Genomic DNA, 111,740 nt, shown 5'->3' on the forward strand with positions numbered 1-111,740 from the left:
GGAAGACGGGATCGGGCAGGCGATTCCCGATCCGCTCCACGGCGTTCAGGGCGCGGCTGGCTGCGCTCATTCGGATGACTTTCGGTTACATGATCAGGCGCGCAATAGGGCTTTGCGGACGTGAGGCGCGCAAGCGTCGGGCCTGCGACATATGGCGCGTAAACTTGCGATCCATTCTCAATGAAAAGCCAATGTCCGCAGGGGTTTGAACGGCGACGTTCTTGGGTCTAAGAAGCGCCGAATCCCGCCTCTCCCCGGCGGACGAGGTTCTTCGAATGAACGCATTCCTTCTCGAATATCTGCCCGTCGTCATCTTCGCCGGCGTGGCTGCCCTGATCGGCATTCTTTTCATCGTGCTGCCGCTGGTGCTGGCGCCGAAGAATCCCGACTCGGAAAAGTTGTCGGCTTATGAGTGCGGCTTCAACGCCTTCGACGACGCGCGCATGAAGTTCGACATCCGCTTCTATCTGGTGTCGATCCTGTTCATCATCTTCGACCTGGAAGTGGCCTTCCTGTTCCCGTGGGCGGTGTCGATGTTCGATCTGTCGCACGGCGGCATGGTCTTCGCCTTCTGGTCGATGATGGTCTTCCTCGGGGTGCTGACCATCGGCTTCATATACGAATGGAAGAAGGGAGCCCTGGAATGGGAGTAGTCGCCACTTCCACGCCGACGACCCTGGTTACGGCATCCGGCGCGCCGCTGGTTCCGGCCGGCGCCGCCGCCCGCTCGACCGTCGAGGGCTATGACCCCAAGGTCCACGACAAGTTCTTCGAGGCCGTGAACATGGAGCTCGGCGAGCGGGGCTATCTTGTCGCCGCCGCCGACGACGTCATCAACTGGGCGCGCACTGGCTCGCTGATGTGGATGACCTTCGGCCTGGCCTGCTGCGCCGTCGAGATGATCCAGATGTCGATGCCGCGCTTCGACGTCGAGCGCTTCGGCATGGCGCCCCGCGCCAGTCCGCGCCAGTCGGACCTGATGATCGTCGCCGGCACCCTGACCAACAAGATGGCCCCGGCCATCCGCAAGGTCTACGACCAGATGCCCGATCCGCGCTATGTCGTGTCGATGGGCAGCTGCGCCAACGGCGGCGGCTACTATCACTATAGTTACAGCGTCGTGCGGGGCTGCGACCGCGTCGTGCCGGTGGACGTCTATGTGCCCGGCTGCCCGCCGACGGCGGAGGCGCTGCTTTACGGCCTGCTGCAACTGCAGAAGAAGATCCGTCGCACGGGGACCATCGACCGATGAGTTCGTTGGCTGTTCAGGCGCAACATGAAGCGGCTCTGACGCCGTTGGGCGCGGAGATGGTCGGTGCGCTGGGCGTCGAGGCGCAGATCGCCTTTGGCGAACTGACGCTGGTGGCGCCGCGCGAGCGGATCGTCGAGGTGCTGACGGCGCTGCGCGATCAGTTCGGTTTTCAGCAGCTGCTGGACCTCTGCGGCGTGGACTACCCGGATCGCAAGGAGCGGTTCGAAGTCGTCTATCACCTGCTGTCGATGACCCGGAACGCGCGCCTGCGTGTCAAGGTGTCGACCGACGAGACCCAGCCGGTGCCTTCGGTCATCTCGGCCTATCCGGCCGCCAACTGGTTCGAACGCGAAGCCTACGACATGTACGGCATGCTGTTCTCGGGCCACCCGGATCTGCGCCGCCTGCTGACGGACTATGGCTTCGAGGGGCATCCGCTCCGCAAGGACTTCCCGATGACGGGCTATGTCGAGGTCCGCTACGACGAGGAACAGCGCCGCGTGGTCTATGAGCCGGTCAAGCTGACGCAAGAGTTCCGCACGTTCGACTTCCTGTCGCCCTGGGAAGGCGCCGAATACCCCGCGCCGGTCCTGCCGGGCGACGAGAAGGCGGGAGGCCAGGCGTAATGGCTGACGGAAACCCCACTCTGCCGCTGGGCGTCGATGTGTTCGAAGACGACCTCGACACGCGCACCGCCCACGCGCGCGACATGGAAGACCGCAAGTTCACCATCAACTTCGGTCCGCAACACCCGGCCGCGCACGGCGTGCTGCGTCTGGTGCTGGAGCTGGACGGCGAGATCGTCGAGCGCGTCGATCCGCACATCGGCCTGCTGCACCGCGGCACCGAGAAGCTGATGGAGGCGCGCACCTACCTCCAGAACGTGCCGTATCTGGACCGCCTCGACTATGTCGCGCCGATGAACCAAGAGCACGCCTTCTGCCTGGCCATCGAGAAGCTGCTGGGCATCGAGGTGCCTTACCGGGCGCAGCTGATCCGCGTCCTGTATTCGGAAATCGGCCGCATCCTGTCGCACATGCTGAACGTGACGACACAGGCCATGGACGTGGGCGCCCTGACGCCGCCGCTCTGGGGCTTCGAGGAGCGCGAGAAGCTGATGGTGTTCTACGAGCGCGCCTGCGGCGCCCGTCTGCACGCCAACTATTTCCGTCCGGGCGGCGTCCACCAGGACCTGCCGATGGACCTGATCGACGACATCGGTCGCTGGTGCCACGAGTTCCCGCCCGCGCTGAAGGACATCGAAAGCCTGGTCACCGAGAACCGCATCTTTAAGCAGCGCAACGTCGACATCGGCGTGGTGTCCAAGGAGCAGGCCCTGGAGTGGGGCTTCACCGGCGTGATGCTGCGTGGCTCGAACATCGCCTGGGATCTGCGCAAGTCGCAGCCTTACGAGTGCTATGCCGAGCTGGAGTTCGACATCGTCGTCGGCAAGAACGGCGACTGCTGGGACCGCTATCTGGTGCGCATCGAAGAGATGAAGCAGTCGGTGCGGATCATGGAGCAGTGCATCCACAAGCTGCGCAACTGCCCCGGCGAGCCGGTCATGATCGAGGACAACAAGATCGTCCCGCCGCGTCGTGGCGAGATGAAGCGCTCGATGGAATCCCTGATCCATCACTTCAAACTGTATACCGAGGGCTTCAAGACGCCTGAGGGCGAGGTCTATGCCTCGGTCGAAGCGCCCAAGGGCGAGTTCGGCATCTACCTGGTGTCGGACGGCACCAACAAACCCTATCGCGTGAAGATCTCGGCGCCGGGCTTCCGCTCGCTGCAGGCGATGGACTGGATGAACCGTGGCCACCAGCTGGCCGACGTGTCCGCCATCTTGGGCTCGCTCGACATCGTTTTCGGAGAAGTGGACCGATGAGCGTTCGTCGTCTCGCCAAGGTACAGCCCGCCTCGTTCGCCTTCACGGCCGACACGACGGCCAAGGCCGAATGGTGGATCAGGAAATACCCGGAAAGCCGTCGTCAGTCGGCAGTGATCCCGGTCCTGTGGCTGGTGCAGAAGCAGGAAGGCTGGGTCTCCGAACCCGCCATCCGCGCCGTCGGCGAACTGCTGGGCATGCCCTTCATTCGGGTGCTGGAGGTCGCGACCTTTTACACCATGTTCATGCTGGAGCCGGTCGGCAAGACGGCCCTGATCCAGGTGTGCGGCACCACGCCGTGCATGCTGCGCGGCGCCAATGAGCTGATGCGCGTCTGCAAGGAGAAGATCGGTCCCAAGGATCATCTGTCCGCCGACGGCCGCTTCACCTGGCAGGAAGTCGAATGCCTGGGCGCCTGTTCAAATGCGCCCATGGCCCAGATCAACGACTATTATTTTGAGGACCTGACGCCCGAGACCATCGGCCAGATCATCGACGACTTCGCCGCCGGCAAGACGCCGAAGCCGGGATCGTATGCCGGTCGCATTACGTCGGAACCGGCGGGCGGCGCCAAGACGCTGCTGGACGCCAAACTCTACGACGGGTCGGCCGCCAAGCCGATCAAGAAGCTGCCGAACAGCGACCCGGCGCCGGTCGAGAAGGCGCCGGCCTGATGGCGCCGCCTGATCTGAGCACCGACGAAGGCCGCGCGGCCTATCGCAAGGAACTGCGCGGCGTCGGACGTCCGTTGCGGGCTGGCGGCCTGGCGATGGTCGTCGGCGCGGCCCTTCTGATCCTGATCTCGCGTCAGGGCGCGGTCGGACCGTGGGCGGTCAATCTTTCCTACTTCATGCTGGCGGCGGGCTGGGTGATGGTCATCGCGGCCATCTGGATGCGCACCCGCCACCACAAGCGCCGTCTGGCGGAAGGACTCTGAGGGCCATGATCGGCATTCTCGAAGACAAGGATCGCATCTTCACAAACCTGTACGGCTTCCAGGACTGGACGCTGGACGGGGCGAAGAACCGCGGCGCGTGGAACGCCACCAAGGACATGTTGGACCTTGGCCGCGACTGGATTATCAACAACGTCAAGGCCTCGGGTCTGCGCGGCCGTGGCGGCGCGGGCTTCTCGACAGGCTTGAAGTGGTCATTCATGCCCAAGGAAGTGAAGGATCGCCCTCACTACCTGGTCATCAACGCCGACGAATCCGAGCCCGCGACCTGCAAGGACCGCGAGATCATGCGCCATGATCCGCACCTGCTGATCGAAGGCGCGCTGATCGCCAGCTTCGCGATGCAGGCCCATGCCTGCTACATCTATCTGCGCGGCGAGTACGTGCTGGAGCGCGAGCGGATGGAAGCCGCCGTCAAGCAGGCGTACGAAGGCAAGCTGATCGGCAAGGACAACGTCCACGGCTGGGACTTCGACGTCTATATCCACCACGGCGCCGGCGCCTATATCTGCGGCGAAGAGACGGCCTTGCTGGAATCGCTGGAAGGCAAGAAGGGCCAGCCGCGCCTGAAGCCGCCGTTCCCTGCCGGGGCTGGCTTGTATGGCTGCCCGACCACAGTGAACAACGTCGAGTCGATCGCCGTCGTCGGCACCATCCTTCGTCGCGGCGCCGACTGGTTCGCCAGCTTCGGTCGTCCGAACAACACCGGCACCAAGCTGATGTCCCTGTCGGGTCACGTGAACACGCCGTGCGTGGTCGAAGAGGCCATGTCGATCCCGCTGCGCCAGTTGATCGAGGATCACGGCGGCGGTGTTCGCGGCGGCTGGGGCAATTTGAAAGCCATCATCCCCGGCGGCGCATCCTGCCCGGTCATCACGCGCGAGCAGGCCGAGACGGTCCTGATGGACTTCGATTCCATGCGCGAGGTTCGCTCGTCGCTGGGAACTGCCGGCGTGACCGTCATGGACGAGTCGACGGACATCGTGAAGGCGATCGCCCGCATCAGCTACTTCTTCAAGCACGAGAGCTGCGGCCAGTGCACGCCATGCCGCGAAGGCACCGGCTGGATGTGGCGCGTGCTGGAGCGGATGGCCGTGGGCGAGGCCGATCCGTCGGAGATCGACCTGCTGCTGGACGTCGCCAGCCAGGTCGAGGGCCACACCATCTGCGCCCTGGGCGACGCCGCCGCCTGGCCGGTTCAAGGTCTGATCCGTCACTTCCGTCACGAGATCGAGGACCGCATCGCCAACTACCGCAGCCGCCGCGCGAACTTCGCCGGCCACGCGATCGCTGCGGAGTGACCATGCGTCTCGTCGCCGCCCTGCTGCTGATCCTGCCGACCCTCGCCGCTTGCGGCGATGGGGAGAAGGCTGCGCCTCAGGCGACGTCGGCGCCCAAGGCTTCGGCTACGGCCGAGGTCGAGGCTGCGCCGGTTTCAAAAGCGGTGGCTCCTGCTGACCTGCAGTCGGCTTGTCGTGACGTGGTGAACCGCATGTTCGGTCAAGGGGGTGACGCTGTCACCTTCAAGGCCAACGGCGAACAAGCGGCTGAAGTGTCGTGGCGCGCGCCGGTCGATGGTGGCGTGCTGAAATTCGAATGCCGGGCAGACGGCGACGGCGTGGGCCTGTTCCGCGACGGTCAACCGATGTCCGTAGATGTACAAATGGCGGCTCCCGCCGCCAAGCAAGAGGCTCGCTGATGCCCGTCGCCAAGGTCAACGGCGTAGAAACCGAGTTCGAGCCCGGCATGACCGTGCTCCAGGTCGCCGAGCGCGCTGGACAAGAGATTCCGCGCTTCTGCTACCACGAACGCCTGTCCATCGCCGGCAACTGCCGCATGTGCCTGGTCGAGGTAAAGCCCGGACCGCCGAAGCCGCAGGCGTCGTGCGCGCTTCCGGCCGCCGAAGGTCAGGAGATCTTCACCGACACGCCGATGGTCAAGAAGGCCCGCGAAGGGGTGATGGAGTTCCTGCTCATCAACCACCCGCTGGATTGCCCGATCTGCGACCAGGGCGGCGAGTGCGACCTGCAGGACCAGGCCATGGGCTATGGCCGTGACGGCTCTCGCTATGCCGAGAACAAGCGCGCGGTCGAAGAAAAGGTCATGGGTCCGACCATCAAGACCTTCATGACGCGCTGCATCCAGTGCACGCGCTGCGTCCGCTTCATCACCGAAGTCGCCGGCGTGCCGGACATCGGCATGATCTCGCGGGGCGAGGACGCCGAGATCACGACCTATCTGGAGAAGTCGGTCGCCTCGGAACTGTCGGGCAACGTCAACGACCTGTGCCCGGTCGGCGCCCTGACGCACCGTCCGTGGCAGTACCACTATCGTCCGTGGGAACTGAAGAAGACCGAAACCATCGACGTGATGGACGCCCTGGGCTCGAACATCCGCGCCGACTTCCGCGGGTCCGAAGTGATGCGCGTCCTGCCGCGCGTGAACGAGGGCATCAACGAGGAGTGGCTGTCGGACAAGAGCCGCTATGTCGTCGACGGCCTGACTGCGCGTCGTCTGGACCGTCCGTGGATCCGTGAGAACGGCAAGCTGCGCGCTGCGTCGTGGAACGAGGCGCTGGACGCCGTGGCCGCCAAGCTAAAGGCCGCCCCGGCCGACCGTATCGGCGTGATCGCCGGCGACCTGCAGGACGCCGAGTCGATGAAGGCGACGCTGGACCTGTTCCGCGCGCTCGGCTCGAACAATACAGACTGCCGCCAGGACGGCGCCGCTCTGGGCTACGGCCCGCGTGAGGGCTGGCTGTTCAACACCGGCCTGGAAGGTATTGAAAAGGCTGACGCCATCCTGATCGTGGGTGTGAACCCGCGCATCGAGGCGCCGCTGCTGAACGCCCGTCTGCGCAAGAGCTGGATCAAGGGCGACGTCGAGATCGGCCTGATCGGCGAACAGGCCGATCTGACCTTCGACTACGCCTATCTGGGCGCCGGTTCGCAGACCCTGGGCAAGCTGCCCAAGTCGGCGATGGACTTCCTGACCAAGGCTGAGCGTCCGGCGATCATCGTCGGTTCCGGCGCGCTGAACGGGGAGGGCGGCCCGGCCGTTCTGAACGCCCTGGGCGCCTTGGCGAAAAAGGTCGGCGTCGTGACCGAAAGCTGGAACGGCTTCAACGTCCTGCACCACGCCGCATCGCGCGTCGCCGGTCTGGACATGGGCTTCGTGCCGGCTGAAGGCGGCCTGACGGTCGCCGAGATGTTGAAGCCGGACGCGCTGGACGTGCTGTTCTTGCTGGGCGCCGACGAGGTCGATCCGACCGGCTCGAACGCCTTCCGCGTCTATCTGGGCAGCCACGGCGACCGTGGGGCGCACGGCGCGGACGTGATCCTACCGGGTGCGGCCTACACCGAGAAGGCCGGCCTGTATGTGAATACCGAAGGCCGGGTGCAGATGGCCGAACGTGTCGTCTTCCCCAAGGGCGAGGCCAAGGAAGACTGGGCCATCATCCGCGCCCTGTCGGCTCGCGTCGATCGGACCCTCCCTTACGACACGCTGGAGCAGCTGCGCGCCAAGCTGATGGGCGATCATCCGACCTTCGGCCGGATCGACTATCTGCCGTCGCCGGCGTCGTTCGACGTGACGGCCCTCGGCGCCAAGGGCGATCTGGGCGACCGGGTGTTCACCTCGGCGATCACCGATCCCTATCTTTCCAATCCGATAGCGCGCGCCAGCGCGACGATGGCCGAGCTGTCCGCCCTGCGGATCGCCCCGGTCGCAATGGCGGCGGAGTAAGCCATGGACCCCGTTTCCTTCTGGGCCACGCCTCTGGGCTGGACGCTGATCACCGTCGGTCAGGTCCTGCTGATCACGGTCGGCGTGCTGATCGCCGTCGCCTTCCTGCTGCTGGCCGACCGCAAGGTCTGGGCGGGCGTGCAGATGCGTAAGGGCCCGAATGTCGTCGGTCCCTTCGGCCTGCTTCAGTCTTTTGCGGACATGATCAAGTTCGTGCTGAAGGAGGTCGTGATCCCGGCCGGCGCGGACAAGGCGGTCTTCATCATCGCCCCGATCATCACCGTGATCCTGGCCTTCATGGCGTGGGCGGTCATTCCGTTCGCGCCCGGCTGGGTGGTGTCGGACCTGAACGTCGGCATCCTCTACATCTTCGCGGTCTCGTCGCTGGGCGTGTACGGCATCATCATGGGCGGCTGGGCTTCGAACTCGAAGTATCCGTTCCTGGGGTCGCTGCGGTCGGCGGCGCAGATGGTGTCGTATGAAGTCTCGCTGGGCCTGATCATCATCAATGTGATCCTGCTGGCCGGCACGATGAACCTGTCGGCCATCGTCGAGAGCCAGAAGGGCATGTTCTGGAACTGGTACGGCTTCGGCGGCGGCGCCGACACCTGGCCGCTGGTCGTGATCCTGTTCCCGATGTCGATCATCTTCTTCATCTCGGCCTTGGCCGAGACCAACCGCCCGCCGTTCGACCTGCCCGAGGCCGAGTCCGAACTGGTCGCCGGTTATCAGGTTGAATACAGCTCGACCCCGTACCTGCTGTTCATGATGGGCGAATACGTCAACATCGTCTTCATGTCGGCGATGATCAGCCTGCTGTTCTTCGGCGGCTGGAATCCCGGCGTTCCGCAGGCCTGGATGGACAATCTGCCGGCGTGGATCGCCTATACGATCTATCTGCTGACCTTCATGGCCAAGACCGTGTTCTGGTTCGTCTGCATCTCGATGGTGAAGGCCTTCGTGCCGCGCTATCGTTATGACCAACTGATGCGCCTGGGCTGGAAGATCTTCCTGCCGACCTCGCTGGTGGCGGTCGTGATCGTCTCGGCGTGGCGCGTGTTCGTGGTGGGATCGTGATGAAGGGTCTTGTCATCGCCTTCGGCATGCTGACCCTGACGGCCGCCTGCGCGCCCGACAATACGCGCATGCCCGAGTCGAGTTATCAGTGGCAGCAACGCCAGGACCGCATCGAACAGGACTGGCGCGCCAGCCAGACCGCTCCCCAGACCGCCCCCAAGACGACGCCCGCCCCCAAGGATAAGCCCTGATGTTCACCCGTATCGTCCAGGCGACCAAGGGCGCGATGATGCTGGACGTCATCGGCGCCATCGGACTGTCGCTGAAATATATGGCGCGGCCCAAGATGACCGTGAACTATCCGTTTGAGCGGAACCCGCAGTCGCCGCGCTTCCGGGGGGAACACGTGCTGCGCCGCTATGCGAACGGCGAGGAACGCTGCATCGCCTGCAAACTGTGCGAAGCCATCTGCCCGGCTCAGGCCATCACCATCGAGGCCGAACCGCGCGCCGACGGCAGCCGCCGTACCACGCGCTACGACATCGACATGGTCAAATGCATCTACTGCGGCCTGTGCCAGGAGGCCTGCCCGGTGGACGCCATCGTGGAAGGCCCCAACTCCGAATTCGCCGTCGAGACGCGCGAGGAGCTGCTCTACGACAAGCAACGCCTGCTCGATAACGGCGACCGCTGGGAACGGCAGATCGCCAAGAATCTGGAACTCGACGCGCCTTACCGCTAAGGCGCTCACGCAAACGGGCTGGCGATTCCTTCCTGAGGGTCGCGGCCGATACGAAAGGGGCTTCGTCCCGACATGCTGCAAGGCATAGCCTTCTATCTGCTGGCGGCGGTCGCCACGGTTTCCGGCCTTCTGGTCGTGACCGCGCGCAACCCCGTGCACAGCGTGCTGTGGTTGATCCTGGCCTTCTTCTCGTCGGCCGGTCTGTTCGTCCTGCTGGGCGCCGAGTTCCTGGCGATGCTGCTGGTCGTCGTCTACGTCGGCGCGGTCGCGGTGCTGTTCCTGTTCGTCGTCATGATGCTGGACGTGGACTTCCTGAAGCTGCGCGAAGGTTACGCGCGCTATCTGCCGCTGGGGGCGATCATCGCCGCCGTGCTGCTGGTGGAAATGATCATCGTCTCGGTCGCCGTGGTCCAGGGCGGGGCGGCGGCGGGCCTGCCGGGGCCGGGCGCGCCGGACGCCAGCGTCACCAATGTCGAGGCCATCGGTCGCGTGCTCTACACGGACTACGTCTACTTCTTCCAGGCGGCCGGGATCGTGCTGCTGATCGCGATGATCGGCGCCATCACCCTGACGCTGCGCCACAAGCCGCATATCAAACGCCAGAACCCCGGCGATCAGGTCAACCGCGACCGTCGCAAGTCGGTCGAGATCAAGCCTGCTGCGACGGGCGAGGGCGTCAGCGCCGAGGAGCTTCTCTGATGGAAATCGGACTGACCCACTATCTGACGGTCGCCGCGATCCTGTTCACCATTGGTGTGTTCGGCATCTTCGTGAACCGCAAGAACGTCATCATCATCCTGATGTCGATCGAGCTGATCCTGCTGGCGGTGAACATCAACTTCGTCGCCTTCTCGACCTATCTGAACGACATCAGCGGGCAGATCATGGCCATGTTCGTCCTGACCGTCGCCGCGGCCGAAGCCGCCGTCGGCCTGGCCATCCTAGTGACCTTCTTCCGTAACCGCGGCGACATCGCCGTCGACGACGCCTCCGTGATGAAGGGTTGAGCGTGACTTTCCATACCCTCGTCATTCTCGGGATCTTCGCCCCGCTGCTGGGCGCGGCCATCGTCGGCTTCTTCGGTCGTCGGCTTGGCAACATCCCGTCGCAGGCCGTCACGACGGGCCTGCTGTTCTTCTCGTGCGCCGTCGCCTGGACAGTGTTCGGGCAATGGACCTGGGGCCATCTGGAGCCCTTCACCATTCGCCTGGCGCCCTTCATCAATGTGGGCGACTTCCAGTCGGCCTGGTCGATCCGCATCGACGCCCTGTCGGCGACCATGCTGATTGTGGTCACCAGCGTCTCTTCGCTGGTCCACCTGTATTCCTGGGGCTACATGGCCGAGGACGACAGCCGGCCGCGCTTCTTCGCCTATCTGTCGCTGTTCACCTTCATGATGCTGGCGCTGGTGACGGCCGCCGACTTCATGCAGATCTTCTTCGGCTGGGAAGGCGTGGGCCTGGCGTCTTATCTGCTGATCGGCTTCTGGTTCAAGAAACCGACGGCCAGCGCCGCCGCCATCAAGGCCTTTGTCGTCAACCGCGTCGGCGACTTCGGCTTCGTCCTGGGGATCATGACGATCTTCTGGATGTACGGCACGATCGAGTTCGCCGAACTGTTCCCGATGATCGCCACCAAGGCGAACACGACGTGGGAGTTCCTGGGCGTCCAGTGGTCCGCGCTGGATCTGGCCGGCTTCCTGCTGTTCATCGGCGCCATGGGCAAGTCGGCCCAGTTCTTCCTGCACACCTGGCTGCCCGACGCGATGGAAGGGCCGACGCCTGTGTCGGCGCTGATCCACGCCGCCACCATGGTGACCGCCGGCGTCTACATGGTCTGCCTGCTGTCGCCGATCTATGAGTATGCGCCGGGCGCGTCGCAGATCATCGCCATCATCGGCGCGATCACGGCCCTGTTCGCCGCCACGGTCGGCCTGACGCAGAACGACATCAAGCGGGTCATCGCCTATTCGACCTGTTCGCAGCTGGGCTACATGTTCTTCGCGGCAGGCGTCGGCGCCTATCAGGCCGCCATGTTCCACCTGTTCACGCACGCCTTCTTCAAGGCCCTGCTGTTCCTGGGCGCCGGCTCGGTGATCCACGGCATGCACCACGAGCAGGATATGCGGAAGATGGGCGGACTGTGGAAGCTGCTGCCGGTCACCTATGCGGTGATGACCATCGGCACCATCGCCATCACCGGGCTGGGCATCCCCGGCGTCGGCGGCTTCGCCGGCTTCTACTCCAAAGACTCGATCATCGAGAGCGCCTACGCCTCGGCGGCCTCGGGTCATTCGGCCATCGGTCTGTTCGCCTTCTTCGTCGGCATCATCGCCGCCGGTCTGACGGCCTACTATTCGTGGCGTTTGGTCTTCATGACCTTCCACAACAAGCCCGTGTGGAAGGAAGAGGGCGATGCGCATCATGCAGACGATCACGTTTCGCACGCCCAGTTGGAAACCCATTCCGAGCCGGTCACGGACGCTCACGCCCACGACGACCATGGCCATCATGGCCCGCTGAAGCCGCACGAGAGCCCGTGGGTCATGCTGGTTCCGCTGATCCTGCTGTCGGTCGGCGCCGTCGCCGCCGGCTTCGTCTTCGCGCCGCACTTCATCGGCCACCACGAGGGCGAGTTCTGGCGTGGAGCGATCTTCACCGGCGAACACAACCACGTCCTGCACGAGAGCCACGACGTTCCGACCTGGGTGAAGTGGTCGCCGCTGATCCTGACGCTGACCGGAACGGCCTTCGCCTACTGGATCTACGTCGCTCGCGAGGGCATGGGCCGTCGCATGGCCGAGCGGAACGGCGTCATCTACCGCTTCCTCTACAACAAGTGGTATTTCGACGAGCTGTACGACTTCGTCTTCGTGCGCGGCTTCAAGGCCATCGGGGACTTCTTCTGGAAGATCTTCGACGTGAAGATCATCGATGGTCTCGGTCCGAACGGCGCTGCCTGGGTGTCGCTGAAATCCGCCGCTCGACTGGCCAAGATCCAGTCAGGCTATGTCTATCATTATGCCTTCGTGATGCTGCTGGGGGTCGCCGGTCTGCTCACCTTCGCTATCCTCGCGTGGGGAGCCTGATCTCGTGCCCTACATCCTGAGCCTCGTTACATTCCTGCCCCTGATCGGGGCCCTGGCGCTCTTCGTCGCCCGGCTGACCTTCAAGTCGGCCGACGCCGCCGCTCCGGCCGCGCGCTGGATCGCCCTGGTCACGACCCTGGTCACGCTGGCCGTGTCGGTCGGGTTGGTCGCCGGATTCGATCCGTCGAACACCGGCTATCAGTTCGTCGAGATGGTCCCGTGGTTCGCGGGCGCCAGCTATCATCTGGGCGTCGACGGGATCTCGATCCTGTTCGTACTGCTGACCGCCTTCCTGATGCCGATCTGCATCCTGGCCAGCTGGAAGTCGATCGAGACGCGCGTCGTCGAATATATGATCGCCTTCCTGGTGCTGGAGACGCTGGTCATCGGCGTGTTCACGTCGCTGGACCTGTTCCTGTTCTATATCTTCTTCGAAGGCACGCTGGTGCCGATGTTCCTGATCATCGGCATCTGGGGCGGGGCGAACCGGATCTACGCCGCCTACAAATTCTTCCTCTACACCCTGCTGGGGTCCGTCCTGATGTTGCTGGCCATGCTGTGGATGGCGCACGAGGCCGGCACCACCAGCATCCCCGAGCTGAAGCAATACGCCTTCGACCCGGCGGTTCAGCCTTTGCTCTGGCTGGCCTTCTTCGCCTCGTTTGCGGTCAAGATGCCGATGTGGCCGGTCCACACCTGGCTGCCCGACGCCCACGTCCAGGCGCCGACGGCGGGATCGGTCATCCTGGCCGGCATCCTGCTGAAACTGGGCGGATACGGCTTCATCCTATTCAACGTGCCGATGTTCCCGCAGGCGTCGGAGATGTTCCGCCCGCTGGTCTTCACCCTGTCGGTGATCGCCATCGTATATACCTCGCTGGTCGCCTGGCGTCAGACGGACATCAAGAAGCTGATCGCTTATTCGTCCGTCGCCCACATGGGCTTCGTCACCCTGGGCATCTTCTCCGGAAATGACGTCGGCATGCAGGGCGCCATCTTCCAGATGATCAGCCACGGCCTGATCTCGGGCGCACTGTTCCTGTGCGTCGGCGTGGTCTACGACCGGATGCACACCCGCGAGATCGCCTTCTACGGCGGCCTGACGTCGCGGATGCCCTGGTATGCGGCCATCTTCCTGATGTTCACCATGGCCAACGTCGGCCTGCCGGGCACCTCCGGCTTCGTCGGTGAAGTCCTGACCATGACGGGCGCCTATCAGGCCTCGACCTGGGCGGCTCTGGTTGCGGCCTCGGGCGTGATCTTCTCCGCTGTCTATGCCCTGACCCTGTACCGGGCGGTCATGTTCGGCGAGATCACCAATCCAAAGCTCGAGACCATCACCGACATCGACAAGCGCGAACTGCTGCTGTTCGTGCCGTTGATCATCGGCACCATTTGGCTGGGGGTCCATCCGGCCTCCGTCCTCGATTACACCGGGCCCGCCGTCGAGGCCCTGACCAGCGCGTATCGCGCCGCGATCGGCGGGTGAGACCATAATGCCTGATTTGTCCTCCGCCCTGCATCTCGCCGCCTCGGAAGTCACCCTCGCGGTCGGCGCCCTGGTCCTGCTGATGGTCGGCGCCTTCATCGGCGACAAGAGCGCCCGGCTGGTCTCGATCCTGTCGGTCCTGCTGCTGATCGTCGCCGCCGTCATCTCCATCGTCGGCCCGTGGGGCGTCGCCTTCAACGGCGCCTATGTCGCCGATCCGCTGGCCATCTACGCCAAGAGCCTGATCTATCTTTCGGCCGCCGTGGCGGTCGTGTTGGGCGACGGCTGGATGAAGCGCACGCGTATCGCCAAGTTCGAATACCCGGTCCTGATCGTGCTGGCCTCGGTCGGCATGGGAATGATGGCGTCCTCGGGCGACTTGATCTCGATGTATGTCGGCATCGAGCTGCACTCGCTGGCGCTCTATGTGCTGGCCGCCTTCCACCGCAACGACGTCAAGGCGTCGGAAGCGGGCCTCAAGTATTTCGTTCTGGGTGCCCTGTCGTCTGGCCTGCTGCTCTACGGTTCCAGCCTGATCTACGGTTTCGCCGGGTCGATGCGGTTCGAGGACATCGCCGCCTTCGCCGCCGACAACCCCGGTCCCGGCCTGGTGTTCGGCCTGGTCTTCCTGATCTGCGGTCTGGCGTTCAAGGTTTCGGCCGCGCCGTTCCACATGTGGACGCCCGACGTCTATGAGGGCGCACCGACGCCTGTCGTGGCCCTGTTCGCCACGGCGCCCAAGGTCGCCGCCATGGTGCTGATCGCCCGCGCGCTGGAGCACGGCTTCGGCGACGCCCACGCCCAGTGGTCCCAGGTCCTGATCGCCATCTCCCTGATCAGCTTCGTCGTCGGTGCCTTCGGCGGCTTGGCGCAGAAGGACATCCAGCGCCTGCTGGCCTATTCGTCGATCGCCAATATCGGCTATGCGCTTCTGGGCATCGCGGCGGGCACCGCCGAAGGTCTGCAGGCCATGCTGATGTTCATGACCCTGTATGTCATCGACCAACTGGGCTTCTTCGCCATCCTGCTCAGCCTGTCCAAGTCGGGCCGTCCGATCCGTCGAATCGCCGACCTCGCGGGTCTGAAGAAGGATCGTCCGTTGACGGCCGTGGCCCTGACCATCCTGTCGCTGTCGGTGCTGGGCATGCCGCCTTTCTCGGGCTTCTGGGGCAAGTATTATGTGTTCGGCGCCGCCGCCGATGCGGGCCTTTGGCCGGTCGCAGCCGCCGGTCTGGTCGCTTCGGTCGTCGCCGCCTTCTACTATCTGCGCATCCTCAAGCTGATGTGGTTCGATGCGCCCGTGGACGACATCGCGACGGATGCCGCGCCGGTCGAGGCCAAGTGGATCGGCTGGGCCTGCGCCGCCTTCGCCTTCCCGCTGGTGATCGTGGGTCTGACCTGGTTGGAGCCGCTGACCAAGGTTGCGAGCGCCGGCTTCGGGAACGGGTAGGGCGTTGTCGCCCGTCCCCCTGGTTATCCTCGACGAGATCGACTCGACCAACGCCGAGGCGCGCCGCCTCGCCGAGGCCGGGGAGGCGGGGCCGCGCTGGATCGTGGCGCGGCGTCAGACCGCCGGTCGCGGGCGTCGCGGTCGCAAGTGGGAAAGCGATCAGGGCAACCTGGCCGCCACTTTGCTGGTCACCACGCCCAAGTCGGCGGCCGAGGCGGCTCAAGCCACCTTCGTGGCGGCCCTGGCCGTCGCCGACCTGCTGGACGTGTTCGTCTCGCCGGCCCTGGTGTCGATCAAATGGCCCAATGACGTTCTGCTGGACGGCGTGAAGGTCTCCGGCATCCTGGTCGAGTCCGGCGCTCACGCGAACGGTGATCTGTGGCTGGCGGTCGGCATCGGCGTGAACCTGGCCCATGCACCCGAAGGCACCGAACGCGGCGCGACCTCCATCGCCGCACGCCTGCGCGCCGACCTCGCCTATGTCCCGCCCATCGAGGCCGCCGCCGAAATCCTGGCCGAGACCTTCGCCGTCTGGTGGGGCCGCTGGCAGACGATGGGGTTCGAGCCGGTGCTGGACGCCTGGACCAGTCGCCTGACCGGGCTGAACGGCCCGTGCACCGCGCGTCTGGACAATGAGACTCTGGAAGGTCTGGCCGAGGGCGTCGAGCCGGACGGTGCGCTGCGCCTGCGTCTCGCTGATGGTTCTGTTCGGCTGATCTCCGCTGGCGACGTCTTCTTCGGGAAAGCCGCTTGATGCTGCTGGCCATCGAACAGGGCAACACCAATACGCTGTTCGCCGTTCACGACGGCTCGGACTGGATCGCCCAATGGCGCGCCGCGACCGAGGCTAGCCGCACGGCGGACGAATACGCCGTCTGGCTGAACCAGCTGATGGTGATGAAGGGGCTGGAGTTCGATGCCCTGAGCGGCTGCATCATCTCCAGCGTCGTGCCCCAGTCGATCTTCAACCTGCGTAACCTGGCGCGGCGTTATCTGAACATCGAACCCCTGGTGATCGGCGAGAACGCTGAACTGGGCATCGAGGTGCGGATCGCCAAACCTAGCGAGGCGGGGGCCGACCGCTTGGTCAACGCTGTCGGGGCGTCGCTGATGTATCCTGGCGACCTGCTGTTGATCGACAGCGGCACGGCGACCACTTTTGACATCGTCTCCGGCGACGGCGCCTTCGAAGGCGGTCTGATCGCGCCCGGCATCAATCTGTCGCTTCAGGCGCTGCACGAAGCGGCGGCCAAACTGCCCCGCATCGCCATCCAGAAGCCCGAACACGTCATCGGCAAGGGCACGGTCGAGGCCATGCAGTCCGGCGTCTTCTGGGGCTATATCTCGTTGATCGAAGGCCTGGTCCAGCGCATCAAGGCGGAGTGGGCGCGGCCCATGACCGTCATCGGCACCGGCGGCGTCGCCAGCCTGTTCGAAGGCGCGACCGACAGCATCGATCACTTCGATCCCGATTTAACTATTCGCGGCCTCCTCGAAATCTGGCGTCGTAACGCCCATTTGACTGATTGAATGAAAAAGCAAAACCAAGACGAACTCGTTTTTCTGCCTTTGGGCGGCTCCGACGAAGTCGGTATGAACCTCAACGCCTATGGCTTCGGCCCGGCGGACAATCGTGAATGGCTGATCGTCGATGTCGGCGTCACCTTCGGCGACCTGTCCACGCCCGGCGTCGACGTGATCGTGCCCGATCCCGCCTTCCTGGAAGGCGAGAACATCAAGGGCATCATGCTGACCCACGCGCACGAGGATCACATCGGCGCTCTCGGCTGGCTGTGGCCGCGCATCAAGGCGCCGGTCTACGCCACCCCCTTCACCGCCTATCTGATCAAGGACAAGCTGCGCGAGCGCGGCATCTTCGACGAGGTCGAGGTGATCGAGGTGCCGCTGGGCGGAACTGTCGACGTGGGCTCGTTCGGCGTCACCTTCGTCAACATGAGCCACTCCATCGCCGAGCCGAGCGGCCTGGCCATCGACACTCCCCTGGGCATGGTGTTCCACACCGGCGACTGGAAGATCGACGACCAGCCGATCATCGGCGAAAAGACAGATGCTCCCGCCATCCGCGCCATGGGCGACGAAGGCGTGTTGGCCATGGTCTGCGATTCGACCAACGTCTTCGTGCCGGGCGTCGCCGGGTCCGAGGGTGATGTCGCCGTCGCCATTTCCAAACTGATCGCCAGCCTGAAGGGCCGCGTCGCCGTGGGCTGTTTCGCCTCCAACGTCGCCCGTATGGACAGCGTCATCCGCGCGGCCGAGGCCTGCGGTCGTCGCGTGTCGCTGGCCGGTCGCTCGATGCACAAGATCACGGCCGCGGCCAAACACGTCGGCATGTTGCAGGACGTGAAGCCCTTCCTGTCGGACGAAGAGGCCCGCGTCTGGCCGGCCGACCAAATCCTGTACCTTTGCACCGGCAGCCAGGGCGAAGCTCGCGCGGCTCTGTCGCGCGTCGCCGACGGCACCCACCCGGTCGTCAAACTGGGTCTGGGTGACCACTGCATCTTCTCGTCGCGCCAGATCCCCGGCAACGAACTGGCCATCGGCAATCTGCAGGATCGCCTCGCGGACCGGGGCGTGCGCCTCTACACCGAGAAGGATCACCCCGGCATCCACGTCTCGGGCCACCCCTGCCGTGACGAACTGAAGCAGATGTACGACTGGGTGCGGCCGCAAATCGCCGTCCCGACCCACGGCGTGCGCCGCTTCCTGCTGGAACACGCCAACCTGGCCAAGGACATCGGCATCAAGGAGACCGTGACGCCCCGCAACGGCGACATGGTCCGCCTGGCGCCTGGCCCTGCCAAGATCATCGACGAGGTGCCGAACGGTCGCCTTTATGTCGACGGCGGCATGCTGGTGACCGAACAGGGCGAGGCCCTGAAGGAGCGTCGCCACGCCTCGACCAACGGTGTGCTGATCGTCAGCTTCGCCCTGGACAAGCGCGGCCGCATCGCCAGCGATATCGATATCCGCAGCGTCGGCCTGCCCGGCGACACCGGTACGCCCCTGGGCGATGCACTGGACAAGCTGGCCGAGCGGGTCGAACAGGTGATCAAGGGTCTGAAAGGTGACGCTCTGGACGACGAGATGGTCATCGAACAGGCTGTGGCTCGCGTGCTGAAGAAGGCCAGCCAGCAGATCTGGGATCGTCGTCCCATCGTCGAGACCGTCGTCCTGCGCGTTTGATGCAACCTTGACTGTTCGGGCGCATTTTCTGCGCGCCTGAACGGTCGGGGGAACCCATGTCTGACAAACCCACCCGCGCGCGCCGCCTTCTGGAACGGGTGCGTCATGCCCGCCATCCGTTGCACGGATGGCGGCGCTGGGCGGTGATCGTGGGGCAGGGGATGGTCGGCTTCGTCGCCCTGTTCGCCGCCGTCAATCTGGTGCTCAGCCTGTCGACGTTCCGGGGCGAGGATCCGCTGTCCCGGACAGTTCACGAACTGCGCGTCCTGTGGTTCAGTTCGCCGGACGGCGCGCCCATGTCGCCCACGGCCTTTCCCACCGTCTATGGCCGTGATCTGGGGCCGGCGCCCGACACCGTCGCCATCCACGCCTTCCTGGAGCGCGAGGCCGAGGACGGCGTCTTCCTGCTCGACCATGTGATGGTGGATCGGATCCTGAAGCTGAACGGCCGGATCGACGCACGCAGCGTGCCGTCGGGCGTCTATGTCGGCGCCCACGCCCTGGGGCCGGACGATATGCCCCTGGTGCCGGTGACCAAGTTCATGGCGCAATATCTGCTGTTTCCGCGCCACGCCTATATCCTGGTGGTCCCCGAGAGCGGGCCGGCGATCGCCTTTTCCGCCAGCCAGAACGCCAAGTTCGGCATCGACACCCATCCCGAACGCCTGTCCGCCGAGATCGCGCCGTTCGGTCCGAACGCCTACGACTTCCCCAGTTCGGGCGAGGCGCTGCACGAGATGACCCGCATCACCAATGATCCCGCCCGCGTCGGCGCGGCCATCGAGACGCTGAAGGGCGCACAGGCGCGGCTGGCGGCTGAGGGCCTGACCTATGGTCTCTTGGCGCCCAACTCCAACACGGCGGTGGGGTGCGTGCTGCAAGGGTCGGGGGCGATCACCCAGCAGGCTCGGTCGTCGATCCTACTGGCCCTGCGCGCGCCGGGCTTCGGCGCGGCCTGCGATTAGCGGTCGCAACCCTCGCCGCGTTTCCGCTATATCCACGCCGATGGCCGAGCGACTCTTCCTTTTGAACCCTGACTGGCATGACGATCAGGGCGGTCCCTGGTTCTGTCCTGCGGGCGCCTATGTCGAGGGCGTGCTGGCCTTCTACCCACAACTGCGTGACGCGCTGGAGGTGGTCTATCTGGATCACGCCCGCCCTCGACCGCCCGTGATCGAACAGGTGGGCGAGGCGCATCAAAGCTGCCCCATCCTGATCCTGGACGGTGAACTGGATTGGTCTGACGCGCAGGTCAGCGAAACGACCGGCCGGCGCTTCCTTCAGGATCACGCCATTGCCCCCTATCTGGCGGCCCGCTACGGCGTCGGCCGGCCGCATCCCTAGAGGTCCGTCATGCCCATCGGCGTCTTCACCATGGTCGGCATCTACATCATCGTCTGGTGGACTGTGCTGTTCGCCGTGCTGCCGCTAGGCACAGCGAGCGAGACGCATGAGCCGCCGACCGACGGCTCCCAGTGGGGCGCGCCAAAGACGCCGAACCTGAAGAAGAAGTTCCTGACCACCACCTGGGTCTCGGCCTTGGTCTGGGTCTTCGTCATGGTGCTGATCTTCACCGGCTGGCTGCCCTTGCCCAACTTCGCCAACGGCCCGGCCGTCTAAACGACGCGCCGGCCTAGCTTTCGCCCCGGTCCAGCGGCTAAAGCCTTGTTCCGTCTCTACGCCTAGGATTTTCGATCATGCGCCTGTCGCGCTTTTTCCTGCCCACGCTGAAGGAAGCCCCTTCGGACGCCCAGATCGTCTCGCACCAGCTGATGCTGCGCGCCGGCATGATCAAGCAGGAGGCCGCCGGCATCTACGCCTGGCTGCCGCTGGGTCTGAAGGTGCTGCGCAAGGTCGAGCAGATCGTGCGCGAGGAGCAGATGCGCGCAGGCGCAGTCGAGCTGCTGATGCCGACCCTGCAACTGGCCGACCTGTGGCGCGAGAGCGGCCGCTATGACGCCTACGGCCCCGAGATGCTGCGCATCACCGACCGGCACGAGCGCGAGCTGCTTTATGGGCCGACCAATGAGGAGATGATCACCGACATCTTCCGGGCCTATGTGAAGTCCTACAAGTCGCTGCCGCTGAACCTGTTTCACATCCAGTGGAAGTTCCGCGACGAGCGCCGGCCTCGGTTCGGCGTCATGCGCGGCCGCGAGTTCCTGATGAAGGACGCCTATTCCTTCGACGTGGACGAGGCGTCGGCGCGCGTCGCCTATAATCGGATGTTTACGGCCTATCTGAACACCTTCGCCCGCATGGGCCTGAAGGCTGTGCCGATGCGCGCCGACACCGGCCCCATCGGGGGCGACCTGAGCCACGAGTTCATCGTCCTGGCCGAAACCGGCGAGAGCGAGGTCTTCTGCGACCGCAAGCTGGTCGAGATGGCCCCTCCCGGTCACGACCTCGACGCCGAGGCGCTGCAGGCCGTTTTCGACGAGCGCACGGCCCTGTACGCCGCGACCGAGGAAATGCACGACGCGGCCCAGTTTGAGGCCCAGACCGCCGAGGGCGACCGTCTGTCGGCGCGCGGCATCGAGGTCGGCCACATCTTCTATTTCGGCACGAAATACTCCGTCCCGATGAAGGCCAAGGTCGCCGGGCCGGACGGTCAGGACACCGAGGTCCACATGGGCAGCTATGGTGTCGGCGTGTCGCGCCTGCTGGGCGCCATAATCGAGGCCAGCCACGACGCGGGCGGCATCATCTGGCCTGACGCCGTGGCCCCGTTCGACGTGGTCGTGATCAATCTGCGCGCCAATGACGAGGCCGTCTCGGCCGCCTGCGAGGATGCGGTCGCCCAGCTGGAAAAACTCGGCAAGGACGTGCTGTACGACGACACCGATGAGCGTCCGGGCGGCAAGTTCGCCACCGCCGACCTGATCGGCGTGCCGTGGCAGCTGACCATCGGTCCCAAGGGGCTGGCGGACGGCGTGGTCGAGCTGAAGCGCCGCGCCACCGGCGAGAAGGTCTCCGTGCCCCTGGCCGAAGCCATCGAAAGGCTGACCGCTTGAGCCTGCCGTCCCGTCCTTCCGGCGCCTTCTCCTCGTGGGAGATCGGCCTGGCCCTTCGCTACCTGCGCGCCAAGCGCAAGGAGGGCGGCGTCGCCACCATCGCCGTGATCAGCTTCATCGGCATCATGCTGGCCGTCGCCGTGCTGATCAGCGTCATGAGCATCATGTCCGGCTTCCGCAGCGAGCTGCTGGGCCGGATGCTGGCCTTCAACGGGCATATGTATGTGCAGGGCGCGGTTCTGACCTCTCCCGACCGTGAAGCCGCGCTAAAGCGGATCCAGGCCGTGCCGGGCGTCGCCAGCGCCAGTCCGCTGAACGAGGCCCAAAGCCTGATCCGCGTCGGCAGCTATACGACCGGCGCCATCGCCAAGGGCATCCGTCCCGAAGACCTGGCCAAGACCCAATATGTGTTCGACAGCCTGACGCCGCAGGAGCGCGCCGGGTTCGGCAAGGGCCCCTATGGCGGCGACCGCATTCTGGTCGGCGCTGCCTTGGCCACCTCGATGGGGCTGCGGGTCGGCGATCCCGTCACCCTGTATTCGCCCACCGGCGCCGACAGCGCGTTTGGCAATCTGGGCGGGCTGGAGAAGACCTATTTCGTCGGCGGCCTGTTCCGCTCGGGCGCCGCCGATTACGACCGCGCCTTCATCTTCATGCCGCTGGAGCAGCAGCAGCTCTTCTTCGGCAAGGAAGGCGTGTGGGACGCCATCGAGATCAAGGTCAACAATCCCGATCAGGTCGGCGCCCTGACCGCCGCCATCCGTGATGCGGCCGGCCCCGGCGCGGTCGTCAGCGACTGGCGCGAACGCCTCGCCGCCTTCTACGGCGCGTTGAAGGTCGAGCGGGTGGCCATGAGCATCATCCTGGGCCTGGTCGTCGCCATCGCCGCCATGAACATCATCTCTGGCATCGTCATGCTGGTGAAGAACAAGGGCCGCGACATCGCCATCCTGCGCACCATCGGCGCCAGCCCGTCGTCCATCCTGCGCGTCTTCTTCATGGCCGGCGCCATGATCGGCGTGGCGGGCACGATCGCCGGTCTGGTGCTGGGCCTGCTGTTCTGCTGGAACATCGGCCCGATCCAGCACTTCCTGGAGTTCGTGCTGCAGACCAAGCTGTTCGATTCCGACGTCTATATGCTGGACGCCATTCCGGCGCTGGTCGATCCGGCCGACGTGGCCTGGGTGACCTTCTGGTCGCTGCTGATGAGCTGTATCGCCAGCCTGCCGCCGTCCTGGACCGCGTCTCGCATCGATCCCGTGGAGGCGCTCCGCTATGAGTAAGGCTCCCATCCTGTCGGTGCGCGGCCTGACCCGCACCTATGACACTGCGCAAGGCGGCCTGACCGTGCTGAAGGGCGTCGATCTGGACGTGTTTCCGGGCGAACTGGTCGGGCTGATCGGCCCCTCGGGCTCGGGCAAGTCGTCGCTGCTGCACGCCGCCGGCCTGTTGGAAAAGCCGACCAGCGGTACGGTCGCCATCGACGGCGAACAGGTCGGAAATCTGGACGAGCGCGCGCGCACGCGCCTGCGTCTGGGCCGGATCGGCTTCGTCTATCAGTTCCACCATCTGCTGCCCGAGTTCGACGCGCGCGACAACGTCGCCCTGCCGATGCGGATCGCGGGCCTGACTCAGGACGAGGCCAGGAAGCGCGCAGAGGTCACGCTGACGGCGCTTGGCCTGGGTGAGCGCCTGACGCACCAACCTGCCCAACTTTCAGGCGGGGAACAGCAGCGGGTCGCTATCGGCCGTGCGCTCGCCAATGGCCCGCGGCTGTTGCTGGCTGACGAACCGACCGGCAACCTGGATCCGACCACCAGCCAGTCGGTGTTCGAATCCCTGCGCGACCTGGCCAAGAATACGGGTGTCGCCGCCCTGATCGCGACCCACAACATGGAGCTGGCCGGCCATATGGACCGCGTCTTCGCCCTGAAGGACGGGCATCTGGAAGAGCGCGCGGCCCAGAGCCACGCCTACTGAGCTACGCCTACTGATCAGCTGACGGCGGCGTCGCCCCAGATCGCCCGCAAGCGTTCGGGGCGGCGGCACCCGATCCGATAGGCCTGATAGCTGGCGGCGTGAAGCTTGGCGTAGTTTTGATGCTCTTCGCCCGCGGGCCAGAAGCGCTGGGCGCCGACGACAGGCGTCGTGAAACTCTTCTTCAGAACACGCATGGCGGCGTCCCGCGAGGCGACGGCGTCGGTGCGTTGGCCATCGGTGGCGAACACGGCCGAGCGATACGACAGCCCCTGGTCGCAGAACTGTCCGTTCGGATCGGTCGGATCGATCGTGCGCCAGTAGCGGTCGACCAAGGCGCGATAGGAAACCACGCGCGGATCGAAGGTGACCTGGATTGCTTCCATATGGCCGGTGCCGCCGCGCACGACCTGTTCATAGGTCGGATTGGCCGTGTGTCCGCCCACGAAGCCCGACACGGCGGACCGCACGCCCGGTACGTCGTCGAACGCCTTTTCCTCGGACCAGAAACAGCCACCGGCGAAGATGGCCGTTTGAAGCGCCGGCGTCGTTTGGGCCTCGGCTGGCCGGGGCAGGGGTGCGCCGAGCGCCAGCACCCCGATGGTCAGGGATGCGAGCGCGGCGAGCGTGGTGCGATTAGACATCGGTCGATCTCCGTTTCCACTCACTACGACGGCGTCGGTCGAATGGTTTCAAACACGATGGTTGACGAGAACAAAAAGCCAACATAGAACATTAGCGGAACATATCGGATTGGTGGGAGACAATGTCATGCCGCGTTTGATGAGAGATATGCTGTCGCTGGCGTCGTGCGGTGGCTTCGTGCTGATGGTCTGGACCGTAGCGATCAACGTCACCGGCGCTTGAGATCAGACGAATTAGACGGATTAGACGGTGTTTTTGCCGATGACCGTCTGAAGTCAGTGATCCACAGCCCATCCGCCCGAGAGCGGGTTTGCGATGGTTGATCGCTGCCCGATATGAGAGTCAGGGCGGGCTAGGCCGCGAATGAGCGGGCCGGCGGTCGGAGAAGGCATTGAGCGAGCCGGTGAACAATCAGGGTTTCGTCCATCTGCGGGTCCGCTCGGCCTATTCGCTGCTGGAAGGCGCGATCAAGGCCGCCAAGGTCGGCAAACTGGCTGCCGATGCGGGCATGCCGGCGGTCGGTGTCGCGGACCGCGCCAATCTGTTCGGCGCGCTGGAGTTCAGCCAGACGGCCAAGGAGGCGGGCGTCCAGCCCCTGGTGGCCTGCGCCCTGCCGGTGTTCGGCATCGGCGGCCAGATCAAGGCCCGCTGGGCCAAGGTTCCGACCGTGGTGGTGCTGGCTCAGAATACCGCCGGGTGGCTGAATCTGTGTGCGCTGTCGTCGTCAGCCTATCTGGACGCCGGAGAAATGGCCGAGCCGGGCGTGTCCTGGGAACATGTCGTGGCGCGTTCTGAAGGATTGATCCTGCTGTCCGGCGGTCCGGACGGCCCGGTCGACCCGCTCTTCGCCCAAGGCAACAAGGCCGAAGGCGCCGCGACCCTGGCGACCATGAAGGCGGCCTTCGGCGACCGTTTCTATGTCGAGCTTCAACGTCACGGCCTGGATGACGAGAAGCGGGCCGAGCCGGGTCTGGTCGAATGGGCTTATGCCAACGACACGCCCCTGGTGGCCACCAACGACGTCTATTACGCCAAGGCCGCCCAGGCGAAGTCGCACGACGCCCTGCTGTGCATCGCCGACGGCGCCTTCACCGGCCAGGAAGATCGCCGCCGCATCACCGGCGAGCACTGGTTCAAGCCGGCCGCCGTCATGCGCGAACTGTTCGCCGACCTGCCTGAGGCCTGCGACAACACCATCGACATCGCGCGCCGCTGCGCCTTTCTGGTCAACACCCACGCGCCGATCCTGCCGCGGTTTGACGCCGGCGCCGGGCGGTCCGAGCCCGACGAACTGGCCCACCAGGCGCGCGAGGGGCTCAAGATCCGCCTAACGGAAGTGACGCCTGCCTTCCCGGAAGCGGAATACTGGACCCGTCTGGACTGGGAAGTCGGGATCATCCAGCAGATGGGGTTCCCCGGCTACTTCCTGATCGTGTCGGACTTCATCAAATGGGCCAAGACCCACGGCATACCCGTGGGGCCCGGGCGGGGCTCCGGCGCGGGCTCATTGGTCGCCTGGTCCCTGACCATCACCGACCTGGACCCGTTGCGGTTCGGCCTGCTGTTCGAGCGGTTCTTGAACCCCGAACGGGTCTCGATGCCCGACTTCGACATCGACTTCTGCCAGGAGCGGCGCGAGGAGGTGATCGACTACGTCCAGGACCGTTACGGCAAGGACCGGGTGGCCCAGATCATCACCTTCGGCACGCTTCAGGCGCGGGCCGTGCTGCGCGATGTGGGTCGGGTGCTCCAGATGCCGCTGGGCCAGGTGGACCGGCTCTGCAAGATGGTGCCGAACAATCCGGCCGCGCCCGTCACCCTGGCCCAGGCCATCGAGCTGGAGCCGCGCCTGAAGGAGGCGAGGGACGCCGAGCCGGCGGTTCGCACCCTTCTGGAAACCGCGCTGGAGCTGGAAGGGCTCTATCGCAACGCCTCGACCCACGCCGCCGGCATCGTCATCGGCGACCGGCCGCTGACCGAGCTGGTGCCGCTGTATCAGGATCCGCGCTCCACCATTCCCGCGTCCCAGTTCAACATGAAATGGGTCGAGCCAGCGGGTCTGGTGAAGTTCGACTTCCTGGGCTTGAAGACCCTGACCGTGCTGGACCGCGCGCGCGCCTATCTTGAACGACGCGGCGCAGCCAAGGACTGGAATACGCTGCCGCTGGACGACGCGCGCACCTATGAGTTGATGGCATCGGGCCAGACGGTCGGGGTGTTCCAGCTGGAATCCCAGGGCATGCGCGACACCCTGCGCAAGATGCGTTGCGGCTCCATCGAGGAGATCACCGCCCTGATCTCCCTCTATCGGCCGGGGCCGATGGAGATGATCGACACCTATATCGACCGCAAATTCGGTCGGGCCGAGGTCGATTATCTGCACCCCAGCCTGAAGGAGGTGCTGACCGAGACCTACGGCGTCATCATCTATCAGGAACAGGTGATGAAGATCGCCCAGATCCTGGCGGGCTACAGCTTGGGCGAGGCCGACCTGCTGCGTCGCGCCATGGGCAAGAAGAAGAAGGAGGAGATGGACTTCCAGCGGGCGCGTTTCATCGCGGGTGCGCTGGAAAAGACGGTGCCCGAGGTTCAATCCGGCTCCATCTTTGACCTGGTGGCCAAGTTCGCCGGCTATGGCTTCAACAAGTCGCACGCCGCCGCCTATGCGCTGATCTCGTTCCAGACGGGCTGGCTGAAGGCAAACCAGCCGGTCGAGTTCTTCGCCGCGTCCATGAGCCTGGACCTGTCGAACACCGACAAGCTGGCGGTCTTCTACCAGGACGCGCGACGGTTCGAGGTGCCGGTGCTGTCGCCCGACATCAACCGATCGTCGGCCGACTTCGACGTGGCCTGGGACGACGACAAGGGGGCGGTGCTCTATGCCCTGGGTGCGATCCGCAACGTGGGCCTGGAGGCGATGAAACACGTCATCGAGGTGCGCGAGACGGGCGGACGTTTCGCCGATATCTTCGACTTCCTGGAACGCGTCGATCCCCGCAGCGTCAACAAGCGCGCGCTGGAAGGCCTGGCCAAGGCGGGCGCCTTCGACAGCATCCATCCCAACCGGCGTCAGTTGCTGGAGCAGGCCGATGTTCTGATGGCCTATTGCCAGAGCGTGGCGGCCGAGCGCGCCTCGTCCCAGGTCAATCTGTTCGACGGCGACCAGGCCCACGTCGGCCGGCCGCGGTTGAAGACCGTCGAGCCCTGGGTCGGGCCGGAACGGTTGGATCACGAACTGTCGGCCGTCGGCTTCTATCTGTCCGGCCATCCTCTGGACGAGATGACCTCGGCCCTGAGGCGCAAGCGCGTCACCTTCGTCGCCGAGGCCATTCCTCTGGCCGAGTCCGGTCATGAGGCCTTCCAGATGGCCGGGGTCGTGCGTCGCAAGCAGGAGCGGGCCAGCGCGCGGACCGGCGAGAAGTTCGCCTTCGTCACCTTCTCGGACCCGACAGGCGAGTTCGAATGCCTGTTCCCGCCCGAACAGCTGCGCAAATGCCGCGAGGTTCTAGAGCCGGGCGCCTCGGTCATGGTGCGGGTGCGCGCCAAGTCGTCGGAAGGGGAGGTGCGCTTCTTCGGCGACGACGCCTCGCGCATGGACAATCTTCTGGACGACGCCAACATCGGCCTGCGCATCCACGTCTCGGCCCGCAGCGCCGATGCGGAAGCCTTGAAGGCGCGGCTGGAACGCGCCCGGTCCGGGGCCATCGGCAAGGGCGGGGAAATCTCCCTTATCGCCTCGCTGGACGGCCGGCAGGAGGTCGAACTGAAGCTGCCGGGCCGCTATCGTCTGGACGGCGCTCTGCGCGGTGCACTCAAGTCAGCGCCCGGCGTGGTGATGCTTGAGGATGCCTAGGCCACGCCATATGTAGTATGGCCAAGCTGTTGATATTTCGGAACCTCACGGGCGCGTGATGGGTTTGGTCAGTCCATAGGGAGACTGTTCCAATGAAATATCTCGCCATCGCCAGCGTCGCCTCGCTGGCCCTTCTCGCCGCCTGTAACCAGGGTGGCGACAGCGCCGCCCAGAACACCAGCGAAGCCGTCAACGCGACCCAAGACGCCACCTCCGGCGTCGTCGGTCAGACCTCCGCCATGACCATGGGAGCCAACACGGTCGACGGCTTCGTCACCGGCCTGGGCACCGGCAACATGTACGAGCTTGAAGCCGCCAAGATCGCCGCCGCCAAATCGACCAACGCCGACGTCAAGGCCCTGGCCGCCATGATCACCAAGGATCACACGGCTGCGGGTGAGAAGCTTGGAACGGCCGCCGCGGCTGCTGCGCCCAACGTCGCCATCCCGACCACGCTGGACGAGCGTCGCAAGGGTCTGATCGACAATCTGAACGCCGCCACGCCGGGCGATTTCGACAAGGTCTATCTGGACCAGCAGGTCGCCGCCCATAACGAGACCCTGACCCTGCTGAATGGCTTTGATGACAACACAGACGCCCCTGCGCTCGCGACTTTGGCTCGCGAATTGATAACGCCCGTCACGGCGCATCGCGACCGCGCCCAGGCGCTGCTTGACGCGATGAAGTAAGGAACGCGCCGTCTATCTCGCAAAGGCGGTCCCGAAAGGGGCCGCCTTTCTTGCGTCTGGCGAGGCGACGCTTGCTATTGCGGCCCATCCGGCCTACATCGCCCCCGCATTTCGCAACGCGGGTGAGGCGCGACTCGGGGAGAAATCCTGAGACGCACCATTCCGAGGGTCGTCAGACCTTTAATCCCCCGCGCCACGTTTGATCGGAAAAAGGACTGAACGATCATGGCTCTGCCTGAATTCTCGATGCGCACCCTGCTTGAAGCAGGCGCTCACTTCGGCCACCAGACGCACCGCTGGAACCCGAAGATGGACCGCTACATCTTCGGCTCGCGCTCGAACATCCACATCATCGACCTGTCGCAGACGATGCCGCTGTTCCACCAGGCTCTGGTGGCTGTGCGTGAAGTCGCCGCCAAAGGCGGTCGCGTCCTGTTCGTCGGCACCAAGCGCCAGGCCGCCGAGCCGGTCGCCGAAGCCGCCAAGCGCTGCGCCCAGTACTATATGAACAACCGTTGGCTCGGCGGCACGCTGACCAACTGGCGCACCGTCTCGGGCTCGATCGCCCGCCTGCGCGAACTGGAAGGCATCCTCGAGAACGGCGGCGAAGGCCGCGTCAAGAAGGAGCTGCTGAACCTGGAGCGCGAGAAGGACAAGCTGGAACTGTCGCTGGGCGGCATCAAGGACATGGGTTCGATCCCGGACATCATGTTCGTGATCGACACCAACAAGGAAGCGATCGCGATCCAGGAAGCCCGCAAGCTGAACATCCCGATCATCGCCATCCTGGACACCAACTCGGACCCGGACGGCATCACCTATCCGGTCCCCGGCAACGACGACGCCGCCCGCGCCATCCAAACCTACTGCGACCTGATCGCTGACGCCGTCCTGGACGGTCTGGCTGCCGGCGCTTCGGCCTCGGGCGTTGACCTGGGCGCTGCGATCAATCCGGAAGAGCCCATGCTGCGTGAAGCCTCGACCCCGGTCGAAGCTGACGCCGCGCCGGCCGGCACCGAATCGGTCGCCGCCGAACTGGAAGCCGCTGCTGAACTGGCCCCCGCTGAGCCGGCTGTCGCCGACGAAGCCGCTCAAGCGGCCACTTCGGAAGCGAACGACGCCGTCGAAACCGAGAAGGCCACGGGCTGATCGCCCGCAGGACGGTGTTCGCGCTCTTGAGCGCCGCCTGACGAACTGACACACGGCCGGGCTAAGTCAGTCCGGCCGTTCCCACATACGAAATCCCCCAAGGAGAAGAACATGGCCGAGATCACTGCCGCCCTCGTGAAGGAACTTCGCGAGCGTTCGGGCGTCGGCATGATGGACTGCAAGAAGGCGCTGGTCGAAAACGACGGCAACATCGAAGCATCGATCGACTGGCTGCGCGCCAAGGGCCTGTCCAAGGCCGCCAAGAAGGCCGACCGCGTCGCCGCTGAAGGCCTTGTCGCCGTCGCGTCCAAGGAAGACGGCAAGGGCGAAGTCGCCGCCGCCATCGAGTTCAACGCCGAGACCGACTTCGTCGCTCGCAACGAGCTGTTCCAGAACGCCGCCAAGTCGTTCGCCCAACTGGGTCTGGACCACCACTCGGTCGAAGCCCTGCACGGCGCCGAACTGGAAGCCGGCAAGACGGTCCAGGACGAAGTGACCAACATGATCGCCACCATCGGCGAGAACATGCAACTGCGCCGCGCCGCCCGCCTGTCGGTGTCGGAAGGCGTCGTCTCGACCTACGTCCACAACGCGGTTTCGCCGGGCGTGGGCCGCATCGGCGTGCTGGTCGCCCTGGAAGGCGAGGGCGACAAGACCGCTCTGCGCGAACTGGGCCGCAAGATCGCCATGCACGTCGCCGCGACCGCTCCGCTGTCGTTGAATACCGACGACCTGGACCCCGCCGCCATCGAGAAGGAACGCACCGTTCTGACCGAAAAGGCCAAGGAAGAAGGTCGCCCGGAAGCCATGATCGCCAAGATCGTGGAAGGCCAGATCAACAAGTTCCAGAAGGACGTGGTGCTGTCCAAGCAGCCGTTCGTCATGGACCCGGACGTGACCATCGAACAGCTGGTCGCCAACTCGGCCAAGGAACTGGGCTCCTCCAACCTGCACCTGGCCGGCTTCGTGCGCCTGGCGCTGGGTGAAGGCGTCGAGAAGGTCGAAGGCCCCGACTTCGCGTCGGAAGTCGCCTCCATGATGGGCGGCAACTAACAAGTCTTCCCCTCATTCGTGAGGGTTTTGTATCAGAAGGGCGCGTTCGGCTTTGATGGCTGGCGCGCCCTTCGTCTATAAGAAGTCGCCTGATTCAATGGCGCCGCAGTCAAACGGACCGTCCCGCATGCCCGACGCCACCTCGACCTTCCGCTACAAACGCGTCCTGCTGAAGGTGTCCGGCGAGGTGCTGATGGGCGATCAGTCGTTCGGCGTCGATATGAACACCGTCGATGCGGTCGCCAAGTCGGTCGCAGACGTGGCGGCCGAAGGCGTCGAAATCTGCCTGGTCATCGGCGGCGGCAATATCTTCCGGGGCCTGTCCAAGGCGGCGGCGGGCATGGAACGCGCCCAGGCCGACTATATGGGCATGCTGGCGACCATCATGAACGCCCTGGCGATGCAGTCGGCGCTGGAGAAGATCGGCGTTTCGACCCGCGTGCAGAGCGCCATTCCGATGGCCGCCATCGCCGAACCCTACATCCGCCGTCGCGCCCTGCGTCATCTGGAAAAGGGACGGGTGGTGATCTTCGCCGCCGGCGTCGGCGCGCCCTTCTTCACGACAGACTCGGGCGCCGCGCTGCGCGCCGCTGAAATGGGCTGCGACGCCCTGCTGAAGGGCACCAGCGTGGACGGCGTTTATACCGCCGACCCCAAAAAGGATCCGACCGCCACCCGCTACGAGACCCTGACCTATCAGGATGTTCTGGCCAAGGATCTGCGGGTCATGGATGCCTCGGCCATCGCCATGATGCGCGACACGGGCATCCCGATCGTGGTCTTCTCCATTCGGGAAGACAACTCGCTGCGCCGGACCCTGACCGGCCAAGGCACGTTCACGGTCATTCAGGACGTCGCTTGAACGTCTGCTGACCAGGAAAGACAAGAGAGACCAAGACCATGGCAAAGCCTGAACTGAAGACCTATCGCGACCGCATGGAACGGTCTGTGACCGCCCTGAAGGAAGAGTTCAGCGGCCTGCGGACCGGACGCGCCAATGCCGGCCTGCTTGAGCCCGTGAGGGTGGAAGCCTATGGCTCGGCCTCGCCGCTGAGCGCCGTCGCGGCCATCAGCGTGCCCGAGCCGCGCATGATCAGCGTCAACGTCTGGGACAAGGGCATGGTTGTCGCCGTCGAGAAGGCGATCCGTAACGCGAACCTGGGCCTGAACCCCATCGTCGACGGCCAGACGCTGCGCATCCCCGTGCCGCCGCTGACCGAGGAACGCCGCAAGGATCTGGTCAAGCTGGCCGGAAAATACACCGAGCAGCAGAAGATTTCGGTCCGCAACGTCCGTCGCGACGCCAACGACGACCTGAAGAAGGCCGAGAAGGCCGGCGAGATCAGCCAGGACGAGCAGAAGAAGATGGAGACCGAGGTCCAGAAGGAAACCGACGCGGCCATCAAGCGCATCGACGAGGCCTTGAAGACCAAAGAACAAGAGATCATGCAGGTCTGAGGCGAAACGGCTTGGCCCTGAAGGGATCGCACGAGAGATGACGGCAGACAGCGCCGCGCCTTCTGGCCAACGCCCACAAGGACGGGGTCCCGATGGGCCGCGTCATGTCGCCATTATCATGGACGGCAACGGCCGCTGGGCGAAAGCGCGGGGCCTGCCGCGCGCCCTGGGCCATCGCGAGGGCGTGCAGGCGCTGAAGCGCACGATCCAGGCGGCGCCGGACCTGGGCATCAATTGCCTGACCGTGTTCGGCTTCTCGACGGAGAATTGGAGCCGGCCCGAGGACGAGGTGTCCGACCTGATGGGGCTGGTTCGAACCTATGTGGCGAGCGACCTTGCGCGTCTGGCGAAAGCGGGCGTGCGTCTGCGAATCCTGGGCCGTCGCGAAGGTCTGCCTGGAGACATCGCCGCCATCATCGAAAGGGCCGAGGCCCAGACGGCGCATAACGACCGCTTCTTGCTGCAGGTCGCCTTCAACTATGGCGGCCGGGCCGATCTGGTGGACTCCGCGCGGCGGCACATGGAACGGGTCCTGGCGGGGGAGACGGCCGAACCGATCACCGAGGCAGTCCTGACCTCCGGGCTGGCGACGGCGGGTTCGCCGCCGCTGGATCTGATCGTGCGCACGTCCGGTGAGCAGCGCCTGTCGAACTTCCTGTTGTGGGAAGCCGCTTACGCCGAACTGGTGTTCCAGGACATCCTGTGGCCCGACTATGGCCCCAAGGCTCTGGCCGAGGCGATCGCCGCCTTTGGTCAACGCGACCGTCGCTATGGCGGTCGAGAGGTCGCCCCCGTGCGCGCTACGGCCTGATGGCGGTCAAGGGGCGTGATATTGCGTTGAGGGCGGCTTCCGCCGCCGTGCTGGCGCCGGCGGCTGTCGCCGCGACCTGGTTCGGCGGTGTGTGGTTCCTGGCGCTGGTGGTCGTCGCCGCCGTCGTTCTCGCCTTCGAATGGGGCGCAATGAGCGCGCCTAGAGCTCCTCGTCCTATCGGTTTGGCCGTCGCTCTTGCGGTCGTCGCCTCCGTCGTCAGCGCCTACTTCGGCGTCATGTCGGTGGCTTTCGTCATCCTGGTGTTCGGCGCTGCGGCGGCGGGCCTTCTCGCCCGACAGCGCGGACAACAGGCGATCGACGCCGCCTACGGTGTTCTTTATCTCGGCTGGCCTTCGATCCTGCTGATCTGGCTCCGGGACGGTGAGAGCCCGGTGGGTCTCCATTGGACGGCGCTGGTCTTCGCCGTGACCTGGTCGGCGGATATTCTGGCCTATCTGGCAGGTTCGACGTTCGGCGGTCCCAAGCTTTGGCCGCGCTATTCGCCCAACAAGACCTGGTCGGGCTTCATCGGCGGCATTCTGGCGGGGGCCGTGGCCGGCGCCGCCATGACTGCGTGGTTCGACATGGGCCGACTGACCATATTCTGGGGTGCGGTTCTGGGGCTGGCGGCGGCCTTGGCGACCATGGGCGGCGACTTGTGGGAGTCGGGCCTGAAGCGCCGGTTCGGGGTCAAGGACGCCGGCAACACCATTCCGGGGCACGGCGGCTTGCTGGACCGGGTCGATGGCCTGATGTTCGCGGTCGTCGTGGTCGCGGCCGGGCGGTTGATCGTCCTGTTATTGGAGCGCGGCGCGTGATCCGGCGTCGCGTCACGGTGCTGGGCTCAACCGGGTCGGTCGGCGCTTCGACGCTGGACCTGATGGATCAGGCCGAGGCCACGGGGACTGGCGCTTTCGAGGTCGAGGCGCTGACCGGCGGGGCCAACATCGCCAAACTGGCCGAGCAGGCGCGACGCTGGCGTCCGAAAGTGGCGGTCACCGCCGATCCGGCGCGGCTGGAAGAGTTGCGAGACGCCTTGGCCGGTACGGACATAGCGGTCGCCGCAGGCGACGCCGCCATCGTCGAGGCGGCGACGCGGCCGGTCGATTGGATCATGGCCGCCATCGTCGGCGCAGCGGGATTGAAGTCGGCCTGGGCGGCGGCGGCCACCGGGGCGACCCTGGCGCTGGCTAACAAGGAAAGCCTGGTCTGCTGCGGACCGGCCCTGATCGAACGGGTCAAGCGGGCAGGGGGGCGGCTGATTCCGGTCGATTCCGAGCACTCCGCCATCTTTCAGGTCTTTCCGGCCGAAGCGCCCGAGCGGGTGTCCAGGCTGATCCTGACTGCTTCGGGCGGACCTTTCCGACAGACCCCGCGCGAACGGATGATCGGCATCACGCCCCAACAGGCGGTGGCGCATCCGAACTGGAGCATGGGGGCCAAGATTTCGGTCGACAGCGCCACCATGGCCAACAAGGGCCTGGAGATGATCGAGGCGGCCTATCTGTTCGATATGCCGCAGGACCGAATCGACGTGGTGGTGCACCCCGAATCGATCATCCACAGCCTTGTGGAATATGTGGATGGTTCGACGCTGGCCCAGATGGGGCCGCCCGACATGCGCACGCCCATCGCCTGCGCCCTGGCCTGGCCCGACCGTATCGCCTGGCCCGCGCCCAAGCTGGATCTGGCGGTACTGGGCCGTCTGACGTTCGAGGCACCCGATCTGTTGCGTTTTCCGGCCCTGGATTTGGCCCGTCAGGCGCTGAAAGCAGGCGGCGCGACGCCCGCCGTTTTCAACGCCGCCAACGAGGTCGCGGCCTTTGCATTTCTTGACCGCAAGCTGGCCTTTCTCAATATTGCCGCAGTCGTCGCCGAAACCCTTGAGTGTGCGACGAAAGCGGGGATGGCTTTCGGTTCTGGAGATGCCTGCGGTGCGGCCCTTTCGGTCGATGCCGAGACGCGTCGAATGGCCGAAACCGTCATCGCCGGTCTTGCGAACGCGGCCTGATAGCAGGCCAGGGGAGACGATTTTCGAATGCTGGGCGTCCTGGGTCAGGTCCTGATCTCAATCGCCTCGTTCCTGTTGGTGTTGACGTTCATCGTCACCATCCATGAACTGGGTCACTTCCTCGTCGCGCGCGCCTTTGGCGTGAAGGTGGACCGTTTCGCGGTCGGCTTCGGCAAGGCTGTGTTCAGCCGCACCGATCGCCACGGCATCGAATGGCGGCTGGGTTGGCTGCCTCTGGGCGGCTATGTGAAATTCTCTGGCGACCTCGACGCCTCCAGCGTGCCGGATCAGGCGGGGTTGAACGAACTGCGCCAGAGGGTGGTGGCCGAGCGCGGACCCGGCGCCGAGCGCGACTATTTCCACTTCAAGCCGGTGTGGCAGCGCGCGCTGATCGTCGCGGCCGGTCCGGTCGCCAACTTCATCCTGGCCATCACGATCTTTGCAGTTGTCTTCATGGCCGTGGGCGTTTCGTTGCGCCCCGCCCGCGTGGCTCAGGTTCAGGCGGGATCGCCCGCAGCCGCCGCCGGCTTCCAGGTCGGCGACCTGATCACCGACGTGAACGGCAAGCCCATCAAGGACGGCAGCGCGGTGACGCGCACCGTCATGCTCTCCACCGGCGATCCTGTCCGTTTCACCGTCGAACGCGCCGGGCAGCCGGTGGAACTGATCGCCACGCCCGAACGCCGCGAAGAGAACGACCCCATCGCCGGACGGGTCAAGGTCGGTCGTATTGGCCTGGGCCTGGGGTCGTCGGCCGGCGATGTGCGCCATGTTCGTTACGGCCCGGTTGGCGCCGTGGTCGAAGGCGTGCGCCAGACCGGCGACGTGATCGGTTCGACTTTGACCTATCTCGGGCGTCTTGTGACCGGTCGCGAGTCGGGCGATCAGTTCAGCGGACCGCTGGGCATTGCCAAGGCGACGGGGTCGCTGACGACCGCTGCGGTCGAGGCCAATCCGGCGCCGAGCGCCATCGCCATCAACCTGATCCTGACGCTGACAACCTTGGCCGCCATACTTTCGATCGGAATCGGCTTTCTAAACCTACTTCCCATCCCGATCCTCGACGGCGGGCATCTGCTTTTCTACGGCTACGAAGCCGTGGCGAGGCAGCCTGTGTCGGCGCGGTTCCAGGAGATGGGCTATCGTGCAGGTCTTGCGCTTTTGGCGGGATTTATGTTGTTCGCGACGTGGAACGACCTACAGAAGCTCAACCTCTTCCAATTCCTCGGCGGGCTCGTCTCGTGAGCCGACGCCAGCCCCCGATGGTTTCCCGAATGAATGACATGACCTCTCGCGCCGCCGTTCGACTAAGCGCCCGCTCCAGCCTGCTGGCTCTGGCGGTCGCCGCCGGGCTCGGCGCGCCTGCGCTGGCTCAGACCGCGCCCGCCACGCCGACACCTGCGCCGGCTCAGACGACAACGCCGCAAGCGCCTGCCGCAAACGCCGATCCGCGCGTCGAGATTGCTGCGCCGCAGACGATCACGATCAACCGCATCATCGTGCAGGGCGCACAGCGGATCGACCAGACGACGGTCCTGTCCTATCTGCCGATCCGTCCCGGCGACGCGGTGGACGCTTCGGTGCTTGACGTCGCCGTGCGCACCCTGTCGCGCACCGGCCTGTTCGCCGACGTTCAACTTGGCATCCAGAACGGCGACCTGATCGTTCAGATCGTCGAGAATCCCATCATCAACCAGGTGGTGTTCGAAGGGAACAAGGCCCTTTCGAAGGACAAGCTGACCAAGGAAGTCACCCTGTCGCCGCGCGGCATCTATACTCGCGCCAAGGTCCAGGAAGATGTCGGCGCCATCGTGGAGCTTTATCGTCTGCAAGGCCGTATTTCCGCGACCGTGACGCCCAAGCTGGTTCAGCTTGAGCAGAACCGCGTCGATGTGATCTTCGAGATCAATGAAGGTCCGCAGACCGGCATCAGCGCGATCAACGTCCTGGGCAACCAGGCCTTCTCGGATCGCGACGTGCGCGGCGTGATGGTCACCGAGAAGTCCACCTGGTGGAAGTTCTTTTCCAACAACGACAACTACGACCCCAACCGTCTGGAATACGATCAGGAGCAGCTGCGGAAGTTCTATACCAACCGTGGCTATTACGATTTCCGCGTCGTTTCGTCGGTTGCTGAGCTGCAGCCCGACGATCAGGCGTTCCAGCTGTCGCTGACGCTGAACGAAGGCGACAAGTATAACTTCGGCGAGGTCAAGGTCGTCACCCAGAACGACCGACTGAACGCCGACTTCCTGCAACGGCTGATCCCGATCCGTTCGGGCGATCTGTACGAGAGCGACAAGATCGAGCAGGCGGTCGACGCCCTGACCTTCGCCGCCGGTTCGGCTGGCTATGCCTTCGTCGAGATCAACCCGACCTACAAGGCCAATCCCGACACCGACACGGTGGACGTGACCTTCAATGTGTCGGAAGGCCAGCGGGTCTATATCGACCGCATCAATGTGGTGGGCAACACCCGCACCATCGACCCGGTCATCCGTCGCGAACTGCTGCTGACCGAAGGCGACGCCTTCAACCGCGCCCTGATGGAGCGGTCGCGCAACAATCTGCGTGCGTTGGGCTTCTTTAAGGACGTGACGGTCGAGGAGACACGTGGCAGCGCGCCGGACCGGTCGGTCATCAACGTCAACGTCCAGGAACAGCCGACCGGCGAACTGTCGGTGGGCGCGGGCTTCAGCTCGGTCGATAGCTTCACCGTCAACCTGGGCATCTCCGAGCGGAATTTCCGCGGACGCGGCCAGAATGTCGTGGCGCGTCTGGAATGGGGTTCGCTGCGCCAGCAGGTAGACTTCCGCTTCACCGAGCCGAAGTTCCTTGGCCGCGACCTGCGCGCCGGCTTCGACCTGTTCCACTCCCGCTATGACCTGAGCCAATATTCGTCGTACGACTATCGTTCGACCGGTGCGGGCTTGCGTCTGTCCTATCCGCTGAACGGCAATATGCTGCTCAGCACCCGCTACTTCCTGAAGTCGGACGAGATCATCGTGCCGACGGGATTCTGCTCCACGGCAGGACAGGGCTCGTCGGCCCTTTGCGACCAGATCGGCAGCTTCATCAACTCGTCCGCCGGCTATACGCTGCAGATGAACTACACCAACGATCCGGTCCGCCCGACGCGCGGCTGGGCGGGCTCGTTGCGTCAGGATCTCGCCGGTCTCGGCGGCGACGTGAACTATGTGAAGACCGAGGCTGACGCGAGCTGGTACTATGGCTTTACGCCCGCCTGGGTCGTCAGCGTTCAGGGGTCGACCGGCTATATCAGCGGCTGGAATGGCGACCCGATCCGCATCAACGACCGCTTCTTTAAGGGCGGCAACAGCTTCCGCGGCTTCGAGACGGCCGGTATGGGCCCTCGCGACCTGAACACGACCGACTCGCTGGGCGGCAACTTTTACGCTGTCGGCACGGTAGAGCTGACGCTGCCGAACTATCTGCCCGAACAGTACGGCATCAAGACCTCGCTGTTCGCCGACGTCGGTACGCTGGGCGTGCTCGACGACCGTTACAAGCTGACGGCCACGGGCACCGAAAACACCAATATCGCCGATGAGCTGTCTCTGCGCGCGTCGGCAGGCATCAGCATTCACTGGAAGTCGCCGATGGGGCCGATCCGCTTCGACATCTCCAAGGTGCTGTCCAAGGAAGACTACGACAAGACGGAATCCTTCCGCTTCTCGACCTCCACCCAGTTCTAATCGCGGCTTTTTCGACCGCACGAGGAAACCCCATGAAAGCTCTGATCATTGCGGCGACCGCCGCCGCTTCGCTCATCGCCACCGCCGCTTCGGCGCAACAGGCGCCGGCCAACCCTGGCCCGGTCATCCCTGGCGTCTGCGTCTATTACAACGCGCGTCTGCTGGCCCAGTCGTCGGCCGGCCAGGCTGTCGAAGCGCGCATGCAGCAACTGGCCCAGGAAGTTCAGGGCGAGCTGCAACCCTACGCCACGCAGATCCAGACCGAGGCCCAGCAGCTTCAAACGTCGGGCTCCAGCCTGCCGGCCGACCAGTTGCAACAGCGCCGTCAGGCTCTGCAACAGCGCGCGCAGGAAGCTCAACAGCTGGAATCCACCCGCGAAAACGAGCTGCGCTACACCCTGGGCATGCAGCGCCAGGCCATCACCGAAGCCGTCTCGCCGATCCTGACGGCCCTGTATCAAGAAAAGGGCTGCGGCCTGCTGCTCGACCGCGAGAGCGTCTTCATGATGAACCCGGCCATGGACGTGACCGACCTGGCGATCCAGCGCCTGAACACCGCCCTGCCGACCCTGAGCTTCAACCGCCTGCCGGTTCCGGCTCAGACGCAAGCGCAACCGGCGGCCGCCAACTAAGTCGCCGATGCCGGATCCTCGCTTCTTCGAAACCCTGTCGCCCCTCAGCGTCGCCGACCTGTCGGTGCAGATCGGCGGTGAGGTCGCGCGGGGTGGGGATCGCATAATCGCCTCCGTCGCGCCTCTGTCCTCTGCGGACGGGGGCGCGATCGCGTTTCTGGGCGATCGCAAGTTCGCCTCGGCCCTGACGGCGACAAAGGCCGGCTGCGTCATCGTGCCGGCCGAGGCCACCGAGGCAGCGCCTTCAGACGCCGCCGTGATCGTCTCGCGAACGCCTCAGGCCTCCTGGGCCAAGGCGTCGCTTCTGCTGCATCGCCCCATCCTGTTCGACGCGGCGATCACGCGCGACCAAGCAGCCGAGGACGACAGCGTCGTGGTCGAACCGGGCGCGGTCCTGGGCAAGGGCGTCCGTATCGGTCGCGGGTCCCGTATCGGCGCAAACAGCGTTATCGCGCCGGGCGTTCAGATCGGCCGCGACTGCGTGGTCGGTTCGAACGTCACGGTCGGCTTCGCCCTGATCGGCGACCGGGTGAAACTGTATGCGGGCGCGCGGATCGGCGAGGCGGGTTTCGGCGCCACTGGAACCGCCGCCGGCGCCATGGACATTCCACAGCTGGGCCGCGTCATCCTGCAGGACGGGGTGACGGTCGGCGCCAACAGCTGCATCGACCGCGGCGCTTATGACGACACGGTCATCGGCGAGAACACTAAGATCGATAATCTGGTCATGGTGGGCCACAACTGCGTCATTGGCCGCAACAATCTGATGGCCGCCAACACGGGAATTTCCGGGTCGGTCACCAGCGGTGACAACGTCATCTTCGGCGGCAAGGCGGGGATCGGCGACCACATCACCATCGGCGAGGGCGCGCGCGTGGCGGCCGGCGCGGGGGTGTTGGCCGACATTCCGGCGGGTGAGACCTGGTCCGGTTATCCGGCCCGTCCGATCCGACAGTTCTTGCGCGAGACGATCTGGCTCGCCAAACAGGCCTCTTCAAAGAAGGCCCCGAAGGAATCATAGGGATGAGCGAAGACGGCAAGATCGATTACGCCGAGGTGATGCGGCGGCTGCCGCACCGCTATCCCTTCCTGCTGGTGGACAAGGCTGAGGCATTCGTGCCGCGCACCTCAATCGTCGGCATCAAGAACGTCACCCACAACGAGCCCTTCTTCCCGGGCCACTTCCCCATCGATCCCGTCATGCCGGGCGTGCTGATCGTCGAGGCCATGGCCCAGACCGGCGCCCTGCTGATGTCCAAGACCCTGGATGTGGCCGTAGCCGACAAGGTCATCATGTTCATGTCCATCGACGGCGTGCGCTTCCGCAAGCCCGCGCGGCCGGGCGACCAGCTGCGCATGGAGGTCAAGGTGATCAAGGCGCGGGGCGACGCCTACAAGTTCCGCGGCGAGACCTTCATCGATGGAAAGCTGGCGGCCGAGGCCGAATTCATGGCTATGGTCGTGACCGTACCGGTTCCAGCACCGGAGCCCGCGGCCTGATGACCATCCACCCGACCGCCCTGATCGACGCCACGGCGACCCTGGTCGACGGGGTCCAGGTCGGGCCTTGGTGCACGGTCGGACCGAACGTGGTGCTGGGCGAGAACGTGCGTCTGGTCAGCCATGTGGTGGTCCAGCAGGACACGACGGTGGGCGCCGGGACGGTGATCCATCCGTTCGCGGTCATCGGCGGCGACCCCCAGCATAACGGCTACAAAGACGAGCCGGTGCGGTTGGAAATCGGCGAAAACAACCTGATCCGTGAACACTGCACCTTAAACCGGGGCACGCCGCAGGGGACGGGCGTGACCGTGGTCGGCGCCAACAACCTGTTCATGACCGGCGCCCACGTCGGCCACGACTGTGTAGTCGGCGACAATGTGGTCATGGCGAACAACGCCACCCTGGGCGGACATGCCCAGGTCGGCGACAAGGTCTTCCTGGGCGGCCTGTGCGCCGTGCATCAGAACGGGCGCGTGGGGCAGGGGGCGATCATCGGCGGCCTGGCGGCCGTGACCCGCGACGTCATCCCCTATGGCTCGGCCTGGGGCAATCACGCGCGACTGCGCGGGCTGAACCTGATCGGGCTGAAGCGCAAGGGCTACGGCAAGGACCAGGTGCGGCGGCTGCTGGCGGCCTATCGCGACCTGTTCGAGGGCCAGGGCGAGTTCGCCGGGCGGATCGACGAGGTGGCGCAGACCTATGCCGACCTGCCTGAGATCATGGAGATCGTCGCCTTTATCCGCGACGGCGGGCGGCGTCCGCTGTGCCTGCCGAACGCGGAATGACCGGTTCCGGCAAGTTGGGCCTGATCGCCGGCGGCGGCGACCTGCCGGCGGCGGTGGCGGCGCGGTGCGATGCCGAGGGGCGGCCTGTCTTTCTGATCCGTCTGGCCGGGTTCGCCGATCCCCACCTGATCCGCTGGCCGGGCGCCGAGTTCGGCATGGCCCAGATCGGCGCCATCTTGAAGGCGCTGAAGACCGAGGGCTGCACGACCGTCTGTCTGGCGGGCATCGTCAACCGACCCGACTTCAAGACGTTGAAGCCCGACTTCAAGGGCGCGACCCTGTTGCCCGGCATCGTGGCGGCGGCGACAAAGGGCGATGACGCCCTGCTGCGCAAGATCCTGTCGGTGTTCGAAGCCGAGGGCTTCGCCGTCGAGGGGGCCGACGACGTCCTGGGTGGAGAAATACTGGCTGCTGGAGCCTTGGGCGCCGTTTCGCCGACGCCGGAGCAGTTGGCTGATCTGAAGAAAGCGCTGCATATCGCTGAAAAATCAGGTGAGTTGGACATCGGTCAGGGCGCGGTCGTGTGTGACGGCCTAGTGCTGGCGGTCGAGGCTCAAGAGGGGACCGACGCCATGCTGAGCCGGGTCGCGGGACTGCCAGCCGATCTGCGCGGCTCGACCGGTGACCGCAAGGGCGCGCTGGGCAAGGCGCCCAAGCCGATCCAGGACCTGCGGGTGGACATGCCGGTGATCGGTCCACGTACGGTCGAGATGGCGGCGGCGGCGGGTCTGGCGGGCATCGGGGGGGTGGCGGGACACCTGATCCTCATCGACCGCGCAGCAATCATTGCGGCGTCGGACAGGCTGGGCCTGTTCGTCTGGGGCGAAGCGCGATGAGCCGTTCGCTGAAGATCATGCTGGTGGCGGCCGAGGCTTCGGGCGATGCGCTCGGAGCCGGCTTGGCCAAGGCGCTGAAGACGCGGCTGGGTGTGGAGGTGACCTTCGTCGGTGTCGGCGGTCCCCAGATGGCGGCCGAAGGTATCGCCAGCCCGTTCGACATCGCTGAACTGTCGATCCTGGGCTGGATCGAGGGCCTGCGCGCCTATGGCAAGGTCAAGCGCCGCGTCGAGGAGACGGCTGCGCTGGCAGAGCGAGAAAAGCCCGACGCCGTGGTCCTGATCGACAGCTGGGGCTTCACGATCCGTGTCGCCAAAGCCATCCGCGCCGCGCGCCCTGATGTGCCTCTGATCAAATACGTCGGGCCTCAGGTGTGGGCGTCACGGCCGGGCCGGGCCAGGACGCTGGCAGGTGCGGTGGATCATCTGCTGGCGCTCTACAGCTTCGACGCGCCTTGGTTCGAGCGGGAAGGGCTGTCGACGACCGTGGTCGGCTCTTCCGCCCTGCACGTCGATGTAGAGGGCGCCGACGGTGCGGCCTTCCGTGCGCGACGTGGCATAGCCGCCGACACCAAACTGCTGCTGGTGCTTCCGGGCAGCCGCCCTAGCGAGATCACGCGAATGACGCCGGTCTATGAGGCGGCGATCGGCAAGTTGAAGGCTATCGATCCGACGCTGGAAATCGCCGTCGTCGCTGCCGGAACCGTCGCCAAGGATGTGGCTGGAAGGGTCGCCGCCTGGCCGTTTCGGGTACACCTTGTGGACGAGGCCGAAAAGTACGACGCCATGCGTGCCGCGACGGTGGCTTTGGCCACCAGCGGCACAGTCTCCACCGAACTGGCCCTGGCCGGCGCGCCCATGGTCATCGCCTACAAGATCGACGGGTTGAGCTATCAGTTGATGAAGCGGTTGGTGACGGCGAAACACGTGACGTTGTTCAACATCGCCGCCGACGACCGGATCGCGCCGGAGTTCATCCAGCATGAGGCGACACCGGCTATACTGGCGGCGGCGGTCGGCCGGTTACTGACAGATCCAGCCATGGCGGCCGAACAGGCAAGACGCCAGACGGCGGCGCTGGATCTGATGGGACGCGGCGGGCCGGACCCGTCGGAACTGGCGGCGGACGCCGTGCTGAAGGTCATCGCTTCAAAAACACGGGCCTGACGGTGGCCAGAGCGCTTAGTCCCCGACGAGCCGCAGAAGTCCGGGCCGCTTTGCAGATGGCGACAGGCGCCATGGCGGCGCTCTATCTCGCGACGTGGCTGAACCTGCCTCATCCTTATTGGAGCGTGATCTCCGCCATCGTGGTCATTCAGGCCAGTGTCGGGGGCGGGGTCCTGAACATCGCGCGCGACCGGGCCATTGGCACGGTGACGGGGGCGTTTGCCGGGGCGATCTTCGCCTTCCTGCGGCCGCCGGGGATGGAGAGCATGGCGCTCAGCATCGCCGCATCCACGGCGGTTCTGGCCTTTCTGGGCGCTGGGCGCCCCTGGCTGAAGATTGCGCCGGTGACGGCGACCATCGTCATCGCGGGCGGGACCGGGGCGGAAGGGCCGGCGTCGCTGGCGCTGGACCGCGTGATGGAGATCCTGGTCGGCAGCGGCGTCGGTGTGATGGCCATCCTTGCGCTGTTTCCGCGCCACGCTCGTCAATCCTTCAAGCTGCAGGCCCGCGAGGCGGCGGGGGAAGCGGCGGCGCTGCTGGCCCTGATATCCAAAGGCGATCCTGCGGACGCGTTCGAAATCACCCGCCGCCATGCCGATCTGAAACGACGGCTGGATGCGCTGGGTCAGGCGGCCAAGAACGTGATCGATCTGCCTGGACCCCAGCGTGAGACCGCCGACCGCGCCGCCTTGGCGCGCGCCTTCTGGCGGGTACGCAGCGACATCGTCATCCTGGGGCGTGGTTTTCAGGCCGAGGGCGCAGGCGCGCGGCTGGATCCCTGGTCTCAGGACGCCGCGCGGGCAGTGGAGCAGCTGGAGGCCTTGTCCCGCGGCAAGGCGGCGCAGCCGATGGGGCCGATCGACCAGAGCCTGGCCCTGTCCATGGCCGTGGAGGGCGACGACATGGCCTTGGGCGCCGCCGCCATCGGCGTCGCCCACATGCACCGCGACCTGGATGATTTGGCCGCGCGGTTCGCCGATCTGAAGCTGGTCTGACGGCAAAGAAAAACGCCGGGGATGGCTCCCCGGCGTTCTGCAGTTCAGACTTGAGGCTGTCGATCAGCCGCGCTGTTCGATCGGCACGTAATCGCGCTCGGTCGGGCCCGTGTAGAGCTGGCGCGGGCGGCCGATCTTCTGCGAGGGATCGGCCATCATTTCCTGCCACTGCGAGATCCAGCCCACGGTGCGGGCCAAGGCGAACAGGACGGTGAACATGGTGGTCGGGAAGCCCATCGCCGACAGGGTGATGCCCGAATAGAAGTCGACGTTCGGGAACAGCTTGCGCGAGGTGAAGTATTCGTCCGACAAGGCGACCTTCTCCAGCTCCTTGGCGACCAGGAACAGCGGGTCGTTCTCGCGGCCTGTGGCGGCCAGCACTTCATAGGCCGACTGCTGCATAACCTTGGCGCGCGGATCGTAGTTCTTGTACACGCGGTGGCCGAAGCCCATCAACTTGTACTTGCGGTCCTTCACGCCCTGGATGAACTCCGGGATGTTTTCCGGGGTGCCGATTTGCTTCAGCATGGTCAGCGCCTCTTCGTTGGCGCCGCCGTGCGAAGGGCCCCACAGGCAGGCGATGCCGGCGGCGATACAGGCGAACGGATTGGCGCCCGACGAACCGGCGAGACGCACGGTCGAGGTCGAGGCGTTCTGTTCGTGGTCGGCATGCAGGGTGAAGATGCGGTCCATGGCGCGAACCAGGGCCGGATCGACGTGGTAATCCTCGGCCGGCACGGCGAAGCACATGCGCAGGAAGTTCTCGGCATAGGACAGGTCGTTGCGCGGCGACACGAACGGCTGGCCGATATGGTATTTGTAGGCGCGGGCCGCGATGGTGGGCATCTTGGCGATCAGGCGGATGGCAGAGATGTCCCGCTGCACCGGATCATGGATGTCCAGGCTGTCGTGATAAAAGGCCGAAAGCGCGCCGACGGTGCCGACCATGATCGCCATCGGGTGGGCGTCGCGGCGGAAGCCTTCGAAGAAGCGATCGAACTGGCTGTGCAGCATCGTGTGGGTAGTGATGCTGTTCTCGAACTTCTCGTACTGGGCGGCGGTCGGTAGTTCGCCGTGCAGCAGCAGGTGGCAGACCTCGACGAAGTTCGACTTCGACGCCAGTTGGTCGATCGGATAGCCGCGGTGCAGCAGCACGCCGGCGTCGCCGTCGATATAGGTCAGGGCCGATTCGCAGGCGGCCGTGGAGGTGAAGCCGGGATCGAAGGTGAAGGCGCCCGTTCCCGCATAGAGCTTGCGGATGTCGATGACGTCCGGGCCGGTGGAGCCCGAAAGGACCGGCAACTCGATGGTCTTGTCCTCGAAGGACAGGGTCGCCGAGCCGGCGGTTTTGGCTTGTTCAGTCATGAATGCCCCTTTGCATCATACGTCCAGGCGCGGGGAGGCGTCGGCCGCTTTTTGGTTTGTGGGTGATCACTTAGTCTGTTGCAGCGCATCATCCAAGCGCCCGAGACTTTCGTCGCGCCCAAGAGCCGACAAAGTTCGCGCAATATCAGGTGATGTTGACCCAGCGGTAAGGGCCATACGCGTCGGCGGGCCGATCTTGCCGAAGCCAACGCCCTCGGATTCGGCGAAGGCTTTGAGCTCGGCTTCCAGTGCGAAAACGTCCCAGGACTGGAACAGCGCCAGCCGATCACGCAGCCGACCGAGGCGCTCCAGTGTCTCGCCGCTCAGCAGGGCCTGACCCTTTTCGTCGATGGCTAGAGGACGGGATTTCATCACGAAAGCCGTTTGTTCGGCCAGGTCCAGCACCGTCTTGGCGCGGTCCTTGACGAAGGGCATGGCGCGTTGAAGCCCAGCTTCGTCGGCCTCCGCAAGAACGTGGCCTTTTTGCAGATGCGCATCAAGCGTCAGCTTGGCCAGGCGCTCGTCGTCAGCGAGACGCAGCCAGTGCGAATTGACGTGAGCCAGCTTGTCGAAGTCCAGCCGGGCCGGCGCCTTGCCGATGCCGGCGAGATCGAACCATTCCACCGCCTGGGCGTCGCTGAACAGTTCATCGTCGCCATGCGCCCAGCCCAGGCGGGCCAGGTAGTTGCGCATGGCCTCGGCCAGATAGCCCATCTCGGCGTATTCATGCACCGCCTGGGCGCCATGACGCTTCGACAGCTTGGCGCCGTCGGGACCGTGGATCAGCGGGATGTGAGCGAAGGTCGGACGTGCCCAACCTAGGGCGTCATATATCAGGCTCTGACGAGCCGCGTTGTTCAGGTGGTCGTCGCCGCGAATGACGTGGGTCACGCCCATGTCGTGGTCATCGACGACCACAGCGAGATTATAGGTCGGCGCGCCGTCCGAGCGCAGCAGCACCAAGTCGTCCAGATAGTCGGTCGACCAGCTGACCGAACCCTGAACCTCGTCGGCGACGGTGACGGTCGTCGCCATGGGGCGGCGGAAGCGCACGACGTGGGGCAGGGCCAGGTCATCGACCGTGGGCTCGCGGTCGCGCCAAGGCGATTCGAAGGTGCGTTTCTCGGCCTTGGCTTCGTCGCGCAGGCGGCCGGTGTCTTCGGCCGATGTGAAGTCGCGATAGGCGTGGCCCGTTTCGAGCAGTTGATCGACCACCTCGCGGTGGCGGTCGGCGCGACTGTACTGGAACACCGGCTCTTCGTCGGCGAACAGTTCTAGCCAGCTGAGGCCGTCGAAGATGGCCTTCACCGCCTCGTCGGTGGAGCGCTCGCGGTCGGTGTCCTCGACACGGATCAAGAAACGTCCAGCGTGTCTCTTGGCGTACAGCCAGTTGAACAAAGCGGTTCTCGCTCCGCCGATATGCAGATAGCCTGTCGGCGAGGGGGCGAAGCGGGTGACGACAGTCGAGGAAGGTGAGGTCATAGGCGAGGGGTCCGTAAGCGAGGCCCTTATACGCTCCGACGCGGCAAAGCCTACCCCCGGCGCACGATTGCGCGCGTGGTTGGACGACCAGGTCGCGGCGCAAACTCTGCGATGGCGGCTATGGGCGCCGGTCGCGTTCGGCGCCGGCGCCGCAATCTATTTCGCCCTGCGCTCCGAGCCGGCGTTGTGGCCTCTGTTGATGGGCGCCACTTTCGCCTTAGCGGCCTGGATCACGGCGAGGCGACGGGGATGGGCGCGGCGTTTGACCTGGCCTCTGTTGATGCTGGCCTGCGTCGCCGGGGGTTTGGCGGCCGCCAAGGTCCGCACCGAAATGGTCGCCGCACCGATTGCGCCCGCATTGAGCGAACCGACCGTGATCGAGGCCTGGGTCGTGGACGTCGACAGTCCTGGCCAAAGGGGCGCGCGGATCGTGATCGCGCCGGTCTGGATACGCGGGATGACGCCCGAACAGACGCCCGTGCGTTTGCGGGCGACGGTGCGGGGTGAACCGCCCAGGCCCGGCGAGGCGATCCGCCTGTTCGGCATCCTCAATCCGCCACCGGCGCCGGCCAGCCCCGGCGCCTATGATTTCGGGCGCAACGCCTTCTTCCAAGGCATGGGAGGCGTGGCCTTCGCGCTGGGAGAGACGCGACGCGCAGATCTTGCGCCGGCGTCCTGGCGATTAAGGCTGGCGATGGCGGTGAATGGTGCGCGCTATGCCTTGGCGGAACGGATTGTGGCGCGCCTGGGCGAGCGGACGGGTGGGATCGCGGCCGCCATGACGACCAGTCACGAAACGTGGATCAGCCAGGAAGACATGGATGTGATGCGGGATTCCGGCCTGGCGCACATCCTGTCGGTGTCGGGTCTGCACATGGCCATCGTCGGCGGCTTCGTGTTCTTCGCCGTGAGGTTGGGCGTGGCGGCCTGGTCTTGGCTGGCGCTGCGTGTTCCGGGCAAGAAGGTCGCGGCGGTGGCCGGTTTGACTGCGGTCGGGGTGTATTTGGTGGTGTCTGGAGCGCCACCACCCGCCGAACGCGCGGCGATTACGGCCTCCATCGCCTTTCTGGCCATCCTGCTGGATAGGCAGGCGGTGACGATGCACGGGCTGGCGGTCGCGGCCTTCATCGTTCTGGCGGTCCAGCCGGAAGCCATCGTCACGCCGGGCTTTCAGATGTCGTTCGCCGCGACCGCTGCATTGGTCGCCCTGGTCGAGGCCTGGCCCAAGCGAACCCGCGAGATCTCCGCTCCGTGGCCGATCCTGGCGGTCCAGCGGTTCTGCGGCTGGCTGACGGCGGCCGTCGCGGCCAGTGTCGTGGCGGGGCTGGCGACCGGGCCGTTCGCCATGCAGCATTTCAATCGCACGGCCATGTACGGGCTGTTGGCGAACCTGGGCACCTCGCCCGTGGCCGACTTCATCCTGATGCCGGCCCTGGCCATCGGCGCGGCGCTGGAGCCGCTGGGACTGGGCGGGCCTTTCCTGGCGGTCGCGGGATGGGGCGTCGATCTGATGCTGGCGATCGGAACCTGGACGGCGGGACTGCCGGGGGCGGTGCGGACGGTGGCCAGTGCGCCGGACTATGTCCTGCCGATCGCCTTTCTGGGGGTGCTGTTCGTGTGTCTGTGGCAGGGGCGGCTGAGGTGGTTGGGCCTGCCATTGGCGGCGGCGGTGCTGGTCTGGCCGCGCGCGCCGACGCCGGATCTGTGGATTGGCGACGGCGGGACAAACGCTGCGTTTCATCGCGAGGAGGAGGCGATTGTCGTCAGGCCCGGCGTGCGAGAATTTGCCGTCGATCTGTGGTCGCGACGGCGCGGCCTGACCATGGCGGATCGGTCGGAGACGGGCTGGGTGTGCGACCGCTTCTCTTGTCGGCCTGAGGATAAACAGGCTGGACGCGTTGCGATCTGGTGGGGTCGCAGAGCCCCGAGTCTGGATCAGATGGAGACGTTATGCCGCGCCGCGCCAGTCGTTAGCGTGCGTGCGGTCGTCACGTCGATCCCGAGCGTCTGCAAAGATCGCCTGCTGCTCGACGGCGTCGATTTCGCCCGAGGTGGCGCGGTGGAGTTATGGCGTGACAGTGCGGTCGAACCGGACCGATGGCGCGCCGTCTGGACGGCCGACGTGCGGGGCGACCGCCCCTGGGCACGCCAGCCGAACCCGGAGGTCAGTGATAGCGGCGCATGAGGCCGACCAGCTTGCCCTGAACGGCGACCTGATCCGAGCCGTAGATCTTGGTTTCGTAGTTGCGGTTGGCAGGCTCCAGCGCGATGGAGGCGCCCTTCTTGCGAAGCCGCTTCAGCGTCGCATGTTCGCCTTCGACCAGCGCCACCACGATTTCGCCCGAGGAGGCGTTGTCGGTCGATTTGATGACCACCATGTCGCCGTTCAGAATACCCGCCTCTATCATCGAATCGCCTTCGATCTCGAGCAGATAATGTTCGCCCGAACCCAGCATGGATTCCGGAACCGGATAGCGTGCCGTCTCGTGTTCGATGGCGTCGATCGGCGTGCCGGCGGCGATCTTGCCCATCAACGGCAGTTCTCGGGTGTCATTGGCCGCAAGTGGCGCCAGGGCGCGGCCGCCGCCGCCTTCGATGACATCTGGCTTGAACCCGGCCCGGCCGCGCGGCGCGCCGGCGGTGGCCTGCTCGGGCAATTTGGTCACTTCCAGGGCGCGGGCGCGGTGGGCCAGACGGCGGATGAAGCCGCGCTCTTCCAGCGCCGTAATCAGTCGATGAATGCCCGACTTGGACGCCAGGTCCAGCGCCTCCTTCATCTCGTCGAACGAGGGGGAGACGCCCGTCTCCTGGATCCGTTCGTGGATGAACATCAGCAGTTCGTGCTGCTTGCGCGTGAGCATCGCCAGGCCCTCATGCGCCCGCCGACGAATCGGAACGGGCCGTGAACATTTGTCGATGTTCTGTAAGTGTTCCTTCCTAATGTCAACTTAACGACGCCGCCGGAACGCCGCGTGACGCTAGGAGGCGATCAGGCCGCCAGCAGTTGCCGCGTCGCCGCCTCGACATCGGCTTGGCGCATCAGGCTTTCGCCGACCAGGATGGCCTGGGCATGGGCGGCCGAGACACGCTCGACGTCCTCGGGCGTGAAGATGCCGCTTTCGGCGACCAGCAGGGCGCGGACGGGGCTGAGCATCGACAGGCGCTCGGTGACTTCCAGATCAACCTCGAAGGTGCGCAGCGACCGATTGTTGACCCCGACCAGATCGCCGCCCAGCGCACAGGCGCGCGCCATCTCTTCCTCGTCATGGGTTTCGATCAGGGCGTCCATACCGAAGCGCTCGGCCTCGGACAGCAGTTCGGCTGCCAGCCGATCATCGACCATGGCCAGGATGATCAGGATGCAGTCGGCGCCCAGGGCGCGGCTCTCGGCGACCTGCCAGGGATCGACCAGAAATTCCTTGCGCAGGCAGGGCATGGCGACCGCTTCGCGGGCCTGACCGAGATAGGCGTCGTCGCCCTGGAAACTGGGGCCATCGGTCAGGACCGACAGGCAGGTCGCACCGCCGGCTTCGTAGGCGCGGGCCAAGGCCGGCGGATCAAAGTCAGGACGGATCAACCCCTTGGACGGGCTGGCCTTCTTGATCTCGGCGATCAGGGCGGGGCGGCCGGTCTCTTCCTCGATGCGCTCCAAGGCTGCACGGAAACCGCGCGGTGCCGACGCGGCGCGTGCCAACGCCTCGATCGCGTCCTGCGAGGTCGCGGCCTTGCGGGCGGCGACGTCTTCGCGCTTGTAGGCGGCAATACGGTCCAGAACGTCGGTCATGCGGGGTCTTCGCTTTCCAGCGGCGTGGAGGTGATACGGGCCAGACGCTCCAGCGCCTGGGCGGCCCGGCCATCGTCGATGGCGGTGGCGGCGAGGACAGCGCCTTCGGCAAGGTCGGCCGCCCGGTCCGATACCACGAGGGCGGCGGCGGCGTTCAGCAGCACGATGTCGCGGTAGGGGCCGGCGACTCCCGCGAGCAGCGCGCGTAGGGCGACGGCGTTCTCTTCTGCATCGCCGCCACGGATGTCTGCGATGGATGCGCGCGGCAGGCCGGCGTTCTCGGGCGTGACCTGGAAGCGACGAACGGCGCCGTCCTTCCATTCCGCGACCTCCGTCGATCCGGAGGTCGCCAACTCGTCCAGGCCCTGGCCGTGCACGGTCCAGGCTCGCGTAGCACCCAGACGGCCTAGGACTTCAGCCAACGGCTCCAGCAGGCGAGGATCGTATACGCCCATGACCTGGCGTTTTGCAGACGCCGGGTTCGAAAGCGGTCCCAACAGATTGAAGACGGTGCGGAATCCGATCTCGGCCCGCACAGGGCCGACATGGCGCATGGCGCCGTGATAGGCGGGGGCGAACAGGAAGCAGATGCCGGCTTCGTCCAGCGCCTTCCTCTGCTGAGCCTGATCCGCCATCAGGTTCACGCCCAGGATCGACAGAACATCGGAAGATCCTGATTTAGATGACATAGCTCGGTTGCCGTGCTTGGCGACCTTCAGGCCCGCGCCAGCCAAAACGAGGGCGGCGGCGGTGGAGATGTTGTAGGTGTGCTGGCCGTCGCCGCCGGTGCCGCAGGTGTCGATCACCTCGTACGGATGATCCAGCGTCAGCGCCGCCTCACGCATGGCGCCGGCGAAGGCGGCGATTTCGTCCACCGTCTCGCCGCGCATCCGCATGGCGGTGACGGCGGCGGCGACCTGAGACGGGGTCGGCTCGCCGCGCAGGCAGGCGGCGAAGAAGTCGTGCGCCTGTTGCGATGTCAGCGGCTGGCCCTCGACCAGTCGGGCGAGGATCGGCTTGAATCCTTCCCCCACCGTCAGGCGGCCGCGAGGCGCTTCACGCCGGCGATCTCTAGGAAGCTGGCCAGCATGTCGTGACCGTGTTCGGTGGCGATGGATTCCGGGTGAAACTGCACGCCGTGGACCGGGCGGGTTCGGTGCTGCAGACCCATGATCTCGCCATCGGCAGTCCAGGACGTGACCTCCAGACAGTCGGGCAGGGTCTCGCGCTTAACGGCCAGCGAATGATAGCGGGTGGCGGTGAAGGGCGACGGCAGGCCGGCGAAGACGCTCTGGCCCTCATGCAGGATCGGCGAGGTCTTGCCGTGCATCAGGGTCTTGGCGCGGATTACGTCGCCGCCAAAGGCCTGGCCGATCGCCTGGTGGCCCAGGCAGACGCCCAGGATCGGCATCGACGCCGGCGCGGTCGTGATCAGCGGCAGGCAGATTCCGGCCTGATCGGGTGCGCACGGCCCGGGCGACAGCAGGACGGCGGCGGGGTTCAGCGCCCACGCCTCGTCCACCGTCAGGTCGTCATTGCGCACCACATGCGTCGGCGCGCCCAACTCCGCGAGGTAGTGGACGAGATTGTAGGTGAAGCTGTCGTAGTTATCGACGACGAGGATCATGGCTTGGCTTCTAGGCTCGACAGGCGTCCGCGCCAAGCGGGCGCGGCGGTAAAGCGCATCTTAACCCGAGCCGAAGATAAATGCGGCTGTGAAACTCGCCGCTGAAAAAGATATCGCCGCCAAGATCGCCGCCGCCAAGGCGAAGCTGGTCGTGGTCGAGACGAAGCCAAGCCCCGTCGCCGCCCTGGGCGCGGCTGCATTCGCCGCGACGGCGGCGGTGCTGATGGCGGGCGTCGTCATCGTTGGCCCCGGCGTTCACTTCGACGATCCGACAATGACCGTTACGCGCTAACGATTGCCGGTGCGGAAGCGCCAGGCGTCGTCGGCCGCCCGCATCGGCGCGCGCGCCTTGTGCTGGGTCTCGGCGTATTCGGCCACAGGATCGCTGTCGGCGACCACGCCGGCCCCGGCCTGGACAAAGATTTGATCGTCGGCGAACAGGGCGGTGCGCAGGGTGATGCAGATGTCCGCCTCGCCACCGGCCGAGATATAGCCGACGCCGCCGCCGTAACCGACGCCGCGCTTCTCGCTCTCCAGCTCGTCGATGATCTCCATCGCTCGCACCTTGGGCGCGCCCGACAGGGTGCCGGCGGGTAGGGCGGCCAGCAGGGTGTCTACGGCGTCCAGCCTGGGGTCGGCCTTGCCGCGCACGTTGGAGACGATGTGCATGACCTGGCTGTAGCGTTCGACGACGAAGCTCTCGGTCACCTCGACCGTGCCGGGTGCGGCGACCCGACCGACATCGTTGCGGCCCAGGTCCAGCAGCATCAGATGCTCGGCGCGTTCCTTGGGATCGGCCAGCAGTTCGATTTCCAGCGCCTTGTCGGCCTCGGGCGTCGCGCCGCGCATGCGGGTGCCGGCCAGAGGGCGGATGGTGACCTCGCCGTCCTTCAGCCGAACCAGAATCTCGGGGCTGGAGCCAGCCAGTTGGAAGCCCTCGAAGTTCAGATAGAACAGATAGGGCGAGGGGTTCTGGCGACGCAGGGAGCGGTAGAAGGCGAAGGGATCTTCGGTCCACGGCGCCGAAAACCGGTGGCTGAGCACGACCTGGAAGATGTCGCCGGCACCGATGTAGTCCTTGGCTTCGGCGACCATTTCGCCGAACGCGGCTTCGTCCACGGAAGAGGTGAAGGTCGGCGCCGGCGTTTCCTGCGGCGCTGCGCGGACGGGCAAGGGCTCGCGCAGCGCGGTTTCGAAGGCGTCCAATCGCGCCACGGCGGCGTCGAAGGCCTCGCGCGGGGCGATACCGGCATCGGGATAGGCGGCGGAGACCAGAACGATCTCGTGGCGCACGGAATCGAAGATGGCGACCAGTGACGGACGGGTCAGAACGGCGTCCGGCAGATCCAGCGGATCGGGGTTGGGCGCGCCCAGCGGCTCTAGCAGGCGCACCATGTCATAGCCGAAGACACCGAACAGGCCGGCGGCCATGGGCGGCAGGCCATCGGGCAGGTCGAACTTCGACGCCGCGATCAGGGCGCGCAGCGATTGCAGCGTCGGCAGTGCTTCGGGCGTAAACCGGCCCTCGGCGATGGCCGGCCCGCGCGACCGTTCGGCCGCGTTCGAACGACAGCGCCAGACGACGTCCGGGTCCAACGTCAGGATCGAATAGCGACCCTTGACTGCGCCGCCCTCGACCGATTCCAGCAGGCACGCGTAAGGCCGGTCGCGACCCAGCTTCAGATAGGCCGAGACGGGTGTTTCCAGGTCGTCGATGATCCGGCGCACCACCACCTGCGGCCGACCGGCCGAAAGGCCGACGGCGAAGGCGGCTTCCCCAGACGCAGCCTCGGTCATTGCGCCGGGGCGGCGGGTGTCGCGTCGGCCGACAGGCCCAAGGCCGAACGGGCCTGAACCGGGTCGTTCTTGGCCTTGGAGCGCTGGGCGCCGGCGGCGAAGGACGTCTCGACCATGGCCTGAACCAGTTCCTGCGTCAGGCGCGGACGAACCTGTTCGGCCAGCGGACCTGCGACGGCGGGATTGGCGGCAAGGACGTTGTCCACACGACCGACGACGTAGGCGGTCTGCGACGCGGGTTGCGAGAAGGCCTGGCCCTTGGACTGGCCGAACAGGCCCTGAAGCACACCCTGGCCCAGCGAGTCCTGCGTGGCCTGGTTGCGGACGACCCCGGTGCGGACTGTCAGGGGCGCATTGACCGAACGAGCGACGGCGGCGATGTCCTCGCCGTTGCGAACGCGGGTGGTCAGTTCCTCGGCCTTGGTCGACAGGCGACGCATCGTCTCGCGCTGGATCCATTGGGCGGCCAAGGGCTCGCGCACCTCGGCCAGGGTCGGCAGGGCCGAAGGACGGATGTCGTTCACACGCACGGCGAAATACTGGCCTTGGCCAGCGTCGATCACGTCGCTTTCGCCGCCCTTGGTCAGGCCCCAGGCCGTCTCGAAGATTTGCGGCGGGGCATTGAGCGCTTGGCCGTTGGGTAGCTTGCCGTCGCGGGTGAAGGGCGGCAGGTCGACCACACGGCCGCCGGCTTCACGGGCAGCGTCTGCCAGGTTCTTGCCAGCCGTGCGGGCGGCTTCGTACTTCTCGACCTTGGCGTAGGTCTGGGTCTTCACGTCTTCGGCGCGCAGTTCCTGGATCAGTTCTTCACGTGCGCTTTCCAGCGTCGCGGGCGCAGCGGGCTGGATGGCGGTGACCTTGGCCACCGCGAAGCCGACACCGGCCTGGACCGGATCGGAGACCTGATTGGCTTGCAGGCCGAACACGGCGCCGGCGGTCGCGGCGTCGCCGATGGCCGAGCGCGGCGTCGCATCGAAGGTGGCCGGTGTGACGTTGTTGGCGCGGCCGGCATCGGCGGGCGACTGGCCGGCGCGCAGGGCGGCGGCGATCTTCTGGGCCGCTTCACGGTTCGGCGCAGTCAAGGTGACGAAGGTGCGGGTTTCGGGCTTGCCCAGAGTGTCCTTCTTGAACTCGAAACGCTCGCGAATACGCTCATCCGTGATGGGCGTCGCGGCCGAGGCTTCAGGCGTGAACAGGACGACGGAGACCATGCGGAACTCGGGCGCGCGCAGGCGCTCGGCGTTTTCCTGAATGAAGGCGTTCAACTGGGCATCGGCCGGGGCAGGGATCTGGCCCGCCATTGCAGACGTGACCTCGAACCAGCGACCGTCGCGGCTTTCGAAGGCCGAACCGGCCAGCAGCGCGCCATAGATGCGGGGCACGCGGGCGCCGGCGAAGACGGCGGCGCCGAAATGTTCGGTGACGTATTGGTCGCGCAGGTCCTGTTCCAGCATGGCCGGGGTCAGGTTCTGCTGGGCCAGGGCGGCCTCATAGGCCTGTTGGTCGAACTGGCCGGTGACCGAGTTGAAGAAGGCCGGAATCTGACGGATCTGCTTGACGATCAGTTCCTTGCCGGGACGGATGCCCGCCTTCCAAGCCCAGTTCAGGAAGCCCAGCTGCTGGGTCTGCTCGGTCAGGAACCGGGTATGGATGTTCTCGGCGACCAGTTCCTGGTTCGTCAGAGGCCGACCGACCTGCTGCTGCAGACGTTCGCGGACCTGATCGAAGGCCGTGCGGAACTCCAACTCGTTCATCGAGCGGTCGCCCGCGTCGATCACGTGCTTCGGACCCAGGTTCGAGAACACGTCCATGCGCGCGCCGACGATCACGAAGCTGATCGCGATCAGGACAAGGAGGGCGGCCGCCCATTTGGATCGAGAGAAGGCGCGGAAGGCGGTGAGCATTCGAAAACCCGAGACTGGCCGAGATTGGGGCCGATGTTGGTGTCAGTCGACGCGTATAGTCGGGCCGGGCACGCTGCTGCAAGGACGGCATGATGTCCGGATTGCGGCGCGGCCCCTTGGCTTCGCGGTTTTCGCCTTCTAGACAGGCGGCCATGAAACAATCCGTGAAGTTGATCGTCGGCAATTGGAAGATGAATGGCCTGTCGGCCGCCTTGGCGCAGGCGGAATCGATAAGGGAGGCCGTCGGCGCAGCGGGGCAGGGGCATAGGGTCGTCCTGTGCCCGCCGGCCACACTGATCGACCGGATGCGCACGGCGTTGGCCGGAAGCGGCGTCGCCGTGGGCGGTCAGGATTGCCATGAGAAGCCGGTTGGCGCCTTCACTGGATCGGTGTCGGCGGAAATGCTTGCCGATGCGGGCGCGACCGTCGTGATTCTAGGACATTCGGAGCGCAGGGCCGCCTTTGGTGAGACCGATGCGGGTGTCGCCGCCAAGGTCGAAGCCGCCATCGCTGCGGGGCTGGAGCCCATCGTCTGCGTCGGCGAAACGCTGGAGCAACGCGAGGCGGGCGATGCCATCGCTGTGGTGTCCGCCCAAGTCGAGGCTTCCTTGCCGACAGGGCTGTCCGAGCGCGACTTCGCCGTGGCCTATGAGCCTGTATGGGCCATCGGGACCGGTCTGACGCCCACGCTGGAGCAGATCGCCGAGGTCCACGCCGCCATCCGTGCGGCCATGGTCAAGCGGTTGGGCGAGAGCGCACGAACTGCGCCCATCCTGTACGGCGGCTCGGTGAAGCCCGAGAACGCTGCTGACATCCTGGCCACGCCGGAAGTCGGTGGCGCTCTGGTCGGCGGCGCATCTCTAAAGGCCGAAGATTTCATGCCCATCGTCAAAGCCGCCGCCTGACGTTTGCTCCGGGCCGGCTTCGATGATAGAGGCCGCCGCTTGATCGGCGCAGATCCGCGCCCACATGAATGACGCCATGCTCCAGACCATCCTGCTCGTCGCCATCATCATCATCGCCGTGTCCCTGACGGGCGTGGTGCTGCTTCAACGTTCCGAGGGCGGCGCCCTAGGCATGGGCGGCGGACCGTCGGGCTTCATGACGGCGCGCGGCGCAGGCAACCTTCTGACGAAGGTGACCTGGGTCCTTGCCTTCCTGCTGTTCGGCCTGACGATCGTCCTGACCGTCGTCGGCAACATGGATCGCGCTTCGGTGTCGGTGATCGACGCCAACGCCGTCGGTTCGCTGGCCACCACGCCGAAGACCCAGCAGCAGGCGCCCGCCCAGCAACAGCCTGCCGCTCCGGCCCAGCCGACGGCTCCGTCGCTAGACGATCTGGAAGCCAGCCTGCCGTCGGCGACGACTGCGCCGGCCCAGCAGCCTACCCAGTAACGGTCAGGCCAACGATCCAACTTCCCGAAAGCGCGCCGCAGGGCGCGCTTTCTTCTTTTGATCAACAGTTCGATTCGCAGGCGGCGTGCGCGGTTCGCGAATCAGGGAGTAAGGTGTCCGCCCATGGCTCGCTATGTGTTCATCACCGGCGGCGTGGTTTCCTCGCTAGGAAAAGGCCTCGCCTCCGCCGCTCTCGGCGCTCTTCTGCAGGCGCGCGGCTACAAGGTCCGCCTGCGCAAGCTCGACCCCTATTTGAATGTCGATCCGGGCACGATGAGCCCTTATCAGCACGGCGAGGTCTTCGTGACCGACGACGGCGCCGAGACCGACCTGGACCTGGGCCACTATGAGCGGTTCACTGGGGTTTCGGCGGCCAAGTCCGACAACATCACGACCGGCCGGATCTATTCGACCATCTTGGAAAAGGAGCGGCGCGGCGACTATCTAGGCGCGACCGTCCAGGTCATTCCCCACGTCACCGACCAGATCAAATCCTTCTGCCTGACCAAGGCCCTCACCGATGACGGCGAAGAGGTCGATTTCGTGCTGGTCGAGATCGGCGGCACGGTCGGCGACATCGAAGGTCTGCCGTTCTTTGAAGCCATCCGTCAGCTGGGCCAGGACCTACCGCGCGGTCAGTCGTGTTTCGTCCACCTGACGCTGCTGCCTTTCATCAAGACTGCTGGCGAGATGAAGACCAAGCCGACGCAGCACTCGGTCAAGGAACTACGCTCCATCGGCATTCAGCCGGACATCCTGCTGTGCCGCTGCGAGTTCCCGATCCCGCCCGAGGAAAAGCGCAAGATTGGCCTGTTCTGCAACGTGCGCGAAAGCGGCGTGATCCAGGCGATGGACTCGGCCGATATCTACGCCGTGCCGCTGGACTATCACCGCGAGGGGCTGGACCGCGAAGTCCTGGCCCATTTCGGCATCGACGACGCGCCCGAGCCCGATTTGACGATGTGGCAGGAGATCGCGCGTCGCCGCCTGCATCCCGATGGCGAAGTCACCATCGCCGTGGTCGGCAAATATACGGTGCTCAAGGATGCCTATAAGTCCCTGATCGAGGCCCTGCATCACGGCGGGGTGGCCAACAACGTCAAGGTCAATATCGACTGGGTCGAGGCAGACACCTTCGAAGGCGATCCCGAGGCCTGCGAGGAGCGCTTGCAAGGCGCCCATGCCGTGCTGGTGCCCGGCGGCTTTGGCGAACGCGGCTCGGAAGGCAAGATCGAGGCGGCCCGCTTCGCCCGCGAGCGCAACATCCCCTATTTCGGCATCTGTTTCGGCATGCAGATGGCGGTGATCGAGGCGGCCCGGAACCTGGCCGGCTATCCCAAGGCCTCGTCCACCGAGTTCGGCCCGACCGCCGAGCCGGTCGTCGGCCTGATGACCGAATGGACCCAAGGCAACCAGCGGGTCCTGCGCCAGCAGGGCGGCGACCTGGGCGGCACCATGCGCCTAGGCGCCTATGATTCGACCTTGACGGCAGGATCCAAGATCGCCGAAATCTATGGCACGACCGCCATCAGTGAGCGTCACCGTCACCGCTATGAGGTCAACATCAACTATCGCGACGCGATCGAGCAGAAGGCCGGCCTGGTCTTCGCCGGCCTGTCGCCCGATGGCATCCTGCCCGAGACGGTCGAACGCCCGGACCATCCCTGGTTTATTGGCGTCCAATATCACCCGGAGCTAAAGAGTCGTCCATTCGCGCCGCACCCGCTGTTCGCGAGCTTCATCGGTGCGGCCGTGGTGCAAAGCCGCCTCGTCTGAAGAAACGCTGTTCCCCGGACTCGGTCAGGTCCGTGTTTTGCAGTATGATGCCCGGAACGGATCGATTTGACACGATCCGAGATGTGGCGGGACCGTCGATGATCGGCGAGTTGCTTTATCACCTGCACCGGCATGTTCGCCTGGTGCTGATCGCCGGCGGGCTGATGCTCGTCCTGGGTGTGGCCCTGCTCGGCTATGAGGCCGTGCGGCATATGGGCGAGCAGCCGGCCCGCCCGGTCGAAGCCGGACGGGCCTGAACCGTCAGTCGATCTTCAGCCGCATGAAGATCATCGCACCGTCAGGATCGCCGCCATAAATCGGCTCCAGCGCTGTCGGCACGCGGTTCATTGCATAGAGACCGCCGAGGCCGAACCTGACGTGTTCGGCGATCCGCCAGTCCCGCACCACGCCGACCGACGCCTTGCCGACCGTGTAGAGCGGGCCGTGCCCGCCGCCGACGCCGGGAACCAGTTCATCCGTCTCGATCCGTTCCGCACGGGCGAAGACGGTCCAGCGATCGTTCGGGTGGACGGCGGATTCCAGCAGCCAGCCGTCTTTCGACTCACCGTGGTCGTTGGTCTTGCGGCCCCAGGCCAAGGTAGAAGACCACCAGCCGTAGTCGCCTAATCGCCGTGTGTGGATAGCGCTGGCAGACCATTTGGTCTCATCCTCGTCCGGCTCCAGTTGTTCGGGCGCGGAGACATCGGCGTAGGAAGCCTGCAGCGACCATTCGTCGGTCGGGTTCCAGGCGGTTCGCACGGACCAGCTGTCCAGCCGTGGCGAATCGATGCCCCAGCGTTCCTCGCCCGGCTCGCGTCCCTTGAAGGCCGAGGTCTCGATCTTGAACCGATCATGCGCCCAGCCCAGGGTGGTCACGCCAAAGACGATATGGGTCGAGTCCAGCCAGTGGTGGGTGATCGGCGCCTCGGGACTGTCCATGGCGCTCATGCGGTGCATGAAGGCGGGCGGACCGAAGGCGGGCTCGCCAGGCAGGCCGATGTAGCCATAGACGCTGTCCTTGTCGGACAGACGCTTCGAATAGCTGGCCGACAGTTCCATGAAGAGGTCATGCGGGTGCTGGCGATCGACCAGGGGATTGATCCCGTCCGCCGTCTCGCCCGCGGCCAAAAGCAGCGGATAGCCAGACTTGCCCATCAGTGGGTCGGGGCTGAGCATGGCGCGCAGGTTCAGCGTCGAACCGTCGTCAAAATCGCGCCGCGCCGAGGTCATCAGCATGCCGGCGACGAAGGTCTTGTCGCCGCCGCGTGGCCCGGACTGGGTGTCATAGACCAGGTTCAGCATGGCATGGGTCATCACCATCCAGTCGCCCCGGACGGTGTGGATGCCGCCATGTTCGCCCGCGTCGGGTTGCCAGCCAGTGCCAGAGGCGTCGCGGCTCATGGGCCATGGGCCATAGGGGCTGGTCATCGCATGATCCATGCTGGCGTGTCCGGCCATGTCAGACGCCGGCATTGCGTCAACTGTCGGCATGGGCATGTCGTGACCGGCGTGTAGGTTCGCAGCCGGTGCGGTCGTGGTCGGTGGAGCGTGTCGGGAATGATCCTGCGCCGCCGCGGCTTGAGCCAGGGCGAGCAGGGAAACGCCGGCGCAGGCGCTGGCGAGAATACGGATAGCCATTCAAGGCCTCCTCTGATGGTCGTGACGGATTGCGCCTGCGAGAGGCGCGAGCGGTGTCAGACGATCAGGAGGCGGGGTGGGCCGGGTTCGGGCGACAGCAGCCGACCAGCGGGCATGTCGATCAGCACGGCGGCAAGACGCGCGGGCGAGACCTTCAAGCCGGACAGGGGCGCGGGATCCAGTGTCGGCGTCGCCACGCAGGCGACGCAGCAGATCATCGCCTTCATGGCCTTCGGGACGTGGCTGGGAGCCTCACCCGGCATGGTCTGGCTTGTTTCATGACATGGCGCGGCGGCAGGCGACGCGGACGCGCCGACCGTGCCGAGCGCCAGCACTGCCAGGGCGCCGATCAGCAGCAACAGGGATTGAAGGATCTTCACCGGATCAGGATAGGCGTCGAGGCGATGCGTCGCAATGCGTCAACGCGTCGGCTTCTTGTCCACCAGCGGCAGGCCGGAGGCGTCGGGTGCGGCCGAGCCGCCTTCGTTTAACGCCCGCTGCATGAAGACGACGTCGCGCCAGTCGTCATGCTTCCACCCCGCCGCCTTGAACACGCCAGCGTCGGCGAATCCGCGCGTCCGATGCAGGGCGATGGACCCGGTGTTCTCCGAATCGCCGATGACCGCGACCATCTGACGAAGCCCCATCGCCTCACACCGTGCGATCAGCGCATCGAGCAGGGCGCCGGCGACGCCGCGTCCCCGGGCCCAGGGCGCGACATAGATCGAGTCCTCGACCATGTAGCGATAGGCCTGACGAGTACGGAACGGCCCGGCATAGGCGTAGCCTGCGACCGTGCCGCCGATCTCGACCACAAGGCGCGGCAAACGCAAGGCTTCGATCGCCGCAAGCCGTGACGCCATCTCGATCTCGTCGGGCGCTTCCAGTTCGAATGTGCCGCGACCGTTGGCGACGCTCTCGGCGTAGATGGCTGTGATTGCGGCGATGTCGTCGGGACGGGCGTCGCGAACCGTCAGTCCGCTCACGCCTTCTCCCACCCCTTGTCGATCGCCCAGACAGCGAAGGCGTAGTCGTGGGCGACTTCCTTCAGATAGTCGAACCGGCCGGCCGCGCCGCCGTGCCCGGCCTCCATATTGATCTTCAACAGCACGGGCTTGCCCGAAGTGGTGGCGGGTCGCAGCTTGGCGACCCACTTTTCAGGCTCCCAATAGGTGACGCGCGGATCGGACAGACCGCCAGTGGCCAGCACCGCCGGATAGGCCTTGGGCTCGACCTGATCATAGGGGCTGTAGCTGAGCATATAGTCGTAGGCCGCCGGGTCCTCGATCGGGTTGCCCCACTCGGGCCATTCGGGCGGCGTCAGGGGCAGGGAGGTGTCGCTCATGGTGTTGATCACGTCCACGAACGGCACCTGGCCGATAACGCCGGCCCACAGGTCGGGGCGCATGTTGTTGACTGCGCCCATCAGCAAGCCGCCGGCCGAGCCGCCCTGGGCGACGATGTTTCCGGTTGCGGCGTATTTGCGGTCGATCAGATGTTCGGCGGCGGCGATGAAGTCGGTGAAGGTGTTCTTCTTCGTCATCTTCCGCGCGTCGAGGAACCAGCCCCAGCCCTTGTCCGAGCCGCCCCGGATGTGAGCGATGGCGTAGATCCAGCCGCGATCGACCAGCGACAGCCGGTTGGTCGAGAAGCTGGCGGGCATGGGGATGCCGTAGGAGCCGTAGCCGTAGAGCAGCAGCGGCGCCGACCCATCGACCGGCGTTGATTTGCGACGCAGCACCGTCACCGGCACCAACTGACCATCGGACGCGGGGGCGTTCAGCCGCTCGACCACATAGTCCGCGATATCGTGGCCCGAGGGGATCTGCTGGGTCTTGCGCATGGTCCGCTCGCGCGTCGCCATGTCGTAGTCGAAGGTCTGGGTCGGGGTGGACGGCGAGTTGTAGGCATAGCGGGTGGTCGTCGTCTCGAACTCGGATGCGCCGGCCAGCGACAAGGCGAAGGCGGGTTCATCGACGGCGATCTCGTGCTCCTCGCCGGCGCGGTCGCGGATGATGATGCGGGTGTTGGCGTCGGCGCGTTCCTGGCGAGCGAGGTGGTCGTTCGTCAAGTCGAGGCCTTCGATGAAGCGGCCGGGCGTGTGCGGGACGAGGTCGGTCCAATTGGATTTGGCAGGCGTCGCGGTCGGGGCCTGGACGATCTTGAAGTCGATGGCTTCGTCGGCGTTGGTGCGGATCACCCAGCGGTCGCCCCAGTGATCAGCATCGTAGCGGAGGGCGACAACGCGCGGTTCCAGCACCACGGGTTCGGCCGTCGGCGTGGCGGCGGGGATATAGCGCGCCTCCGACGTGTCCTGGTTCTGGATGCCGATGACGATGAACTGGTCGTCGGCCGTGCGTCCGACGCCGATAAACATGCCGTCGTCGGCTTCTTCATAGACCAGGGTGGTCTCGCCGCCGCGCGCAGGGCGTCGGAAGATCTTGTCGGGACGGCCGTTGTCATCGCGGTTGGTCCAGAAGATCCACTGGCTGTCCGGCGAAAAGACGAAGTCGCCTGTGGCGCTGTCGATCACGGCGGGCAGGACTTCGCCGCTCGCCAAATCCTTGACGTAGATTTTGTGGACCTCGGAACCCTGCGCATCCTCGGCATACGCGAACAGGGTGTGATCCGGGCTGTGGCTTGCGGCCGAGACTTCGGAATAGGCCTTGCCCTTGGCCAGTTCGTTGGCGTCCAGCAGCAGTTGGGGCGTGGGGGCCATGACGAAGTTCTTCGTCACCGGCTGACCATCGACCATCCACGTGCCCTGACGCTCGACCCGCATGTAGCGGGGATGCTGATCGCCAGTCTGATATTCGACGTAGTAGTTCCAATCGCCGTGCGGCGCTGGGACGGAGCTGTCGTCTTCCTTGATGCGGCCGCGCATCTCTCCAAACATCGTCTGCTGCAGGGGCAGGGTGGAGGCCATCATGGCCTCGCGATAGGCGTTCTCCGCCGTCAGATGTTCCTTGACCTCGGCCTTGATCAGGGTCGGGTCCCGCAGCACGGCCTGCCAGTTGTCGTCCTTCATCCATTGATAGTCGTCGGTGCGGGTGCGGCCCAGCTGTTCGATGACGACGGGAATCTTCTTGGCGACGGGCGGTTGAGGCATGGGGGATCCGGTGGACTGGCGGGCGAGCGCCGGGGAGGCCGAGGCGGCGAGCGCTGTCGCAGCGGTTGACATGATCAGTTGCCGACGATTCATCGGTCGCTCCCCCCAAGATAGTCGAAGGGCGAAGTTTGGGCGCGACGGGCGTCGAACGTCAAATGAAGAAACGCCGCAACGCCTAGCCGGCCAAGGCGTCCACCGTCATCCGTTGTAGCAGTTCGCCCCCTTGGCCGATGGCCGCCAGACGGCTGGAGACATGGCCCAGCACATTGGCCGCATAGACTTCATAGAGGTCCAGCTTGCCTTGCAGCCAGGCCGGGTCGCCGTCCTGCGCCTCCAGCTTCGTCTTCGCCGCCAGCGCGCCCTTGGCCAGCATCCAGCCGCCGACGACATCGCCCAGCAGCTTCAGGTAGGCGTCTGCGGCCGCCAGGACATCGGCCGCCGCACTCGGATCGGCCTTCTGATCCAGCAGCCACAAGGTCGCGTCCTCGACGGCCTCGATCGCTGTTGCGAACCGTTCAACCGGCTTTCCGCTGTAGAGACCGCCCAGATCGACCAGGGTCGCCTTCATGTCGGCGATCAGCGCCTTGGCCGATTCGCCGCCGTCCATCGACAGCTTTCGCCCGACCAAGTCCATGGCCTGGATGCCGTTGGTGCCTTCGTAGATCGGAGCGATGCGGGCGTCGCGATAGTATTGGGCGGCACCCGTTTCCTCGATGAAGCCCATGCCGCCGTGGACCTGGACCCCCATCGAGGCGACCTCGCAGCCGACATCGGTGGACCAGGCCTTGGCGATGGGAGTGAACAGGTCTTCGCGACCCTTCCAGCGACGACGTTCCTCTTCGGTCCCAGCGTGTTTCGCCAGATCGGCGGCGACGCCGGTGGACAGGCAGATGGCGCGCGCGGCCGAAATCTTGGCCTTCATCACACTGAGCATCCGGCGCACGTCGGGATGGTCGAAGATCGGGGCGTTGGCTTCGCCGGTCCAGACCGAACGGCCCTGGCGACGGTCCAGCGCATAGGCGAGGGCGTGTTGATAGGCCCGTTCGGCGATGCCGACGCCCTCGACGCCGACCGCCAGACGCGCGGCGTTCATCATCACGAACATATGGGCCAGGCCCTGGTTCGGCTGACCGACCAGTTCGGCGGTGGCACCCTCATAGCTCATGACGCAGGTGGGCGAGGCGTGGATGCCCAGCTTGTGCTCGACGCCGACCGGGCGGAAGGCGTTGCGGTCGCCCAGGGTCCCGTCGTCCTTGACGGCGAACTTGGGCGTCAGGAACAGGCTGATGCCTTTCGGCCCCTTGGGTGCGTCAGGCAGGCGGGCCAAGACCAGATGGATAATGTTGTCGGTGGCGTCGTGGTCCCCCCAGGTGATGAAGATCTTCTGGCCGTTCAGGGCGTAGGTGCCGTCGCCGTTCGGCGTGGCGGTGGCGGTCAGGGAGCCCAGGTCCGAGCCTGCACCCGGCTCGGTCAGGACCATGGCGCCCGTCCATTCGCCGCTGACCAGCTTGGTCAGATATTTGACCCTCTGCTCGTCCGTCCCGACCTGCTCCAATGCCTCGATGGAGGCCAGCGACAGCATGGGGCACAGGCCGAAGGCCATATTGGCGGCATGGACGGTCTCGTAAGCCGCCAGTTCCAACGCCTTGGGCAAGGCCTGGCCGCCAGCCTCGGTCGAGGCGGACAGGCTGGTCCATCCCCCAGCCGCAAACTGTCGATAGGCGTCGGCAAAGCCCGGTGCGGCGGTGACCGAGCCGTTGGCGTAGGTCGAACCCTTTTGGTCGCCGATCCGGTTCAGGGGCGCCAGCACCTCTTCGGAGAACTGTCCCGCCGCTTCCAACACGGCGCCCGCGACGTCGGAGTCATAGTCGGGGAAGGCGCCGGTCGCCGCCACATCGGCCATGCCGGCGACCGCCTCCAGGGTGAAGGCCAAGTCTCGAACGGGGGCGCGGTAGGTCATGGGTTTCCTCAATCGTCTTTGCGGCCTAAGTGCCGCGTCGGGGCTGGTCGCTGCAAGCGTCTTGGCGACGCGCCCCGTCTCAGTGCAAGGTGGCTCAGTGCCAAGTGTCTGGGCGCAAGGTGACGCAGTGCCGTCACGGAAGGGAAGACATGGGCGAACCCCGAAATCGATATTCGAGCGTTTCTCTGTTTCTGCATTGGGGCATCGCCCTGGCTGTTCTGATCCAGGTGCTGCTGATCACGGCGCATGAGAATACGGAAGGGCCGATCTCAGGCCAGTTCGTGATGCTGCACAAGTCGCTGGGCCTGACGATCCTGACGCTGACCCTGGCGCGGATCGGCTGGCGTCTGGCCCATCCGGCTATTCCCTTGCCATCTGACCTGCCGCGCTGGCAGCGGATGGCCGCGCGGGTCAGCCATGTGCTGTTCTATCTGGCGCTGATCGTCATTCCCATGACCGGCTGGCTGGCGTCTTCGGCCGGGGGACGCGCGATCGAATGGTTCGGCCTGTTTTCATGGCCGCTGCTGCCCATCGGCGGGGGGCGCGATGCGGCGCGCAGCCTGATGGGGCTGCATGGGCTGGCGGTGAAGGGGCTCTATGTCCTGATCGCCCTGCATATCCTGGCGGCGTTGAAGCATCAGTTCATCGACCGGGACAATGTGCTGCACCGGATGATCCCGATCATCCCCCGCCGACCGTGAGCGATACCCCGGATCAGGCGGCGAAGGCGCTGGCGAACGGCGATCTGATCCTGCTGCCGACCGAGACCGTCTATGGTCTGGGCGCCGATGCGAGCAATGCCCAAGCGGTTGCCGCCATCTTCGCCGCCAAGGGACGGCCGAGGTTCAATCCGCTGATTTCCCACGTTGTCGATGCGGATGCCGCCGCCGCCATCGGAGAATTTGGTTCACCGGCTCGTATTTTGGCCGAGGCTTTCTGGCCCGGTCCGCTCACGCTCGTCACGCCGGTTCGGGACGCCACGCGGGTCTGCGATCTTGCGCGCGCCGGGTTGGACAGCGTGGCGATCCGCGTGCCCGCCCATCCGATGGCGAGAGCGGTGTTGGCGGCGTTCGGTGGTCCTGTCGTGGCGCCGTCGGCCAATCGCTCTGGCCGGCCAAGCCCGACGACGTTCGCCGATGCCGTGGACGAAACTGGCTTTGCGGTGGCCACTGCGATCGATGGCGGGGCTTGCCAGGTCGGGCTGGAGAGCACGGTCGTGTCGGTGCTGGACGGCCGTGTCGCCCTGCTGCGGCCGGGCGCTGTCACCCGGTCCGAGATCGAGGCGATCGTCGGTCCGTTGGCGGACAGCGGGGAGGGGCATCGTTCTCCCGGGCGGTTGGCTCTGCACTACGCGCCGGACGCCCCGGTCAGGATCGAGGCGCATGAGGTGAAGACCGGCGAAATCCTGCTGGGGTTCGGCGCCGGCATCGGCGATCCGCGCTGGAGTTTGAGTTCGTCAGGCGACCTGCGGGAAGCGGCGGCCAATCTGTTTCGGCTTTTGCGCGAGGCGGACCGAACCAAGCCGGTCGGGATCGCTGTGTCGCCGATCCCGATGACGGGATTGGGCGAGGCCATCAATGATCGGTTGAGGCGGGCGGCGGGCTTCGTCGGTTAGCCGAACCGGGCCTGCAGATCGACGCTGGACTGACGGCCGACACTGGGCAGACAGGTCATCAGCCAGTCATCGGCGGCGGCGCGACCGCGCACCTTCAAATCGTTGAGGAAGCTCCATTCGGTGTTGAACTTGGACCGCAGCGACAGGTCCGACAGCCAGCCGTCCGCCTCTATGGCGTGCAGGCGGACGTGACGATAGGGGCCCGAACCGCCGCCCTTGAGTTGACCGTGAGCGATCATCTCGCCAGCCAGGGCGATGGCGCGCAGTTCGGCGACCAAGGGGGCGTTGAAGACGATCTCGTTCAGCCGATCCACGATGTCCCCAGCGCTACGAGGCGTTTCGTCGCGGGCCAGCGGGTTCAGCGTCACCAGCAGAACGTCGTCGGGCGTGTCGTCGCCCGTCAGGGGCCAGAGCGGCGGATTGGTCAGATAACCGCCGTCCCAGTACGGCTCGCCGTCGATCTCCACCGCCTGGAACAGATGCGGCAGACAGGCGGAGGCCATCAGGACATCGGCGTTGATTTCGGGCGTTTCGAATAGCCGGGTCTTGCCTTGGCGCACGGCCGTGGCGGCGACGAACAGTCTGATGTCCGAGGCTTGAACCGCGCCGAAATCGACCGCCGCCTTCAGCACCCGTTTCAGAGGATTGTGGTTCAGAGGATTGAATTCATAGGGGCTCATGGACATTGCCAGCGTCTCGCCGGCGCGCCAGAAGGGATTGTCCTTGATCCAGTCAGGTGGTTGGGCGGCGTTCCACATTGCGCTGTCGCCAAAGACGTTGCGGCCGCCGGATTGATTCACCTCGCGCCACAGCTTGTCCAGCGCCGCACGGGCGTCGCCGGTCGCGAGGCCGGACACCAGGGCTGCGCCGTTCATGGCCCCGGCCGAGACGCCGGACACCGCCCGAACATCCAGCCGGTCGTCTTCCAGCAGCCGGTCGAGCACGCCCCATTGAAAGGCCCCGTGCGCGCCGCCGCCCTGAAGCGCGAGGCAGACGGGGCGACGGCCCGTGGGAGCGGGAAGACCTTCCGCCGGTTGGGCGGTCTTGCGTTTGAAGATCGCCATGGTCGCCCCGGTCTGAAATTATTGAGCGGTCCAACCGCCGTCGATGGAGAAACTGGCTCCGTTCGCCGAGGCGCCGAGGTCGCTGACCAGATAGAGGAAGAGGCCGGTCAGTTCCTCCGTGGTGACGAATCGCTTGGTTGGCTGGGCGGCCAAAATGACGTCGGTCAGCACCTGCTCTTCCGTCATGTTGCGGGTGCGCGCCTGGTCTGCGATCTGTTTCGTCACGATCGGGGTCTCGACGAAGCCGGGGCAGATGGCGTTGCAGGTGACGTTGTCCCGCGCCAGTTCCAGCGCCACGGTCTTGGTGAAGCCGATGACGCCATGCTTGGCCGCGACATAGGCGGACTTGAACGGACTGGCGACCAGGCCGTGGGCCGAGGCCATGTTGACGATCCGGCCGCGCCCTTGCGCCTTCATGATCGGGATCGCGGCGCGCGTGGCGTAGAAGGCCGACGACAAGTTGATGGCGATGATCTTCTCCCACTGGTCGGTGGGGAATTTCTCGACCGATTCGACGTGCTGGATGCCGGCGTTGTTGACCAGAATATCCAGGCGGCCGAGTTCGCTCTGGGCGAAGGCGACCATGTCGGCGATCTCTTCGCCGCGCGTCATGTCGGCGGGATGATAGCGAACGTGAACGCCGGACGAGGCCTCGAGCTCGGCGCGCGTGTGCTCTATCTCGGCGGGATCGCCCAGGCCGTTCAGGACGACGTCGCCGCCCCCCGCCGCGACGGCCCGCGCCAAGGCCAGTCCGATGCCGGAGGTCGAGCCGGTGATGATGGCGACCTGGCCTCTCAGATCACCGATATTGCGAAGGGCCGGCGTCTCGCCGTCGGCGGCCGTGGATGCATTAGGCTGTTGCGACATGGGGCCGCCCTTCGGTTCTTTAACGAGAGATTAGCGGCAGGACGGGACAGGGATCAAGAATTTCCCGACCTGATGAATATCCATTCGCTTTCGGTCGATGCGGCCTTGTCGAACGTGTAGCCGTCGCGGTCGAAAGCCTTCAACTCCGCAACCCGTTCCACGCGTTCGTCGATGGCGAAGCGTGCCATGGCGCCGCGCGCCTTCTTGGCGAAGAAAGAGATGATGCGGCTCTCGCCGTTTTTCTCCTCGCGAAACTGCGGCGTGACGACCGGCAGCTTCAACGCCTTGGCGTCCACGGCGCCGAAATATTCCTGGCTGGCCAGGTTGACCAGAGTGGGATCGGTCTGGCCTTCGGCGTCTTCGTTCAGTTGTTTGGAAATCCGCTCTCCCCAGAAATCGTAGAGGCTGGCTCCGCGCCGGGTCTTCAGTCGGGTGCCCATTTCGAGGCGATAGGGCTGAATCCGGTCCAGCGGCCGCAGCAAGCCGTAAAAGCCCGACAGGATGCGCAGATGGTCCTGGGCGTATTCGAGCGCCTTGGCGTCGAGTTCGCGCGCTTTCAGCCCCTCATAGACGTCGCCGGCGAAGGCGAAGGCGGCCTGGACGCCATCCGTCGATTCGGAATCGAAGGCCTTGAAGCGGGCGACGTTCAGCGTTGCCAGATCGTCGGAGATCCCCATCAGGCGGCGCAGATCTCCCTTGGTCTGACGCCGGGCGGTCGTCGCCAAGCTGGCGGTGTCCCCAACGAAGCGACGTTCCGTACCGGGAATGGTCGGATTCGCTTCTGTGAAGTCGAGCCGCTTGGCAGGGGAAAGAACGATCAGCAAGAAAAGGCTCCTTTGCCGCTCACATATGCCGCTTCGGCAGAGATTTGAACCGTGTGCGATGACCGCGCCGCTCGCTAAGCCGTCTCCTGCCCAGGAAATGGGGAAGACCTTAGCGTTCAGCCGCCGAAGCCACCCTCGTCGAGGAAGACCTGTTCTTCGGGTGTCGTTTCGCGGCCCAGGGCGGCGTTGCGGTGGGGGAAGCGGCCGAAGCGGACGATGATGTCGCGGTGGAGCTTGCCCCATTTCTCCAGCTCTTCGTCGCCGGCGATCAGGGCCATGTAGTGTTCCTGATCCTCGATCCGTTCGGAATGTTCGAAGGGCAGCAGGAGGAAGTTCTTCAGCTCGGGTTCGACCTGAAGGTGCAGGTCGCGTGCCACCGCCTGATTGGCGAACATCAGGGCCAGGGGGTCGGTGGCGAACTGATGAGCCGTGCCGCGGAAACTGTTGCGGGGATACTGGTCCAGCAGGATCAGCAGGGCCAGGGCGCCGTGCGGCGTTTCCATCCAGCCGTCCAGTTCGCGGCGCGCCGCCGCCCAGTGGACCGCGCGGCCACGGTTGCGGAAATCGGTGTCGAACGCCTCGTCCTTGGCAAACCACTTTTCGGGACCGGCCTCTTTCCAGAAGGCGACGACGGAGGAAGGGGTTATGAAGACGGTCATGAGCCAGACCTTATCCAATCCGTTGCCTGTCTTCCATGACCGTGACTGCGACCTTTCGATCATTCGCGGCAAGCGGGTGGCCATGATCGGTTACGGCAGCCAGGGACGCACCCACGCGCTGAACCTGCGCGATTCGGGCGTGACCGACATCGTGGTCGCGCTGAAGCCGGGGTCCAAGACCCGAGAACTGGCGCGTGCGGACGGATTCGCGGTGATGACGGCGGGCGAGGCTGCGGCCGGCGCCGACGTGATCGCCGTCATGACCTCGGACGAGGCGCATCGCGATCTGTGGCGTGACGAGCTGGAGCCGAACGTGCGGCCGGGCGCCGCCCTGATCTTCGCCCACGGCCTGTCGGTGCGGTTCGGCCTGGTCCAGCCGCGTGCGGACCTCGATGTCATCCTGGCCTCGCCCAAGGGGATCGGGCCGCGCATCCGAGACCTGTACGAGGCCGGGGAGGGGGTTTTCTGCCTGTTCGGTGTGCATCACGACGCGACCGGCGGCGCACACGCCCTGGGCCTATCATACGCAGCGGCGCTGGGGTGCGGGCGCAAGGGTATCTTGGAAACGACGATGCGCGACGAGTGCGAGAGCGACCTGTTCGGGGAACAGGTGGTGCTGTGCGGGGGGGTCGCCGAACTGATCGATTCTGCCTTCATGAAGCTGGTGGACGCCGGTTATCCGCCCGAGGTGGCCTGGTTCGAATGTTTCTATGAGACCAAGCTGGTGACCGACCTGATGTACGAACGGGGCATCGCCGGGGCCTTCGCCAAGATTTCCAACACGGCGGAATACGGCGCCTATCTGACCGGGCCGCGCATCATCAACGCGGCGTCGCGCGAGGCGATGGACCTAGTGCTGGCTGAGGTTCAGGGCGGGGATTTCGTGCGCCGGCTGATGACCGATTACGACGCCGGGTCGCCGGACCTGTTGGCGCATCGAAGGGCGCTGGGGCAGCGGACCATCGAATCGGTGGGGGCGCATCTGAACGCCGTGGCGCGTCAGGCGATGGAGACGGCGGCGAACGATGATGATGATAAGACCATACACGGCGGGTGAACCCGCCGCCGCGTCGTCTATGTCTTGAAAAGAGAAGATGGTCGGAGTGAGAGGATTCGAACCTCCGACCCCTGCGTCCCGAACGCAGTGCTCTACCAGGCTGAGCCACACTCCGACCGTAGGGGCTGGCCTGGCGGCGTCGCCCCGAAGTGAGGACGCGGCTTATAGCCATGGGTTCGGGAGGCCGCAAGCGCCCATTTCACCCCATCTTCGCGGCGTGTGAAAATAGTCCTGAACGAGGGTGTTGCATCCCAAAACAGCTTGGCGTATCTGACCGCCTCCGCCGCACAGAGTGCTTCGGAAACGCCGGTCCTGCTGGGGAATGGTGTAATGGTAACACTACGGTTTTTGGTACCGTCATTCTAGGTTCGAGTCCTAGTTCCCCAGCCATCCGCCGGCAAAGGTCGGCGCCGCCGAACCACTTCACAGCTTCAGCATTATGATCTGCACCAGGGCTTCCGTTCGGACGTCCGGCTGCCTAGCTTGACTGCAGACTGCTGCTGAGGAGAACGACGATGGTCACCGCCCGTGAAAAACGCCTGGCGCCGCTGAGGACGCCGACCAGCCTGTCGGAGGAGGCGACGCGGGATATTTCCGCTGCGCTGACCACGCTGCTGGCCGATACGTTCGCCCTCTACATCAAGACCAAGAACTTCCACTGGCACGTGTCGGGGCCGCATTTCCGCGACTATCACCTGCTGCTGGACGAGCAGTCGGCGGAAATCCTGGCCATGACCGATCCGATGGCCGAGCGTGCGCGCAAGATCGGCGGCACGACGCTGCGCTCCATCGGTCAGATCGCCAAGGAATCACGCGTTGCGGACAATGACGCCGACTATGTGGATCCACTGGATATGCTGGCCGAGCTTCGCGATGACAACGGCGAACTGATCGGTCGGATGCGCGAAGTTCACGACCTTTGCGACGAGCATAACGACATCGCCACCGCCAGCCTGCTGGAGAACTGGATCGACGAGAGCGAGAAGCGCGTCTGGTTCCTGTTCGAATCGGGCCGTCGCGGCAACGTCTGAGGAACCGCTGCGCTTGCGCCATCTTATGTATCGTCGATAGTCGATACGGGGACGGCGCAGGAGGGGCTTGTGAAGCAGGGTGCGGTGATCTGCGGATTGGCGATGGTGAGCGCCCTGGCGGCCTCGCCCGCGTCAGCCGACATGTCCAAGGCGTTCGGCAATACGATCGTCTCCCACTATCCGAACGGACAGTGGGTAAGGCACTATTTCGAACCGGACGGGCGCTATACGTCGCAGTTCTCGGACGGGCGGCGGCTGAATGCGCGCTGGTCGGCGGAAGACGGCAAGATCTGCCTGAGCGGCTTCAGCCCGCGTCAGATCTTGCCGCGCTTCTGCAGCCGGATGGTCGAGGCCGATGTTGGCGACACCTGGCAGGCGCGCGATCCGCTTGGGCGGTCCATTCGCAACGAACTGGTCGCCGGGCGTCGCTGAGCCTCTTGCCCTGACCGCCGTCACCCTCTAGAGGCGACGGCCTGCCCATGCGGATGTGGCGGAACTGGTAGACGCACTAGATTTAGGTTCTAGCGCCGAGAGGCGTGGAGGTTCGAGTCCTCTCATCCGCACCAAAGCAAAAAGGCCCCGGATCGCTCCGGGGCCTTTCTTTTTTTTGGCCTCCCGCCCTTCGGGCTACTTGAGGCCGTCGGCTTATCCTAGCTGATCGGAGGGACAGGCGGCGGCGGTGCGTCGCTGTCCGTCTCGTGGACTTCGACTAATCCGCGACCCACGTGGCTCTTGCGATAGCCGTAGGCGAAATAGACCACCAGACCCACAGCGCCCCAAATAGGCAGAACAAGCTGCGATTCCGTCGGTAGGTTGAAGAACAGGCCCAAGGTGCCCAGCACGGCCAGAGGCGCAACGATCCAGATCAGCGGTGTCCTGAACGGGCGGTGACGTTCCGGCTGCGTCACGCGAAGGATCATGACAGCGATCGCCACCATGAAGAAGGCGAACAGCGTGCCAGAGTTGGAGATGTCCGCCAACTTACCCACGGGCAGGAAGGCAGCGAAGATGGCCACGGCGACGCCGGTGATCATGGTGACGATGTGCGGCGTCTTCCACTTGGGGTGGATCGAAGCCAGGAAGTTGGGCAGCAGGCCGTCGCGCGCCATCACGAAGAAGATGCGGGTCTGACCGAACAGCATGATCAGGATGACCGAAGGCAAGGCCAGGAAGGCGGCAATGCCGATCAGATCGCCAACCCGCTCATGACCGACGACCCGCAGGACGTGAGCCAGGGCTTCTCGCGAGCAAACCAAAGGCTCCTGCAACGATGAGAAGGTGGAGCATTGCGCGGCGAGGGCGGACGAACCGGCATGCAGAATTTCGCCGCCAGGTCCGACCAAGGGTTGAGCGCCGACTGCGCCGATCGCACCGGCCGCGACCAACAGATAGAAGACGGTGCAGATGCCCAGTGAGGCGATCAAGCCGATAGGTACGTTGCGTTGCGGGTTCTTGGTTTCCTCGGCCGCCGTCGAGACGGCGTCGAAGCCGACGTAGGCGAAGAAGATCGAGGCGGCGGCGCCGACGACCCCAAGGCCCGCGCCATGCCCATCGCCGAACCAGCCGTTCGGCGTGAATGGCGTGAAGTTGGCGCCCTTGATGACGGGCAGGGTCAGAACGATGAAGACGGTCAAGGCCGTGACCTTGATGGCCACCAGCACGGCGTTGACGCGCGCGCTCTCGCTTGTGCCGAGCATCAGCAGGCCGGTGATCAGCAGGGCGATCAGCAGAGCGGGCAGGTTCACGATGCCGCCGGCATAGGGGCCGACGGCGATGGCCTGGGGCAAGGTCACGCCCCAACTCTGTAGCAACCCGATGAAATAGCCGGACCACCCGACCGAAACCGCCGAAGCTGCGACCGCATATTCAAGGATGAGCGCCCAGCCCACCATCCAGGCCAGAAGTTCGCCCATCACGGCATAGGTGTAGGTGTATGCGGAGCCGGAAACCGGCACCATCGAAGCGATCTCTGAATAGCAAAGCGCCGCCACGGCGCAGACCGCAGCGGCGATGACGAAGCTCCACATCATGCCGGGGCCGGCCTTTTGAGCCGCTTCCGACGTGAGGACGAAGATCCCGGTGCCGATGATTGCGCCCACACCCAGCAAGGTCAGCTGAATGGGGCCAAGGGATCGGGTTAGCGATTTTTTCTCCGCAGATGCGAGAATCGCATCCAACGATTTGACGCGCCACATAAAAGAATTTCCCCACGTTAGTGGCAGCCCCTCGGCTGCTTTGGGCGGACGCTAGCGGCGGATGACGTGGCGCGCAACGCGCATGACGGGGTGGTTAAGGCGTGACGACGCTTTCGTGATCGCCCCGCAGCAGGCTAGAGGCCAGGAATGCTGCCCATCCACGCCGTCCTGGAACCACTGAAAGCCGCCCTTGCGAGCGGCAATACGGCGGTGCTGGCCGCGCCTCCGGGGGCCGGAAAGACGACGGTCGTGCCCCTGGCTCTGCTCGACCAGCCGTGGCTGGAGGGCAAGGTGCTGGTGCTGGAGCCGCGACGCCTGGCCGCACGGGCGGCGGCCGACCGGATGGCCAGGACGCTGGGCGAACAGGCGGGCGGGATCGTGGGGTATCGCACCCGATTGCAGAGTCGCATCGGGCCGAAGACGCGGATCGAGGTGATCACCGAGGGGGTGTTCACGCGCATGATTCTGGACGATCCGGGTCTGGAGGGCGTGGGCGCGGTCCTGTTCGACGAGTTTCACGAACGCAGCCTGGACGCAGACCTGGGGCTGGCGCTGGCGCGCGAGACGCAAGGCCTGCTGCGCGAGGACCTGCGGCTGCTCGTGATGTCAGCGACGCTGGACGTCGTGGGGGTGTCGCGGCTGCTGGACGGTGCGCCGGTCATCGAGGCGGAGGGGCGGGCCTGGCCGGTCGAGACCCGGTATCTGGGCCGCAATTCGTCCGAACGGTTCGAGGAGGCCGTGGCGCGGGCTTGTCTGACGGCGTTGGGAGAGCAGACGGGGTCGGTGCTGGTCTTCCTGCCGGGGCAGGGCGAGATCCACCGGGTCGCGCGGCTGGTAAGCAACCGGCTGCGACTGCCCAACGTCGATGTCGTGCCCCTGTATGGCGGTCTGGATCGGGCCGAGCAGGACCGGGCCATCGAACCGGCGCCGCCGGGACGGCGCAAGCTGGTGCTGGCGACGTCGGTCGCGGAGACCAGTCTGACCATCGAAGGCGTGCGGGTGGTGATCGACAGCGGCCTGTCGCGGGTTCCGCGTTTCGAGCCGTCCAGCGGCCTGACCCGGCTGGCGACGGTCAAGGTCAGTCGGTCCTCGGCCGACCAACGACGCGGCCGGGCCGGGCGCACCGAGCCGGGCGTCTGCTATCGCCTGTGGGACGAGGAACAGACGCGCGGTCTGGTCCCGCATCAGCGGCCGGAAATCCAGGAGGCGGACCTGACCGGCCTGGCGCTGGACCTGGCGCGATGGGGCGCGCGGTCGGTTGAGGGGCTGGCCCTGCTGGACCCGCCGCCGGCCGGGGCCATGGCCGAGGCGCGCAAGGTACTGACCCGACTGGGGGCGCTGGATGCGGACGGGGGGCTGTCGAAACATGGACTGCGGCTGGCGCGAATCCCGCTGTCGCCGAGGCTGGCCCATTTGGTGGCCGTGGCGTCGGACGGGGGCGATGCGATGATGGGCGCGCGGATCGCGGCGGTGCTGAGCGAGCCGGGCTTGGGCGGATCGGGGGTCGATCTGGTGGATCGGCTGATAGGGCTGGATCGGGATCGGTCGCCCAGGGCGCGCGACGCGATGAAGTTGGCGGATCGCTGGGCGCGCGCGGCGGGTGGCGGGTCGGGTCTGACGGTCGATCCGGGGCTGCTGCTGGCCGAGGCCTTTCCCGAACGGATCGCCAAGGCGCGGGGCAAGGCGGGCGAACTGTTGCTGGCCAGCGGGCGCGGGGCGATGCTGGAGGCGACCGATCACCTAGCGCGGGAACCATGGCTGGCGGTGGGGGAACTGGGCGGGGGCGACGCGCGCGACCGGGTGCGACTGGCGGCGGCGCTGGATGCAGATCGGATCGAGACCGACCTAGCGCGGCTGATCTCTGTCGAAGACCAGCTGGTGCGCGAGCCGTCGGGGCGGTCGGTGATCCGCCGGTCGCGGCGCATCGGGGCCATCGTGCTGGATGAAAAGATCGTCGGCGCGCCGGATGCGAAGACCTTGACCGCCGCGTTGAGGGCCGAGGTCGAGGCCGACGGGCTTGGCGCGCTGAAATGGGGCGAGCAGGCGTCTGGCCTGCGCGCGCGTCTGGCGTTCCTGCACGACCGCGACCCGGCTTGGCCAGACGTGTCGGACGACGCGCTGCTGGCGGCGCGTGAGGACTGGCTGTGGCCCTTGCTGGAAGGGGCGAAGTCGCTGGAGGGGATAGCTGACGGCCGTCTGGCCGAGGCCCTGCGCACGTTGATCCCCTGGGATCTGCAGCGACGGCTGGACGATCTGGCGCCCACGCGGTTGGTGACGCCGCTGGGGTCGGCGGCCATCGATTACGGCGCCGAGGGCGGGCCGCGGGTGGACATTCGCGTGCAGGAGCTGTTTGGCGTGAAAACGCATCCGACCGTCGGTGGCGTGCCGTTGATCCTGGCCCTGTTGTCGCCCGCGCGGCGGCCGGTGCAGGTGACGAAGGACTTGCCGCGTTTCTGGGCCGGGTCGTGGGCGGCGGTTCGCGCCGAGATGCGCGGGCGGTATCCCCGCCACCCCTGGCCGGAGAACCCGGCCGAGGCGCAACCGACGAACCGGGTGAAGCCGCGCGGAACCTGATCGCCTTGACGCCACGGCAGGGAAACGGGCATCGCTGAGGGCAACTGGGAGCCCATGATGTCCGACGCCGTCCTGCCGAAGAACTCCACCGGTCGCGTGCTGTTCGCCAGCTTGATCGGCACGACGATCGAGTTCTTCGACTTCTACATCTACGCCACGGCCGCCGTGCTGGTTTTTCCGACCTTGTTCTTCCCTGGCGAGGATCCGGGCACGGCGCTGTTGTCGTCATTCGCCACCTTCTCCATCGCCTTCTTCGCGCGACCCATCGGGGCGCTGGCGTTTGGGCATTTCGGCGACCGGGTGGGGCGCAAGGCGACGTTGGTCGCAGCCCTGATGACCATGGGGCTGTCGACAGTGGCCATCGGCCTGCTGCCGACGCACCAGCAGGTCGGCCTGCTGGCTCCGATGCTGCTGGCCCTGTGCCGGTTCGGCCAGGGGTTGGGTCTGGGCGGCGAATGGGGCGGGGCGGTGCTGCTTGCGACCGAGAATGCGCCACCGGGTAAGAAGGCCTGGTTCGGCATGTTCCCGCAGCTGGGCGCGCCCATCGGCTTCATCCTGTCGACGACCTCCTTCATCCTCCTGACCTCAACGATGAGCGAGAGCGCGTTCGAGGCATGGGGCTGGCGCATTCCGTTCCTGGCCAGCGCCATCTTGGTTTTCGTCGGACTGTGGGTGCGGCTGAAGATCACCGAGACGCCCGAGTTCCAGAAGGCCGTGGATCGCGACGAGCGGGTCAAGGCGCCGGCCGTGACCCTGTTCGCCCACCACAAGGCGGCGCTGGTGCTGGGCACGTTCAGCGGGGTGACGACCTTCACCCTGTTCTATCTGATGACGGTCTTCGCCCTGGGGTGGGCGACGACGGGGATGGGGCTGGCGCGGGCCGATGTCCTGCCGATCCAGCTGATCGGCGTGCTGTTCTTCGCCGCCTGCATTCCGGTGACGGCGCTGCTGGCGGATCGATACGGGCAGGTGCGCGTGCTGATCTGGTCCTCTGTGGGGATCGGCTTGTTCGGCTTCCTGTTCGCACCGCTGTTCGGGGCCGGTCTGACCGGGCTGCTGGTCTTCTTTGCGGTGGGGTTCGCCTTGATGGGCTGCACCTATGGTCCAATCGGGGCGGCCATGGCGCGGCCATTCCCGACAGCGGTCCGCTATACCGGCGCGTCGATGGCGTTCAATCTGGCGGGCATTCTGGGGGCGTCGCTGGCGCCCTATATCGCCCTGAAGCTGGCCGAACGATTCGGGCCGGGGGCCGTCGGCGGCTATCTGGTGATTTCGGCCCTGGTCACCATCGTCGCCCTGTGGGGCATGGGCCGCGTGGCGCCGGAAGAGAAACGTTAGGCCTCGTCGGTCGCGGCATAGACCATGATGCCCGTGGCGATGGCCAGGTTCAGGCTGTCGGCCCGGCCGCGCATAGGGATCTTGACGTTGACGTCGCATGCGGCGGCCAGATCATCGGTCAAGCCGGCCTGTTCGTTGCCCATCAGAATCAACGACGGCTGTTTCATCACCGCCGAGCGATGGCTGACCTTGGCGTCCAGGCGGGTGCCGACGACGCTGCCGGGCCAGGTCTGACGCCAGGCCAGGAAGGCCTCGGGCGTGGTCTTGGTGATCGAGACGGCGAAGACCGATCCCATGGTCGCGCGCACGGCCTCGACCGAATAGGGATCGACGCAGTCGCCGATCAGGATGACGCCGCCGCAACCGGCCGCATCCGCCGTGCGGATGATGGTGCCGAGGTTTCCCGGATCGCGAACCTGCTCCAGCGCGACCCAGCAGGGGGCCGACGCGGGGTTCAGGCCGTCCAGGGGGGCATAGGCCTGTTCGAACACGCCCAGCACGGTCTGCGGATTGTCGCGGCGGCTGATCTTTTCCAGGATGGCGTGGGTGACGACGACGATGTCGCCGCCGGCCTTGATCGTCTCGGCCTTGGCGCGGTCCAGCAAAGGGTGAGGGCGGGCGTCCTCACCGACCAGCAGCATCCGGGGCGCGCGGCCCTGGTCCAACGCTTCGCCGATGAACTTCAGACCCTCGGCCAGGAAGGTCCCGGTCAGGTCGCGTTCCTTACGCATGTGCAAGGCGCGGACGCCCTTGACGGTGTCATTCGTCAGGGAGGTGATGACGCGTTCGGTCATTTGCTCCACCGCGCGAAGAAGGACAGGCCGATGGCGCGGGCGTCCGGGCCGTCTTCGGACAGGGCCAGTTCGCCCCAGTCGATGCGCCCGCCGCGATCGTGCATCGCCTCGACCATCAGGTGCGCCAGGGACAGGCCCGACACGCGCGCCGCATAGGCGTTCAGCAGCAGGAAGTCGGCGTCGTCGGCCAGAAGGGCGGCGCAATCCTTTAACAGGGCCGGCATGTCCTCGAACAGGCGCCAGACCTCGCCGGTCGGGCCGCGTCCGTATTTGGGCGGGTCCAGAATGATGCCGTCGTATTTCGAGCCGCGCCGGACCTCGCGGGCGACGTATTTGCGGGCGTCCTCCACGATCCAGCGGATCGGGTGCTGGGCCAGGCCGGACTGTTCGGCGTTCTCGCGGGCGTAGGCGACCGATTTCTTGGAGGCGTCGACGTGGGTGACCTCGGCGCCGGCTGCGGCGGCGGCCAAGCTGGCGACGCCGGTGTAACCGAACAGGTTCAGGATCTTTGGTGCGCGCCCGACGGTCTGCGAGAAGTCACGTACCCGGTTGTCCAGCCATTCCCAGTTGGCGGCCTGTTCAGGGAAGAAGGCCAGGTGGCGGAAAGGGGTGAAGCGGCCGGTGAACTTCACGTCGCGCCATTTCAGGGGAAATGCGTCGATGGGGCCGTGGCGGTCGAACTTCCAGCGGCCGGAATCTTCCTCTTCCTGCTGGGGGTCGAAAGTCGCCGTGGCGTTTTCGAAGGCCGCCGGGTCGCGCGGCGACCAGAAACATTGCGGCTCAGGCCGGACCACGGTGTAGCGCCCGTAGCGCTCCAGCTTCTTGCCGTCGCCGGAGTCCAGCAGGGCGTAGTCGAACCAGCCGGAGGTCACGAGCGTTTCGGGAGTTTTTGAAAGGACGGTCGCCATCGTCGGGCTGATAGGCGCTCAGGCGGCCTCGCGTCCAGACTCCTGCGACACGACGGTCAATTCCGACGCGTGGACTTCGCCATCGTGCGGGGTCTTGTCCCAGACGTGAGGCTCGACGGCCAGCCGCCAGGCGGCATGAACGAAGGCGAGGCTGAGCAGGGACCAGTAGGCGGGCGCGGCCAGCATGTCGCTCAGCCGATAGTCGAGTCCTGCGCGCTTGGCGCCGACGGCGCAGCCCATCCAGGCGGCGATGACGCCAAGGGCCAGCACGCCCAAGGAACCCGCAGGCGTCGCAGGCGCGATCCCTGCGTGAAGCCCGACCACCAGCGCTGAAGCCAGCCAGGCCAGGGTGGGGGCATGAGCCGCGGCCGAAAGTATGCCCGCGCCCAGCGTCATGACAAGGGACAGCAGGCCGCGTCGTCCCAGGCCGAGCGGGCGCCGGGTGTGCACGCCCCAGGTCTGCATATAACCCTTCAGCCACCGTGTGCGCTGAGGCAGCCACCGGTCCAGGGCGCCAGGCGGGGTCTCCCAGGTCGGGCAGTCTATGACGTCCAGCTTCCAGCCGAGGGACCACAGCCGAAAGCCCAGGTCGGCGTCCTCGGTCACATTGTGGGCGTCCCATCCGCCCGCGGCGCGAAGGGCGGTCATGCGGATATGATTGCTGGTGCCGCCCAGCGGGAAGGGCAGGCCCAGCCGCGCCATGCCGGGCAGGGTCACCTCGAACAGGGCGGCGTATTCGAAGGCGAACTGACGATCCAGGAAGGCGGAGCCAGCGCGACCCGAGGGGCGGATGCGCAGCGGCGCCTGGAGGCATCCCAGCCGAGGTTGAGCGACGAAGCGCGCCGCCGCCTGACGCAGTTGTTGCGGATGGGGTCGGTCTTCCGCATCGTAGATGGTGACCAGATCGCCGGTCGCCTGTCTCAGGGCGTGGTTCAGCGCGCGCGGCTTGGTCAGGGGCGATCCGGGTGGGACCACCACGATCTTGATCCAGGCAGGGCGCGGCGTAGCCTGGGCGGCGGCGAGGGTGGCGTGGTCGTGGGTTTCGAGGACGATGAAAGCTTCAAGCCGATCGGGCGGATAATCGATACGGGCCAGGTTGGCGATCAGTTGCGGCGTTACCGCCGCCTCGTCATGGAGCGCCGCCAGTATGGTGTAGCGCGGCCATACGATGGGACGGGCGCAGGGCTTGGGGCGGCGCAGGCTGGCGATGGCGATGATGGTCTTCCAGATCGCCGAGACGACGAATGCTGCCTGGAACAGAACAAGCAGCGTCAGGAAGGCGGCCTGAGGCCAGCGGACCAGAGCGGCGGCAGAGCCCAGGGCCAGCAGGATCATCGCCGTGATCTGGAAACCACTGGGCATGCGGCGCGCGGCGCCATTCCTGCGGGGCGTGATCCCCGGATGTGTCCAGACCTCCATACCGCCCCCGCATCTCCACAACCGTTAATCGCTATTTGAAACAACCGCGTTCGGCAAGCTGGTTGGCGTCTGGGACGGATTGTCGCTATTCAGGGCGCCTTACCCGGAGCAGCCGCTTGTCTGACGTTTCGAACTCTTCGCGCACGACCCGAAAGCCCAAAGGCGAAGGCCATTCGCGACGCGGTGAAATCTTGACGGCGGCCGAGCGGATCTTCGTCGAGCACGGCTATGAGGGCGCGACGATTCGCAAGATCGCGGACGAGGTCGGCTTGTCGTCCACCGCGCTCTACATGCATTTCCCCGACAAGGGCGCGATCCTGCAGGAGATCTGCCGCGACGCCTTTTCGCGACTGATCGCGTCGAATGCTGCGGTGGCGGACGAGGACGCGCCACCGATACGCCGGTTGCGGCGGATGATCGACGGCTATGTCGCGTTCGGATTCGCTCATCCCAACGCCTATCGCCTGATCTATCTGACGCGGCCGGTCGAGGCGCGCGAGGGCGCCCAGGACATGGCGCGCGAACTCGGCGCGGGCCTGTTCACGACGCTGGAAGCGACTGTGGCCGATGCGGTGGCGGCCGGCGATCTGAAGGGCGATCCCAGCGTCCTGGCCCAGGCCATATGGGCGACGGCGCACGGGGTGGTGTCGTTGATGATCACCAAGCCGTATTTTCCGTGGGCGGATCGTCAGACTCTTGTGGATACGATGCTGGACGCTCTCTTCGCGGGCCTGCCCCGAACATGAGGCGCAGTCTTGGTGCGCTGGCGGGCCTGGTTTTGATCGCCGGCGCAGGCGCGGTCCAGGCCAAGCCGTTGCGGGTCATGGCGCTCGATCAGTGTGCGGATCAATATGTGCTGGCGCTTGCGCCCGACGCGGAACTGGCGTTGTCGCCGCGCGCCGACGATCCCGACGCCTGGCTGCGGCTTGAGGCGTCAGGACACAGGCGGTTGCGGCCCACGCTGGAGGCGGCGTTGGGTTTCAGGCCGGATGTGGTGGTGCGCTACTGGGGCGGCGAACCCCGACTGCTGACGGCGCTGGAACAGCGCGGGGTCAAGGTGATCACGATCAATGACGCCGTCGAGCTGGAGGGCGTTCGCCAGAACATCCGCACGGCGGCGCGCGATCTGGGCGAGGTCGAGCGGGGACTCCGGCTGGAGCAGCAAATGGACGCCAAGCTGGCGCGGGCGGCGCCGGATGGCCAGGCGACGAAGGCGCCGGGTGCGGTCTATCTGACCTCGGGGGGCTTCACCTCCGGGCCGGGCACGCTGATGGATGCGATGATGCGCGCGGCGGGATTTCGCAATCTGACCACGGCGCCCGGTTTCGGCGCCGTCAGCGTGGAGCAGATCGCCCTGAACCCGCCGGCGCGGTTCATCCTGGGCTTTTTCGATCAGTTGAGAGCCGATCTGCGCGGTCCCGCACGTCATCCCGTCGTTCGCCATGCGGCTGAGGGGCGGACGGCGGCGCGGTTGCCGGCGGCGAGCCTGACCTGTCCGGCCTGGTTCGCGGCAGACGCGGTGGCGATGATGGCTGAGGGGCGGTCGTGACGGGGACGATGCGACTGTGCCTGGTCCTAGGCGTGCTTGTCGTGGCGGCCCTGGCGCTGGCGATCCTGGCAGGTGAGACGGCGTTCAGCGGGGCGCAATATGCCGCTGCGTTCGGCGATCCGACGTCGGGACCGGCCGAAGTGCTATGGCAGGTGCGCGCGCCACGCGCAGTCTGCGCCTTGGTCGTCGGCGCCGCCTTGGGCCTTGCGGGCGCAGTGATGCAGGGTCTGCTGCGCAATCCGCTGGCTGATCCGGGTGTGCTGGGGGTGTCGGCGACGGCGGCCCTGGGCGCGGCTCTGGCCATCGTGCTGGGCGCGGCGGCCGTGCCGGGATTGGTCGAGGTGTCGGCGCTGGCGGGGGCGGCGCTGGCGGGAGGGCTGTTGATCGCGGCGTCTAAGGCCATGCGGGCGCCCGAGGCGCTGATCCTGTTCGGAGTGGCGCTGTCCAGCTTTGCAGGCGCGGCGACGGCATTGATCTTCAACCTGTCGCCGTCGCCGATCGCTTCGGCTGAGGTGATGTCGTGGCTCTTGGGATCGGTGCAGAACCGAAGCTGGGTCGATGTGGCCTGGGTGACGCCTGCGGTGATCGTCGCAGGCGTGTTCGCTGGTCTGTCCGGATCGGGCTTGCGGATGCTGACCCTGGGCGACGAGGGGGCGGCGGCGTCGGGCCTGAGCATGGGACGGCTGAGGGCCGTCGCTCTGATCGCGGCGGCGCTGGCTACCGGGGCGGCGGTCGCGGTGGCGGGCGTCATCGGCTTCGTAGGTCTGGCTGCGCCCCATCTGGTGCGGGCCGCGGTTAGGGGGGATGCCAAGCGGATATTGGCGCCGTCGGCTCTGGCGGGCGGGCTGATGCTGATCGTGGCAGACCTGCTGGCGCGGCTGACACCGACGGATCAGGAGTTGAAGCTGGGCGTGTTCACGGCCCTGATCGGAGCGCCGCTGTTCGCCTTGATCGCCTGGCGAACGGCGCGGGAGTGGCGACTGTGACCCTGTTGTCACTGGATAAGGTTCAGGCGCGGCTGGGCAAGGCTGTGGTGCTTGATGGAGTCGATCTGTCGGTGGCGGCCGGCGAGGTCGTCGCCCTTTGCGGGCCGAACGGGGCCGGCAAGAGCAGCGCCATTCGCGCCGCAGTCGGCCTGCTGGAGACCACCGGCGGTCAGGTCAGGCTGGGCGGGGCGCCCATCGCAGACCTGTCCCATCGTCAGCGGGCGGAACGAGCGGCCTATCTGCCGCAAGAGCGGCGGATCGCCTGGAACCTGCCGGCGGTCGAGGTGGCTGCCCTGGGCGCGCCCTTCCTGTCGGGCGCGGAAGCCTTGGCCCGGGCCAAGGCGGCGCTGGACGAGGTCGGAGCCGGTCATCTGGCGGATCGTGGCGTGGCGGAGATGTCGGGGGGAGAGCGGGCGCGTGTGCTGTTGGCGCGAGCCTTGGTGGTCGATGCGCCGCTGCTGCTGGCCGACGAGCCGATTGCGGGGCTGGACCCGGATGCTCAGCGGCTGGTGCTGGAACGTCTGAGGGCGCGGGCCGACGACGGGGCGGGGGTGCTGGTCAGCCTGCACGATCTGACTTTGGCGGCCACGGTGGCGGACCGCGTCGTGGTGCTGGACCAGGGCCGCGTGGCCGGCGACGCCATGCCTATGGAGGCATTGGCGCCCGCCGTCCTGCGCGAGGTGTTTGGGCTGGATGGCGGCTGGATCGAGGGACCGAACGGGCCGCTGCTGGCGGCCCGCCGGGCTCAGTAGGCGACGTAGGGCCGCGCGCCGGCCGCCGAGCCGCGTGCGATGTCGGCCGAAGGGGTCAGCGGCGCGGTGCCGCCGTTCAAGCGCGCCTTGTAGACCGCCATGTTCTCCATCACCCGCATCATGTAGTTGCGCGTCTCGGTGAAGGGCGCGCATTCGATGAAGTCAATGGTCTTGACCGCATCGCCGCGCGGGTCGCCGCAGCGTGCGATCCACTGGTTCGGTCGCGCCGGGCCGGCGTTGTAGCCGACCGTCGCCAGCAGCATGGAGCCGTTGTTGGCCGCCATCAACTCGCCCAGGTGATAGCTGCCCAGGGTCATATTGTAGTCGGGATCCCACAGCTGATCGGCCGAATAGCCCATGCCCAGGCGGCGCGCGACGCCAGAGGCGGTGGCCGGCAGGAACTGCATCATGCCACGCGCGTCGGCGCCGGAACGGGCGCGCGGGTCGAAGCTGGATTCCTGACGGGTGATGGCCTGGGTGAACTCCAGCGGCGCGGCGCCGGCGACCTGGGGTGGGACGCGGATGGGATACATGCGCTCGGGCATGACGAAGCCGCGCTGGCTGGCGGCGCGACCGACCATCATGGCGGTGAAGCCTTCGCCATAGCCCCGCGACAGGTCCATCAGCAGGGCCAGGTCGTTGATCGTCGGCAGGTCGTTGTCGAGTTGATAGGCGAAGACGCGCAGCAGGCTGGTCTCGCCGGTCTCGCCCAGAATACGTGTCGCGCGAACGATCTCGTTGCCTTCGAAGCGAGCGATGTCGGACTGCGACGGGACGGGTTCTCCCGGCAATTGCAGCGTGGTCATGCCCGCTTTCTCGGCCGCCAACTGGCCATAGAAGGTCTGCCAGTGCTGGGCGCCGTTGCGATAATAGGCGAGGGCGGCGTCGCGCTCGCCGCGCGCCTCCGCGGCGCGGCCCAGCCAATAGAAGGCGCGGCCTTGCGTGATCGGGGTGGATGAGGCGGTGCGCAGGGCCTCGAAGTGGCGGGCGGCGACCTCGGGCTGGTTCAGCTTGGTCAGGGCGACCCAGCCGGCGAAGAACTCGGCGTCCACCATCCGATCGCCCGAGGTGAAGCCGTGGCCGTTCATGGCGTCATAGGCGGCGCGCCAGTTGCCTTGCTGCAGGGCGTCGAGGAAGTAGTTGCGACGCTCGCTCCACAGGGTGTTGTCGCCGGCCGTATGGGCGGGTGCGGGCGGCAGATTGGCCAGCAGGGCGAACCCCTCGGACTGGCGGTTCTGCGAGCGCAGAAGGCGCACGCGTTCCAGCACGACGGCGGGATCGGCCGCCTGGGCAGGCGTCAGATTGGCGATGACGGCGTCGGGGCTGTAGGCCGAGCGCAGGGTCATGACCGTATTGGCGATGGCGGCGCGATCAGGCGAGACCAGATTGACCATGCTGCGCGTCGCCGGCCCGTGCGGACCGAGCAGCAGCATGTTCAGCCGCGCCTCGTGATCGGCCGGAGTCAGCCAGGAACTCCAGAGGCCGAGAATACGCGACTGGGGTGCGTCGTCGAACGAGCGGGTGCGCCACCAATCACGAACCAGAGCGCGGGCCTCGTCCTGACGGCCGCGTTGCTCAAGCGCCGAGGCGTAGGCGATGGCCCCTTCGACCGTCGTGGGCTTGCCGTCGGACATCAGGGCCAGGGCCGCGTCGGCGCCCATGCCGGAACGGTCCAGCACCTTTTCGGCGGCGGCGCGACGTGATTCGCTGCGGGGCCAGTTGGCCAGGTCGCTCTGACCGCGCGCCAGGTCCGCATAGGACAGCTGCTCGCCCGAGGTGTCGATCAGCGCCCATTCGACCAGCTTGCGCGCCGAGGCGTCCCTGATCTGGGACATGGCGGACTGGGCGCCGAAGACGTCGCGCGCGCGCGCCGCCGCCAGACCTTGGCGAAACAGCGCCGTATCCTGATCGTTCAGCACCCGGCCCTGATATGTGGCGGAATAGCCGGGCACGGACGAAGACGCCGAGGCGTAGGGAACAGGCTGGGTCGGCAGGACGTCCTGCGGGTTGGGCGCAAGAACGGCGAGGGCCGCCGCCAGACTGGTCGCTATCATGATCTGTCCTGTTCTCATTCAATCCGGTTGCGGCGAAGCCGCTGGCGACCTAACGTCCCGCGCTCATTGCAAAGGCGATGAACATCCGTCCATCGTCCCTCCCCACTCAGGCCAAGTTTAGTCTCATGACCGCCCCCTTGTTCAAGGGCGTGATCACCGCCCTGATCACACCACTTCGTGACGGAAACGTGGACGAAGCCGCATTCGCCAAATTGCTGGAGCGCCAGATCGCCGCAGGGGTCCATGGCGTCGTGCCGATGGGCACGACGGGCGAGGGCGCCAGCATGGATTTGGATGAGCAAAAGCATGTGATCGAACTGTGCGTGCGGCTGACGGCCGGGCGCATCGCGGTAATCGCCGGTACGGGATCGCCCTATACAAAAGAGGCTATCGACCTGACGCGGCACGCCAAGACGGTGGGTGCGGATGGGGCGTTGATCGTCACCCCCTATTATATTCGCCCATCGCAGGCGGGCATGGCGGCGCATTTCGAGGCCATCGCCGACGCGGTCCAACTGCCGATTCTGCTTTACAATGTGCCGGGGCGCACTGGGGCCGACCTGTCTAATGAGACGGTGGCGCGGTTGGCGGCTCATCCGAACATCGTCGGCATCAAGGACGCCACTGGCGACATGAGCCGCGTCAGTTGGATGCGCACCAACATCGGCGGCCAGTTCGACCTGATCTCGGGCGATGATCCCAGCTATTTGGGCTATCACGCCACGGGCGGGGTCGGTCTGATCTCCGTGGCGTCCAATGTCGCGCCGGAAGCCATGGTCGCGCTGCACAATGCGATGACAGCGGGCGACTACGCCACCGCTCGCGACTGGCAGGACCGGCTGATCGGCCTGTGCAAGGCGCTGTTCCTGGACAACTCGCCGGCGCCGACCAAATACGCCCTGGCCAGGCTAGGCCTATGCAGCGAGGAGGCGCGCCTGCCGCTGTCGCCGACGTCGGATGCGGTCAAGCCGATCATCGACCGCGCCATGGCGGACGCGGGCGTCGGCTGATGGCGCCGCAACCCCAGTCCAAATCCAAGGTCATCGCCGAGAACCGCCGCGCAAGGTTCGACTATTTCCTTGAGGAGAATATTGAAGCGGGCATTCAGTTGCTGGGCACCGAGATCAAGGCGCTGCGCGACGGGCGGGCCAATATCGCCGAAAGCTATGCGGCGGTCGAAGGGCGCGAGATCGTGCTGATCAACGCCGATATCCCGCCCTACAAACAGGCCAACCGCTTCAACCACGAACCGCGCCGGCCACGGAAACTGCTGCTGCACAGAAAGCAGATCGACCGGCTGATCGGCGCTGTGCAGCGTGACGGCCAGACGATCATTCCGCTGAAACTTTACCTGAACGACGCAGGCAAGGCGAAGCTTGAGATCGCCCTGGCCAAGGGCAAGAAGCTGCACGACAAGCGCGAAGCCTCGGCCGAACGCGACTGGCAGCGGGACAAGGCGCGCCTGATGCGGGACAAGGGCTGAGCCTCAGGCGTCGATCAGGGTGCGGACGCGGTCGAAGATGTCCTCGAACATCTGGGGCGTCAGGCGGCCTGTGTTCGTGTTCAGCCGCGAGCAGTGATAGCTGTTCAGGATGACATAGCCGCCGGCCTCGCCCTGGGCGCCGTGACCGGCAGGCATCGCTGAACCGGGACGACCGAACGCCTTCAGGATATTGCGGCGTGACACGTCGCCCAGGGTCACGATCACCTTCAGATTGGGCAGCAGAGCCAGCCGGTCGATCAGAAACGGCCGGCAGGTGGTTTCCTCGATCGGCAGCGGCTTGTTGCCGGGCGGGGCACAGCGAACCGCGTTGGTGATCATACAGTCCGTCAGCGTCAGGTCGTCGTCGCCGTTCGGATCATAATGACCGTGCGCAAAGCCCGTCTTCTTCAGTGTGTCGTATAGCAGCCAGCCGGCATGGTCGCCGGTGAAAGGGCGGCCGGTGCGGTTGGCGCCGGTGCGGCCCGGCGCGAGGCCCGCGATCAGCAGCCGCGCCTTCGGATCGCCGAACGAGGCGGCTGGACCATTCCACCAGTCGGGGTTCTGTCGCGCGTTCTCCTGGCGATAGGCGACCAGGCGCGGGCACAGCGGGCAGTCGCGGGGCGGCTCGGGCGTCAGCATCATTGGTCGCCCTTGGGACGGCCGAACTCGGCCATCATGTCGTTCAGATCGATGAAGGCGTCGGCTTGGCGACGCAGTTCGTCGGCGATATGCGGCGGTTGGGTCTTCTGGGTCGAAACTACGGTGACGCGCACGCCCTTTGCCTGAACGGCCTGAACCGCCCGCCGAAAATCACCGTCGCCCGAGAACAGCACCGCATGGTCCAGGTGTGGAGCCATCTCCAGCATGTCCACCGCTATCTCGATGTCCATATTGCCTTTGATCCGGCTGTGGCCCTGACCGTCGGTGAAGCGCTTGACCGGCTTGGTCACGACCGAAAAGCCGTTGTAGTCCAGCCAATCCACGAGCGGTTTCACGGGCGAGAATTCTTCGCCCTCGACCACGGCCGTATAGTAATATGCCCGTGTCAGGATCGATTTCTCGCGGAACCAGTCCAGCATCCGCCGAAAGTCCATGTCGTGCTGCAAGGCGCGCGCTGCGGAATAGAGATTTGATCCGTCGATGAAGATCGCCAGCCGGTCGGTGGAATGAAACATGATCGATGCCGTCGAAAGAGATGAAAAATCGGACTGCGCGGCCGCCCTCGGCGTCGATGTCGGAATCGACGACGGGTTAGACCTGAATGATGCAGTCATCGTGGCGCTGGGCTGCAATGACAAGGGGGTATGGTCCTCGTGCCGAGAAGCGTTGGAGGCGGCGCTGGCGCGATTTCGATGCGAGGGGATCGATGTCATAGCGCGGTCGTCGTGGTGGTCGTCCCTGGCGTGGCCTGATCCACAGGACCCGCCCTTCTTGAATGGCGTCGTGATGGTGCGCACCGCCCATGACCCGCACGAACTGATGGCTGCGCTGGGACGGATCGAGGACGCTTTCGGTCGCGAACGCTCGGTTCGCAATGCGCCACGCACGTTGGATCTGGACCTGATCGCCTATGGACGGCTGAGCGGCGATCTGGACGGATTGATCCTTCCCCATCCCCGCGCGTCCGAGCGCCGGTTCGTTATGGGGCCGATCGTCGAGATCGCGCCGCTCTGGCTGCATCCGACGCAGCGCAGTCAGGCGGGCGAACTGGTGGAGACCGCGTCGGTCGGTCGCGACGCCCATCCCTTGAAGTAGGCGATCGTTCGTGAGCTGATCTCGGTCCTGACACCGGGAGACATTTCATGCTCATCCTTTCGTTGACCGTCCTGCTCACTGCCGGGGCGATGCAGGAATCGCATCCTGCGCCCGCCTCGCCGCCAGCCGGCGTCGGCTTCGTGATCCATGAGGCGGACACGATGGTGCGCCAGCCGCCGCCGCACAACGGCACGGGCATGAGCACGGCGTACCGAATCTCGGGCGTGGCGCCGAACCGGTCGATGCAGTTCAGGAAGCGTGTGATGCATCCGGGATCTTCTATCGGCCTGCATGTCATCGCCCACGACGAGGTCTATCATGTGGTCAGCGGGGAGGGGGACGTGACCACGGACGGCATCACGACCCGGATGAAGGCCGGCGATACGGCCTATCTGTATGACGGCGGCAATGTCGGCATCCAACAGGTGGGTGAGGACGATCTGGTGCTGATCATCGCCTATCCTCTGGCGCGTCGGACCGACTGACGCCGCACTTTCGCCCCTGTGGCGTTGCAAAAGTCAGTCCCCATCTGTATTTGACGCGGTTCTCCCCCGCGTTCGAGGAATTTCATGGCCCGCGTCACCGTCGAAGACTGCATCGAGAAGGTTCCGAACCGCTTTGGTCTGGTGCTGATTGCCGGCCACCGCGCCCGCAGCATCGCCAACGGCTCCGCCCTGACGATCGACCGCGACAACGACAAGAACCCCGTCGTGGCCCTGCGTGAGATCGCCGACGACACCGTGGTGCCGGACGAACTGCGCGAAACCATCATCACTACGCTGCAGCGCGTCGATGAGCGTACGGAAGCCGAGGACGAAGCGGAAACGGTCGCCCTGCTGGCCGCGCCGCAACATATGAACATGGCCGAGGCGGAACTGATCCGCGCCCTGCAAAGCGACCGCGACGGCGGTCAGGAGGAGCGGTACTGACGCCCGAGGGAGCCCCTGGCGTCACTATCCTGCCGGCGCGGACCGAAACGGTTCCGCCGGCACCCCAAGCTGCAAACAAAAACGACCCGAAATCGGCCGCCGCAGATCCTGCGGCGCCGGTCAAGCGCGCGCCGATCTTGCGCCAGTTCGAGCTGATCGAGGCCGTAAAGGCCTATGACCCGACCGCAGACGAAGCGCTTCTGAACCGCGCTTACGTCTATGCGATGAAGATGCACGGCTCGCAGATGCGGGCCTCAGGCGATCCCTATTTCGCGCACCCGATCCAGGTCGCGGGAATCCTGACCGACTACAAGCTCGACAGCGCCACCATCGTCACCGCCCTGCTGCACGATGTGGTCGAGGACACCTCGGCGACGCGCGATGATATCGCCGGCATGTTCGGCGAGGAGGTTGCTGTCCTGGTCGAGGGCGTGACCAAGCTGAGCAGGCTGGAACTTCAGGCCGAGCATACGCGCCAGGCCGAAAACCTGCGCAAGTTCATCCTGGCCATCAGCCGGGACGTGCGGGTGTTGCTGGTCAAGCTGGCCGACCGCCTGCACAACATGCGCACGCTTCAATATGTGAAACCGGAAAAGCGCGAGCGGATCAGCCGAGAAACGCTGGAGGTCTATGCGCCGCTGGGCCGGTCGATCGGCATCCATTCCATCGCCTCCGAGCTGGAAGAGCTGGCCTTCACCCACCTGAATCCGACCGCCAAGACCGCCATCGAGCGGCGGCTGGAGGCGCTGAAGCTAGAGCATGGCCGCGCCATTGAGGGCGTGGCGGACGAGGTCGAGCGGGTGCTGTCCGAGGCGGGCCTGAAGGCCAACGTCTATGGCCGGCAGAAGACGCCCTATTCGATCTGGCGCAAGCTGCAGCGCAAGTCGGTCGGGTTCTCGTCCCTGTCTGACATCTACGGCTTCCGCGTCATAGTCGAGGCGGAAGACGACTGTTATCGCGCGCTGGGGGTGATCCACCGCGAATGGCCGATGGTGCCCGAGCGGTTCAAGGACTTAATCTCGACGCCCAAGTCGAACAACTATCGCTCGCTGCACACGACCGTCGTCGGGCCGCGCGGTCTGCGCATCGAGATGCAGATCCGTACCGAGGACATGGACCGGATCGCGGAGGACGGCGTGGCGGCGCACTGGCGCTACAAGAACCAGTCCTACGGCTTCGACCGTGAGGCGATGGAGCAGGGCGGTGGGCGCGATCCGCTGCAGAACCTGCGCCACCTCGTTCAGGTGATCGAGCACGGCGAGGGCGGCGAGGACTGGGTCGAGCATGCCAAGCTCGAAATGTATCTGGATCAGGTGTTCGTCTTCACGCCCAAGGGTCAACTGGTGACCCTGCCGCGCGGTGGGATGCCGCTGGACTTTGCCTATGCCGTCCACACCGAGGTCGGGGACACGGCCGTCGGGGTCAAGGTCAATGGCGAGCTGAAACCGATGCGGACGCCGCTTCAGAACGGCGACGTGATCGAGATCATTCGCGGCTCCAAGCGCGAAGTGCCGGCCGACTGGCGCAGCCTGACGGTGACGGGCCGCGCGCGCTCGGCCATCCGCCGTCACATCCGCACGTCGGAGCGGGAAGAGTTCATCAAGCTTGGCCGCGTGGCGCTGGATCAGACGCTGGGGCGGGTGGAAAAGACCCTGACAGACGTGTCGTTGAAGCCGGTGCTGGAGATGCTGGCGGTCGCTAACGACGAGGATCTGTTCGAGGGGCTGGGCCGGGGTCGGCTGTCGCCCACGACCGCTGCCGAAATCCTGTTCCCCGCACTGAAAGGGCGGCTGAAGGCCGGGCCTGAGAAGCAGCGGATCGAGGGCGACAAGGCGCGGCTGTTCGTGCGCGGCGGCGGGCTGACGCCCGGTGTGACCGTGCATTTCGGTCAATGCTGCACGCCGGTGCCGGGTGACCGGATCGTGGGCATTCTGGAGCCGGAATCCGGCCTGACCGTACACACCATCGACTGCCAGACCCTGGCTGCCTTCGCGGACGATGATTCGGTCTGGCACGACCTGCAATGGACGCCCCAGGCTGAGACGGACGCCGTCGCCGCCGCCCGTATTCGCGCGACGATCCGCAATGCGCCGGGCGTGCTGGGCCAGGTCACAACCCTGATCGGCGAGGCCGGCGGCAATATCATCAACCTGTCGATGGCGCACCGTCAGCAGGACTTTTTTGACGTCGACGTGGACGTCGAGGTCGAGGACGCTAAACACGCGACCATGATCATGGCGGCGCTGCGGGCCAATCCGTCGGTCGATTCCGTCGAGCGCGCGCGGGGCGAATGAGCGATCCGACCAAGCCGAACGCGGCCCAGATGGCGTCGGCGTCCTATCGCATGGCGGCCATGGATCAGGACTTCCTGCTGGGCGATTCCATGCGTGGGGTGCGGTTCCTGATGGAATACGCCAAGCCCGAGGAGGCGCTGAGGGCTTGGGGCGTGCGCTCCACCATCGTCGTTTTCGGCAGCGCGCGCATCCGCGAGGGCCATCGCTGGTACGAAGAGGCGCGCGCCTTCGGTCGGCTGGCGTCCGAGCGGGGCGGGGCGTTTCGGGGTTCGGTGGGCGAGCCGCGCGACAACGTCATCGCCACCGGCGGCGGGCCGGGCATCATGGAGGCGGCCAATCGCGGTGCGGTGGATGCCGGCGCACCCTCCGTCGGGTTCAACATCGTCCTGCCGCACGAGCAGGAGCCGAACGCCTATTCGACGCCGGAGTTGACCTTTCTGTTCCACTATTTCGCGATGCGGAAGATGCATCTGGCGATGCGGGCCAATGCGCTGGTGGTCTTCCCTGGCGGGTTCGGCACCTTCGATGAGATGTTCGAGATGCTGACCCTGCGCCAGACGAAGAAAGCGCCGCCTGTGCCGGTCGTTCTGGTGGACAAGGCCTACTGGACCTCGGTCATCGGTTTCGACGCCTTGGTCGAACATGGGATGATCGCGCGCTCGGACCTGGACCTGATCGGTTTCGCCGAGGACGCCGAGGGTGTTTGGGCTGAACTGCTGGCGCGCGGGCTGCGGCCGAACGAAAACATCGAATGAAGCGTCGCCGGAGGGTTCATCCGCGCGCGATCCGGGTCTAGAACCCCTTCATGAACACCCAAGACGTCCTCAACGAGTTTCGCGACGCTGGCGCCCTGCGCGAAGGCCATTTCGTCCTGTCGTCGGGCCTGCACAGCCCGGTCTTCCTGCAGAAGAACCTGGTCTTCATGGACGGCGCGCGCTGCGAGCGGCTGTGCAAAGCCTTGGCCGACAAGATCGTCGCCACGGTCGGCCCGGTCGATGTCGCCATATCGCCTGCCGTGGGGGGCATCATCCCCGGCTATGAGACGGCCAAAAACCTGAAGGTCCGTTCGATGTACGTCGAACGCGAGGGCGGTCAGTTCAAGCTGCGTCGCGGCTTCTCGGTCGAGCCTGGTGAGAAGGTCGTCATGGTCGAGGACATCGTCACGACAGGTCTGTCGTCGCGTGAGTGCATCGCCGCCATCCAGGCGGCCGGGGGCGAGGTGATCGCCGCCGCCTGCATCGTCGATCGCTCGGGCGGCAAGGTGGACGTGGGCGTGCCGCTGATCGCCCTGGCCTCACTTGAGGTGCCGGCCTATGCGGCCGACGCCTTGCCGCCGGAACTGGCCGCGCTTCCGGTGGAAGATCCCGGCAGCCGCAGATTGTCGAAGTAGAGCCATGCGCGAACGGGTCAGGCTGGGCGTCAACATCGACCACGTCGCGACCGTGCGGAATGCGCGCGGTGGGACGCACCCCGATCCGGCCCGCGCGGCCGAGGCGGCCCTCGCGGCGGGCGCGGACGGCATCACCGCCCACCTGCGCGAAGATCGCCGCCACATCACCGACGCGGACATCGACGTGCTGAGTGCTCTGTGTGCGCGAGCGGGCAAGCCGTTGAATTTCGAGATGGCGGTGACCGAGGAAATGCTGGCCATCGCCATGCGTCATCGACCCCATGCCGCCTGCCTGGTGCCCGAGCGGCGCGAGGAGGTGACGACCGAGGGCGGTCTGGCGGTCGCCGGTCACGAGGCGCGGATCGCGCCTGTGGTCAAGACGCTGACGGACGCCGGCATACGGGTCTCGCTGTTCATCGAACCGTCCGAAGATCAGGTCGAGGCCGCCGCCGCCGTGGGCGCTCAGGTGGTGGAGTTCCACACCGGCCGCTATTGCCATCTGACCGATCCCGGCGAGCGTGAGGTCGAGTTCGAACGTTTAGCCGCCGCCGCCGCCCAGGCCGACATCCTGGGCCTGGAGGTCCACGCCGGGCACGGGCTGGATTACGCCACGGCGCCGCGCATGCTGGCGATCCCCGAGGTTCGTGAGTTGAACATCGGCCATTTCCTGATCGGCGATTCGATCTTCATCGGCCTGGACGGCGCGATCCGTCGCATGCGGGCCGCGATGGATTCGGCGAAATGATCGTCGGCGTGGGCGCGGACCTGTCGGACATTCGGCGCATCCAGGCGTCGTTGGATCGGTTTGGAGATCGCTTCAAAACCCGCTGCTTCACCGAACTGGAACGCTCCCGCTCGGATCGCAAGCCTGATCCGGCCTGGAGCTACGCCAAGCGGTTCGCGGCAAAGGAGGCCTGCGCCAAGGCGCTGGGCACGGGAATGCGGGCCGATGTCTATTGGCGGGACATGGGGGTGGTGAACCTGCGCTCCGGTCAGCCGACCCTGGCGCTGACTGGGCATGCCGCCAAGCATCTGGCGCGCCTGACGCCGGCGGGGCACGAGGCGAAAATCCACCTGACCCTGAGCGACGAACACCCCTATGCACTCGCCTTCGTGGTGATCGAAGCCTTGCCGCAGTCGTAATGAGGTTATAGGCGTGCGCGACGACCGCGAACACGCGGCAAGGGATGCCTGATCGCATGAGCGAAGACCAAAAGCCCCACGACGCCAAGCGTGACGCCACGCCCGAGGAAGTCTTCGCGGCGTCGGAGGCCGACGCGCCGGTCGAGGCGGTTAGGTCGCCGAGTTCGAACGCGACCACGTCAACCCAGAAGGTCTATGCGCAAAAGCCGGGCGGTCGCGACAAGACGCCGTCTGCCGCCAGCGAAACCGGTGAAATCTTTAAGACCATCGTCTTCGCCCTGCTGATCGCGATGGTGCTGCGGATCTTCCTGTTCCAGCCCTTCACCATCCCATCGGCCTCGATGGAGCCCAACCTCTACGAAGGCGACTATATCGTCGTGTCGAAGTGGTCGTATGGCTTCTCGAAACACTCGATCCCGTTCAGCCCGCCGCTGTTCGACGGCCGGATCATGGGCTCGGCGCCCAAGCGCGGCGACATCGTCGTGTTCAAACTGCCGCGTGACAACAAGACGGACTTCATCAAGCGCGTGATCGGCCTGCCTGGCGACCGCATCCAGATGATCGCCAACAAGCTGTATATCAACGACAAGCCGGTTCAGGACGTCGTCGTCAGCGAGCAGGAGATCAACGACATCTTCGGCCCGCGCCCCGTGACCGAGGTCCGTGAGACCCTGCCGGAAGGCAAGAGCTTCATGACCCAAGACTTCGGTCCCGGAAACGATCTGGACGACACCCCGGTCTATGAAGTCCCGGCTGGCCATTACTTCATGATGGGCGACAACCGCGACAACTCGATCGACAGCCGCGTCGAACAGTCCAGCGGCGTGGGCATGGTTCCGGCCGAGAACCTGGTCGGAAAGGCGCAGATCATCCTGTTCTCCTGGAAGCCTGGTTCGTCGCTGTGGAACCCCGTCAGCTGGTTCAACGTGCGGCTCGACCGGTTCTTCAACGTCTTGAAGTAATGACGAATACGCGAGCCGAAGCCGTCACGGCGCTGGAAACGCGCCTGGGACACACGTTCAAGGACAAGCCCCTGCTGGAGCGCGCCCTGACCCACGCCAGCGTGGGCGAGGGGGCGCCGGTCGGGATCCACGGCCCGCGCGACAACGAGCGGCTGGAGTTCCTGGGCGACCGGGTGCTGGGACTGCTGGTCGCCGAACGGCTGTCGACCGAGTTCCCGACGGCGGATGAGGGTCAGCTGTCCTCAAGCCTGCATGCTCTGGTCGATAAGACCGCCTGCGCCCGTGTCGGCGAGGCTTTGGGCGTCGGTCCGGCCATGCGTCTGTCGCCCGGCGAGACCAAGACGGGCGGGCGCCGCAAGGCAGGCGTCATCGCCGATGCGGTCGAAGCGATCCTGGCGGCCGTCTATCTGGACGGCGGCCTGGATGCGGCGCGGCGCTTCTTCGAAGTCGCCTGGGCCGACGAACTGTCGGCGCCGCCGTCGCGCACCGTGACCAACCCCAAGTCGGCGTTGCAGGAATGGGCGCAAGGCAAGGGCAGGCCGCTGCCCACCTATCGCGTGTCGGATCGGACGGGTTCGGATCATGCGCCCACGTTCACCGTCGAAGTTTCCGTCCAGGACGTGCAGCCCTTGACCGCGCAAGGGCGTTCGCGTCAGGAGGCGGAGAAGGCGGCCGCAACGGCTCTCCTCAAACGTGAAGGCGTCATTTGACCGATTTCGAAAACCAGCGCGCGGGCTTCGCCGCCATAATCGGCGCGCCGAACGCCGGCAAGTCCACGCTGGTGAACCGGCTGACAGGGTCCAAGGTCTCCATCGTCACGCAGAAGGTGCAGACCACGCGCTTTCCCGTGCGGGGCATTGCCATGGAAGGCGACGCCCAGATCGTGCTGGTGGATACGCCCGGCATCTTCACCCCGCGCCGTCGCCTGGACCGGGCCATGGTCGCCTCGGCCTGGGGCGGGGCGCAGGATGCAGATATCGTCGTCCACCTGATCGACGCCCAGTCGCACATCAACTCGGAAGGCCGTGAAGGCACGGCGGCGGATCGCCGCTCGGCCGAGGACACCGAGACCATCATAGCCAACCTGCAATCCACCGGCACCAAGGTGGTGCTGGCGCTGAACAAGATCGACGGCATGCGCCGCGACACCCTGCTGGCTCTGTCGCAGAAGATGTTCGAGAGCGGCGTCTATTCCGAGGTCTATATGATCTCGGCCGCCAACGGCGACGGCGTCAAGGACCTGAAACAGCGTCTGGCCCTGTCCATGCCCAAGGGGCCGTGGCTCTATCCCGAGGATCAGGCGGCCGATGTGCCTGTGCGGGTTCTGGCGGCGGAGATCACGCGCGAGAAGGTCTATCTGCGCGTCCACGAAGAACTGCCCTATTCAGCGGCGGTCGAGACGACCAGTTTCGAGGAGCGCGCCGACGGCTCGGCTCGGATTGAACAGACCATCTATGTCGAGCGCGAGAGCCAGCGGCCCATCGTCCTGGGCAAGGGCGGCCAGACGCTGAAATGGATCGGCCAGAAGTCGCGCGAGGAGCTGAACGAGTTGCTCGGCCGCCAGGTCCACCTGTTCCTGACCGTCAAGGTCGATCCGAAGTGGCAGGATTCGCGGGCGCTCTACGCCCAGTTCGGTCTGGATTTTGACGTCTGAGTTCCTGTGTTTGAAGTACCGCGTACCGCCGGGGGCCATCCCCGGCTCGTTCTGGGCGTCCTTGGGGCGCTGATCCTCGGCGGCGCGGTCTGGGGCGGCATCGCCACGGCTGTTCCACCCAAGACCGATGCAGCCTTGGTGACGGAGCGGGCCGATGCGCCGCCGCGTCCGCCCTTGGTCGTGGTTCATGACCTGCCGCAACTGGCGGCGCGCCTGGATCGCGAGGGGGCAGCTGGTCGGTTCATGGGGGCGGTTCTGGTGGCCAAGGGCGACCGGGTGCTGTTCCGCCAGGTCTATGGCAAGGCGAACTATGAGCGAGACCAGCCTCTGGCGCTCAATTCGCGTTTCCGCCTGGCCTCGATCTCCAAACAGTTCACGGCGACGGCGATCCTGAAGCTTCAGGACGAAGGCAAGTTGAACGTCTCCGATCCCGTCTGCAAATGGATTCAGCCCTGCCCGCCGGCCTGGGCGTCGGTGCGGATCAGCCATTTGCTGTCGCACACCTCGGGCATTCCCGACCTGATGGCGCGGCCCGGTTGGGGCATGCGACGCACGACCCCGGCGACGCTGGATGAACTGACAGAGGATTCGAAGCGGTTTGGTCTTCAGTTCGAACCGGGAACCGAGGTCCGATACGACAACGCCGCCTTCAACCTGGCCGCCGCCATCGTCGAAAAGGCCAGCGGCAAGCCCTATCAGACCTATATGCGCGAGACCTTCTTCAAGCCTCTGGGCATGAAGGACAGCGGACTGGATCTGGACGGCGGTGAGCACGGCGTCATCATGGGCTACGCCAACTTTCCCGGCGGCCTGGCGGCCCAGCCGAACGCCAATACCTCCATCGTTGCGGGGGCGGGCGCGGTCTATTCGACGCTGGACGACCTGCTGGTCTGGCAAAGAGCGCTGCATCGCGGCGCGCTGCTGACGCCGGGCAGTTACCAGCAGATGCTGGCCGACCATGCGCCAGCGGACATGAAACCGAACGAACGCAGCCATCCGCGTCGGGACTGGGGTTTCGGCATCTTCGCCAATCGCCTGGGCGATCAGGTGCAGCCCAGTTTCCAGGACCGCCAGATCTATCACACCGGTAGCTGGGGCGGGTTCCGCAACCTGATGCTCTATCAGCCCGACGCCGACGTGACGGTGATCGTCCTGTCCAACAACTATCACCTGCGCGACCAAGTCTTCCTGATCAGCCAGCAGGCGATGGCCGAGGCCCTGGGCCGCGAGTTTCCGACCACGCTGGCGCGCTGAGGGGAACATCGGAGGTGAATGTCGGTTAGCAGAATGCCGACAGGAAGGACCGCCGATGAAAGCCTTGATTCTCAACTGCACGCTGAAACCGTCGCCTGAGACATCCAGCACCGAAGCCCTGGCCCAGGTGGTTATCGACGAACTGGCGAAGGGCGGAGCCGAGACCGAGCTGGTGCGGCTGGTCGATCTGAACCTCAAACCCGGTGTGAAGACCGACGAGGGCGAAGGCGACGACTGGCCTTCGGTTCATGCCAAGATCATGGCTGCAAACATCGTGGTCTTCGCCACGCCCACCTGGGTCGGCCAGATGTCCAGTGTTTGCATGCGGGCGCTGGAGCGGATGGACGCTCTCTTTGAGGAAACTGACGACGGTGGTCGTCCTGTGGCCTTCGGCAAGGTTGCGGGTATCGTCATCACGGGGAACGAGGACGGGGCCCACCACATCGTCGCCACCGTATCTCAGGCCCTGATCGACATGGGCTTCACAATCCCGGCCCAAAGCTGGACCTACTGGCACCTCGGCCCAGGCGCAGGGCCCGACTATGTCGAGACCGACCAGGGGCACGACTATTCTGATCGAGTGGGGCGCAATGCGGCGCGTAACCTGCTGGCTTTGGCCAGGGTGTTGAAGCCAGATACCTATCCTGTTCCAGAAAGCGGGGAACAGGACTAGAACAGCGACATGATCGCTGTCCTGCTCGCCGCTCTCGTTCTTCAGTCGTCCGCGCCGCCCCTCGCGGCCATGGTGCCGCCGCGCGATGACTCTATCGGCATCCGAGCTCAGCAGGGTGGAAGCGAGGCCGCTACAACCCTGGATCGCATGCATCAGGCGGCGTCCCGGGCGGATGGTGCGACCTATTTCGACCAGTTCTCCACTGGGGCGCGCTTCATTGGCACCGATGCTTCGGAGCATTGGGACATCGAACAGTTCAAGGCTTATGCCGAACCGTTGTTCGCCAAGGGCCAGGGTTGGACCTATCGTCCGCGCGATCGGACCGTGATAGTTTCAGGAGACTTCGCCTGGTTCGATGAAAAGTTGGACAATGACGCTTATGGCGAGTTGCGGGGTTCCGGGCTTCTCCGTCGACAAGGGGGCGGAGAGATTTGGAAGATCGAGCAATATGTCCTGAGCTTCGCGATTCCGAATGACGACGCGCGCGCAGTCGTCGACCTCATTCGCGATCCCGCCGAAGCCCCCTGATGGACTTCCACGAAGAGGCGTTCGTGCTGTCTGCGCGCAGCCATGGGGACACGGGGTCGGTCGTGGACCTGTTGACTGAAACCCATGGTCGGCGGTCCGCCTATGTGGCGGGCGGAGCGTCGCGCAAGATGAAGCCGTTTCTGCAGGTTGGGGCGCGGGTCGTGGCGGACTATCGAGCGCGGACCTCGGACCATCTGGGCGCTGCGCGACTGGAGCCGATGGGCGAGGGCCCCAGCGCCCTGTTCGACGACGCCTTGGCGCTGACCGGGCTGGCGGCGGCGGCCGGCGTGGCGCAAGGGGCCTTGCCTGAGCGCGAACCGCATCCCGGCGTCTTTCTGGCGTTCGAGGCGTTGATGGCGGCCTTCGCCTTGCCGGATGTCTGGCCGGCGATCTTCGTGCGGTTCGAGGCGGGGCTGCTGGAAGACCTGGGCTTTGGCCTCGATCTGTCGAAATGCGCAGCGACGGGCACGGCCGACGACCTGATCTACGTCAGTCCGCGCACCGGCCGGGCGGTCAGCCGCGACGCCGGCGCGCCCTATGCCGACAAGATGCTGACCCTCCCGCCCTTCATGCTGGGCGCCCAGGCGGGACTGATCGAGGGCGACGTGAAGGCCGGGTTCGACCTGACCGGGCATTTCCTCGAACAGTTCGTGTTCCACCCGCAGAACAAGCCCCTGCCGCCCGCGCGCGTCTGGATGCTGGACAAGCTGGCCGACGCCGGACGCCTCTAGCCGAAGGTGAAGGCGAAGACCTGAACGCCGGGATCCAGGAACTCGATCTCGAACGTCCGTTCTCGCACCGCGCCCGTCTGGCGGACCAACTGATAAAGCCGTTCGCCCTCGACGCGGCCCAGGCCCTGGGCGTCGATGTCGCTGCCGGCGTTCGCACCCGGCGCCACGCCATCGATACGCACGCGGAAACGGACCGGAGAGCCCGGCTTGCTCGGCCCCATGACCAGATGTAGGTCACGAGCCTTGAAGCGGAAGGCGACACGCCCGCCGGCAGCCTGAAGGTCGGCGTGCTCGCGGGTGACCCTCCAGCGGCCGGACAGGTTCCAGCCGTTCAATTGCAGCGGCGCGGCGACGTAATCCTTGATGACATCATTGGCCAGGCCGCCGGGCGAACGGAAGTTCTCGGCGCGCGCATAGCCGACATAGGTTTCCGGCGATTCGACCTGGGCCATGTCGGCGGCGGCCTCTGCACCCTGGGCCTGGATGCTGACGAAATTGCTGGCGACGTTGGCGGCCCCGGCTTCCTTGAGCAGTTGCTGGATCACCCGTTCGGAGCCCGCATAGTCGCCTTCGCCGAAGTGGTGATGACGAATCTGTCCCTTGGCGTCGATGAAGTAGTGGGCGGGCCAGTACTGGTTCTTGAACGCACGCCAGATGCCGAACTCGTTGTCCATGGCGACGGGATAGGTGATGCCCAGCCGCTGAATGTTCTGACGGACGTTGGCCTCGGATTTCTCGAAGGCGAACTCGGGCGTGTGGACGCCGATCACCACCAGGCCCTGATTCTTGTACTTTTCGGCCCAGGCGCGGACGTAGGGGATGGAGCGGATGCAGTTGATGCAGGAGTAGGTCCAGAAATCGACCACCACGACCTTGCCCTTCAACTGCTCCGTCGTCAGGGGGGGGCTGTTGATCCAGGTCGTCGCGCCGGTCAGCGGTGGCATGACGCCCTCGACCGGCAGGTTGGCCAGATCGGTCGGCGCTGCGTTCGTCGGCATGCCTCGACCGATGCCGCCCAGCAGCGCCTGTTCGATCCGGCCCGTGCTGGCGGCGGAAATCCGGGTCAACAAACCGGTATCGGCGCCTAGGCCAATAATGACCACGCCGATCAGGACCAGCACGCCCAAGCCGCGCCGCACCCATTCGCCGACGCCCAGCGCGCCCTTCATGGCCTTGAACACCCGACCTCCGACCAGCAGGGCCAGGCCCAATGAGGTCGCCGCGCCCGCCGCATAGGCCAGCAGCAGCACTGTCGTGCCGACGCCCGCGCCCTGAAGTGCGGCGCCCGTCAGAATTACGCCCAGGATCGGCCCCGCGCACGGCGCCCACAGCAAGCCCGTAGCCACACCCAGCAACAGCGAAGACCGCACCTCGCCCTGATCCCCACTGTGACGTTCCGCACGGTCCGTCAGCCAAGACCCGGCGGCGACGAAGGGCCGCATCAGCCGGTCGCCCAGGGCGGGCAATAACAGGCTGAGTCCCAGCACCGCCATGACCGCCAGGGCGATCCACCGCCCGACCTCATTGGCCCGCACCGCCCAGCCCCCGCCAAGCGCCGCCAGGGTCGCAACCCCCGCAAACGTCACCGCCATGCCGACGAGCAGCGGCAGGCCGTTGCGCATGAACGGTCGATCGGCGCGAGCGAAGACGAAGGGCAAAACCGGCAAAATGCACGGGCTGACGATGGTCAGGACGCCGGCGAGATAGGAGAGCAGGAACAGGATCATGGCGCAGCCTGACGAGAAGGGTGGTTCTTCCCTACGTTCGAACCGACGGCGCGGTTGGTTTCATCGCTGCGGAAAATATTCGCGGCGCGGTCGATTTCATCAGCCAGGGTCCGCACGAGTTGATCCGCAGGCATGATACGGGACAGCGGAGCGCCCTGTCCGGCCCAATGTGCGGCATAGCCGTCGTCGCCTGCCGCCTTCGCGGCGGCGTTCAGTGCCTTGCCGATGTCGTAAGCGCGGGGATAGGCGGCGATTCGGTCGGGGTCGGCAGACCGCATGAAATCGTTCTCCAAGCCACGCGCCGGTCGCCCCGACAAAACAGCGGAGACCTGCGTCCGGTGGGCATTCGGCCCAGCCATGGCCTGGCGATAGGCCTCGTCGGCCACCGATTCAGGGCAGGGCACGAAGGCGGTGCCCAATTGCGCGCCAGCCGCCCCAAGCATCATGGCCGCCGCCACGCCTTGCCCGTCCATGATGCCGCCGGCGGCGATGACAGGAATGGTCAACTGCCGGGCTAGCATGCGCGTCAAAGGCAAGGTTGCGAGCCGCAGGTCGTCGGCGGGATCGAACACGCCCCGATGTCCGCCGGCCTCCCAGCCCTGGGCGACTACCATGTCGATCCCCGCCGCCTGGACGGCCTGACCTTCGGCGGGCGAGGTTGCGGTGGCCAGCAGGACGATTCCGGCTGTCTTCAACGCAGCGATCTGACGCGGCGTCGGCAGGCCGAAATGAAAGCTGACGGCGGCAGGCCGTTCTTCCAACAGCACCTGAAGCTTCGCCTCGTCCGTCAGGAAGCTGGCGTAGATGTCGCGCAGCTGCTCAGGCGGTCCGGCGTCGAACCGGTCGAACAAGGGCCGCAAACTGTCGATCCAGCTCTGGTCGCCGTCGGGGTCGGGCGCCGGGGTGGCATGGCAGAAGACGTTGACGTTGAACGGCCGATTGGTCAGGGCGCGGGTCGTCCGAATCTGACGCAGCGCTTCTTCGGCGTCCACGGCGCCGATCGCGATGGAGCCGAGCGCGCCGGCGTTGGACACGGCTGCGGCGAGGGCAGGCGTCGATGTGCCCGCCATCGGCGCCTGAATGATCGGATGTCGAAGGCGGAAGGCTTGCGTCAGGCCAGTGTTCACGGTGCGCTCCTTGCTGACGTCCACTTATGCGCCGACGACACGATCCAAAAGAGCGTTCATGCGTTCGCCGCGCCAACTATCCCCGACTTAGACGCCGCTTCGGGCTAGACTTCCGGCTTCCCATCCCCGATTCGCTGGCCCATGACGATCCATGCCCCGCCGCCGGAAGGCGGCCGTATCATCGACGAGCCGATGGAGACGGCGCTCAGCCGCCGCTATCTGGCCTACGCCCTGTCGACCATCACCAACCGCGCGCTGCCGGACGTGCGCGACGGGTTCAAGCCCGTGCACCGGCGCATCCTGTACGCCATGCACCAGATGCGGCTGAACCCGCAGGCGGCGGCGCGCAAATGCGCCAAGGTCGTCGGCGAGGTCATGGGCGGATATCACCCGCACGGCGACGCCTCGATCTATGAGGCCCTGGTGCGTCTGGCCCAGGATTTCGCTCAGCGTTATCCGCTGGTCGACGGCCAGGGAAACTTCGGCAATATCGACGGCGATAGCGCCGCCGCGATGCGCTACACCGAGTGCAAGCTGACGCCCGCCGCCGTGCTGCTGCTGGACGGGATCGATCAGGATTCAGTCGATTTCCGCGCCACCTATGACGATCAGGACGAAGAGCCGATCGTCTTGCCGGCCGGCTTCCCAAATCTGCTGGCCAACGGCTCCTCCGGCATCGCCGTCGGCATGGCGACCTCGATCCCGCCGCACAATGTCGGTGAGCTGATCGACGCCTGCCAGATGCTGCTGGACCGGCCCGAGACGACGACCGCCGAACTGGTGCAACTGGTGCCGGGACCGGACTTCCCGACCGGCGGCGTGGCGGTCGAAGGCCATGCTTCGATCCTGGACGCCTATGAGACGGGTAGGGGCGGGGTGCGTCTGCGGGCGCGTTGGGAGACCGAGGATCTGGGGCGCGGCGTGTGGCGGATCATCGTCACAGAGATGCCTTATCAGGTGCAGAAATCGCGCCTGATCGAGGCGTTGGCGGACCTGATCGAGCACAAGAAGGCGCCGCTTCTGGGCGACGTGCGCGACGAGTCGGCCGAGGATATCCGCCTGATCCTGGAGCCCAAGAACCGCACCATCGAGCCTGAAATGCTGATGGAAAGCCTGTTCAAACTGTCAGATCTGGAGGTCCGCTTCCCTATCAACATGAACGTGCTGGACGCCAGCGGCACGCCGCGCGTCATGGGGCTGAAGGACTGCCTGCGCGCCTTCCTGGATCACCGCCGCGTGGTGCTGAACCGGCGTTCGCAATGGCGGATCGAGCGGGTCGAGAAGAGGCTGCACCTGCTGGAAGGCTTGCGCATCGTCTTCCTCAACCTGGACGAGGTGATCCGGATCGTTCGCGAGGAGGAGCAGCCTAAGGCGGTGCTGATCGCCCGCTTCGGTCTGACGGAAGCCCAGTCCGACTATATTCTCGACACCCGTTTGCGTCAGCTGGCGCGGATCGAGGAGATGGCGATCGAGAAGGAATTCAATGCGCTGTCGGAAGAACTTGCGCATCTGCAAGCGCTGACGTCGTCGGAAGGCAAGCAGTGGAAGGCCGTGTCCAAGGAGCTGGACGTGGTGCGCAAGGCGCTGATCTCGCCGCGCCGGACCACCATCGCGGAGGCCGTCGACAGCTCGGCCTTCGTCGCACCCGAGGCCTTCATCCCGCGTGAGGCGATAACCGTAATCCTGTCGGAACGCGGCTGGATTCGCGCCGCCAAGGGCAAGGTCGAGGATCCGTCGGAGCTGAAGTTCAAGGAAGGCGACCAACTGGCCTACCTCGTGCCGGCCTATACGACCGACAAGCTGCTTGTGGCGGCGTCGGACGGGCGCATCTTCACCATCGGGGCCGACAAGCTGGCGTCGGGTCGCGGGCACGGCGAGCCGCTGCGCCTGATGATCGATCTGGATGAAAAGGCCGAGATCATCAACGTCCTGGCGCACCAGCCCGGCGGCAAGCTGCTGATCGCGTCGAAGGCCGGTTACGGCTTCATCGCGCCGGAAGACGAGACCCTGGCCCAGAAGCGCGGCGGCAAACAGGTGCTGAACGGCGATCTGCTGGCCGTATTGCGCGTCACCGGGGATCACGTTGCGACCGTCGGCGAGAACATCAAGGCCTTGATCTTCCCACTATCCGAACTGCCCGAAATGGGGCGTGGCAAGGGCGTAAGGCTGCAAAACTACAAACAGGGCGGCCTAGCCGACGTGGCGGTGTTCAATGCCGACCAGGGGCCGGAATGGACCGACGGCGGGGGGCGCCGTCGCAACTGGCCCGACTGGAAGGACTGGCTAGGCAAGCGCGCTGGCGCCGGCCGTCAGGGACCGCGGGGGTTGAGGAAGTTCAGGTAAAGTTGAGTCGTCTCTTGGTCGCGATCCGTCGGTCTAGAACAGCACCGACGGATTCATGATCCGCTTGGGGTCGATGGCGCGGCGGATCGCGGCCATGGTTTCGATCTCGATAGGTGACTTGTAGCGCTTGACCTCTTCAGTCTTGAGCCGGCCCAGACCGTGTTCGGCCGAGATGGAGCCGTCGTAGGTTCCGACAACGTCGTGAACGACTTGTGAGCCTTCCTTCCAGCGGCCGATGAAGGAGGGGATATCCTGACCGACGCCCGGCAGGATGTCGTAGTGCAGATTGCCGTCGCCGACGTGGCCGAAGACCGAGATGCGGGCGCCGGGGTGGAAGCGTTCGACGGCGGCCGAGGCTTCGTCGATGAACTCCGCGATGCGGCTGATGGGGACGGAGACGTCGTGTTTCCAGCCGCCGCCCTCGGGCTTCAGGGCCGCCGAATGTTCCTCGCGCAGACGCCAGAAGGCGGCGCGCTGGGCGTCGTTCTGGGCGATGGCGGCGTCGGTGATCAGGCCTTGCTCGAAGGCGACTTCCAGCAGGGCCTCCATCTGGGCCTCGGCGCCGCCGGGCGTGCCGGAGGCGATCTCGATCAGGACATACCAGTCGGGGGTCGAGTCCAGCGGTTCGCGGGTGTCGGGGATGTTCTTGAGGACCAGCGCCATGCCCAGCCGCTTCATCAGTTCGAAGGCTTCAACCCCGCCGCCCGTCTCGGCCTTGGCTCGGGCCAACAGTTCGACAGAGGCGGCGGCCGTCTCCAGGCCGACAACCGCGACGGCGCGCGAACGCATGATGGGGAAGAGTTTCAGGGTGGCGGCGGTGACGACGCCCAATGTGCCCTCGGCGCCGATCAGCAGTTGTTTCAGGTCGTAGCCGGTATTGTCCTTGCGCAGGCGTTTCAGGCCCCGGAAGATCTCGCCGCTGGGCATGACGGCCTCCAAGCCCAGCACCAGGTCGCGCATCATGCCGTAGCGCAGCACCTGGGTGCCGCCCGCGTTGGTCGAGATGACGCCGCCGATCGTGGCCGAACCCTCGGCCGCCAGACTGAGCGGAAAATAGCGGCTCGCCGCTGTCGCCGCTTGCTGGGCTTCCAACAGGGTCAAGCCAGCCTCGACCGTCATGGCGTCGTCCAGCGGGGTCACGTCGCGGACGGCGCGCATCTTGCGGGTGGACAGCAGGACTTCGCCGAAGGGGATCTGGCCGCCGACCAAGCCCGTGCCGCCGCCATGAGGCGTGATGGCTACGCCTTCGCGGGCGCAGATGGTAACGGCCTTCGCCATTTCCTCGACCGAACGCGGGGTCAGCAGGATCGGCGTGTTGCCCGTCCAGCGATTGCGCCATTCCGTGAGCGACGGAGCGATGACCTCGGGATCCTGGGTCCAGCCGCCCGGACCCAGCGCGGCCTTCAGTTCGTCGAGCACGGCGGAGGAGGGGGCGGGCGTCTGCATGCCCCCTTTTGTCAGGCGTCGTCGTTCGGTGGAAGGGCCGCGACGGCCTCAGACGTCGAGTTCTTCTTTCACGAACTGCGCATTTTCCTGAATGAACTGGAAGCGGGCCTCGGCGCGCTTGCCCATAAGGCGTTCGACCAGATCCTCGATGTCGGTCTCGGCGTCGGGGACGGTGATGCGCGCCAAGGTCCGCTTCCTGGGATCCATGGTGGTCTCCTTGAGCTGGGAGGCCATCATTTCGCCCAGGCCCTTGAACCGGCCGATCTCGGTCTTCTTGCCCTTGAAGACGGTGGCCAGCAGTTCGTCGCGGTGGGCGTCGTCGCGGGCGTATTCGCTCAAGGGGCCTGCACTGATGCGATAAAGCGGCGGCAGGGCCATGAAGACCCGGCCCTGGCGGATGGTCTCGGGCATGACGCGGTAGAAGAAGGTGATCAGCAGGGCCGCGATGTGGGCGCCGTCCACGTCGGCGTCGGTCATGATGACGATCCGCTCGTAGCGCAGGTCGTCGATGTTGAAGCGATTGCCCGGCTGGACGCCCATGGCGAGGGCAAGGTCGGACAGTTCGACGTTCTGGCGCAGCTTGTCCGCCGTGGCCGAGGCGACGTTCAGGATCTTGCCGCGCAGGGGCAGGATGGCCTGGGTCGTGCGGTCGCGCGCTTGTTTGGCCGAGCCGCCTGCCGAATCGCCTTCGACGATGAACAGTTCAGTGCCCTGGGCCGACTGGCGGCTGCAGTCGGACAGCTTACCCGGCAGGCGCAGCTTGCGGGTGGCGGCGGCGCGCTGGACCTCCTTGTCCTTACGGCGACGCAGGCGGTCCTCGGCGCGGTCGACGACGAAGCCGAGCAGGGCGTTGGCCTGTTTGGGGCTTTCGGTCAGCCAGTGGTCCAGCGGGTCGCGCAGCAACTGCTCCACGATGCGCGTGCCCTCGGGCGAGGACAGGCGGTCCTTGGTCTGGCCTTGGAACTCGGGATTGCGGATGAAGACGCTGATCAGGGCGCCGGCGTTGGCGATGACGTCCTCGGCCGTGATGATGGCGGCGCGCTTTTCGTTGGTCAGTTCGCCGTAGGATTTCAGACCCTTGACCAGGGCAGCGCGGAAGCCGGCTTCATGCGTGCCGCCGTCGGGCGTCGAGACCGTGTTGCAGTAAGACTGGATGAAACCGTCGGATTCGCCGAAGCCGATCGGCGACCAGGTGACGGCCCATTCGAAAGCGCCTGCTTCGCCCTGGCGCTCGGCGCGGCCGGCGAAAGTGGGGGTGACGGTGTCCAGTTCGCCGATCCGGTCCACCAGAGCGTCGGCCAGGCCGCCGGGGAAGTGCAGGCTGGCCTGGGTCGGCGTGGCGTCGGTGATGCGCTCCGGCGCGCAGGTCCACCGGATTTCCACGCCGCGGAACAGATAAGCCTTGGAGCGGGCCATGCGGAACAGGCGCGCGGGCTTGAAGGCCGCGCCCATGCCGAAGATTTCGTCGTCCGGCTTGAAGCGGATCAGGGTGCCGCGCTTCTTGGACGGGCCGATCTGCTGGATAGGAGCCAAGACGGCGCCGCGGCTGAAGGCCTGTTTCCACTCGAAGCCGTCGCGCCAGACGGTGACCTCGACGCTTTCGCTGAGCGCATTGACGACCGAGACGCCGACGCCGTGCAAACCGCCCGAGGTCTC

General features: G+C 65.8%; 109 protein-coding genes and 3 tRNA genes (2 of these 112 cut by a window edge). 81 read left to right on the forward strand and 31 right to left on the reverse strand.

The annotated features are described in order from the left end of the window. Positions 1-70: the start of an AbgT family transporter gene (locus CHRYSEO8AT_RS14255; RefSeq protein ID WP_159851097.1), read on the reverse strand. Its footprint begins 1,562 nt before the window's first position; 70 of the gene's 1,632 nt are visible here — the first part of the coding sequence; it begins with the start codon at positions 68-70; the stop codon falls past the left edge of the window. A 205-nt stretch (positions 71-275) separates the two neighbouring features. On the opposite strand from CHRYSEO8AT_RS14255, the gene CHRYSEO8AT_RS14260 reads away from it, so the two are divergent. The 26 genes from CHRYSEO8AT_RS14260 (at position 276) to CHRYSEO8AT_RS14385 (ending at position 23,823) form a co-directional block, all read left to right on the forward strand. After that, the gene (locus CHRYSEO8AT_RS14260) at positions 276-653 is read left to right on the forward strand and encodes an NADH-quinone oxidoreductase subunit A (protein WP_159851099.1); all 378 of its coding nucleotides are present in this window, start codon (positions 276-278) and stop codon (positions 651-653) included. Beyond that, positions 623-1,252: an NADH-quinone oxidoreductase subunit B family protein gene (locus tag CHRYSEO8AT_RS14265; RefSeq protein WP_159851101.1), complete on the forward strand. Its 630-nt coding sequence runs from the start codon at positions 623-625 to the stop codon at positions 1,250-1,252. The genes CHRYSEO8AT_RS14260 and CHRYSEO8AT_RS14265 overlap by 31 nt, the downstream gene beginning before the upstream one ends. After that, on the forward strand, positions 1,249-1,878 hold the full coding sequence (locus tag CHRYSEO8AT_RS14270) for an NADH-quinone oxidoreductase subunit C (RefSeq protein ID WP_159851103.1): 630 nt from the start codon (positions 1,249-1,251) through the stop codon (positions 1,876-1,878). Before CHRYSEO8AT_RS14265 ends, CHRYSEO8AT_RS14270 begins: the two co-directional genes overlap by 4 nt. Before the next feature lie 83 nt (positions 1,879-1,961). Next, a complete protein-coding gene (locus CHRYSEO8AT_RS14275) occupies positions 1,962-3,140 on the forward strand; it encodes an NADH-quinone oxidoreductase subunit D (protein ID WP_159851760.1) in 1,179 nt (392 codons plus the stop codon). Beyond that, complete coding sequence (nuoE, locus tag CHRYSEO8AT_RS14280; RefSeq protein ID WP_159851105.1) at positions 3,137-3,814, forward strand: NADH-quinone oxidoreductase subunit NuoE; 678 nt, start codon at positions 3,137-3,139, stop codon at positions 3,812-3,814. Before CHRYSEO8AT_RS14275 ends, nuoE begins: the two co-directional genes overlap by 4 nt. Next, on the forward strand, positions 3,814-4,077 hold the full coding sequence (locus tag CHRYSEO8AT_RS14285; protein ID WP_159851107.1) for a hypothetical protein: 264 nt from the start codon (positions 3,814-3,816) through the stop codon (positions 4,075-4,077). The genes nuoE and CHRYSEO8AT_RS14285 overlap by 1 nt, the downstream gene beginning before the upstream one ends. Before the next feature lie 5 nt (positions 4,078-4,082). After that, complete coding sequence (gene nuoF / locus CHRYSEO8AT_RS14290) at positions 4,083-5,396, forward strand: NADH-quinone oxidoreductase subunit NuoF (protein ID WP_159851109.1); 1,314 nt, start codon at positions 4,083-4,085, stop codon at positions 5,394-5,396. Positions 5,397-5,398: 2 nt separating this feature from the next. Beyond that, positions 5,399-5,794, forward strand: a complete 396-nt coding sequence (locus CHRYSEO8AT_RS14295; protein WP_159851111.1) for a hypothetical protein — start codon at positions 5,399-5,401, stop codon at positions 5,792-5,794. Beyond that, entirely contained in the window at positions 5,794-7,839 is a 2,046-nt protein-coding gene (gene nuoG / locus CHRYSEO8AT_RS14300; RefSeq protein WP_159851113.1) for an NADH-quinone oxidoreductase subunit NuoG, read from the forward strand. The genes CHRYSEO8AT_RS14295 and nuoG overlap by 1 nt, the downstream gene beginning before the upstream one ends. Before the next feature lie 3 nt (positions 7,840-7,842). After that, positions 7,843-8,916 carry an NADH-quinone oxidoreductase subunit NuoH gene (gene nuoH / locus CHRYSEO8AT_RS14305; protein WP_159851115.1) on the forward strand — a complete coding sequence of 358 codons (1,074 nt, stop codon included), beginning with the start codon at positions 7,843-7,845 and terminating at the stop codon, positions 8,914-8,916. Beyond that, on the forward strand, positions 8,916-9,107 hold the full coding sequence (locus CHRYSEO8AT_RS14310; RefSeq protein ID WP_159851117.1) for a hypothetical protein: 192 nt from the start codon (positions 8,916-8,918) through the stop codon (positions 9,105-9,107). The genes nuoH and CHRYSEO8AT_RS14310 overlap by 1 nt, the downstream gene beginning before the upstream one ends. Then, positions 9,107-9,598: an NADH-quinone oxidoreductase subunit NuoI gene (gene nuoI, locus CHRYSEO8AT_RS14315; RefSeq protein WP_159851118.1), complete on the forward strand. Its 492-nt coding sequence runs from the start codon at positions 9,107-9,109 to the stop codon at positions 9,596-9,598. Before CHRYSEO8AT_RS14310 ends, nuoI begins: the two co-directional genes overlap by 1 nt. A 72-nt stretch (positions 9,599-9,670) precedes the next feature. Then, on the forward strand, positions 9,671-10,297 hold the full coding sequence (locus CHRYSEO8AT_RS14320) for an NADH-quinone oxidoreductase subunit J (protein WP_159851120.1): 627 nt from the start codon (positions 9,671-9,673) through the stop codon (positions 10,295-10,297). After that, positions 10,297-10,605, forward strand: a complete 309-nt coding sequence (nuoK, locus tag CHRYSEO8AT_RS14325; RefSeq protein ID WP_159851122.1) for an NADH-quinone oxidoreductase subunit NuoK — start codon at positions 10,297-10,299, stop codon at positions 10,603-10,605. The genes CHRYSEO8AT_RS14320 and nuoK overlap by 1 nt, the downstream gene beginning before the upstream one ends. Positions 10,606-10,607: 2 nt before the next feature. Next, positions 10,608-12,686 carry an NADH-quinone oxidoreductase subunit L gene (nuoL, locus tag CHRYSEO8AT_RS14330; RefSeq protein WP_159851123.1) on the forward strand — a complete coding sequence of 693 codons (2,079 nt, stop codon included), beginning with the start codon at positions 10,608-10,610 and terminating at the stop codon, positions 12,684-12,686. 4 nt (positions 12,687-12,690) lie between these two features. Then, positions 12,691-14,175: an NADH-quinone oxidoreductase subunit M gene (locus CHRYSEO8AT_RS14335; protein WP_159851125.1), complete on the forward strand. Its 1,485-nt coding sequence runs from the start codon at positions 12,691-12,693 to the stop codon at positions 14,173-14,175. Positions 14,176-14,182: 7 nt separating this feature from the next. Further along, positions 14,183-15,625, forward strand: coding sequence for an NADH-quinone oxidoreductase subunit NuoN (nuoN, locus tag CHRYSEO8AT_RS14340; protein ID WP_159851127.1), 1,443 nt, complete (start codon positions 14,183-14,185; stop codon positions 15,623-15,625). A gap of 4 nt (positions 15,626-15,629) precedes the next feature. After that, positions 15,630-16,379 carry a biotin--[acetyl-CoA-carboxylase] ligase gene (locus CHRYSEO8AT_RS14345; RefSeq protein ID WP_159851129.1) on the forward strand — a complete coding sequence of 250 codons (750 nt, stop codon included), beginning with the start codon at positions 15,630-15,632 and terminating at the stop codon, positions 16,377-16,379. Then, on the forward strand, positions 16,376-17,155 hold the full coding sequence (locus CHRYSEO8AT_RS14350) for a type III pantothenate kinase (RefSeq protein WP_159851131.1): 780 nt from the start codon (positions 16,376-16,378) through the stop codon (positions 17,153-17,155). The genes CHRYSEO8AT_RS14345 and CHRYSEO8AT_RS14350 overlap by 4 nt, the downstream gene beginning before the upstream one ends. Beyond that, on the forward strand, positions 17,156-18,829 hold the full coding sequence (locus CHRYSEO8AT_RS14355; protein WP_159851133.1) for a ribonuclease J: 1,674 nt from the start codon (positions 17,156-17,158) through the stop codon (positions 18,827-18,829). It begins immediately after the preceding gene. 56 nt (positions 18,830-18,885) lie between these two features. Next, the gene (locus tag CHRYSEO8AT_RS14360; RefSeq protein WP_159851135.1) at positions 18,886-19,794 is read left to right on the forward strand and encodes a hypothetical protein; all 909 of its coding nucleotides are present in this window, start codon (positions 18,886-18,888) and stop codon (positions 19,792-19,794) included. A 40-nt stretch (positions 19,795-19,834) separates the two neighbouring features. Then, positions 19,835-20,173 carry a DUF3088 family protein gene (locus tag CHRYSEO8AT_RS14365; RefSeq protein ID WP_159851137.1) on the forward strand — a complete coding sequence of 113 codons (339 nt, stop codon included), beginning with the start codon at positions 19,835-19,837 and terminating at the stop codon, positions 20,171-20,173. Between the two features lie 9 nt (positions 20,174-20,182). Continuing rightward, a complete protein-coding gene (locus CHRYSEO8AT_RS14370; RefSeq protein WP_159851139.1) occupies positions 20,183-20,449 on the forward strand; it encodes a DUF1467 family protein in 267 nt (88 codons plus the stop codon). A 77-nt stretch (positions 20,450-20,526) separates the two neighbouring features. After that, positions 20,527-21,843 (forward strand): proline--tRNA ligase, encoded by a 1,317-nt coding sequence (gene proS / locus CHRYSEO8AT_RS14375; protein WP_159851141.1) that lies wholly within the window; start codon positions 20,527-20,529, stop codon positions 21,841-21,843. After that, a complete protein-coding gene (locus CHRYSEO8AT_RS14380; protein ID WP_159851143.1) occupies positions 21,840-23,126 on the forward strand; it encodes a lipoprotein-releasing ABC transporter permease subunit in 1,287 nt (428 codons plus the stop codon). The genes proS and CHRYSEO8AT_RS14380 overlap by 4 nt, the downstream gene beginning before the upstream one ends. After that, positions 23,119-23,823 (forward strand): ABC transporter ATP-binding protein, encoded by a 705-nt coding sequence (locus tag CHRYSEO8AT_RS14385; RefSeq protein WP_159851145.1) that lies wholly within the window; start codon positions 23,119-23,121, stop codon positions 23,821-23,823. The genes CHRYSEO8AT_RS14380 and CHRYSEO8AT_RS14385 overlap by 8 nt, the downstream gene beginning before the upstream one ends. 14 nt (positions 23,824-23,837) lie before the next feature. Here the strand turns inward: CHRYSEO8AT_RS14385 and msrA are convergent, their stop codons facing one another. Then, complete coding sequence (msrA, locus tag CHRYSEO8AT_RS14390; protein ID WP_159851147.1) at positions 23,838-24,464, reverse strand: peptide-methionine (S)-S-oxide reductase MsrA; 627 nt, start codon at positions 24,462-24,464, stop codon at positions 23,838-23,840. A gap of 392 nt (positions 24,465-24,856) precedes the next feature. Between msrA and dnaE the strand changes: the two genes are divergently transcribed. From dnaE to CHRYSEO8AT_RS14480, 18 genes are all read left to right on the forward strand, one after another. Then, positions 24,857-28,318 carry a DNA polymerase III subunit alpha gene (dnaE, locus tag CHRYSEO8AT_RS14395; RefSeq protein WP_159851149.1) on the forward strand — a complete coding sequence of 1,154 codons (3,462 nt, stop codon included), beginning with the start codon at positions 24,857-24,859 and terminating at the stop codon, positions 28,316-28,318. Positions 28,319-28,410: 92 nt separating this feature from the next. Then, positions 28,411-29,007 carry a DUF4142 domain-containing protein gene (locus CHRYSEO8AT_RS14400; RefSeq protein WP_159851151.1) on the forward strand — a complete coding sequence of 199 codons (597 nt, stop codon included), beginning with the start codon at positions 28,411-28,413 and terminating at the stop codon, positions 29,005-29,007. A gap of 225 nt (positions 29,008-29,232) precedes the next feature. After that, positions 29,233-30,156 carry a 30S ribosomal protein S2 gene (gene rpsB, locus CHRYSEO8AT_RS14405; RefSeq protein WP_159851153.1) on the forward strand — a complete coding sequence of 308 codons (924 nt, stop codon included), beginning with the start codon at positions 29,233-29,235 and terminating at the stop codon, positions 30,154-30,156. 111 nt (positions 30,157-30,267) lie between these two features. Beyond that, positions 30,268-31,209: a translation elongation factor Ts gene (gene tsf, locus CHRYSEO8AT_RS14410; RefSeq protein ID WP_135195904.1), complete on the forward strand. Its 942-nt coding sequence runs from the start codon at positions 30,268-30,270 to the stop codon at positions 31,207-31,209. A 127-nt stretch (positions 31,210-31,336) separates the two neighbouring features. Then, positions 31,337-32,071, forward strand: a complete 735-nt coding sequence (gene pyrH, locus CHRYSEO8AT_RS14415) for a UMP kinase (RefSeq protein ID WP_159851155.1) — start codon at positions 31,337-31,339, stop codon at positions 32,069-32,071. A 38-nt stretch (positions 32,072-32,109) separates the two neighbouring features. Further along, entirely contained in the window at positions 32,110-32,667 is a 558-nt protein-coding gene (frr, locus tag CHRYSEO8AT_RS14420) for a ribosome recycling factor (protein ID WP_135195906.1), read from the forward strand. Positions 32,668-32,704: 37 nt separating this feature from the next. Beyond that, positions 32,705-33,478 carry a polyprenyl diphosphate synthase gene (uppS, locus tag CHRYSEO8AT_RS14425; protein WP_159851157.1) on the forward strand — a complete coding sequence of 258 codons (774 nt, stop codon included), beginning with the start codon at positions 32,705-32,707 and terminating at the stop codon, positions 33,476-33,478. Beyond that, the gene (locus CHRYSEO8AT_RS14430) at positions 33,478-34,296 is read left to right on the forward strand and encodes a phosphatidate cytidylyltransferase (RefSeq protein ID WP_159851159.1); all 819 of its coding nucleotides are present in this window, start codon (positions 33,478-33,480) and stop codon (positions 34,294-34,296) included. Before uppS ends, CHRYSEO8AT_RS14430 begins: the two co-directional genes overlap by 1 nt. After that, on the forward strand, positions 34,293-35,489 hold the full coding sequence (gene dxr / locus CHRYSEO8AT_RS14435) for a 1-deoxy-D-xylulose-5-phosphate reductoisomerase (protein ID WP_159851161.1): 1,197 nt from the start codon (positions 34,293-34,295) through the stop codon (positions 35,487-35,489). The genes CHRYSEO8AT_RS14430 and dxr overlap by 4 nt, the downstream gene beginning before the upstream one ends. 27 nt (positions 35,490-35,516) lie before the next feature. Beyond that, complete coding sequence (locus CHRYSEO8AT_RS14440) at positions 35,517-36,734, forward strand: RIP metalloprotease (protein WP_159851163.1); 1,218 nt, start codon at positions 35,517-35,519, stop codon at positions 36,732-36,734. Between the two features lie 29 nt (positions 36,735-36,763). After that, positions 36,764-39,205, forward strand: coding sequence for an outer membrane protein assembly factor BamA (bamA, locus tag CHRYSEO8AT_RS14445; RefSeq protein WP_159851164.1), 2,442 nt, complete (start codon positions 36,764-36,766; stop codon positions 39,203-39,205). Positions 39,206-39,237: 32 nt separating this feature from the next. Continuing rightward, entirely contained in the window at positions 39,238-39,837 is a 600-nt protein-coding gene (locus CHRYSEO8AT_RS14450; RefSeq protein ID WP_159851166.1) for an OmpH family outer membrane protein, read from the forward strand. A gap of 7 nt (positions 39,838-39,844) precedes the next feature. Further along, on the forward strand, positions 39,845-40,858 hold the full coding sequence (gene lpxD, locus CHRYSEO8AT_RS14455) for a UDP-3-O-(3-hydroxymyristoyl)glucosamine N-acyltransferase (protein ID WP_159851168.1): 1,014 nt from the start codon (positions 39,845-39,847) through the stop codon (positions 40,856-40,858). A gap of 2 nt (positions 40,859-40,860) precedes the next feature. Beyond that, positions 40,861-41,337 (forward strand): 3-hydroxyacyl-ACP dehydratase FabZ, encoded by a 477-nt coding sequence (fabZ, locus tag CHRYSEO8AT_RS14460; RefSeq protein WP_159851170.1) that lies wholly within the window; start codon positions 40,861-40,863, stop codon positions 41,335-41,337. Then, positions 41,337-42,125 (forward strand): acyl-ACP--UDP-N-acetylglucosamine O-acyltransferase, encoded by a 789-nt coding sequence (gene lpxA, locus CHRYSEO8AT_RS14465; protein ID WP_159851172.1) that lies wholly within the window; start codon positions 41,337-41,339, stop codon positions 42,123-42,125. Before fabZ ends, lpxA begins: the two co-directional genes overlap by 1 nt. Then, positions 42,122-42,961, forward strand: a complete 840-nt coding sequence (locus CHRYSEO8AT_RS14470) for an LpxI family protein (RefSeq protein ID WP_159851174.1) — start codon at positions 42,122-42,124, stop codon at positions 42,959-42,961. The genes lpxA and CHRYSEO8AT_RS14470 overlap by 4 nt, the downstream gene beginning before the upstream one ends. Beyond that, entirely contained in the window at positions 42,958-44,127 is a 1,170-nt protein-coding gene (lpxB, locus tag CHRYSEO8AT_RS14475) for a lipid-A-disaccharide synthase (protein ID WP_159851176.1), read from the forward strand. Before CHRYSEO8AT_RS14470 ends, lpxB begins: the two co-directional genes overlap by 4 nt. A gap of 56 nt (positions 44,128-44,183) precedes the next feature. After that, on the forward strand, positions 44,184-45,122 hold the full coding sequence (locus CHRYSEO8AT_RS14480) for an FUSC family protein (RefSeq protein WP_159851178.1): 939 nt from the start codon (positions 44,184-44,186) through the stop codon (positions 45,120-45,122). 63 nt (positions 45,123-45,185) lie between these two features. Here the strand turns inward: CHRYSEO8AT_RS14480 and gltA are convergent, their stop codons facing one another. Continuing rightward, positions 45,186-46,487, reverse strand: a complete 1,302-nt coding sequence (gltA, locus tag CHRYSEO8AT_RS14485) for a citrate synthase (RefSeq protein WP_159851180.1) — start codon at positions 46,485-46,487, stop codon at positions 45,186-45,188. 66 nt (positions 46,488-46,553) lie between these two features. Next, positions 46,554-47,969: a glutamate--tRNA ligase gene (gltX, locus tag CHRYSEO8AT_RS14490; RefSeq protein ID WP_159851182.1), complete on the reverse strand. Its 1,416-nt coding sequence runs from the start codon at positions 47,967-47,969 to the stop codon at positions 46,554-46,556. A 67-nt stretch (positions 47,970-48,036) separates the two neighbouring features. Here gltX and CHRYSEO8AT_RS14495 point away from each other — a divergent pair, with 67 nt between their 5' ends. Continuing rightward, entirely contained in the window at positions 48,037-50,154 is a 2,118-nt protein-coding gene (locus CHRYSEO8AT_RS14495) for a ComEC/Rec2 family competence protein (RefSeq protein WP_159851184.1), read from the forward strand. Here the strand turns inward: CHRYSEO8AT_RS14495 and lexA are convergent. From lexA to CHRYSEO8AT_RS14515, 4 genes are all read right to left on the reverse strand, one after another. Continuing rightward, the gene (gene lexA, locus CHRYSEO8AT_RS14500) at positions 50,135-50,830 is read right to left on the reverse strand and encodes a transcriptional repressor LexA (protein ID WP_159851186.1); all 696 of its coding nucleotides are present in this window, start codon (positions 50,828-50,830) and stop codon (positions 50,135-50,137) included. The genes CHRYSEO8AT_RS14495 and lexA overlap by 20 nt on opposite strands. A gap of 128 nt (positions 50,831-50,958) precedes the next feature. Further along, complete coding sequence (trpC, locus tag CHRYSEO8AT_RS14505) at positions 50,959-51,753, reverse strand: indole-3-glycerol phosphate synthase TrpC (protein ID WP_159851188.1); 795 nt, start codon at positions 51,751-51,753, stop codon at positions 50,959-50,961. Next, entirely contained in the window at positions 51,750-52,787 is a 1,038-nt protein-coding gene (gene trpD / locus CHRYSEO8AT_RS14510) for an anthranilate phosphoribosyltransferase (RefSeq protein ID WP_159851190.1), read from the reverse strand. Before trpD ends, trpC begins: the two co-directional genes overlap by 4 nt. 2 nt (positions 52,788-52,789) lie before the next feature. Beyond that, complete coding sequence (locus CHRYSEO8AT_RS14515) at positions 52,790-53,380, reverse strand: aminodeoxychorismate/anthranilate synthase component II (protein WP_159851192.1); 591 nt, start codon at positions 53,378-53,380, stop codon at positions 52,790-52,792. 88 nt (positions 53,381-53,468) lie between these two features. On the opposite strand from CHRYSEO8AT_RS14515, the gene CHRYSEO8AT_RS14520 reads away from it, so the two are divergent. After that, complete coding sequence (locus tag CHRYSEO8AT_RS14520; protein WP_236547551.1) at positions 53,469-53,672, forward strand: peptidoglycan-binding protein; 204 nt, start codon at positions 53,469-53,471, stop codon at positions 53,670-53,672. On the opposite strand, the gene trpE is transcribed toward CHRYSEO8AT_RS14520, so the two are convergent. Continuing rightward, entirely contained in the window at positions 53,669-55,177 is a 1,509-nt protein-coding gene (trpE, locus tag CHRYSEO8AT_RS14525; RefSeq protein WP_159851194.1) for an anthranilate synthase component I, read from the reverse strand. The genes CHRYSEO8AT_RS14520 and trpE overlap by 4 nt on opposite strands. Further along, positions 55,174-57,081 carry a peptidylprolyl isomerase gene (locus tag CHRYSEO8AT_RS14530; RefSeq protein WP_159851196.1) on the reverse strand — a complete coding sequence of 636 codons (1,908 nt, stop codon included), beginning with the start codon at positions 57,079-57,081 and terminating at the stop codon, positions 55,174-55,176. Before CHRYSEO8AT_RS14530 ends, trpE begins: the two co-directional genes overlap by 4 nt. A gap of 152 nt (positions 57,082-57,233) precedes the next feature. On the opposite strand from CHRYSEO8AT_RS14530, the gene tpiA reads away from it, so the two are divergent. The 4 genes from tpiA to CHRYSEO8AT_RS14550 all read left to right on the forward strand — a co-directional run bounded on the left by tpiA (position 57,234) and on the right by CHRYSEO8AT_RS14550 (position 60,509). Beyond that, positions 57,234-57,986: a triose-phosphate isomerase gene (gene tpiA, locus CHRYSEO8AT_RS14535; protein ID WP_159851198.1), complete on the forward strand. Its 753-nt coding sequence runs from the start codon at positions 57,234-57,236 to the stop codon at positions 57,984-57,986. Positions 57,987-58,050: 64 nt separating this feature from the next. Continuing rightward, positions 58,051-58,476, forward strand: coding sequence for a preprotein translocase subunit SecG (secG, locus tag CHRYSEO8AT_RS14540; protein WP_159851200.1), 426 nt, complete (start codon positions 58,051-58,053; stop codon positions 58,474-58,476). Between the two features lie 123 nt (positions 58,477-58,599). Beyond that, on the forward strand, positions 58,600-60,252 hold the full coding sequence (locus CHRYSEO8AT_RS14545; RefSeq protein WP_159851202.1) for a CTP synthase: 1,653 nt from the start codon (positions 58,600-58,602) through the stop codon (positions 60,250-60,252). A 98-nt stretch (positions 60,253-60,350) separates the two neighbouring features. Next, the gene (locus CHRYSEO8AT_RS14550; RefSeq protein WP_236547552.1) at positions 60,351-60,509 is read left to right on the forward strand and encodes a hypothetical protein; all 159 of its coding nucleotides are present in this window, start codon (positions 60,351-60,353) and stop codon (positions 60,507-60,509) included. A 4-nt stretch (positions 60,510-60,513) separates the two neighbouring features. On the opposite strand, the gene CHRYSEO8AT_RS14555 is transcribed toward CHRYSEO8AT_RS14550, so the two are convergent. From CHRYSEO8AT_RS14555 to CHRYSEO8AT_RS14575, 5 genes are all read right to left on the reverse strand, one after another. Then, positions 60,514-61,890 carry a hypothetical protein gene (locus CHRYSEO8AT_RS14555; protein ID WP_159851206.1) on the reverse strand — a complete coding sequence of 459 codons (1,377 nt, stop codon included), beginning with the start codon at positions 61,888-61,890 and terminating at the stop codon, positions 60,514-60,516. 56 nt (positions 61,891-61,946) lie between these two features. Further along, positions 61,947-62,270 carry a hypothetical protein gene (locus CHRYSEO8AT_RS14560; protein ID WP_159851208.1) on the reverse strand — a complete coding sequence of 108 codons (324 nt, stop codon included), beginning with the start codon at positions 62,268-62,270 and terminating at the stop codon, positions 61,947-61,949. 39 nt (positions 62,271-62,309) lie between these two features. Continuing rightward, positions 62,310-62,867, reverse strand: a complete 558-nt coding sequence (locus tag CHRYSEO8AT_RS14565; protein ID WP_159851762.1) for a GNAT family N-acetyltransferase — start codon at positions 62,865-62,867, stop codon at positions 62,310-62,312. A gap of 5 nt (positions 62,868-62,872) precedes the next feature. Then, positions 62,873-65,092 carry a S9 family peptidase gene (locus tag CHRYSEO8AT_RS14570; protein ID WP_159851210.1) on the reverse strand — a complete coding sequence of 740 codons (2,220 nt, stop codon included), beginning with the start codon at positions 65,090-65,092 and terminating at the stop codon, positions 62,873-62,875. An 82-nt stretch (positions 65,093-65,174) separates the two neighbouring features. Beyond that, positions 65,175-66,959 carry an acyl-CoA dehydrogenase gene (locus tag CHRYSEO8AT_RS14575; protein ID WP_159851212.1) on the reverse strand — a complete coding sequence of 595 codons (1,785 nt, stop codon included), beginning with the start codon at positions 66,957-66,959 and terminating at the stop codon, positions 65,175-65,177. Positions 66,960-67,108: 149 nt separating this feature from the next. Between CHRYSEO8AT_RS14575 and CHRYSEO8AT_RS14580 the strand changes: the two genes are divergently transcribed. Both CHRYSEO8AT_RS14580 and CHRYSEO8AT_RS14585 read left to right on the forward strand, forming a co-directional pair. Continuing rightward, positions 67,109-67,660 (forward strand): cytochrome b, encoded by a 552-nt coding sequence (locus CHRYSEO8AT_RS14580; RefSeq protein ID WP_159851214.1) that lies wholly within the window; start codon positions 67,109-67,111, stop codon positions 67,658-67,660. After that, positions 67,657-68,574, forward strand: coding sequence for an L-threonylcarbamoyladenylate synthase (locus CHRYSEO8AT_RS14585; RefSeq protein ID WP_159851216.1), 918 nt, complete (start codon positions 67,657-67,659; stop codon positions 68,572-68,574). Before CHRYSEO8AT_RS14580 ends, CHRYSEO8AT_RS14585 begins: the two co-directional genes overlap by 4 nt. Here CHRYSEO8AT_RS14585 and CHRYSEO8AT_RS14590 read toward each other — a convergent pair. From CHRYSEO8AT_RS14590 to CHRYSEO8AT_RS14605, 4 genes are all read right to left on the reverse strand, one after another. Beyond that, a complete protein-coding gene (locus CHRYSEO8AT_RS14590) occupies positions 68,571-69,638 on the reverse strand; it encodes a patatin-like phospholipase family protein (protein ID WP_159851218.1) in 1,068 nt (355 codons plus the stop codon). The genes CHRYSEO8AT_RS14585 and CHRYSEO8AT_RS14590 overlap by 4 nt on opposite strands. A gap of 18 nt (positions 69,639-69,656) precedes the next feature. Beyond that, entirely contained in the window at positions 69,657-70,505 is an 849-nt protein-coding gene (locus CHRYSEO8AT_RS14595; protein WP_159851220.1) for a 3-hydroxybutyrate dehydrogenase, read from the reverse strand. 53 nt (positions 70,506-70,558) lie between these two features. Further along, positions 70,559-71,329 carry a peroxide stress protein YaaA gene (gene yaaA / locus CHRYSEO8AT_RS14600; RefSeq protein WP_159851222.1) on the reverse strand — a complete coding sequence of 257 codons (771 nt, stop codon included), beginning with the start codon at positions 71,327-71,329 and terminating at the stop codon, positions 70,559-70,561. 116 nt (positions 71,330-71,445) lie between these two features. Beyond that, positions 71,446-71,988, reverse strand: coding sequence for a DUF924 family protein (locus CHRYSEO8AT_RS14605; protein ID WP_159851224.1), 543 nt, complete (start codon positions 71,986-71,988; stop codon positions 71,446-71,448). Between CHRYSEO8AT_RS14605 and ilvC the strand changes: the two genes are divergently transcribed. Beyond that, on the forward strand, positions 71,987-73,045 hold the full coding sequence (gene ilvC / locus CHRYSEO8AT_RS14610; protein WP_159851226.1) for a ketol-acid reductoisomerase: 1,059 nt from the start codon (positions 71,987-71,989) through the stop codon (positions 73,043-73,045). The genes CHRYSEO8AT_RS14605 and ilvC overlap by 2 nt on opposite strands. A gap of 38 nt (positions 73,046-73,083) precedes the next feature. On the opposite strand, the gene CHRYSEO8AT_RS14615 is transcribed toward ilvC, so the two are convergent. Further along, positions 73,084-73,160, reverse strand: a tRNA-Pro gene (locus tag CHRYSEO8AT_RS14615). A gap of 201 nt (positions 73,161-73,361) precedes the next feature. Between CHRYSEO8AT_RS14615 and CHRYSEO8AT_RS14620 the strand changes: the two genes are divergently transcribed. The 4 genes from CHRYSEO8AT_RS14620 to CHRYSEO8AT_RS14635 all read left to right on the forward strand — a co-directional run bounded on the left by CHRYSEO8AT_RS14620 (position 73,362) and on the right by CHRYSEO8AT_RS14635 (position 74,642). Continuing rightward, positions 73,362-73,435, forward strand: a tRNA-Gln gene (locus CHRYSEO8AT_RS14620). 125 nt (positions 73,436-73,560) lie between these two features. After that, positions 73,561-74,076: a Dps family protein gene (locus tag CHRYSEO8AT_RS14625; protein WP_159851229.1), complete on the forward strand. Its 516-nt coding sequence runs from the start codon at positions 73,561-73,563 to the stop codon at positions 74,074-74,076. A gap of 69 nt (positions 74,077-74,145) precedes the next feature. Then, the gene (locus tag CHRYSEO8AT_RS14630) at positions 74,146-74,508 is read left to right on the forward strand and encodes a hypothetical protein (protein WP_236547554.1); all 363 of its coding nucleotides are present in this window, start codon (positions 74,146-74,148) and stop codon (positions 74,506-74,508) included. Between the two features lie 49 nt (positions 74,509-74,557). Beyond that, positions 74,558-74,642 (forward strand) — tRNA-Leu (locus CHRYSEO8AT_RS14635). Positions 74,643-74,726: 84 nt separating this feature from the next. On the opposite strand, the gene CHRYSEO8AT_RS14640 is transcribed toward CHRYSEO8AT_RS14635, so the two are convergent. Continuing rightward, complete coding sequence (locus tag CHRYSEO8AT_RS14640) at positions 74,727-76,271, reverse strand: amino acid permease (RefSeq protein ID WP_159851231.1); 1,545 nt, start codon at positions 76,269-76,271, stop codon at positions 74,727-74,729. 147 nt (positions 76,272-76,418) lie between these two features. Between CHRYSEO8AT_RS14640 and hrpB the strand changes: the two genes are divergently transcribed. After that, positions 76,419-78,845, forward strand: a complete 2,427-nt coding sequence (gene hrpB / locus CHRYSEO8AT_RS14645) for an ATP-dependent helicase HrpB (RefSeq protein WP_159851233.1) — start codon at positions 76,419-76,421, stop codon at positions 78,843-78,845. A gap of 57 nt (positions 78,846-78,902) precedes the next feature. Continuing rightward, positions 78,903-80,183, forward strand: coding sequence for an MFS transporter (locus tag CHRYSEO8AT_RS14650; protein ID WP_159851235.1), 1,281 nt, complete (start codon positions 78,903-78,905; stop codon positions 80,181-80,183). Here CHRYSEO8AT_RS14650 and CHRYSEO8AT_RS14655 read toward each other — a convergent pair. Genes CHRYSEO8AT_RS14655 through CHRYSEO8AT_RS14665 form a run of 3 tightly spaced genes read right to left on the reverse strand, consistent with a single transcriptional unit; the run spans position 80,180 to position 83,304 of the window. Next, a complete protein-coding gene (locus CHRYSEO8AT_RS14655) occupies positions 80,180-80,977 on the reverse strand; it encodes an RNA methyltransferase (protein WP_159851237.1) in 798 nt (265 codons plus the stop codon). The two genes, CHRYSEO8AT_RS14650 and CHRYSEO8AT_RS14655, sit on opposite strands and share 4 nt — an antisense overlap. Further along, on the reverse strand, positions 80,974-81,885 hold the full coding sequence (locus CHRYSEO8AT_RS14660; RefSeq protein WP_159851239.1) for a class I SAM-dependent methyltransferase: 912 nt from the start codon (positions 81,883-81,885) through the stop codon (positions 80,974-80,976). Before CHRYSEO8AT_RS14660 ends, CHRYSEO8AT_RS14655 begins: the two co-directional genes overlap by 4 nt. 18 nt (positions 81,886-81,903) lie before the next feature. Beyond that, positions 81,904-83,304 (reverse strand): glycosyltransferase, encoded by a 1,401-nt coding sequence (locus tag CHRYSEO8AT_RS14665; protein ID WP_236547555.1) that lies wholly within the window; start codon positions 83,302-83,304, stop codon positions 81,904-81,906. A 116-nt stretch (positions 83,305-83,420) separates the two neighbouring features. On the opposite strand from CHRYSEO8AT_RS14665, the gene CHRYSEO8AT_RS14670 reads away from it, so the two are divergent. Genes CHRYSEO8AT_RS14670 through CHRYSEO8AT_RS14685 form a run of 4 tightly spaced genes read left to right on the forward strand, consistent with a single transcriptional unit; the run spans position 83,421 to position 86,591 of the window. Continuing rightward, positions 83,421-84,050, forward strand: coding sequence for a TetR/AcrR family transcriptional regulator (locus tag CHRYSEO8AT_RS14670; protein ID WP_159851241.1), 630 nt, complete (start codon positions 83,421-83,423; stop codon positions 84,048-84,050). After that, positions 84,047-84,853 carry an ABC transporter substrate-binding protein gene (locus tag CHRYSEO8AT_RS14675; RefSeq protein WP_159851243.1) on the forward strand — a complete coding sequence of 269 codons (807 nt, stop codon included), beginning with the start codon at positions 84,047-84,049 and terminating at the stop codon, positions 84,851-84,853. The genes CHRYSEO8AT_RS14670 and CHRYSEO8AT_RS14675 overlap by 4 nt, the downstream gene beginning before the upstream one ends. A gap of 8 nt (positions 84,854-84,861) precedes the next feature. Further along, a complete protein-coding gene (locus CHRYSEO8AT_RS14680) occupies positions 84,862-85,839 on the forward strand; it encodes an iron ABC transporter permease (protein WP_236547556.1) in 978 nt (325 codons plus the stop codon). Further along, positions 85,836-86,591: an ABC transporter ATP-binding protein gene (locus CHRYSEO8AT_RS14685; protein ID WP_201304452.1), complete on the forward strand. Its 756-nt coding sequence runs from the start codon at positions 85,836-85,838 to the stop codon at positions 86,589-86,591. Before CHRYSEO8AT_RS14680 ends, CHRYSEO8AT_RS14685 begins: the two co-directional genes overlap by 4 nt. On the opposite strand, the gene CHRYSEO8AT_RS14690 is transcribed toward CHRYSEO8AT_RS14685, so the two are convergent. After that, positions 86,585-88,645: a lytic transglycosylase domain-containing protein gene (locus CHRYSEO8AT_RS14690; protein WP_236547558.1), complete on the reverse strand. Its 2,061-nt coding sequence runs from the start codon at positions 88,643-88,645 to the stop codon at positions 86,585-86,587. The genes CHRYSEO8AT_RS14685 and CHRYSEO8AT_RS14690 overlap by 7 nt on opposite strands. Before the next feature lie 125 nt (positions 88,646-88,770). On the opposite strand from CHRYSEO8AT_RS14690, the gene dapA reads away from it, so the two are divergent. Beyond that, positions 88,771-89,655: a 4-hydroxy-tetrahydrodipicolinate synthase gene (gene dapA, locus CHRYSEO8AT_RS14695; RefSeq protein ID WP_159851249.1), complete on the forward strand. Its 885-nt coding sequence runs from the start codon at positions 88,771-88,773 to the stop codon at positions 89,653-89,655. Continuing rightward, a complete protein-coding gene (gene smpB / locus CHRYSEO8AT_RS14700) occupies positions 89,655-90,128 on the forward strand; it encodes an SsrA-binding protein SmpB (RefSeq protein ID WP_159851251.1) in 474 nt (157 codons plus the stop codon). Before dapA ends, smpB begins: the two co-directional genes overlap by 1 nt. A 3-nt stretch (positions 90,129-90,131) precedes the next feature. Here smpB and CHRYSEO8AT_RS14705 read toward each other — a convergent pair whose 3' ends face one another. Both CHRYSEO8AT_RS14705 and CHRYSEO8AT_RS14710 read right to left on the reverse strand, forming a co-directional pair. After that, positions 90,132-90,770, reverse strand: coding sequence for a uracil-DNA glycosylase (locus CHRYSEO8AT_RS14705; RefSeq protein WP_159851253.1), 639 nt, complete (start codon positions 90,768-90,770; stop codon positions 90,132-90,134). Further along, positions 90,767-91,303 (reverse strand): NYN domain-containing protein, encoded by a 537-nt coding sequence (locus CHRYSEO8AT_RS14710; RefSeq protein WP_159851255.1) that lies wholly within the window; start codon positions 91,301-91,303, stop codon positions 90,767-90,769. The genes CHRYSEO8AT_RS14705 and CHRYSEO8AT_RS14710 overlap by 4 nt, the downstream gene beginning before the upstream one ends. On the opposite strand from CHRYSEO8AT_RS14710, the gene folK reads away from it, so the two are divergent. The 15 genes from folK (at position 91,302) to recO (ending at position 103,441) form a co-directional block, all read left to right on the forward strand. Continuing rightward, positions 91,302-91,883 carry a 2-amino-4-hydroxy-6-hydroxymethyldihydropteridine diphosphokinase gene (folK, locus tag CHRYSEO8AT_RS14715; RefSeq protein WP_159851257.1) on the forward strand — a complete coding sequence of 194 codons (582 nt, stop codon included), beginning with the start codon at positions 91,302-91,304 and terminating at the stop codon, positions 91,881-91,883. The genes CHRYSEO8AT_RS14710 and folK overlap by 2 nt on opposite strands. A gap of 47 nt (positions 91,884-91,930) precedes the next feature. Then, positions 91,931-92,368, forward strand: coding sequence for a cupin domain-containing protein (locus CHRYSEO8AT_RS14720; protein ID WP_236547560.1), 438 nt, complete (start codon positions 91,931-91,933; stop codon positions 92,366-92,368). Between the two features lie 84 nt (positions 92,369-92,452). Continuing rightward, positions 92,453-92,812: a DNA-directed RNA polymerase subunit omega gene (rpoZ, locus tag CHRYSEO8AT_RS14725; protein ID WP_159851259.1), complete on the forward strand. Its 360-nt coding sequence runs from the start codon at positions 92,453-92,455 to the stop codon at positions 92,810-92,812. 134 nt (positions 92,813-92,946) lie between these two features. After that, a complete protein-coding gene (locus CHRYSEO8AT_RS14730) occupies positions 92,947-95,106 on the forward strand; it encodes a bifunctional (p)ppGpp synthetase/guanosine-3',5'-bis(diphosphate) 3'-pyrophosphohydrolase (RefSeq protein ID WP_201304549.1) in 2,160 nt (719 codons plus the stop codon). Beyond that, entirely contained in the window at positions 95,103-95,861 is a 759-nt protein-coding gene (locus CHRYSEO8AT_RS14735) for a TIGR00730 family Rossman fold protein (RefSeq protein WP_159851261.1), read from the forward strand. Before CHRYSEO8AT_RS14730 ends, CHRYSEO8AT_RS14735 begins: the two co-directional genes overlap by 4 nt. A 50-nt stretch (positions 95,862-95,911) precedes the next feature. After that, complete coding sequence (gene pyrE, locus CHRYSEO8AT_RS14740) at positions 95,912-96,496, forward strand: orotate phosphoribosyltransferase (protein WP_159851263.1); 585 nt, start codon at positions 95,912-95,914, stop codon at positions 96,494-96,496. 4 nt (positions 96,497-96,500) lie between these two features. Further along, a complete protein-coding gene (locus CHRYSEO8AT_RS14745) occupies positions 96,501-97,241 on the forward strand; it encodes a pyridoxine 5'-phosphate synthase (protein ID WP_159851265.1) in 741 nt (246 codons plus the stop codon). Continuing rightward, positions 97,238-97,639: a holo-ACP synthase gene (gene acpS / locus CHRYSEO8AT_RS14750; protein ID WP_159851267.1), complete on the forward strand. Its 402-nt coding sequence runs from the start codon at positions 97,238-97,240 to the stop codon at positions 97,637-97,639. The genes CHRYSEO8AT_RS14745 and acpS overlap by 4 nt, the downstream gene beginning before the upstream one ends. Positions 97,640-97,695: 56 nt before the next feature. Next, positions 97,696-98,601: a signal peptidase I gene (gene lepB / locus CHRYSEO8AT_RS14755; RefSeq protein WP_159851269.1), complete on the forward strand. Its 906-nt coding sequence runs from the start codon at positions 97,696-97,698 to the stop codon at positions 98,599-98,601. Beyond that, complete coding sequence (gene rnc / locus CHRYSEO8AT_RS14760; protein WP_159851270.1) at positions 98,601-99,311, forward strand: ribonuclease III; 711 nt, start codon at positions 98,601-98,603, stop codon at positions 99,309-99,311. Before lepB ends, rnc begins: the two co-directional genes overlap by 1 nt. Further along, a complete protein-coding gene (gene era, locus CHRYSEO8AT_RS14765; protein ID WP_159851272.1) occupies positions 99,308-100,255 on the forward strand; it encodes a GTPase Era in 948 nt (315 codons plus the stop codon). The genes rnc and era overlap by 4 nt, the downstream gene beginning before the upstream one ends. Positions 100,256-100,261: 6 nt before the next feature. Then, positions 100,262-101,509, forward strand: a complete 1,248-nt coding sequence (locus CHRYSEO8AT_RS14770) for a serine hydrolase (RefSeq protein WP_159851274.1) — start codon at positions 100,262-100,264, stop codon at positions 101,507-101,509. Between the two features lie 55 nt (positions 101,510-101,564). Beyond that, positions 101,565-102,182, forward strand: a complete 618-nt coding sequence (locus tag CHRYSEO8AT_RS14775) for a flavodoxin family protein (protein WP_159851275.1) — start codon at positions 101,565-101,567, stop codon at positions 102,180-102,182. 9 nt (positions 102,183-102,191) lie between these two features. After that, positions 102,192-102,710 (forward strand): nuclear transport factor 2 family protein, encoded by a 519-nt coding sequence (locus CHRYSEO8AT_RS14780; RefSeq protein WP_236547562.1) that lies wholly within the window; start codon positions 102,192-102,194, stop codon positions 102,708-102,710. Next, positions 102,710-103,441, forward strand: coding sequence for a DNA repair protein RecO (gene recO, locus CHRYSEO8AT_RS14785; RefSeq protein ID WP_159851277.1), 732 nt, complete (start codon positions 102,710-102,712; stop codon positions 103,439-103,441). The genes CHRYSEO8AT_RS14780 and recO overlap by 1 nt, the downstream gene beginning before the upstream one ends. Here the strand turns inward: recO and CHRYSEO8AT_RS14790 are convergent. Further along, a complete protein-coding gene (locus tag CHRYSEO8AT_RS14790; protein ID WP_159851279.1) occupies positions 103,438-105,168 on the reverse strand; it encodes a cytochrome c biogenesis protein DipZ in 1,731 nt (576 codons plus the stop codon). The two genes, recO and CHRYSEO8AT_RS14790, sit on opposite strands and share 4 nt — an antisense overlap. Further along, complete coding sequence (locus CHRYSEO8AT_RS14795; RefSeq protein ID WP_236547563.1) at positions 105,165-106,295, reverse strand: nitronate monooxygenase family protein; 1,131 nt, start codon at positions 106,293-106,295, stop codon at positions 105,165-105,167. Before CHRYSEO8AT_RS14795 ends, CHRYSEO8AT_RS14790 begins: the two co-directional genes overlap by 4 nt. A gap of 141 nt (positions 106,296-106,436) precedes the next feature. Between CHRYSEO8AT_RS14795 and parC the strand changes: the two genes are divergently transcribed. Next, positions 106,437-108,638, forward strand: a complete 2,202-nt coding sequence (parC, locus tag CHRYSEO8AT_RS14800) for a DNA topoisomerase IV subunit A (RefSeq protein ID WP_159851281.1) — start codon at positions 106,437-106,439, stop codon at positions 108,636-108,638. Positions 108,639-108,671: 33 nt separating this feature from the next. Here the strand turns inward: parC and CHRYSEO8AT_RS14805 are convergent, their stop codons facing one another. Then, complete coding sequence (locus CHRYSEO8AT_RS14805) at positions 108,672-110,084, reverse strand: FAD-binding oxidoreductase (protein WP_159851283.1); 1,413 nt, start codon at positions 110,082-110,084, stop codon at positions 108,672-108,674. Positions 110,085-110,132: 48 nt separating this feature from the next. Further along, a protein-coding gene (locus CHRYSEO8AT_RS14810; protein ID WP_159851284.1) for a DNA topoisomerase IV subunit B crosses the window boundary here: on the reverse strand, positions 110,133-111,740 show its 3' portion. The gene runs 474 nt beyond the window's last position; the window shows 1,608 of its 2,082 coding nt (coding positions 475-2,082); its start codon lies beyond the right edge, outside the window — the gene reads right to left on this strand; its stop codon occupies positions 110,133-110,135.

Origin of the sequence: Brevundimonas sp. G8 (assembly GCF_902506205.1) — a bacterium.
GTDB lineage: Bacteria > Pseudomonadota > Alphaproteobacteria > Caulobacterales > Caulobacteraceae > Brevundimonas.

Bases quoted from the DNA above. Each gene is read 5' to 3' on its own strand.
- CHRYSEO8AT_RS14260 (WP_159851099.1), top strand. From the start codon at position 276: ATGAACGCATTCCTTCTCGAATATCTGCCCGTCGTCATCTTCGCCGGC.
- CHRYSEO8AT_RS14265 (WP_159851101.1), top strand. From the start codon at position 623: ATGGAAGAAGGGAGCCCTGGAATGGGAGTAGTCGCCACTTCCACGCCG.
- CHRYSEO8AT_RS14270 (WP_159851103.1), top strand. From the start codon at position 1,249: ATGAGTTCGTTGGCTGTTCAGGCGCAACATGAAGCGGCTCTGACGCCG.
- CHRYSEO8AT_RS14275 (WP_159851760.1), top strand. From the start codon at position 1,962: ATGGAAGACCGCAAGTTCACCATCAACTTCGGTCCGCAACACCCGGCC.
- nuoE (WP_159851105.1), top strand. From the start codon at position 3,137: ATGAGCGTTCGTCGTCTCGCCAAGGTACAGCCCGCCTCGTTCGCCTTC.
- CHRYSEO8AT_RS14285 (WP_159851107.1), top strand. From the start codon at position 3,814: ATGGCGCCGCCTGATCTGAGCACCGACGAAGGCCGCGCGGCCTATCGC.
- nuoF (WP_159851109.1), top strand. From the start codon at position 4,083: ATGATCGGCATTCTCGAAGACAAGGATCGCATCTTCACAAACCTGTAC.
- CHRYSEO8AT_RS14295 (WP_159851111.1), top strand. From the start codon at position 5,399: ATGCGTCTCGTCGCCGCCCTGCTGCTGATCCTGCCGACCCTCGCCGCT.
- nuoG (WP_159851113.1), top strand. From the start codon at position 5,794: ATGCCCGTCGCCAAGGTCAACGGCGTAGAAACCGAGTTCGAGCCCGGC.
- nuoH (WP_159851115.1), top strand. From the start codon at position 7,843: ATGGACCCCGTTTCCTTCTGGGCCACGCCTCTGGGCTGGACGCTGATC.
- CHRYSEO8AT_RS14310 (WP_159851117.1), top strand. From the start codon at position 8,916: ATGAAGGGTCTTGTCATCGCCTTCGGCATGCTGACCCTGACGGCCGCC.
- nuoI (WP_159851118.1), top strand. From the start codon at position 9,107: ATGTTCACCCGTATCGTCCAGGCGACCAAGGGCGCGATGATGCTGGAC.
- CHRYSEO8AT_RS14320 (WP_159851120.1), top strand. From the start codon at position 9,671: ATGCTGCAAGGCATAGCCTTCTATCTGCTGGCGGCGGTCGCCACGGTT.
- nuoK (WP_159851122.1), top strand. From the start codon at position 10,297: ATGGAAATCGGACTGACCCACTATCTGACGGTCGCCGCGATCCTGTTC.
- nuoN (WP_159851127.1), top strand. From the start codon at position 14,183: ATGCCTGATTTGTCCTCCGCCCTGCATCTCGCCGCCTCGGAAGTCACC.
- CHRYSEO8AT_RS14355 (WP_159851133.1), top strand. From the start codon at position 17,156: ATGAAAAAGCAAAACCAAGACGAACTCGTTTTTCTGCCTTTGGGCGGC.
- CHRYSEO8AT_RS14360 (WP_159851135.1), top strand. From the start codon at position 18,886: ATGTCTGACAAACCCACCCGCGCGCGCCGCCTTCTGGAACGGGTGCGT.
- CHRYSEO8AT_RS14365 (WP_159851137.1), top strand. From the start codon at position 19,835: ATGGCCGAGCGACTCTTCCTTTTGAACCCTGACTGGCATGACGATCAG.
- CHRYSEO8AT_RS14370 (WP_159851139.1), top strand. From the start codon at position 20,183: ATGCCCATCGGCGTCTTCACCATGGTCGGCATCTACATCATCGTCTGG.
- proS (WP_159851141.1), top strand. From the start codon at position 20,527: ATGCGCCTGTCGCGCTTTTTCCTGCCCACGCTGAAGGAAGCCCCTTCG.
- CHRYSEO8AT_RS14385 (WP_159851145.1), top strand. From the start codon at position 23,119: ATGAGTAAGGCTCCCATCCTGTCGGTGCGCGGCCTGACCCGCACCTAT.
- msrA (WP_159851147.1), bottom strand. From the start codon at position 24,464: ATGTCTAATCGCACCACGCTCGCCGCGCTCGCATCCCTGACCATCGGG.
- CHRYSEO8AT_RS14400 (WP_159851151.1), top strand. From the start codon at position 28,411: ATGAAATATCTCGCCATCGCCAGCGTCGCCTCGCTGGCCCTTCTCGCC.
- rpsB (WP_159851153.1), top strand. From the start codon at position 29,233: ATGGCTCTGCCTGAATTCTCGATGCGCACCCTGCTTGAAGCAGGCGCT.
- tsf (WP_135195904.1), top strand. From the start codon at position 30,268: ATGGCCGAGATCACTGCCGCCCTCGTGAAGGAACTTCGCGAGCGTTCG.
- pyrH (WP_159851155.1), top strand. From the start codon at position 31,337: ATGCCCGACGCCACCTCGACCTTCCGCTACAAACGCGTCCTGCTGAAG.
- frr (WP_135195906.1), top strand. From the start codon at position 32,110: ATGGCAAAGCCTGAACTGAAGACCTATCGCGACCGCATGGAACGGTCT.
- uppS (WP_159851157.1), top strand. From the start codon at position 32,705: ATGACGGCAGACAGCGCCGCGCCTTCTGGCCAACGCCCACAAGGACGG.
- CHRYSEO8AT_RS14430 (WP_159851159.1), top strand. From the start codon at position 33,478: ATGGCGGTCAAGGGGCGTGATATTGCGTTGAGGGCGGCTTCCGCCGCC.
- CHRYSEO8AT_RS14440 (WP_159851163.1), top strand. From the start codon at position 35,517: ATGCTGGGCGTCCTGGGTCAGGTCCTGATCTCAATCGCCTCGTTCCTG.
- bamA (WP_159851164.1), top strand. From the start codon at position 36,764: ATGAATGACATGACCTCTCGCGCCGCCGTTCGACTAAGCGCCCGCTCC.
- CHRYSEO8AT_RS14450 (WP_159851166.1), top strand. From the start codon at position 39,238: ATGAAAGCTCTGATCATTGCGGCGACCGCCGCCGCTTCGCTCATCGCC.
- lpxD (WP_159851168.1), top strand. From the start codon at position 39,845: ATGCCGGATCCTCGCTTCTTCGAAACCCTGTCGCCCCTCAGCGTCGCC.
- fabZ (WP_159851170.1), top strand. From the start codon at position 40,861: ATGAGCGAAGACGGCAAGATCGATTACGCCGAGGTGATGCGGCGGCTG.
- lpxA (WP_159851172.1), top strand. From the start codon at position 41,337: ATGACCATCCACCCGACCGCCCTGATCGACGCCACGGCGACCCTGGTC.
- CHRYSEO8AT_RS14470 (WP_159851174.1), top strand. From the start codon at position 42,122: ATGACCGGTTCCGGCAAGTTGGGCCTGATCGCCGGCGGCGGCGACCTG.
- lpxB (WP_159851176.1), top strand. From the start codon at position 42,958: ATGAGCCGTTCGCTGAAGATCATGCTGGTGGCGGCCGAGGCTTCGGGC.
- CHRYSEO8AT_RS14480 (WP_159851178.1), top strand. From the start codon at position 44,184: ATGGCGACAGGCGCCATGGCGGCGCTCTATCTCGCGACGTGGCTGAAC.
- gltA (WP_159851180.1), bottom strand. From the start codon at position 46,487: ATGACTGAACAAGCCAAAACCGCCGGCTCGGCGACCCTGTCCTTCGAG.
- gltX (WP_159851182.1), bottom strand. From the start codon at position 47,969: ATGACCTCACCTTCCTCGACTGTCGTCACCCGCTTCGCCCCCTCGCCG.
- lexA (WP_159851186.1), bottom strand. From the start codon at position 50,830: ATGCTCACGCGCAAGCAGCACGAACTGCTGATGTTCATCCACGAACGG.
- trpC (WP_159851188.1), bottom strand. From the start codon at position 51,753: ATGACCGACGTTCTGGACCGTATTGCCGCCTACAAGCGCGAAGACGTC.
- CHRYSEO8AT_RS14515 (WP_159851192.1), bottom strand. From the start codon at position 53,380: ATGATCCTCGTCGTCGATAACTACGACAGCTTCACCTACAATCTCGTC.
- trpE (WP_159851194.1), bottom strand. From the start codon at position 55,177: ATGACCGAGGCTGCGTCTGGGGAAGCCGCCTTCGCCGTCGGCCTTTCG.
- CHRYSEO8AT_RS14530 (WP_159851196.1), bottom strand. From the start codon at position 57,081: ATGCTCACCGCCTTCCGCGCCTTCTCTCGATCCAAATGGGCGGCCGCC.
- tpiA (WP_159851198.1), top strand. From the start codon at position 57,234: ATGAAACAATCCGTGAAGTTGATCGTCGGCAATTGGAAGATGAATGGC.
- secG (WP_159851200.1), top strand. From the start codon at position 58,051: ATGAATGACGCCATGCTCCAGACCATCCTGCTCGTCGCCATCATCATC.
- CHRYSEO8AT_RS14545 (WP_159851202.1), top strand. From the start codon at position 58,600: ATGGCTCGCTATGTGTTCATCACCGGCGGCGTGGTTTCCTCGCTAGGA.
- CHRYSEO8AT_RS14550 (WP_236547552.1), top strand. From the start codon at position 60,351: ATGATCGGCGAGTTGCTTTATCACCTGCACCGGCATGTTCGCCTGGTG.
- CHRYSEO8AT_RS14555 (WP_159851206.1), bottom strand. From the start codon at position 61,890: ATGGCTATCCGTATTCTCGCCAGCGCCTGCGCCGGCGTTTCCCTGCTC.
- CHRYSEO8AT_RS14570 (WP_159851210.1), bottom strand. From the start codon at position 65,092: ATGAATCGTCGGCAACTGATCATGTCAACCGCTGCGACAGCGCTCGCC.
- CHRYSEO8AT_RS14575 (WP_159851212.1), bottom strand. From the start codon at position 66,959: ATGACCTACCGCGCCCCCGTTCGAGACTTGGCCTTCACCCTGGAGGCG.
- CHRYSEO8AT_RS14580 (WP_159851214.1), top strand. From the start codon at position 67,109: ATGGGCGAACCCCGAAATCGATATTCGAGCGTTTCTCTGTTTCTGCAT.
- CHRYSEO8AT_RS14590 (WP_159851218.1), bottom strand. From the start codon at position 69,638: ATGGCGATCTTCAAACGCAAGACCGCCCAACCGGCGGAAGGTCTTCCC.
- CHRYSEO8AT_RS14595 (WP_159851220.1), bottom strand. From the start codon at position 70,505: ATGTCGCAACAGCCTAATGCATCCACGGCCGCCGACGGCGAGACGCCG.
- ilvC (WP_159851226.1), top strand. From the start codon at position 71,987: ATGAGCCAGACCTTATCCAATCCGTTGCCTGTCTTCCATGACCGTGAC.
- CHRYSEO8AT_RS14605 (WP_159851224.1), bottom strand. From the start codon at position 71,988: ATGACCGTCTTCATAACCCCTTCCTCCGTCGTCGCCTTCTGGAAAGAG.
- CHRYSEO8AT_RS14625 (WP_159851229.1), top strand. From the start codon at position 73,561: ATGGTCACCGCCCGTGAAAAACGCCTGGCGCCGCTGAGGACGCCGACC.
- CHRYSEO8AT_RS14640 (WP_159851231.1), bottom strand. From the start codon at position 76,271: ATGTGGCGCGTCAAATCGTTGGATGCGATTCTCGCATCTGCGGAGAAA.
- hrpB (WP_159851233.1), top strand. From the start codon at position 76,419: ATGCTGCCCATCCACGCCGTCCTGGAACCACTGAAAGCCGCCCTTGCG.
- CHRYSEO8AT_RS14650 (WP_159851235.1), top strand. From the start codon at position 78,903: ATGTCCGACGCCGTCCTGCCGAAGAACTCCACCGGTCGCGTGCTGTTC.
- CHRYSEO8AT_RS14655 (WP_159851237.1), bottom strand. From the start codon at position 80,977: ATGACCGAACGCGTCATCACCTCCCTGACGAATGACACCGTCAAGGGC.
- CHRYSEO8AT_RS14660 (WP_159851239.1), bottom strand. From the start codon at position 81,885: ATGGCGACCGTCCTTTCAAAAACTCCCGAAACGCTCGTGACCTCCGGC.
- CHRYSEO8AT_RS14665 (WP_236547555.1), bottom strand. From the start codon at position 83,304: ATGGAGGTCTGGACACATCCGGGGATCACGCCCCGCAGGAATGGCGCC.
- CHRYSEO8AT_RS14675 (WP_159851243.1), top strand. From the start codon at position 84,047: ATGAGGCGCAGTCTTGGTGCGCTGGCGGGCCTGGTTTTGATCGCCGGC.
- CHRYSEO8AT_RS14680 (WP_236547556.1), top strand. From the start codon at position 84,862: ATGCGACTGTGCCTGGTCCTAGGCGTGCTTGTCGTGGCGGCCCTGGCG.
- CHRYSEO8AT_RS14690 (WP_236547558.1), bottom strand. From the start codon at position 88,645: ATGATAGCGACCAGTCTGGCGGCGGCCCTCGCCGTTCTTGCGCCCAAC.
- dapA (WP_159851249.1), top strand. From the start codon at position 88,771: ATGACCGCCCCCTTGTTCAAGGGCGTGATCACCGCCCTGATCACACCA.
- smpB (WP_159851251.1), top strand. From the start codon at position 89,655: ATGGCGCCGCAACCCCAGTCCAAATCCAAGGTCATCGCCGAGAACCGC.
- CHRYSEO8AT_RS14705 (WP_159851253.1), bottom strand. From the start codon at position 90,770: ATGATGCTGACGCCCGAGCCGCCCCGCGACTGCCCGCTGTGCCCGCGC.
- folK (WP_159851257.1), top strand. From the start codon at position 91,302: ATGATCGATGCCGTCGAAAGAGATGAAAAATCGGACTGCGCGGCCGCC.
- CHRYSEO8AT_RS14710 (WP_159851255.1), bottom strand. From the start codon at position 91,303: ATGTTTCATTCCACCGACCGGCTGGCGATCTTCATCGACGGATCAAAT.
- CHRYSEO8AT_RS14720 (WP_236547560.1), top strand. From the start codon at position 91,931: ATGCTCATCCTTTCGTTGACCGTCCTGCTCACTGCCGGGGCGATGCAG.
- rpoZ (WP_159851259.1), top strand. From the start codon at position 92,453: ATGGCCCGCGTCACCGTCGAAGACTGCATCGAGAAGGTTCCGAACCGC.
- CHRYSEO8AT_RS14735 (WP_159851261.1), top strand. From the start codon at position 95,103: ATGAGCGATCCGACCAAGCCGAACGCGGCCCAGATGGCGTCGGCGTCC.
- pyrE (WP_159851263.1), top strand. From the start codon at position 95,912: ATGAACACCCAAGACGTCCTCAACGAGTTTCGCGACGCTGGCGCCCTG.
- CHRYSEO8AT_RS14745 (WP_159851265.1), top strand. From the start codon at position 96,501: ATGCGCGAACGGGTCAGGCTGGGCGTCAACATCGACCACGTCGCGACC.
- acpS (WP_159851267.1), top strand. From the start codon at position 97,238: ATGATCGTCGGCGTGGGCGCGGACCTGTCGGACATTCGGCGCATCCAG.
- lepB (WP_159851269.1), top strand. From the start codon at position 97,696: ATGAGCGAAGACCAAAAGCCCCACGACGCCAAGCGTGACGCCACGCCC.
- rnc (WP_159851270.1), top strand. From the start codon at position 98,601: ATGACGAATACGCGAGCCGAAGCCGTCACGGCGCTGGAAACGCGCCTG.
- CHRYSEO8AT_RS14775 (WP_159851275.1), top strand. From the start codon at position 101,565: ATGAAAGCCTTGATTCTCAACTGCACGCTGAAACCGTCGCCTGAGACA.
- CHRYSEO8AT_RS14780 (WP_236547562.1), top strand. From the start codon at position 102,192: ATGATCGCTGTCCTGCTCGCCGCTCTCGTTCTTCAGTCGTCCGCGCCG.
- recO (WP_159851277.1), top strand. From the start codon at position 102,710: ATGGACTTCCACGAAGAGGCGTTCGTGCTGTCTGCGCGCAGCCATGGG.
- CHRYSEO8AT_RS14790 (WP_159851279.1), bottom strand. From the start codon at position 105,168: ATGATCCTGTTCCTGCTCTCCTATCTCGCCGGCGTCCTGACCATCGTC.
- parC (WP_159851281.1), top strand. From the start codon at position 106,437: ATGACGATCCATGCCCCGCCGCCGGAAGGCGGCCGTATCATCGACGAG.
- CHRYSEO8AT_RS14805 (WP_159851283.1), bottom strand. From the start codon at position 110,084: ATGCAGACGCCCGCCCCCTCCTCCGCCGTGCTCGACGAACTGAAGGCC.